The 111,332-nt window shown below is 70.6% G+C and carries 104 protein-coding genes, 1 tRNA gene and 2 pseudogenes (1 of these 107 running past the window's edge); 49 read left to right on the forward strand and 58 right to left on the reverse strand.

Going from position 1 to position 111,332, the window contains the following annotated elements:
- From ACWDY5_RS06270 to ACWDY5_RS06280, 3 genes are all read right to left on the reverse strand, one after another.
- A protein-coding gene (locus tag ACWDY5_RS06270) for a sensor histidine kinase (RefSeq protein ID WP_449721225.1) crosses the window boundary here: on the reverse strand, positions 1 to 1,027 show its 5' portion. 170 nt of this gene lie to the left of the window's left edge; the window shows 1,027 of its 1,197 coding nt (coding positions 1–1,027); its start codon is at positions 1,025 to 1,027; its stop codon lies off the left edge, out of view.
- Positions 1,024 to 1,692: a response regulator transcription factor gene (locus tag ACWDY5_RS06275; protein ID WP_449721226.1), complete on the reverse strand. Its 669-nt coding sequence runs from the start codon at positions 1,690 to 1,692 to the stop codon at positions 1,024 to 1,026. Before ACWDY5_RS06275 ends, ACWDY5_RS06270 begins: the two co-directional genes overlap by 4 nt.
- 66 nt (positions 1,693 to 1,758) lie before the next feature.
- The gene (locus tag ACWDY5_RS06280; protein ID WP_449721227.1) at positions 1,759 to 2,310 is read right to left on the reverse strand and encodes an AAA family ATPase; all 552 of its coding nucleotides are present in this window, start codon (positions 2,308 to 2,310) and stop codon (positions 1,759 to 1,761) included.
- 69 nt (positions 2,311 to 2,379) lie between these two features.
- On the opposite strand from ACWDY5_RS06280, the gene ACWDY5_RS06285 reads away from it, so the two are divergent.
- Entirely contained in the window at positions 2,380 to 3,348 is a 969-nt protein-coding gene (locus tag ACWDY5_RS06285; RefSeq protein ID WP_449721228.1) for an aldo/keto reductase, read from the forward strand.
- Here ACWDY5_RS06285 and ACWDY5_RS06290 read toward each other — a convergent pair.
- Positions 3,318 to 4,595, reverse strand: coding sequence for an FAD-binding oxidoreductase (locus ACWDY5_RS06290; RefSeq protein ID WP_449721229.1), 1,278 nt, complete (start codon positions 4,593 to 4,595; stop codon positions 3,318 to 3,320). The two genes, ACWDY5_RS06285 and ACWDY5_RS06290, sit on opposite strands and share 31 nt — an antisense overlap.
- Before the next feature lie 62 nt (positions 4,596 to 4,657).
- Here ACWDY5_RS06290 and ACWDY5_RS06295 point away from each other — a divergent pair, with 62 nt between their 5' ends.
- Positions 4,658 to 5,611 carry a helix-turn-helix transcriptional regulator gene (locus tag ACWDY5_RS06295; protein WP_449721230.1) on the forward strand — a complete coding sequence of 318 codons (954 nt, stop codon included), beginning with the start codon at positions 4,658 to 4,660 and terminating at the stop codon, positions 5,609 to 5,611.
- A gap of 36 nt (positions 5,612 to 5,647) precedes the next feature.
- Here ACWDY5_RS06295 and ACWDY5_RS06300 read toward each other — a convergent pair whose 3' ends face one another.
- The 6 genes from ACWDY5_RS06300 to ACWDY5_RS06325 all read right to left on the reverse strand — a co-directional run bounded on the left by ACWDY5_RS06300 (position 5,648) and on the right by ACWDY5_RS06325 (position 16,618).
- Positions 5,648 to 5,830 carry a DUF6104 family protein gene (locus ACWDY5_RS06300; protein WP_252484204.1) on the reverse strand — a complete coding sequence of 61 codons (183 nt, stop codon included), beginning with the start codon at positions 5,828 to 5,830 and terminating at the stop codon, positions 5,648 to 5,650.
- Positions 5,831 to 5,902: 72 nt separating this feature from the next.
- Positions 5,903 to 9,580 (reverse strand): multifunctional oxoglutarate decarboxylase/oxoglutarate dehydrogenase thiamine pyrophosphate-binding subunit/dihydrolipoyllysine-residue succinyltransferase subunit, encoded by a 3,678-nt coding sequence (locus tag ACWDY5_RS06305; RefSeq protein WP_283663211.1) that lies wholly within the window; start codon positions 9,578 to 9,580, stop codon positions 5,903 to 5,905.
- Positions 9,581 to 9,881: 301 nt separating this feature from the next.
- Entirely contained in the window at positions 9,882 to 13,622 is a 3,741-nt protein-coding gene (locus ACWDY5_RS06310) for an ABC transporter ATP-binding protein (RefSeq protein WP_449721231.1), read from the reverse strand.
- Between the two features lie 38 nt (positions 13,623 to 13,660).
- Entirely contained in the window at positions 13,661 to 14,491 is an 831-nt protein-coding gene (locus ACWDY5_RS06315; protein WP_449721232.1) for a hypothetical protein, read from the reverse strand.
- Positions 14,491 to 15,600, reverse strand: coding sequence for an ABC transporter ATP-binding protein (locus tag ACWDY5_RS06320; protein ID WP_449721233.1), 1,110 nt, complete (start codon positions 15,598 to 15,600; stop codon positions 14,491 to 14,493). Before ACWDY5_RS06320 ends, ACWDY5_RS06315 begins: the two co-directional genes overlap by 1 nt.
- A 97-nt stretch (positions 15,601 to 15,697) precedes the next feature.
- Positions 15,698 to 16,618 (reverse strand): hypothetical protein, encoded by a 921-nt coding sequence (locus tag ACWDY5_RS06325; protein ID WP_449721234.1) that lies wholly within the window; start codon positions 16,616 to 16,618, stop codon positions 15,698 to 15,700.
- A gap of 681 nt (positions 16,619 to 17,299) precedes the next feature.
- On the opposite strand from ACWDY5_RS06325, the gene ACWDY5_RS06330 reads away from it, so the two are divergent.
- The 4 genes and pseudogenes from ACWDY5_RS06330 to ACWDY5_RS06345 all read left to right on the forward strand — a co-directional run bounded on the left by ACWDY5_RS06330 (position 17,300) and on the right by ACWDY5_RS06345 (position 20,159).
- Positions 17,300 to 18,439, forward strand: a complete 1,140-nt coding sequence (locus ACWDY5_RS06330) for a nucleotide disphospho-sugar-binding domain-containing protein (RefSeq protein ID WP_449721235.1) — start codon at positions 17,300 to 17,302, stop codon at positions 18,437 to 18,439.
- A 122-nt stretch (positions 18,440 to 18,561) separates the two neighbouring features.
- Positions 18,562 to 18,807 (forward strand): annotated as a pseudogene (locus ACWDY5_RS06335) (hypothetical protein); the annotation flags it as partial.
- Positions 18,808 to 18,826: 19 nt separating this feature from the next.
- Positions 18,827 to 19,045, forward strand: coding sequence for a nucleotide disphospho-sugar-binding domain-containing protein (locus ACWDY5_RS06340; RefSeq protein ID WP_449721236.1), 219 nt, complete (start codon positions 18,827 to 18,829; stop codon positions 19,043 to 19,045).
- 13 nt (positions 19,046 to 19,058) lie between these two features.
- Positions 19,059 to 20,159, forward strand: coding sequence for a glycosyltransferase (locus ACWDY5_RS06345; RefSeq protein ID WP_449721237.1), 1,101 nt, complete (start codon positions 19,059 to 19,061; stop codon positions 20,157 to 20,159).
- On the opposite strand, the gene ACWDY5_RS06350 is transcribed toward ACWDY5_RS06345, so the two are convergent.
- The 3 genes from ACWDY5_RS06350 to ACWDY5_RS06360 all read right to left on the reverse strand — a co-directional run bounded on the left by ACWDY5_RS06350 (position 20,143) and on the right by ACWDY5_RS06360 (position 21,852).
- A complete protein-coding gene (locus tag ACWDY5_RS06350; protein WP_252484195.1) occupies positions 20,143 to 20,460 on the reverse strand; it encodes a DUF202 domain-containing protein in 318 nt (105 codons plus the stop codon). The genes ACWDY5_RS06345 and ACWDY5_RS06350 overlap by 17 nt on opposite strands.
- A complete protein-coding gene (locus ACWDY5_RS06355) occupies positions 20,457 to 20,816 on the reverse strand; it encodes a YidH family protein (protein WP_449721238.1) in 360 nt (119 codons plus the stop codon). The genes ACWDY5_RS06350 and ACWDY5_RS06355 overlap by 4 nt, the downstream gene beginning before the upstream one ends.
- 166 nt (positions 20,817 to 20,982) lie before the next feature.
- On the reverse strand, positions 20,983 to 21,852 hold the full coding sequence (locus ACWDY5_RS06360) for a trypsin-like serine peptidase (protein WP_449721239.1): 870 nt from the start codon (positions 21,850 to 21,852) through the stop codon (positions 20,983 to 20,985).
- Between the two features lie 233 nt (positions 21,853 to 22,085).
- On the opposite strand from ACWDY5_RS06360, the gene ACWDY5_RS06365 reads away from it, so the two are divergent.
- Positions 22,086 to 24,446 carry a glycosyl hydrolase family 95 catalytic domain-containing protein gene (locus ACWDY5_RS06365; RefSeq protein WP_449721240.1) on the forward strand — a complete coding sequence of 787 codons (2,361 nt, stop codon included), beginning with the start codon at positions 22,086 to 22,088 and terminating at the stop codon, positions 24,444 to 24,446.
- A gap of 252 nt (positions 24,447 to 24,698) precedes the next feature.
- Here the strand turns inward: ACWDY5_RS06365 and ACWDY5_RS06370 are convergent, their stop codons facing one another.
- From ACWDY5_RS06370 to ACWDY5_RS06385, 4 genes are all read right to left on the reverse strand, one after another.
- Positions 24,699 to 25,136 (reverse strand): SSI family serine proteinase inhibitor, encoded by a 438-nt coding sequence (locus ACWDY5_RS06370; RefSeq protein ID WP_449721241.1) that lies wholly within the window; start codon positions 25,134 to 25,136, stop codon positions 24,699 to 24,701.
- Between the two features lie 89 nt (positions 25,137 to 25,225).
- Positions 25,226 to 25,615, reverse strand: a complete 390-nt coding sequence (locus ACWDY5_RS06375; RefSeq protein WP_449721242.1) for an SSI family serine proteinase inhibitor — start codon at positions 25,613 to 25,615, stop codon at positions 25,226 to 25,228.
- Positions 25,616 to 25,688: 73 nt separating this feature from the next.
- Positions 25,689 to 26,444, reverse strand: a complete 756-nt coding sequence (locus ACWDY5_RS06380) for an isocitrate lyase/PEP mutase family protein (protein ID WP_449721243.1) — start codon at positions 26,442 to 26,444, stop codon at positions 25,689 to 25,691.
- Positions 26,437 to 26,901 (reverse strand): carboxymuconolactone decarboxylase family protein, encoded by a 465-nt coding sequence (locus ACWDY5_RS06385; protein ID WP_449721244.1) that lies wholly within the window; start codon positions 26,899 to 26,901, stop codon positions 26,437 to 26,439. The genes ACWDY5_RS06380 and ACWDY5_RS06385 overlap by 8 nt, the downstream gene beginning before the upstream one ends.
- Before the next feature lie 65 nt (positions 26,902 to 26,966).
- Here ACWDY5_RS06385 and pdxR point away from each other — a divergent pair, with 65 nt between their 5' ends.
- The gene (gene pdxR, locus ACWDY5_RS06390) at positions 26,967 to 28,328 is read left to right on the forward strand and encodes a MocR-like pyridoxine biosynthesis transcription factor PdxR (RefSeq protein WP_449721245.1); all 1,362 of its coding nucleotides are present in this window, start codon (positions 26,967 to 26,969) and stop codon (positions 28,326 to 28,328) included.
- A 152-nt stretch (positions 28,329 to 28,480) separates the two neighbouring features.
- On the opposite strand, the gene ACWDY5_RS06395 is transcribed toward pdxR, so the two are convergent.
- Positions 28,481 to 29,536: a Gfo/Idh/MocA family oxidoreductase gene (locus ACWDY5_RS06395; protein ID WP_449721246.1), complete on the reverse strand. Its 1,056-nt coding sequence runs from the start codon at positions 29,534 to 29,536 to the stop codon at positions 28,481 to 28,483.
- A gap of 153 nt (positions 29,537 to 29,689) precedes the next feature.
- On the opposite strand from ACWDY5_RS06395, the gene ACWDY5_RS06400 reads away from it, so the two are divergent.
- A complete protein-coding gene (locus ACWDY5_RS06400) occupies positions 29,690 to 30,640 on the forward strand; it encodes an acyl-CoA desaturase (protein ID WP_449721247.1) in 951 nt (316 codons plus the stop codon).
- Here ACWDY5_RS06400 and ACWDY5_RS06405 read toward each other — a convergent pair.
- Positions 30,618 to 32,066, reverse strand: coding sequence for an FAD-dependent oxidoreductase (locus ACWDY5_RS06405; RefSeq protein WP_449721248.1), 1,449 nt, complete (start codon positions 32,064 to 32,066; stop codon positions 30,618 to 30,620). The two genes, ACWDY5_RS06400 and ACWDY5_RS06405, sit on opposite strands and share 23 nt — an antisense overlap.
- A 173-nt stretch (positions 32,067 to 32,239) precedes the next feature.
- Between ACWDY5_RS06405 and ACWDY5_RS06410 the strand changes: the two genes are divergently transcribed.
- Both ACWDY5_RS06410 and ACWDY5_RS06415 read left to right on the forward strand, forming a co-directional pair.
- Positions 32,240 to 32,695 carry a MarR family winged helix-turn-helix transcriptional regulator gene (locus tag ACWDY5_RS06410; RefSeq protein WP_449721249.1) on the forward strand — a complete coding sequence of 152 codons (456 nt, stop codon included), beginning with the start codon at positions 32,240 to 32,242 and terminating at the stop codon, positions 32,693 to 32,695.
- The gene (locus ACWDY5_RS06415) at positions 32,695 to 33,114 is read left to right on the forward strand and encodes an organic hydroperoxide resistance protein (RefSeq protein WP_252484182.1); all 420 of its coding nucleotides are present in this window, start codon (positions 32,695 to 32,697) and stop codon (positions 33,112 to 33,114) included. The genes ACWDY5_RS06410 and ACWDY5_RS06415 overlap by 1 nt, the downstream gene beginning before the upstream one ends.
- A 57-nt stretch (positions 33,115 to 33,171) precedes the next feature.
- On the opposite strand, the gene ACWDY5_RS06420 is transcribed toward ACWDY5_RS06415, so the two are convergent.
- The 5 genes from ACWDY5_RS06420 to ACWDY5_RS06440 form a co-directional block, all read right to left on the reverse strand.
- Positions 33,172 to 34,383 carry a hypothetical protein gene (locus ACWDY5_RS06420; RefSeq protein ID WP_449721250.1) on the reverse strand — a complete coding sequence of 404 codons (1,212 nt, stop codon included), beginning with the start codon at positions 34,381 to 34,383 and terminating at the stop codon, positions 33,172 to 33,174.
- On the reverse strand, positions 34,383 to 34,985 hold the full coding sequence (locus tag ACWDY5_RS06425) for a DUF3558 domain-containing protein (RefSeq protein WP_449721251.1): 603 nt from the start codon (positions 34,983 to 34,985) through the stop codon (positions 34,383 to 34,385). The genes ACWDY5_RS06420 and ACWDY5_RS06425 overlap by 1 nt, the downstream gene beginning before the upstream one ends.
- A 2-nt stretch (positions 34,986 to 34,987) precedes the next feature.
- On the reverse strand, positions 34,988 to 35,356 hold the full coding sequence (locus tag ACWDY5_RS06430; RefSeq protein WP_449721252.1) for a hypothetical protein: 369 nt from the start codon (positions 35,354 to 35,356) through the stop codon (positions 34,988 to 34,990).
- A gap of 119 nt (positions 35,357 to 35,475) precedes the next feature.
- Positions 35,476 to 36,705, reverse strand: coding sequence for a cytochrome P450 family protein (locus ACWDY5_RS06435; protein ID WP_449721253.1), 1,230 nt, complete (start codon positions 36,703 to 36,705; stop codon positions 35,476 to 35,478).
- 140 nt (positions 36,706 to 36,845) lie between these two features.
- The gene (locus ACWDY5_RS06440; RefSeq protein ID WP_449721254.1) at positions 36,846 to 37,919 is read right to left on the reverse strand and encodes a WD40/YVTN/BNR-like repeat-containing protein; all 1,074 of its coding nucleotides are present in this window, start codon (positions 37,917 to 37,919) and stop codon (positions 36,846 to 36,848) included.
- 347 nt (positions 37,920 to 38,266) lie between these two features.
- Between ACWDY5_RS06440 and ACWDY5_RS06445 the strand changes: the two genes are divergently transcribed.
- Positions 38,267 to 39,496, forward strand: coding sequence for an aminotransferase class I/II-fold pyridoxal phosphate-dependent enzyme (locus tag ACWDY5_RS06445; protein ID WP_252484176.1), 1,230 nt, complete (start codon positions 38,267 to 38,269; stop codon positions 39,494 to 39,496).
- Positions 39,497 to 39,559: 63 nt separating this feature from the next.
- On the opposite strand, the gene ACWDY5_RS06450 is transcribed toward ACWDY5_RS06445, so the two are convergent.
- Both ACWDY5_RS06450 and ACWDY5_RS06455 read right to left on the reverse strand, forming a co-directional pair.
- Entirely contained in the window at positions 39,560 to 40,537 is a 978-nt protein-coding gene (locus ACWDY5_RS06450) for a GNAT family N-acetyltransferase (RefSeq protein ID WP_449721255.1), read from the reverse strand.
- Positions 40,538 to 40,655: 118 nt separating this feature from the next.
- On the reverse strand, positions 40,656 to 41,174 hold the full coding sequence (locus ACWDY5_RS06455) for a pyridoxamine 5'-phosphate oxidase family protein (RefSeq protein ID WP_449721256.1): 519 nt from the start codon (positions 41,172 to 41,174) through the stop codon (positions 40,656 to 40,658).
- 356 nt (positions 41,175 to 41,530) lie between these two features.
- Between ACWDY5_RS06455 and ACWDY5_RS06460 the strand changes: the two genes are divergently transcribed.
- Complete coding sequence (locus ACWDY5_RS06460) at positions 41,531 to 42,133, forward strand: class I SAM-dependent methyltransferase (protein WP_252484173.1); 603 nt, start codon at positions 41,531 to 41,533, stop codon at positions 42,131 to 42,133.
- A gap of 118 nt (positions 42,134 to 42,251) precedes the next feature.
- Here ACWDY5_RS06460 and ACWDY5_RS06465 read toward each other — a convergent pair whose 3' ends face one another.
- From ACWDY5_RS06465 to ACWDY5_RS06475, 3 genes and pseudogenes are all read right to left on the reverse strand, one after another.
- Complete coding sequence (locus ACWDY5_RS06465) at positions 42,252 to 43,610, reverse strand: NB-ARC domain-containing protein (protein WP_449721455.1); 1,359 nt, start codon at positions 43,608 to 43,610, stop codon at positions 42,252 to 42,254.
- A gap of 186 nt (positions 43,611 to 43,796) precedes the next feature.
- A pseudogene (locus ACWDY5_RS06470) lies at positions 43,797 to 44,027 on the reverse strand (helix-turn-helix domain-containing protein); the annotation flags it as partial.
- A gap of 362 nt (positions 44,028 to 44,389) precedes the next feature.
- On the reverse strand, positions 44,390 to 47,284 hold the full coding sequence (locus ACWDY5_RS06475) for a helix-turn-helix transcriptional regulator (protein WP_449721257.1): 2,895 nt from the start codon (positions 47,282 to 47,284) through the stop codon (positions 44,390 to 44,392).
- Positions 47,285 to 47,474: 190 nt separating this feature from the next.
- On the opposite strand from ACWDY5_RS06475, the gene ACWDY5_RS06480 reads away from it, so the two are divergent.
- Positions 47,475 to 48,626 (forward strand): S8 family serine peptidase, encoded by a 1,152-nt coding sequence (locus ACWDY5_RS06480; protein WP_449721258.1) that lies wholly within the window; start codon positions 47,475 to 47,477, stop codon positions 48,624 to 48,626.
- A gap of 51 nt (positions 48,627 to 48,677) precedes the next feature.
- On the opposite strand, the gene ACWDY5_RS06485 is transcribed toward ACWDY5_RS06480, so the two are convergent.
- Entirely contained in the window at positions 48,678 to 49,613 is a 936-nt protein-coding gene (locus tag ACWDY5_RS06485; RefSeq protein ID WP_449721259.1) for an XRE family transcriptional regulator, read from the reverse strand.
- Positions 49,614 to 49,800: 187 nt separating this feature from the next.
- Between ACWDY5_RS06485 and dhbC the strand changes: the two genes are divergently transcribed.
- Positions 49,801 to 50,970: an isochorismate synthase DhbC gene (gene dhbC / locus ACWDY5_RS06490; RefSeq protein ID WP_449721260.1), complete on the forward strand. Its 1,170-nt coding sequence runs from the start codon at positions 49,801 to 49,803 to the stop codon at positions 50,968 to 50,970.
- Positions 50,971 to 50,984: 14 nt separating this feature from the next.
- Positions 50,985 to 52,169, forward strand: coding sequence for a 3-deoxy-7-phosphoheptulonate synthase (locus tag ACWDY5_RS06495; protein WP_449721261.1), 1,185 nt, complete (start codon positions 50,985 to 50,987; stop codon positions 52,167 to 52,169).
- Here ACWDY5_RS06495 and ACWDY5_RS06500 read toward each other — a convergent pair.
- Both ACWDY5_RS06500 and ACWDY5_RS06505 read right to left on the reverse strand, forming a co-directional pair.
- On the reverse strand, positions 52,144 to 52,848 hold the full coding sequence (locus ACWDY5_RS06500) for a response regulator (RefSeq protein ID WP_449721262.1): 705 nt from the start codon (positions 52,846 to 52,848) through the stop codon (positions 52,144 to 52,146). The genes ACWDY5_RS06495 and ACWDY5_RS06500 overlap by 26 nt on opposite strands.
- Positions 52,845 to 54,110: a sensor histidine kinase gene (locus ACWDY5_RS06505; RefSeq protein WP_449721263.1), complete on the reverse strand. Its 1,266-nt coding sequence runs from the start codon at positions 54,108 to 54,110 to the stop codon at positions 52,845 to 52,847. The genes ACWDY5_RS06500 and ACWDY5_RS06505 overlap by 4 nt, the downstream gene beginning before the upstream one ends.
- A gap of 112 nt (positions 54,111 to 54,222) precedes the next feature.
- On the opposite strand from ACWDY5_RS06505, the gene ACWDY5_RS06510 reads away from it, so the two are divergent.
- Both ACWDY5_RS06510 and ACWDY5_RS06515 read left to right on the forward strand, forming a co-directional pair.
- Complete coding sequence (locus tag ACWDY5_RS06510) at positions 54,223 to 54,927, forward strand: DUF998 domain-containing protein (protein ID WP_449721264.1); 705 nt, start codon at positions 54,223 to 54,225, stop codon at positions 54,925 to 54,927.
- A gap of 29 nt (positions 54,928 to 54,956) precedes the next feature.
- Positions 54,957 to 55,406, forward strand: coding sequence for a hypothetical protein (locus ACWDY5_RS06515; RefSeq protein ID WP_449721265.1), 450 nt, complete (start codon positions 54,957 to 54,959; stop codon positions 55,404 to 55,406).
- 5 nt (positions 55,407 to 55,411) lie between these two features.
- On the opposite strand, the gene ACWDY5_RS06520 is transcribed toward ACWDY5_RS06515, so the two are convergent.
- Positions 55,412 to 56,053, reverse strand: a complete 642-nt coding sequence (locus ACWDY5_RS06520) for a TetR/AcrR family transcriptional regulator (protein ID WP_449721266.1) — start codon at positions 56,051 to 56,053, stop codon at positions 55,412 to 55,414.
- Between the two features lie 128 nt (positions 56,054 to 56,181).
- Here ACWDY5_RS06520 and ACWDY5_RS06525 point away from each other — a divergent pair, with 128 nt between their 5' ends.
- Positions 56,182 to 57,393 (forward strand): lipase family protein, encoded by a 1,212-nt coding sequence (locus tag ACWDY5_RS06525; protein ID WP_449721267.1) that lies wholly within the window; start codon positions 56,182 to 56,184, stop codon positions 57,391 to 57,393.
- A 52-nt stretch (positions 57,394 to 57,445) separates the two neighbouring features.
- On the opposite strand, the gene ACWDY5_RS06530 is transcribed toward ACWDY5_RS06525, so the two are convergent.
- From ACWDY5_RS06530 to ACWDY5_RS06540, 3 genes are read right to left on the reverse strand one after another with little or no spacing between them, the layout of a single operon-like run.
- On the reverse strand, positions 57,446 to 58,423 hold the full coding sequence (locus ACWDY5_RS06530; protein ID WP_449721268.1) for an ABC transporter substrate-binding protein: 978 nt from the start codon (positions 58,421 to 58,423) through the stop codon (positions 57,446 to 57,448).
- Between the two features lie 11 nt (positions 58,424 to 58,434).
- Positions 58,435 to 59,448: a FecCD family ABC transporter permease gene (locus tag ACWDY5_RS06535; protein WP_449721269.1), complete on the reverse strand. Its 1,014-nt coding sequence runs from the start codon at positions 59,446 to 59,448 to the stop codon at positions 58,435 to 58,437.
- Between the two features lie 4 nt (positions 59,449 to 59,452).
- Positions 59,453 to 60,499, reverse strand: coding sequence for a FecCD family ABC transporter permease (locus ACWDY5_RS06540; RefSeq protein ID WP_449721270.1), 1,047 nt, complete (start codon positions 60,497 to 60,499; stop codon positions 59,453 to 59,455).
- Positions 60,500 to 60,514: 15 nt separating this feature from the next.
- Between ACWDY5_RS06540 and ACWDY5_RS06545 the strand changes: the two genes are divergently transcribed.
- Positions 60,515 to 60,859 (forward strand): RNHCP domain-containing protein, encoded by a 345-nt coding sequence (locus tag ACWDY5_RS06545; RefSeq protein ID WP_252484157.1) that lies wholly within the window; start codon positions 60,515 to 60,517, stop codon positions 60,857 to 60,859.
- On the opposite strand, the gene ACWDY5_RS06550 is transcribed toward ACWDY5_RS06545, so the two are convergent.
- The 3 genes from ACWDY5_RS06550 to ACWDY5_RS06560 are packed head-to-tail and all read right to left on the reverse strand — an operon-like array spanning position 60,846 to position 67,231.
- Positions 60,846 to 62,693 (reverse strand): FUSC family protein, encoded by a 1,848-nt coding sequence (locus ACWDY5_RS06550; protein WP_449721271.1) that lies wholly within the window; start codon positions 62,691 to 62,693, stop codon positions 60,846 to 60,848. The two genes, ACWDY5_RS06545 and ACWDY5_RS06550, sit on opposite strands and share 14 nt — an antisense overlap.
- Positions 62,694 to 62,717: 24 nt before the next feature.
- Positions 62,718 to 64,979, reverse strand: a complete 2,262-nt coding sequence (locus tag ACWDY5_RS06555; protein WP_449721272.1) for an FtsK/SpoIIIE domain-containing protein — start codon at positions 64,977 to 64,979, stop codon at positions 62,718 to 62,720.
- A gap of 8 nt (positions 64,980 to 64,987) precedes the next feature.
- Positions 64,988 to 67,231 carry an FtsK/SpoIIIE domain-containing protein gene (locus ACWDY5_RS06560; RefSeq protein ID WP_449721273.1) on the reverse strand — a complete coding sequence of 748 codons (2,244 nt, stop codon included), beginning with the start codon at positions 67,229 to 67,231 and terminating at the stop codon, positions 64,988 to 64,990.
- Positions 67,232 to 67,399: 168 nt separating this feature from the next.
- Between ACWDY5_RS06560 and ACWDY5_RS06565 the strand changes: the two genes are divergently transcribed.
- Positions 67,400 to 68,437, forward strand: a complete 1,038-nt coding sequence (locus tag ACWDY5_RS06565) for a phosphotransferase (RefSeq protein ID WP_449721274.1) — start codon at positions 67,400 to 67,402, stop codon at positions 68,435 to 68,437.
- A 4-nt stretch (positions 68,438 to 68,441) separates the two neighbouring features.
- Here the strand turns inward: ACWDY5_RS06565 and ACWDY5_RS06570 are convergent, their stop codons facing one another.
- Both ACWDY5_RS06570 and ACWDY5_RS06575 read right to left on the reverse strand, forming a co-directional pair.
- Complete coding sequence (locus ACWDY5_RS06570) at positions 68,442 to 68,870, reverse strand: nitroreductase family deazaflavin-dependent oxidoreductase (protein ID WP_449721275.1); 429 nt, start codon at positions 68,868 to 68,870, stop codon at positions 68,442 to 68,444.
- A 10-nt stretch (positions 68,871 to 68,880) separates the two neighbouring features.
- Entirely contained in the window at positions 68,881 to 69,504 is a 624-nt protein-coding gene (locus tag ACWDY5_RS06575) for a TetR/AcrR family transcriptional regulator (RefSeq protein WP_449721276.1), read from the reverse strand.
- Between the two features lie 72 nt (positions 69,505 to 69,576).
- On the opposite strand from ACWDY5_RS06575, the gene ACWDY5_RS06580 reads away from it, so the two are divergent.
- The 7 genes from ACWDY5_RS06580 to ACWDY5_RS06610 all read left to right on the forward strand — a co-directional run bounded on the left by ACWDY5_RS06580 (position 69,577) and on the right by ACWDY5_RS06610 (position 76,858).
- Positions 69,577 to 70,005 carry a nuclear transport factor 2 family protein gene (locus tag ACWDY5_RS06580; RefSeq protein ID WP_449721277.1) on the forward strand — a complete coding sequence of 143 codons (429 nt, stop codon included), beginning with the start codon at positions 69,577 to 69,579 and terminating at the stop codon, positions 70,003 to 70,005.
- Entirely contained in the window at positions 69,998 to 70,843 is an 846-nt protein-coding gene (locus ACWDY5_RS06585) for an NAD(P)H-binding protein (RefSeq protein WP_449721278.1), read from the forward strand. The genes ACWDY5_RS06580 and ACWDY5_RS06585 overlap by 8 nt, the downstream gene beginning before the upstream one ends.
- Positions 70,844 to 71,021: 178 nt before the next feature.
- Positions 71,022 to 73,178, forward strand: a complete 2,157-nt coding sequence (locus ACWDY5_RS06590) for an EAL domain-containing protein (protein ID WP_449721279.1) — start codon at positions 71,022 to 71,024, stop codon at positions 73,176 to 73,178.
- A 157-nt stretch (positions 73,179 to 73,335) separates the two neighbouring features.
- Entirely contained in the window at positions 73,336 to 74,631 is a 1,296-nt protein-coding gene (locus ACWDY5_RS06595; protein ID WP_449721280.1) for a glycoside hydrolase family 28 protein, read from the forward strand.
- Positions 74,559 to 74,819 carry a hypothetical protein gene (locus ACWDY5_RS06600; RefSeq protein ID WP_449721281.1) on the forward strand — a complete coding sequence of 87 codons (261 nt, stop codon included), beginning with the start codon at positions 74,559 to 74,561 and terminating at the stop codon, positions 74,817 to 74,819. The genes ACWDY5_RS06595 and ACWDY5_RS06600 overlap by 73 nt, the downstream gene beginning before the upstream one ends.
- 69 nt (positions 74,820 to 74,888) lie before the next feature.
- The gene (locus ACWDY5_RS06605; RefSeq protein ID WP_449721456.1) at positions 74,889 to 76,358 is read left to right on the forward strand and encodes an AlkA N-terminal domain-containing protein; all 1,470 of its coding nucleotides are present in this window, start codon (positions 74,889 to 74,891) and stop codon (positions 76,356 to 76,358) included.
- An 8-nt stretch (positions 76,359 to 76,366) separates the two neighbouring features.
- On the forward strand, positions 76,367 to 76,858 hold the full coding sequence (locus ACWDY5_RS06610; protein WP_449721282.1) for a methylated-DNA--[protein]-cysteine S-methyltransferase: 492 nt from the start codon (positions 76,367 to 76,369) through the stop codon (positions 76,856 to 76,858).
- Here ACWDY5_RS06610 and ACWDY5_RS06615 read toward each other — a convergent pair.
- The 4 genes from ACWDY5_RS06615 to ACWDY5_RS06630 form a co-directional block, all read right to left on the reverse strand.
- The gene (locus ACWDY5_RS06615) at positions 76,776 to 77,588 is read right to left on the reverse strand and encodes an ESX secretion-associated protein EspG (RefSeq protein ID WP_449721283.1); all 813 of its coding nucleotides are present in this window, start codon (positions 77,586 to 77,588) and stop codon (positions 76,776 to 76,778) included. The genes ACWDY5_RS06610 and ACWDY5_RS06615 overlap by 83 nt on opposite strands.
- The gene (locus tag ACWDY5_RS06620) at positions 77,585 to 78,613 is read right to left on the reverse strand and encodes a PPE domain-containing protein (RefSeq protein WP_449721284.1); all 1,029 of its coding nucleotides are present in this window, start codon (positions 78,611 to 78,613) and stop codon (positions 77,585 to 77,587) included. Before ACWDY5_RS06620 ends, ACWDY5_RS06615 begins: the two co-directional genes overlap by 4 nt.
- Before the next feature lie 16 nt (positions 78,614 to 78,629).
- The gene (locus tag ACWDY5_RS06625; protein WP_449721285.1) at positions 78,630 to 78,974 is read right to left on the reverse strand and encodes a hypothetical protein; all 345 of its coding nucleotides are present in this window, start codon (positions 78,972 to 78,974) and stop codon (positions 78,630 to 78,632) included.
- Between the two features lie 196 nt (positions 78,975 to 79,170).
- A complete protein-coding gene (locus tag ACWDY5_RS06630; RefSeq protein ID WP_449721286.1) occupies positions 79,171 to 79,740 on the reverse strand; it encodes a TetR/AcrR family transcriptional regulator in 570 nt (189 codons plus the stop codon).
- Between the two features lie 65 nt (positions 79,741 to 79,805).
- On the opposite strand from ACWDY5_RS06630, the gene ACWDY5_RS06635 reads away from it, so the two are divergent.
- The gene (locus ACWDY5_RS06635) at positions 79,806 to 80,414 is read left to right on the forward strand and encodes a TetR/AcrR family transcriptional regulator (protein ID WP_449721287.1); all 609 of its coding nucleotides are present in this window, start codon (positions 79,806 to 79,808) and stop codon (positions 80,412 to 80,414) included.
- Here the strand turns inward: ACWDY5_RS06635 and ACWDY5_RS06640 are convergent.
- Entirely contained in the window at positions 80,368 to 80,952 is a 585-nt protein-coding gene (locus ACWDY5_RS06640; RefSeq protein ID WP_449721288.1) for a TetR/AcrR family transcriptional regulator, read from the reverse strand. The two genes, ACWDY5_RS06635 and ACWDY5_RS06640, sit on opposite strands and share 47 nt — an antisense overlap.
- Positions 80,953 to 81,072: 120 nt before the next feature.
- Between ACWDY5_RS06640 and ACWDY5_RS06645 the strand changes: the two genes are divergently transcribed.
- A complete protein-coding gene (locus ACWDY5_RS06645) occupies positions 81,073 to 82,827 on the forward strand; it encodes an ABC transporter ATP-binding protein (protein ID WP_449721289.1) in 1,755 nt (584 codons plus the stop codon).
- A gap of 7 nt (positions 82,828 to 82,834) precedes the next feature.
- On the opposite strand, the gene ACWDY5_RS06650 is transcribed toward ACWDY5_RS06645, so the two are convergent.
- Complete coding sequence (locus tag ACWDY5_RS06650) at positions 82,835 to 83,695, reverse strand: oxidoreductase (protein WP_449721290.1); 861 nt, start codon at positions 83,693 to 83,695, stop codon at positions 82,835 to 82,837.
- Between the two features lie 154 nt (positions 83,696 to 83,849).
- Between ACWDY5_RS06650 and ACWDY5_RS06655 the strand changes: the two genes are divergently transcribed.
- Positions 83,850 to 84,797: a helix-turn-helix domain-containing protein gene (locus tag ACWDY5_RS06655; protein WP_449721291.1), complete on the forward strand. Its 948-nt coding sequence runs from the start codon at positions 83,850 to 83,852 to the stop codon at positions 84,795 to 84,797.
- Here ACWDY5_RS06655 and ACWDY5_RS06660 read toward each other — a convergent pair.
- On the reverse strand, positions 84,742 to 85,281 hold the full coding sequence (locus ACWDY5_RS06660) for an RNA 2'-phosphotransferase (RefSeq protein WP_449721292.1): 540 nt from the start codon (positions 85,279 to 85,281) through the stop codon (positions 84,742 to 84,744). The two genes, ACWDY5_RS06655 and ACWDY5_RS06660, sit on opposite strands and share 56 nt — an antisense overlap.
- Before the next feature lie 219 nt (positions 85,282 to 85,500).
- On the opposite strand from ACWDY5_RS06660, the gene ACWDY5_RS06665 reads away from it, so the two are divergent.
- The gene (locus tag ACWDY5_RS06665; RefSeq protein WP_449721293.1) at positions 85,501 to 85,905 is read left to right on the forward strand and encodes a pyridoxamine 5'-phosphate oxidase; all 405 of its coding nucleotides are present in this window, start codon (positions 85,501 to 85,503) and stop codon (positions 85,903 to 85,905) included.
- Here ACWDY5_RS06665 and ACWDY5_RS06670 read toward each other — a convergent pair.
- A complete protein-coding gene (locus ACWDY5_RS06670) occupies positions 85,883 to 86,692 on the reverse strand; it encodes a ThuA domain-containing protein (protein ID WP_449721294.1) in 810 nt (269 codons plus the stop codon). The two genes, ACWDY5_RS06665 and ACWDY5_RS06670, sit on opposite strands and share 23 nt — an antisense overlap.
- A 525-nt stretch (positions 86,693 to 87,217) precedes the next feature.
- Between ACWDY5_RS06670 and ACWDY5_RS06675 the strand changes: the two genes are divergently transcribed.
- The 5 genes from ACWDY5_RS06675 (at position 87,218) to ACWDY5_RS06695 (ending at position 89,904) form a co-directional block, all read left to right on the forward strand.
- Entirely contained in the window at positions 87,218 to 87,526 is a 309-nt protein-coding gene (locus ACWDY5_RS06675) for a hypothetical protein (protein WP_449721295.1), read from the forward strand.
- 1 nt (position 87,527) lies between these two features.
- Positions 87,528 to 88,526: a WXG100 family type VII secretion target gene (locus ACWDY5_RS06680; protein WP_449721296.1), complete on the forward strand. Its 999-nt coding sequence runs from the start codon at positions 87,528 to 87,530 to the stop codon at positions 88,524 to 88,526.
- Between the two features lie 18 nt (positions 88,527 to 88,544).
- Positions 88,545 to 88,907, forward strand: coding sequence for a hypothetical protein (locus ACWDY5_RS06685; RefSeq protein WP_449721297.1), 363 nt, complete (start codon positions 88,545 to 88,547; stop codon positions 88,905 to 88,907).
- A 31-nt stretch (positions 88,908 to 88,938) separates the two neighbouring features.
- Positions 88,939 to 89,541, forward strand: coding sequence for a DUF3558 domain-containing protein (locus ACWDY5_RS06690; protein WP_449721298.1), 603 nt, complete (start codon positions 88,939 to 88,941; stop codon positions 89,539 to 89,541).
- Between the two features lie 195 nt (positions 89,542 to 89,736).
- Positions 89,737 to 89,904, forward strand: coding sequence for a hypothetical protein (locus tag ACWDY5_RS06695; RefSeq protein ID WP_449721458.1), 168 nt, complete (start codon positions 89,737 to 89,739; stop codon positions 89,902 to 89,904).
- Here the strand turns inward: ACWDY5_RS06695 and ACWDY5_RS06700 are convergent.
- From ACWDY5_RS06700 to ACWDY5_RS06710, 3 genes are all read right to left on the reverse strand, one after another.
- Positions 89,840 to 90,151: a WhiB family transcriptional regulator gene (locus ACWDY5_RS06700; RefSeq protein ID WP_449721299.1), complete on the reverse strand. Its 312-nt coding sequence runs from the start codon at positions 90,149 to 90,151 to the stop codon at positions 89,840 to 89,842. The two genes, ACWDY5_RS06695 and ACWDY5_RS06700, sit on opposite strands and share 65 nt — an antisense overlap.
- An 85-nt stretch (positions 90,152 to 90,236) precedes the next feature.
- Positions 90,237 to 90,689: a hypothetical protein gene (locus tag ACWDY5_RS06705; protein ID WP_449721300.1), complete on the reverse strand. Its 453-nt coding sequence runs from the start codon at positions 90,687 to 90,689 to the stop codon at positions 90,237 to 90,239.
- A 7-nt stretch (positions 90,690 to 90,696) separates the two neighbouring features.
- On the reverse strand, positions 90,697 to 90,879 hold the full coding sequence (locus tag ACWDY5_RS06710; protein ID WP_449721301.1) for a hypothetical protein: 183 nt from the start codon (positions 90,877 to 90,879) through the stop codon (positions 90,697 to 90,699).
- A 194-nt stretch (positions 90,880 to 91,073) separates the two neighbouring features.
- Here ACWDY5_RS06710 and ACWDY5_RS06715 point away from each other — a divergent pair, with 194 nt between their 5' ends.
- The 8 genes from ACWDY5_RS06715 to ACWDY5_RS06750 all read left to right on the forward strand — a co-directional run bounded on the left by ACWDY5_RS06715 (position 91,074) and on the right by ACWDY5_RS06750 (position 101,745).
- Complete coding sequence (locus ACWDY5_RS06715) at positions 91,074 to 91,505, forward strand: hypothetical protein (protein WP_449721302.1); 432 nt, start codon at positions 91,074 to 91,076, stop codon at positions 91,503 to 91,505.
- A 31-nt stretch (positions 91,506 to 91,536) separates the two neighbouring features.
- Positions 91,537 to 91,812, forward strand: a complete 276-nt coding sequence (locus tag ACWDY5_RS06720; RefSeq protein ID WP_449721303.1) for a TIGR02679 domain-containing protein — start codon at positions 91,537 to 91,539, stop codon at positions 91,810 to 91,812.
- Positions 91,813 to 92,170: 358 nt separating this feature from the next.
- Entirely contained in the window at positions 92,171 to 92,764 is a 594-nt protein-coding gene (locus ACWDY5_RS06725; RefSeq protein ID WP_449721304.1) for a hypothetical protein, read from the forward strand.
- A 271-nt stretch (positions 92,765 to 93,035) separates the two neighbouring features.
- On the forward strand, positions 93,036 to 94,304 hold the full coding sequence (locus ACWDY5_RS06730; protein WP_449721305.1) for an AAA family ATPase: 1,269 nt from the start codon (positions 93,036 to 93,038) through the stop codon (positions 94,302 to 94,304).
- The gene (locus tag ACWDY5_RS06735; protein WP_449721306.1) at positions 94,301 to 94,978 is read left to right on the forward strand and encodes an RloB family protein; all 678 of its coding nucleotides are present in this window, start codon (positions 94,301 to 94,303) and stop codon (positions 94,976 to 94,978) included. The genes ACWDY5_RS06730 and ACWDY5_RS06735 overlap by 4 nt, the downstream gene beginning before the upstream one ends.
- A 13-nt stretch (positions 94,979 to 94,991) precedes the next feature.
- A complete protein-coding gene (locus ACWDY5_RS06740) occupies positions 94,992 to 97,517 on the forward strand; it encodes an N-6 DNA methylase (protein ID WP_449721307.1) in 2,526 nt (841 codons plus the stop codon).
- Between the two features lie 38 nt (positions 97,518 to 97,555).
- Positions 97,556 to 101,008, forward strand: a complete 3,453-nt coding sequence (locus ACWDY5_RS06745; protein WP_449721308.1) for a type I restriction endonuclease subunit R — start codon at positions 97,556 to 97,558, stop codon at positions 101,006 to 101,008.
- The gene (locus tag ACWDY5_RS06750; RefSeq protein WP_449721309.1) at positions 101,005 to 101,745 is read left to right on the forward strand and encodes a M48 family metallopeptidase; all 741 of its coding nucleotides are present in this window, start codon (positions 101,005 to 101,007) and stop codon (positions 101,743 to 101,745) included. The genes ACWDY5_RS06745 and ACWDY5_RS06750 overlap by 4 nt, the downstream gene beginning before the upstream one ends.
- 13 nt (positions 101,746 to 101,758) lie before the next feature.
- Here the strand turns inward: ACWDY5_RS06750 and ACWDY5_RS06755 are convergent, their stop codons facing one another.
- On the reverse strand, positions 101,759 to 102,229 hold the full coding sequence (locus tag ACWDY5_RS06755; protein ID WP_449721310.1) for a DUF4357 domain-containing protein: 471 nt from the start codon (positions 102,227 to 102,229) through the stop codon (positions 101,759 to 101,761).
- Positions 102,230 to 102,234: 5 nt separating this feature from the next.
- Between ACWDY5_RS06755 and ACWDY5_RS06760 the strand changes: the two genes are divergently transcribed.
- Complete coding sequence (locus tag ACWDY5_RS06760) at positions 102,235 to 102,510, forward strand: hypothetical protein (RefSeq protein WP_449721311.1); 276 nt, start codon at positions 102,235 to 102,237, stop codon at positions 102,508 to 102,510.
- Between the two features lie 302 nt (positions 102,511 to 102,812).
- On the opposite strand, the gene ACWDY5_RS06765 is transcribed toward ACWDY5_RS06760, so the two are convergent.
- Positions 102,813 to 102,887 (reverse strand) — tRNA-Arg (locus tag ACWDY5_RS06765).
- 100 nt (positions 102,888 to 102,987) lie between these two features.
- On the opposite strand from ACWDY5_RS06765, the gene ACWDY5_RS06770 reads away from it, so the two are divergent.
- Positions 102,988 to 104,667, forward strand: a complete 1,680-nt coding sequence (locus ACWDY5_RS06770; protein ID WP_449721312.1) for an SDR family oxidoreductase — start codon at positions 102,988 to 102,990, stop codon at positions 104,665 to 104,667.
- A gap of 72 nt (positions 104,668 to 104,739) precedes the next feature.
- Complete coding sequence (locus ACWDY5_RS06775; RefSeq protein ID WP_449721313.1) at positions 104,740 to 105,669, forward strand: cation diffusion facilitator family transporter; 930 nt, start codon at positions 104,740 to 104,742, stop codon at positions 105,667 to 105,669.
- 6 nt (positions 105,670 to 105,675) lie between these two features.
- Here the strand turns inward: ACWDY5_RS06775 and ACWDY5_RS06780 are convergent, their stop codons facing one another.
- From ACWDY5_RS06780 to ACWDY5_RS06795, 4 genes are all read right to left on the reverse strand, one after another.
- A complete protein-coding gene (locus ACWDY5_RS06780) occupies positions 105,676 to 106,182 on the reverse strand; it encodes a hypothetical protein (protein ID WP_449721314.1) in 507 nt (168 codons plus the stop codon).
- Between the two features lie 37 nt (positions 106,183 to 106,219).
- Positions 106,220 to 106,852: a response regulator transcription factor gene (locus ACWDY5_RS06785; RefSeq protein ID WP_185001885.1), complete on the reverse strand. Its 633-nt coding sequence runs from the start codon at positions 106,850 to 106,852 to the stop codon at positions 106,220 to 106,222.
- Between the two features lie 157 nt (positions 106,853 to 107,009).
- Positions 107,010 to 107,657: a response regulator gene (locus ACWDY5_RS06790; RefSeq protein ID WP_449721315.1), complete on the reverse strand. Its 648-nt coding sequence runs from the start codon at positions 107,655 to 107,657 to the stop codon at positions 107,010 to 107,012.
- Position 107,658: 1 nt separating this feature from the next.
- Positions 107,659 to 109,917, reverse strand: coding sequence for a histidine kinase (locus ACWDY5_RS06795; RefSeq protein WP_449721316.1), 2,259 nt, complete (start codon positions 109,915 to 109,917; stop codon positions 107,659 to 107,661).
- A 141-nt stretch (positions 109,918 to 110,058) separates the two neighbouring features.
- Here ACWDY5_RS06795 and ACWDY5_RS06800 point away from each other — a divergent pair, with 141 nt between their 5' ends.
- Positions 110,059 to 111,267 carry an ROK family protein gene (locus ACWDY5_RS06800; RefSeq protein ID WP_449721317.1) on the forward strand — a complete coding sequence of 403 codons (1,209 nt, stop codon included), beginning with the start codon at positions 110,059 to 110,061 and terminating at the stop codon, positions 111,265 to 111,267.
- The last annotated feature ends 65 nt before the right edge of the window (positions 111,268 to 111,332 follow it).

A 111,332-nucleotide genomic window follows, 5' to 3' on the forward strand; every position in this document is an offset into this window, starting at 1 on the left:
CATGGTCCTCGGCTTGCCAGAACCGGTCGAACACCCTGGCCTGGGCCTCGGGACCCAGGCCGGGGCCCTGGTCGCGGACGGCGAGCCAGCACCAGCCGTCGCCGCGGCCGGTGGCCACCTCGACCGTGCTGCCCTCGGGGGCGAAGCGCAGCGCGTTGCTCAACAGGTTGGCGGTGGCGCGTTTGAGCGCGTCCCGGTCGCCGGTCACCCGCAGGCCTGGGGCCAGCCGGCGGGTGAGGGTGAGGCCGGCCTCGGTGGCGAGCTGATCGTGTTCGGCGGCGGACTCCTCGGCCAGCTCGCCCAGGTCGGCCTCGGTCTCGGCGAAGGCGGGGGCGTCCCGGCGGCCGGTGGCCAGCAGGTCCTCGACCAGGCCGCTCATCCGCAGCACCGCGCGGCGCACCACCTCACCCGCCTGCTGCCGTTCCGCCGCCGTGGCGTCCGGGCGGGTGAGCACCGCGTCCACGTTCGCCTGGATGATCGCCAGCGGGTTGCGCAGCTCGTGCGAGGCGTCGCCGAGCAGGCGGCGCTGGTCGGCGAAGGCGGTGTCCAGCCTGGCCAGCATGTCGTCGATGGTGTCGGCCAGGCCGCGCAGCTCGTCGGAGGGGCCGTCCAGGGCGATCCGGCGGGACAGGTCGGTGGCGCTGATCTCCCTGGCGCGCTGGGTGATCCGGCGGATCGGCCGCAGCGCGCGGCCGGCCTGCCACCAGCCGATGGCCAGGCTGAGCAGGAACAGCGCGGAGAGCGCGAGCGCGGAGTACCGGCCGAGCAGGGTGACCGCCTGGTACTGCACGTCGCGCTCGAAGTCCTTGAGCGCGTTCTGCTTCTCCGCCGTCCAGTACTGCACGCCGTCCGGGCCGATGAGCACCTTGACCAGCGGGCTCTGCGTCGACGGCTCGGCCGTCTCCAGGGTGTACAGCACGCCGAGGTAGATCGCGGTGATCACCAGCGCGCCCAGCACGAACACCCAGGCCGAGTAGGACACGGTGAGCCGGAACCGGATCGTGGTCATCCAGCGGTGCGCGCTCACCGCTCCACCAGCCGGTAGCCGCGGCCGATCACGGTCTCGATCGGCGCCCGGCCCTGCGCACTGGACACCTTGCGCCGCAACGTGCCCACCGTGACCCGCACGGTCTCGGTGAACGGGTTGGCGAACTCGTCCCACACGTGTTCGAGCAGCTCCTCGGCGGGAACCAGCTTGCCCGGCCTGGACATCAGGTACCGCAGCACGCCGAACTCCTTGCGGGTCAACGAGATCGGCACCCCGTCCCGGCTCACCTCACCGCTGGCCGGGTCCAGCTCCAGCCCGCCCGCGCGCAGCACCGGCTCCCCGCAGTCGCCGTCCCGCCGCAGCAGCGCCCTGATCCTGGCCAGCAGCTCGGCCAGCGCGAACGGCTTCACCAGGTAGTCGTCCGCGCCGTGATCCAGCCCGCGTACCCGGTCGGCCAGGCTGGCCCGCGCGGTGAGCATCAGGATCCGCACCCCGCTGGTCGCCCGGATCCGGCGGCACAGGCCGAGGCCGTCGCCGTCGGGCAGGTTCAGGTCCAGCACCACCAGGTCGTAGGCGTGCACGCCGAACTTGGTCAGCGCCTCGGCGCCGGTGGCCGCGGTGTCCACCGCGTACCCGGCGTGGCTGAGCCCGGTGCGCAGCGCGCTGGCCAGGTCGGCCTCGTCCTCCACGATGAGCAGTCGCACCCCGCCGACGGTATCCGCACTGGCGGAGAGGTCCGGACCACGCTTTCGGCGGATTTTCGCCCGCGCTCAGTCCCCGGCGAGCAGGTACGCACCGCGGGCGATCCCGGCCAGCACCGCGGTGGTGGTGGCGTCGGCGTCCATCGGCCCGGAGTCCACCACGTGCCGTTCCAGCTCGCCCAGCTCGCTGAACTGCCGGTACAGCTCCCGGATCGGGGCGACCGCGGTCAGCGCCTCCGGTCCCCGGTCCACCGCGCGCCCGATGGTGATCGCCTCGTTCGGCCGCAGCACCACGTAGTGCGTCTTGAACCCGGCGCCGGCCTTGCGGAAGACGTCCAGGAACCACGGCCCGATCACGCCGTCGACCACCACGTCGTAGCCGCCGACGGCGTAGCCGAAGGCCGCGCCGGCCAGCACGTCGATCACGATCTCGTTCTGCCGCTGGGCTTCTGGCAGGTACGGCGCGATCGCGCCGCGCCGGATGAACTTGTAGAAGTCGTCGGTGTGCAGGTGCACGCTGGGCGACAGCTCATCGGCCAGCAACCGCGACACCGTGCTCTTGCCTGCCCCCGGCGGGCCGGTGAGCACGATGACCTGTCCTGGTGACACGGGCTCGCTCATGCCGTCGATGATGGCCCAGCCACTGGAATTGCGCTGCTGTGAATGGCGGCACGGCGTAGGTTCGGCCGCATGGAGTATGTGAAGCTGGGCGCCACCGGACTGGACGTCTCCCGGATCTGCCTGGGCTGCATGAGCTACGGCGTGCCTGAGCGCGGCCCGCACCCGTGGTCGCTGACCGAGGAGCAGAGCAGGCCGTTCCTCAAGCGCGCGGTCGAGCTGGGCATCAACTTCTTCGACACCGCCAACTTCTACAGCGACGGCACCAGCGAGGAGATCACCGGCAAGCTGCTCGGCGAGTACGCCCGCCGGGACGAGATCGTGCTGGCCACCAAGGTGTTCCTGCCGATGGGGGAGGGGCCGAACCGGCGCGGCCTGTCCCGCAAGGCGATCTTCACCGAGTTGGACAACAGCCTGCGCAGGCTGGGCACCGACTACATCGACCTGTACCAGATCCACCGGTTCGACCCGCACACGCCGATCGAGGAGACCCTGGAAGCCCTGCACGACGTGGTCAAGTCGGGGAAGGTGCGCTACCTCGGCGCCTCCTCCATGCACACCTACCAGTTCGCCAAGATGCTCTACACCGCCGACCTCAACGGCTGGACCAGGTTCGTCTCCATGCAGAACCACTACAACCTGATCTACCGCGAGGAGGAGCGGGAGATGCTGCCGCTGTGCGCGGAGGAGGGCATCGGCGTGATCCCGTGGAGCCCGCTGGCCCGCGGCCGCCTCACCCGCGACTGGGACGAGGCCACCGCGCGCGCCGAGACCGACGATTTTGGCAAGACGCTCTACCAGGACAGCGACCGGATCGTGGTGGACGCGGTGGCGGCGGTGGCCGCCGAGCGCGGGGTGCCCAGGGCACAGGTCGGACTGGCCTGGCTGCTGCACAACCCGGCGGTGACCGCGCCCATCGTCGGCGCCACCAAGATGCACCACCTGGAGGACGCGGTCGCCGCGGTCGGCCTCGAACTCTCCGCGGAGGAGATCGCCCGGCTGGAAGCGCCCTACACGCCGCACGCCGTGGTCGGCTTCTGACCCTCCGGTAGCACCCCGAACCGGCCCGCCGGGTCCAGCCGCGCCTTCAGCTCGTGCACCCAGCGCGGGTAGCGGGCCTCGGCCGGGTCGGTGAGGAAGTTGCGGAACCGCCCGCCGCTGGTCCACGGGGCCAGCGCGGTGAACAGCGCCTCGTGCGCGGCGGGCGTGTCCGCGCCGGGGGCCAGCGTGGTGATGGTGGCCAGGTACGCCGCGTCCCGGCCACCCACCGCGTTGGGCGCCGGGCTGGCCAGCGCGCCGCCGAGGTGGCGCAGCTCCACGATGTGCGGGCCGGGCGGGGTGTGCGCGAGCAGTCGGCGCGTGATCAGCGCGTCGGCGGCGCGCAGCATCCGGTTGCTGGAGCGGAACGGGGCCGGGGTGGTCGGGTCGTTGTAGATCGAGCCGACCTCGGTCAGCGGGAGCGGGCCGAGGGTGTCCAGCAGCGGGCCGAGCGCGCGCAGCGGGGCGACCAGCTCGTCGGCGGCCGGTCCGGCCTGGGTGATCCGCAGGTGCGCCACCCGGCGCCCGCGCAGCGGCTCGGGCACGCCGGGGAAGTCCGGGAACGGGATCACCGCGATCGAGGAGGTCAGCGTGTCCGGCACGGTCGCGGTCCACTCGGTCCACACCCGCAGCGCCTCCGGGATCAGCCCGGTGTCGAAGAACAGCCCGCCTGCCCACAGCTCCGGCAGCGGGAGCAGCTCGAAGGTCATCGCGGTCACGATGCCCAGCGCCGCGCCGCTGCCGAGCAAGCCCTGGAACAGCTCCGAACCGGGCCCGACCTCCTGGAGCGTGCCGTCGGCGGTGACCACCTCCAGCGAGCGCACCCGGTCGGCGGCCCAGCCGAACGGACGGCCGAACAGGCTCAGCCCGCCACCCAGGGTGTAGCCGATGACGCCCACGTGCGGCGCGCTGCCCAGCAGCGGCATCAGCCCGTGCGGGGCGGCGGCTGCCAGAACCTCGGCCCAGCGCACGCCCGCGCCTGCCCGCGCGGTGCGCTCGACCGGGTCCACGGTCAGCTCCCGCATCCGGTGCGTGGTGATCAGCACGCCCGGCTGGCCGGTGGGCGGCAGGCCGTGGCCGGTGGACTGCACCGCGACGGGCAGGTCCCGCTCGGCGGCCAGGGCCACCGCGGCCCGCACGTCGGTGGCGGAGGCCGCGCCGACCACCAGTGCCGGGCGGTAGTCGGAGTGGGTCTGGAAGCCCGCGCGCTCGGTGTCGTAGTCGGCGGAACTGGGCTCGAAGGTCAACATGTGGCCCACGTTAGGAGCCGTTCCGGACAGGTCCTGTCCGCAAGCGTGGCAATCTTGGCGGTATGAGCCCGCTCGCCAGAGTCATGCGGTTGCTGTCGCTGTTGCAGGCCCGCCGGGAGTGGTCCGGCGCGGAGCTGGCCGAGCGGCTGGCGGTCACCGACCGGACCGTGCGCCGCGATGTGGAGAAGCTGCGCGAGCTGGGCTACCCGGTGCAGGCGAGCACCGGCACCGCGGGCGGCTATCGGCTGGTCTCCGGCCGCAACCTGCCGCCGCTGGCGCTGGATGAGGAGGAGGCGGTCGCGGTGGCCACCGGGCTGCTCACCGCGGCCGGCACCGGGATCAGCGGGGTGGCCGAGACCGCGGTGCGGGCGCTGGCCAAGCTGAGCCAGATCCTGCCCTCCCGGCTGCGGCACCGGGTGGCCGCGGTCGCCCAGGCCACCGATCCGGTGCACGCGGCCACCGGCGCGCAGGTCGACCCCTCGGTGCTCGCTGTGCTCGGCGCGGCCGTGCGCGACGGCGAGCTGCTCACCTTCGGCTACCGGCGGCGGGACGGCTCAGCGGGGGAGCGCAGAGTCGAGCCGCACCGCCTGATCACCGGCTACCGGCTCTGGTACCTGCTGGCCCACGACGTCGAACGCGCCGACTGGCGCACCTTCCGGGTCGACCGGATCACCGACCCCCGCCCCACCGGCCGCCGCTTCGCCCCGCGCGAACTGCCCGAGGCGGACACCGCCGCCTACCTGGACCGGGTGCTGGCCACCGCCCCCTACCGGCACCACGCCCTGGCGCGGATCGCCGCGCCGCCGCGCGAGGTGCTGGCCAGGACGTTCCACCTGCTGCCGGCCAGGGTGACCGAGATCGAGGGCGGCAGCGAGGTCCGGCTCAGCGCGGACACGCCCCGGGACGTGGTGCGCGACCTGCTCGGCCTGGCCGCGATCGGCGCTGACCTGGAGATCGCCGAGGCGGACGAGGAAGTGCGGGCCGAACTGCGGGCAGCCAGGGAACGGCTGGGCTGAGCGCCGGGCCGACCACGACCCGGCGCGGGTGCCGCCTCAGTCGTCCAGGTCGTCCGCGTCGTCGCGGGCCAGGAAGGTCGCCAGCCGCTCGATGGTGGTCTCGAAGTCGGGGTTGAGGTCGACGAAGGCGCGCAGCTTGTCGGCCACCCAGGCCAGGGTGACCTCCTCCTCGCCGCGCCGCTGCTCCAGCTCCTCGATACCGCGGTCGGTGAAGTACACGGATTCCTCCGGGATATGGCCGAGCCGCCAAGCCTGGGAGCAGGCTTGGCGGCTCGGGACGAACTCAAACGATCAGTCGAAAGCCTTGGCGATCAACGCCGCCTGCTCGACGTCGTGCACCTTGCCGGACCCAGCGGACGGGGCCGCCATCGCGCGCCGCGAGACCCGCTTGAGCCCGCCGAGGCGCTCGGGCAGCAGCTCCGGCAGGGACAGGCCCAGGAACGGCCAGGCGCCCTGGTTCGCCGGCTCCTCCTGGACCCAGCGGATGTCCTTGGCGTTGGGGTACTTGTCCAGCACCAGGCCCAGCTTCTTGTGCGGCACCGGGTAGAGCTGCTCGATGCGCACGATCGCCACGTTGTCCGCGCCGCGCTTCTGCCGCTCGGCGTTGAGCTCGTAGCTGATCTTGCCGCTGCACAGCAGCACGCGGTCGACCTTGTTCGGGTCGGCCACCACCGGGTCGGCCAGCACCGAGTGGAACTTGCTGTCGGTGAAGTCCTCGACCGGGCTGGTCGCGGCCTTCATCCGGAGCATGGACTTCGGGGTGAAGACCACCAGCGGCCGGTTGATCCCGTCCAGCGCGTGCCTGCGCAGCAGGTGGAAGTAGCTGGCCGGGGTGGACGGCACCGCCACCGTCATCGAGCCCTCCGCGCACAGCTGGAGGAAGCGCTCGATGCGGCCGGAGGTGTGGTCGGGGCCCTGGCCCTCGTGGCCGTGCGGCAGCAGCAGCACCACGTCGGAGCGCTGGCCCCACTTGGCCTCACCGGAGGAGATGAACTCGTCGATGATCGGCTGGGCGCCGTTGACGAAGTCGCCGAACTGCGCCTCCCACAGCACCAGCGCCTCGGGGTTGGCCACCGAGTAGCCGTACTCGAAGCCGAGCGCGGCGAACTCCGACAGCGCCGAGTCGTAGACCAGGAACTTGGCCTGGTCCTCCGACAGGTTCTGCAGCGGGGTGTACTCCTTGCCGGTCTTGCGGTCGATCAGCACCGAGTGCCGCTGCACGAAGGTGCCGCGCCGCGAGTCCTGACCGGCCAGGCGCACCCGCCGCTTCTCCATCACCAGCGAGCCGAAGGCCAGCAGCTCGGCGAAGGCCCAGTCGATGCCGCCCTCGCGGGCCATCTTCGCCCTGCGCTCCAGCACCGGCTTCACCCTCGGGTGCGGGCTGAAGCCCTCCGGCAGGTTGACGTGCGCGTCGGCGATGTGGGTCAGCGTCTCCAGCGAGATCGCGGTCTTGAGCTTGGTCGGGATGACCTGCTCGGCCTCCACCGACGGGCTCACCACGGCCGGGTGCTTCTCCAGCTCGCGGACCTCGTTGAAGACGTGCTCCAGCTGGCTGCCGAAGTCCTTCAGCGCGCTCTCGGCCTCCTCGACCGAGATGTCGCCCCGGCCGATCAGCGCCTCGGTGTAGGTCTTGCGGACCGAGCGCTTGGTGTCGATCAGGTCGTACATGGCCGGCTGGGTCATCGACGGGTCGTCGCCCTCGTTGTGACCGCGGCGCCGGTAGCAGAGCATGTCGATCACGACGTCCTTGCCGAAGGCCTGGCGATACTCCATCGCCAGCTTGGCCACCCACACACAGGCCTCGGGGTCGTCGCCGTTGACGTGGAAGACCGGCGCCTCGATCATCTTCGCCACGTCGGTGCAGTACTGGCTGGAGCGCGAGTACTCGGGGGCGGTGGTGAAGCCGACCTGGTTGTTGACCACCACGTGCACGGTGCCGCCGGTGCGGTAACCGCGCAGCAGCGCCAGGTTCAGCGTCTCGGCCACCACGCCCTGGCCGGCGAAGGCCGCGTCGCCGTGCAGCAGCACCGGGACGACGGTGAAGCCGCCCTCGCCCTTGTCCAGGATGTCCTGCTTGGCCCGGACGATGCCTTCCAGCACCGGGTCGACCGCTTCCAGGTGGGACGGGTTGCAGGTCAGCGAGACCGCGACCTCGCCGTCGCCGAACATCCGGAAGTACTTGCCCTCAGCGCCGAGGTGGTACTTCACGTCGCCGGAGCCGTGCGCCTGGCCGGGGTCGAGGTTGCCCTCGAACTCGCGGAAGATCTGCGAGATCGGCTTGCCCACGATGTTGGCCAGCACGTTGAGCCGCCCACGGTGCGGCATGCCGATGACGACCTCGTCCAGGTCGTACTCGGCCGCCTTGTCCAGCACCGCGTCCAGCAGCGGGATGACGGTCTCGCCGCCCTCCAGCGAGAACCGCTTCTGCCCGACGTACTTGGTCTGCAGGAAGGTCTCGAACGCCTCGGCCGCGTTGAGCTTGCTCAGGATGTAGATCTGCTCGGCCTGGTCCGGCTTGGAGTGCGGGACCTCGATCCGCTCCTGCAGCCACTTGCGCTCGTCCGGGCCGAGGATGTGGGTGTACTCGATGCCCACGGTGCGGCAGTAGGAGTCGCGCAGCACGCCGAGCACGTCGCGCAGCTTCATCCGCTCCCGCCCGGCGAACCCGCCGACCGCGAACTCGCGGTCCAGGTCCCACAGGGTCAGGCCGTGCGAGAGCACGTCCAGGTCGGGGTGGCGGCGCTGGCGGTAGTTCAGCGGGTCGGTGTCGGCCATCAGGTGGCCGCGGGAGCGGAAGGCGTCGATCAGCTCCAGCACGCGCGCGGTCTTGTCCACGGCGCCGTCCGGGATGTCAGCCACCCAGCGGATCGGCTCGTAGGGGATGCGCAGCGAGGCGAAGATGCTGTCGTAGAAGCCGTCCTCGCCCAGCAGCAGCTGGTGGATCCGGCGCAGGAACTCGCCGGACTCCGCGCCCTGGATGATCCGGTGGTCGTAGGTGGACGTCAGCGTGATGATCTTGCTGATGCCCATCTTGATCAGGGCCTTCTCGCTGGCGCCCTGGAACTCGGCCGGGTACTCCATCGCGCCGACGCCGATGATCGCGCCCTGGCCCGCGGTCAGCCTCGGCACCGAGTGGTTGGTGCCGATGGTGCCGGGGTTGGTCAGCGAGATCGTGGTGCCGGTGAAGTCGTCGTTGCCGAGCTTGCCGCCGCGGGCCTTGCGGATCAGGTCCTCGTAGGCCTGCCAGAACTGCAGGAAGGACATGGACTCGCAGCCCTTGATGGAGGCCACCACCAGGGTGCGCGAGCCGTCCTTGCCGGGCAGGTCGATGGCCAGGCCGAGGTTGACGTGCTCGGGGGTGCCGATGGTCGGCTTGCCCTCGGTCTCGGCGAAGAAGCGGTTCATGTTCGGGTAGCTCTCCAGCGCCCGGACAATCGCGTAGCCGATGAGGTGGGTGAAGGAGACCTTCCCGCCCCTGGTCCGCTTCAGGTGGTTGTTGATCACGATCCGGTTGTCCGCGAGCAGCTTGGCCGGGACCGCGCGCACCGAGGTGGCGGTCGGCACGGTCAGCGACTGCTCCATGTTCTTCGCGATCGCCGCGGCCGCGCCGCGCAACTGCTTGCGCTCGCCGGGACCCGAGGGCTGCTTCACCGGGGTCGCCGCGGCCGCAGCCGACGGGGTCGGCTTGGGCTTGGCCGGGGCAGCCGCCTTGGGGGCGGCGGCCGGGGCCTGGCCGTTGGTGTCAGGCGCCTTCGGCGGGGCTGCCTGGGTTGTGGTCACAGTGCTGGCGGCGGCCGACTGCGCCGCGGTCTCGCCGATGTCGGCGGACTTCTGCGTCGGCTTGTAGTCGGCGAAGAAGTCGTGCCACGCCGGGTCTACTGAGGTGGGATCAGCGAGGAACTGCTCATACATTTCCTCGACTAGCCACTCATTGGGGCCGAACTGTGACGCAGGGCTGCTGCTGGACACGGCCGACACTCGCCTCGATCCATCTGCTCGGGGTAAGACACACTCTGTTTCAGGCTAGTCCTACCGCGCGCCGCCGTGGTACAGGGCGGGGTCAGCGCGCGGAGGGCTAGGTCACAGAATCGTTTACTGGATCGGTCTAGTATCAAATCCGCACCTCAAGCGCAGCTCAAGCACGGTTCCGCCCCCGCCGCAACCCTGCCCAGAGCCCGCCGGGCCGACCGATCCGGTACCCGGGCGTGGCCGCCGTGGACCCCAGGCGAGATCACCCGGCGGCAGTTCTGGGTGTGACATCGGCCAACCCTCAGGCGGCGTCCAGGGTGCCCGCGCGCCAGAGGCGGGCGTAGGCGCCGTTCACGGCCAGCAGCTGGGCGTGGGTGCCCTCCTCCTCGATGCGGCCGTTGGCCAGCACCACGATGCGGTCCGCGCGGGCCGCGGTGGCCAGGCGGTGCGCGACCACGAAGGTGGTGCGCTCGCCGGTGAGGCGGTCGCTGGCGCTGAGCACGGCGGCCTCGGTGGCCGGGTCCAGCGCGGCGGTGGCCTCGTCCAGCAGCAGCAGGTCCGGATCGACCAAGCGGGCGCGGGCCAGCGCGATCAGCTGGCGCTGGCCGGCGGAGAGGCCCTGGCCGCGTTCGCCGACCGGCTGGCGGAAGCCCGCGCGCAGCCCGGCGATCATGGGCAGGGCGCCGACCGAGCGGGCCGCGGCCTCCACCTCGGCCGGGGTGGCTTCCGGACGGCCGTAGCCGATGTTGCTGGCCACGTCGCCGGTGAACAGGTGCGGCTCCTGCGGCACCACGCCGAGCCTGCCGCGGTAGCCGGGCAGGTGGTAGGCGCGGATGTCCACCCCGTCCACCAGCACCGTGCCCTCGGTGACGTCGTAGAACCGGGCCAGCAGCTTCACCAGCGTGGACTTGCCGGCGCCGGTGGCGCCGACCAGCGCGATGGTCTCGCCGGGGCGGGCGGTCAGCGAGATGTCGGTCAGCGCGGGCCGGTCGGTGCCGGGGTAGCTGAAGCCGACCCCGCGCAGCTCGACCGCGCCGCGCAGCCGCTCGGGCACCGCGCGCGGGTGGCCTGCCGGCGGCACCGAGGTCGGGGTGCGCAGCAGGTCGCCGATGCGGTGCAGGCCGACCTTGGCCTGCTGGTAGCCGTCGAAGACCCCGGACAGCTGCTGGATGGGCGCGAAGAACAGCCCCAGGTACAGCAGGAACGCCAGCAGCACGCCCGCGGTCAGCGAACCGGTGGCCACCCGGTACGCGCCCACGCCGAGCACCGCGGCCTGCGCCAGGTCGGAGAGCAGGGTGACGAACGGGAAGTAGGTCGCGATGTAGCGCTGGGCCCGCAGCCGGGAGCGCCGGTAGGCGTCGCTGCGCTCGGCGAAGGCGGCCGCGGAGTGCTCCTCCCTGGTGAACGCCTGGGCCACGCGCAGCCCGGAGACGTTCTCCTGCAGGTCGGCGTTGACCACCGAGACCCGTTCCCGCGCCTCGGCGTAGGCCTGCGAGGAGTAGCGGCGGAAGACCACCGTGGCGACCAGCAGGATGGGCAGCGCGGCCAGCGCGACCAGGGCCAGTCCGAGGTCGGTGAGCAGCAGGGCCACCGTGATGCCGCCGACGGTCAGCACGCTGACCACCGCGGTGGCCAGCCCGGTCTGCAGGAACGTGGACAGCGCGTCCACGTCGGTGGTCATCCTGGTCATGATCCGCCCGGCCAGCTCGCGCTCGTAGTAGTCCAGGCCGAGGCGTTGCAGCTGGCTGAAGCTGCGCACCCGCAGCAGGTACAGCACGCTCTCCCCGGCCCGCGCGGTGACCAGGGTCTGCGCGCTGACCGCGGCCCAGCCCAGGCCCACCACCAGCACGCCGAGCAGCACCAGCCCGGCCAGCGCCCAGCCGGAGCGGGCGTCCACCCCGTTGTCCACGCCGTGCCGGAACAGGGTGGGCAGCGCGATCGAGGTCGCCGCGTCCACCGCCACGCAGGCCACCGCGAGCAGCAGCAGCCTGCGCACCGGTGCCAGCAGCCGCCGCAGCCGGAACCCGGGGTCGGGCGCGCGGGCGTCGATGCCGGGCAGTTCAGGCTCGTCCCGCACCGGCGGCAGCGCGGCCACCTGGGCGAGCAGCTCGGGAGTCGCCTCCAGCGCGGTCATCGCGCCGACCCGGCCACCCCGGCCCGGCCGCGCGCCGCTGGCGGCCTGGCGCGCCGAGGCGCTGGGGCCTGAGGTGTCCTCCGGCGGGTCCGGCCAGAGCGCGGGGGTGACCCCGTCGGGGCCGGGCACCAGCGCCTCGGGCGCGGCGGCCTGGGTGTCCTCGATCGCCTCGCCCGGACCGGCCAGCAGCGCGCGGAACAGCGCGCAGCGCTCGGTCAGCTCGGCCTGGGTGCCCACGTCGACGACCTGGCCGCGGTCGAGCACCGCGATCCGGTCGGCCAGCGCCAGGGTGGAGCGGCGGTGCGCGATGAGCAGCGTGGTCCGGCTCGCGGTGACCGCGTGCAGGGTGGCGTGGATGGCCGCCTCGGTGGCCGGGTCCACCGCGGAGGTGGCGTCGTCCAGGATCAGCACCCTGGGGTCGGACAGCAGCGCGCGGGCCAGCGCGACCCGCTGCCGCTGACCACCGGAGAGGGTGAGCCCGCGCTCGCCGACCAGCGTGTCGTAACCCTGCGGCAGCGCCTCGATGAACTCGTGCGCCTCCGCCGCCTTGGCCGCCGCCTCCACCTCGGCCTCGGTGGCGTCGGGCCGCCCGTAGGCGATGTTGGCCCGGACGGTGTCGGAGAACAGGAACGCCTCCTCGAACACCACCCCGATCGCCCCGCGCAGCGCGGCCAGCCGCAGCCCCCTGATGTCCGCGCCGCCCAGCCGCACCGTGCCCTCGTGCACGTCGTAGAACCGCGGCAGCAGCAGCGACACGGTGGACTTGCCGGACCCGGCGGTGCCCACCAGCGCCAGCGTCTCGCCCGGCGCGACCCGCAGGGACACCCCGTCCAGCACCGGCTCGCTGCGCCGGTAGCCGAAGCGCACGTCCTCGAAGGCCACCTCCAGCGGCCCGTCCGGCACCTCGGCGGCGTCCGGGGCGTCGCGCACCTCCGGCTGGGAGTCGATCAGGTCGTACACCCGCTCCACGCTGGCCCTGGCCAGCTGGCTGGTGATCAGCAGGCTGGACAGCATCCGGGCCGGGCCGATCAGGTTGGCCACGTAGGTGGCGAAGGCGAGGAAGGTGCCGAGGGAGACCTGGCCGCTGATCGCGAGCGCCCCGCCCAGTCCGAGCACGCCGACCTGGCCCAGCGCGGGCAGCGCGGCCAGCGTCGCGTTCGGCTTCGCGGTCAGCCTGGCCGCGCGCAGCCGCTCGCCGAAGAGCTTGGTGGCCGCCCTCTCCAGCCTGCCGGTCTCCCTGGCCTCCTGCCCGAAGCCCTTGACCACCCTGACCCCGGTGACGGTCTCCTCCACGTGCTGGGCCACGTCCGCGGCCCGCTGCTGCGCCGACCAGGTGGCCGGGAACAGCACGCTCCGGCTGCGCAGCACGGTGACGAACACCGCGGGCACCACCAGCAGCGCGACCAGGGTGAGCAGCGGGGACAGCCACAGCATCGCGCCGAGCGCGATCACCGCGAACACCACCTGACCCGCGGCCAGCGGCACCATGGACAGCAGCGAGTGCACCAGCTGCAGGTCGGTGATCGCCCTGGACACCACCTGCCCGGTGCGCAGCGAGTCCTGGTTGCCGCCGTCCAGCCGCTGCACCGAGCCGAACACCGCGCGGCGCAGGTCGTGCTGCACGTCCAGGGCCAGCCGCCCGCCCAGGTAGCGGCGCACGAACGCGGTGCCGAAGGCCAGCAGCGCCAGCGCGCACAGCCCGGCCACGATCCAGCTGAGCCAGGCCGTGCTGCCCGCGACCGCGTCGTCCACCGCCTTGGCCAGCAGCAGCGGCGCGACGGCCTGCAGCCCGACGCCGACCACCGAGGCCAGCATGGCCGCGACCACGATGCGCGGGTGCGCCCAGCAGGCGCGGGTCAGCCTGCGGATCCAGCCGCGGCCAGTGGTGGGGTTCGTGGTGGTGGGCACCCCGTCACGCTAACCCGGGTGCCCGACACCGTTCGCGCTCAGGCGATGTCGCGCCGTTGCGCGACCAGCCTGCCCACGGCCACGAACAGGCCGACGTAGCCCAGGAACACCAGGCCGCTGCCCCACCAGGGCAGGCCGTCGGTGTCGGTGAAGCCGCGGTCGAGGGAGCGGGCCGCGCCGCTGATGGAGTCCAGCAGCAAGTCCTGGGCCACCCCGCCGACCATGTTGCTGCCGCTGGCGTTGGGCAGGAAGTAGGTGACCTCCGGCGCGCCCTGGCTGCCCAGCACACCGCGGATCAGCGCCTCCAGCAGCGCGCCCAGCGGCACCACGAGCACCACGGCCAGCTGGTTGCCCATCAGCGCGCCCAGTCCGACGCCCAGCACCACCCACAGCACGTTGGCCAGCACCGCGACCAGGCAGAGCAGCAGCCAGGACCCCACGTTCGGGAAGTTGTCGATGTCCAGCGCGAGCAGCGCGCCGACCGTGCCGAAGATCGCGATGACCACGCCGTAGAGCACGCCGAACCCGCTGTAGGTGATCAGCTTGGCCAGCATCGAGGCGGTCCGCGAGGGCGCGGTGAGGTAGGTGGTGGTGATGGTGCGGTGCTGGAACTCCCCGGCCACCGCCAGCCCGCCGAAGATCGCGGAGAAGATGGTGCCGATGTTCACCCCGCTGGCGAAGACCAGCAGCGCCAGCGGCACGTTCAGGTTGGTGTCCTGCACCTGCGAGGCGATCGAGGTCAGGAACAGGCCCGCCGCACTGCCGCCCAGGGTGACCAGCAGCGTGACCAGCGCGGCCGGGATGAGCAGCGCCCACCACACGTTGGTGGTGAGGATCTTGCGCAGCTCGCTCTTGATCAGGGCGCCCATCAGGCGTTACCTCCGTACTGGTTGCCCTGCTGGCCGGGCTGCGGCGGGTAGCCGGGCTGCTGCGGCTGCTGGTAGCCCTGCTGGTAGGCCTGTTGCTGCTGGTAGGCCTGCTCGTAGGTGGTCGGGGCAGGCAGGCCGCCGCTGGGCGGTCCCCAGCCGCCGCCCGGTGGCGTCGGCGGCGGGTACTGACCAGGGGCCTGGCCGGTGTACTGGGCGCTGGTCAGCTGGAAGAACAGCCGCTCCAGGTCGACCTGCTCCTCCTGCATGGCGTAGATCGCCACGCCTGCGGAGAGGGCCACGTCGGCGACCTGCTTGGTGTGCACGCCGGTGATGGCCAGCCTGCCGTCCGGGGTCGGCTCGATCATGGTGTGCCCGGCCGCCTGCAGCGCCTCGACCAGCTTGTGCGGGTCGGCGGGCTGCACGATGACCCGGCTCTGCTGGGACTGGCGCAGCGTCTCCAGGCCGCCGTTGTAGACGGTGCGGCCGCGGCTGATGATCACCACGTGGTCCACGGTCTGCTCCACCTCGGCGAGCAGGTGGCTGGAGACCAGCACGGTGCGGCCGCTGCGCGCGAAGGACTGCAGGAAGCTGCGCAGCCAGGCGATGCCCTCCGGGTCCAGGCCGTTGGCCGGCTCGTCCAGCACCAGCACCTGCGGATCGCCCAGCAGCGCGGTGGCCAGCGCGAGGCGCTGCCGCATGCCGAGGGAGAAGCTGCCCGCGCGCCGGTCGCCCGCCGCGCCGAGGCCGACCAGCTGGAGCACCTGGTCCACCCGCTCGTCCGGCACCTCCAGCGCGGCGGCGTAGATCTTGAGGTGGTTCCGGGCCGAGCGGCCGGGGTGGAAGCTCTGCGCCTCCAGCACCGCGCCGACCACCCGGCCTGGCTTGCCGAGCTGCTCGTAGGGCACCCCGTTGATGGTCGCCTGTCCGCTGGTGGGCCGGACCAGGCCGAGCACCATGCGGAGGGTGGTCGTCTTGCCGGACCCGTTGGGTCCGAGGAAGCCGGTCACCGTGCCGGGTTCGACGATGAAGCTCAGGTCCTGCACCGCGGTGATGTTCCCGAACTGCTTCGTCAGGTTCCCCACCACGATCCGGCCACTGCCGTCGTGCACGCGTTCCTCCAGGTGCCACGGGGTACGGCCGCAATACTGCCGCATTCGTCGCGTTCGCGTGGCCGGATGCCGACCACGTGGCTCCTGGAGTGACCGGTTACACGGGGCGCTGGCGGATCCGCGGCAGGGTGGGCTCGCGCTCGACCACGGCCGCCCGGTGGATGCCGGGGTCGGTGGTCTCCACCGGGGCTGGGCGGTCCGGGTCGAGCGTGGAGCTGAGCTGTTCGAGCAGCTCGGGGTCGAGCTCGCTGGGCAGGGTGAGCCGGATGCGCGGGATCTCGGTGGTCACCTCGGCCGCGGTCTCCGGCGGCACGGTCAGCCCTGGCGGCTGGGTGGCGGCGCAGGCGCCGGTGGGGACCACGGTGACCGCGCCGATCACCGGGGGCGCGATGGACTGGGCCTGCTCACCCGCGCCGACCGGTTCGAGCACCCCGGGGGGCGCGGTGCCGGTCAGCGTGGCGCCGTTGCGCACCGGCTCGACGGCGCCCGGGGCGGGCAGCGGGGCGAAGGCGCCGGGCGGCATGGTCCCGGTCAGCGGCGGCGTGGTCTCCGGCGTGATGGTGCCGCTGTGCCCCCGGTACGGCGGGATGACCCCTGGCGGCGAGGTGCCGCGCCGGGGCAGCGGCGGGGCCGCCTGCTCGGCCAGCGCGGCCAGCACGTCCGGCGGGATCTGCGCCTGCGGCGGCGGCGTGGCGCGGGGGGCCTTGCGGCTGAACGGGTTTCGGCGGGCCATCCGGCGTTCGCGGTGGCCGGTGCCGTCGTTGATCAGGTGCCGGTGCGCGGTCAGCCACAGCTGGCAGGGCCACCGCCTGCTCCGCCCGAGGAACCCGCCCGGGCAGGCCTTGCAGCGGCCGTCGGCGTCCGGCTGGTGCACGGTCAGCAGCAGCCGCCAGCCCTCGGCCAGGCGCTGGAGCTCCGTGCGCGCCAGTGGCAACAGCGAGTTGGCGTCGCCCTCCTCGGCCAGTTGGTCAAGCAGGGCGAGCCGGTCCAGCACTGCCTGGCGCAGCACGTCGTCCATCCTGGTCGTCTCCTCTGCTCGCGGGGGAGGACTCCGCCAGCGCGTTGTCCAGTGCCGCGTCCAGCGCCCTGGTCTGCGTCGCGGACAGGACGGCGGTCTCCCCCGGCGGTGTGATGAGTAACACTGAGTCCGGTTCGGCGAGCAGGGTCACCGACCGCGCCCGCCCGAAGGGGTCATCACATTCCACCCACCAGCGTGGTTCACCCATGGGCGGCGGCCTTGCCTCGGAAAGGCCTGGCTGACCTCGGCCGCAGTGCTGAGAACCGCGAGGTGACCGCGTTCGGCGCACTGGGCTTGGGCATGGAGGAGTAATCGGCCGAGTACGGGCTGTCATGGAGTCCCCACCAGCGAAATCACTCACTTGCCGGTGGGGTCACTCGATTGCCTGCACTCGTGCTGACGGTGAGCGCGAAAAGTTCCGAGGGGCGGTCGTGACCTACTTGCCGGTCCGCGTAGACTGATGTCGGCGGCTCGCTCCCGGTGACCCCCAGGCCGGTTGAGCGGGCCGCCCCTTTTTGTCTGATCAACTTTTCGGTTGGTCCACTTCGCGCAATCCCTCGTCAGAGTGACCCTGTCCGGTCACGCCCGGTTCGTTCCGTGTTCCTGATTTATCTCACTCGACAAGATTCTTGGTAGGCGAGTTAGATGGGCAGGGAGGGTGATCGACCACTGGGAGGAAACATGCGCGTCCTGTTCACCAGCTCGGCCGGGCTCGGCCACCTGTTCCCGATGATCCCCACCGCCTGGGCGCTGCGCGCGGCCGGGCATGAGGTGCGGGTCGCCACCACCGGCGGCGCGGCCACCGCCGCGGCCAACGCCGGCCTGACCGTGGTCGAGTCGGCTCCCGGCACCGACTGGGAGGCCGAGGTCCAGCGCGTGATGGGCGAGCGCTTCGGCGACGCTGGCATGCCGGCCGCCCAGCCCGGCCAGCCCCGGCCCGACATCATGGCCCACGCGGGCTTCATGTTCGCCCACATGGCCGACCTGGCCACCGACGAGACCATCCGCCAGGCCCAGCTGTGGCAGCCGGACCTGGTCATCTACGACCTGACCGACGCGGTCGGCCCGATGGTGGCCGCCAAGCTCGGCATCCCCTGCGTGCAGCACGGCTTCGGCCTGACCAACGCCAGCGAGCTGTTCGAGGGGATGCTGCCCAACCTCGGCGGCACCTTCGACCGGCTGGGCATCGACGGCCTCGCCGACCCGGTGACCGCGATCGACCTGGCCCCGCCGAGCCTTGAGGGCGAGCTCAACGGCATCAGCACCCGCTACGTCGCCTACAACGGCGGCGCGGTGCTGCCGGAATGGCTCTCCGGGCCCAAGGAGCGGCCGCGGATCGTGATCACCATGGGCACCGCGATGGCGGTCATGGTCGGCCTCGGCCCGTGGCGGGCCATCCTGGACGCGGCCGCCGAGGCCGACGCCGAGCTGGTGCTGGCCGCCGGGTCCACCGACCTGTCTGGCCTCGACCTGCCCGCGCACGCCAGGGTGATCGAGTACGTGCCGCTGAGCGCACTGCTGCCGGTCTGCGACGCGCTGGTGCACCACGGCGGCTCGGGCAGCACGCTCACCGCGGTCACCGCCGGCGTGACCCAGCTGATCGTGCCGCAGGGTGCGGACCAGTTCTACAACGCCGAGCGGATCGACAAGCGCGGCGCCGGCCTGAGTGCCGAGCACGAGGGCGTCACCGGCGAGCAGCTGCACCGCCTGCTGCACGACGAGAAGCTCAAGGCCACCGTGGCCGAGGTGCGGGCCGAGATGGCCGCGATGCCCAGCCCGGCCGCGCTGGTGCCGCAGCTGGCGGAGATCGCGGGACACTGACCCCCTGAATGGTTCCGGCGGGCGGGCGTCCTTGGGGGCCGCCCGCCGCCGGAACCGCGACCGGGGAGTGGTCATGCGGGTGCTGGCGATCAGCTCGAAGGGACTCGGGCACCTGTTCGGCGATGGTCCCGACCCTGTGGGCGCTGCGCGCGGCCGGGCACGAGGTGCCGGTGGACCTGCTGACCAGGGTGGCCAGGCGGTTCGCCAGGATCACCGAGCTGGTCAGCGACGAGGCCGCCCGGCAGGTGGAGTTCTGGCGGCCGGACCTGATCGTGCACGAGCTGCTCGACCCCACCGGACCGCTGCTCGCGGCCAGGTTCGGCATCCCCTGCGTGCACCACGGCTTCGGCATCACCTCGGTCGGCCCGGTGTTCGACCGGATGCGTGGTGCCGCAGGGCGCGGACCAGTTCTACGACGGCCAGCGGATCGCCGCCCGCGGCGTGGGACTGACCGCGGAGGGCACCGGCGTGACCGCGGACCAGCTGCACCGGCTGCGGCACGACGTGGAGATCCGGACCGCCATCGCGGAGGTGCGGGCGGAGCTGGCCGCGATGCCGAGCCCGGCGGAACTGGTGCCGGCGCTGGCGACCATTGCTCAAACTTGAGTATGTTGGTGGCATGCGCGTTCTGCTGACAAGCACCCCTGGTCTCGGCCACCTCTTCCCGCTGATCTCCACCGCATGGGCGCTCCGGGCCGCCGGCCACGAGGTGCGGGTGGCCACCACCGGCTCCGCGGCCACCGCGGCCGCGAACGCGGGCCTGACCGTGATCGAGGCCGCGCCAGGGGTGGACCTGGACGCCGAGATCGCCCGCCTGGTCGCCGCCGAACCCGAGCCGGCGCGGGACGAGCAGGCCCGGCCGGACACCATCGAGCTGGCCGGCCGGTACTTCGCGCTGTTCGCGGAGCTGATGCTGGCCGAGTCGCTGCGCCAGGCCCGGCTGTGGCAGCCGGACCTGGTGGTCTACGAGCTGTGCGACGCGACCGGTCCGATCATCGCCGCCAAGCTCGGCATCCCCTGTGTGGCACACGGTTTCGGCTTCAGCGGCGGGCACGGGCTGATCGAGCTGATCCACGGCAACCTCGGCGAGCCGCTGGCCGTGCCGGAGACCGCGCTGGACCTGGCCCCGCCGAGCATGCACGGCGGTCTCAAGGGCATCAGCACCAGGTACGTGCCCTACAACGGCGGGGCGGTGCTGCCGGCGTGGCTTGAGGAGCCGAGGGAGCGGCCGCGGATCGTGGTCACCATGGGCACCGTCGACCAGGGCAGCGCGGACCTGGGTCCGTGGCACAGAATTCTTGATGCGGCGCAGGGCCTGGACGCCGAGCTGGTGCTGGCCGCCGGACCGTGGGACCTCTCCGCGCTGGAGCTGCCCGAGCACGCGCGGGTGATCGACTACCTGCCGCTGACCGCGCTGCTCGCGCGCAGCGACGCGGCCGTGCACCACGGTGGCTCCGGCAGCACGCTGACCGCGCTGGTGGCCGGGATCCCGCAGCTGCTGGTGCCCTACGGCGCGGACCAGTTCATCAACGCCGACCTGGTGGCCAAGCGCGGTGTCGGCCTGGTCGCCGAGCACAGCGGGGTGACCTCGGCGCAGCTGGCCGGACTGCTGCACGACGTCGAGCTCAAGGCCGCGGTGGCCGAGGTCCAGGCGGAGATCGCGGCCCTGCCCAGCCCGGCGGAGCTGGTGCCGCACCTGGAGGTCATCGCGGGCCGCTGAGCACGTAGAGCACCGCGCCGAGGCCGAGCAGCGCGGCGAACAGGCTGGTCCACAGCGGCAGCCGCCCGTCCCACCGGCGGGCCGACCCCGGCAGGTCGGCCCGGACGAGGCGGTACCGCCGCCGCAGGTCCCAGCTGACCAGCCCGGCCACCGGCCCGGCGACCAGCACGATGCCCGCGGCCAGCGCCGGGCTCCGGTGCGCGGCCAGCCGGACCAGGACGAGGCTCGCGCCCAGGAAGGCCAGCAGGGTGCGCCGCCAGGCCAGCACGGTGCGCTCGGGTTGCAGGCCGGGGTCGATCACAGCAGCACCAGCAGCACCGCGGCCAGCCCGGCCAGCACCAGCACCGCGCCCAGCAGCGGCAGCAGCACCGGTCCGGGCAGCGGCAGGCCCAGTCGCATCGCGCGTTCGGCCGCGGCCCAGCGGAAGAAGGCCGCGCCCGCGCACAGCACACCCGCGAGCAGCAGCGCCACCGCCAGCACGGTGCGCAGCGGACCGTGGCCGGGCAGGCCGACCGCCTCCACCGCCACCCCGCCCGCCATCAGGCCGAGCGAGGTGCGGATCCAGGCGAGGAAGGTGCGCTCGTTGGCCAGGGTGAAGCGCGGATCGGGCTCCGAACCCGCGTCGTACACACCGCGGGGCCAGCGTCGCGAGGTCACCCGGACACCCTAGAACGAGGTGTTCGGCGTCGCCGGGATGCGAGAAGCTGAGGCCAAGTCGCGCCGCCCGGGGGGCGGGGTGGCCTGGCTGGGTGGGAGCAAGTTCGAGGGGAAGTTCGGGCGGTGTGCCAGGGCAACGGGCACACCGCCCGAGCTAATTTTCAGGTCAGGCCTGGACCTGGTTGTAGAAGGTCTGCGCGTTGCCGTCGAACAGCGTGCCCCAGGTGGTGGTGCGCCGGTCGGAACGGCTGTTCACCGCCCAGATCTGGTCGTTGGCGTTGAGCCACGCGCCGCCGCTCTGGCCACCGATGCCGTTGCAGGCCAGCGTCGCGTCGTAGGTCTGCACGCGGGCCTGGCCGCCGCAGTTGTAGCTCTGCTGACCGGTGTACGGGGACTCGGCCGGGTAGCCGTAGAGGGTGGACTGCTGGGCGCGCTTGTCGTTGAACACGATGCTCTTCGCGCCGACGGTGTCGGTCAGGCTCTTGCCGGCCTGCGGGGTCACGGTGAAGGCCGCGTAGTCGTAGGCGAAGTCCCGCTGGCTGCTGGAGGTCCACCGCGCCGGGATGTGCAGCTTGGCGGCCGGCCAGGTGCCGTAGGGGCGGGCGTTGTTCAGGTACGCGGGCAGGAAGGTCACGTTCGCCGAGGTGTTGCCGCCGTACTGCAGGCAGTGCGCCGCGGTCCAGACCAGGTTCTTGTTGGCCGCGACCACCGAGGTGGCCGAGCAGCTGGAGTTGCGGCCGCCGGTGGTGAACAGCAGACGGCCCTGGCTGCGCATCTTCTCGGTGGTGTACGGGCCGGGGACCGGCTGGATGGTCGCCTGCGGCCCGGCGGCGGACAGGCCGCCGGTGCTGCTCATGTCCGGGCCGGGCATGGGCATCGGGTTGTTCAGCGCGTCCTTGATCCGCTCCGGCGTCCAGTAGTCAGCGGTCTGCTGCGCGGACACCTCCTGGGTAGGACTGGCGGCGGCCTGGCTGACCGGGATCACGGCCAGCGCGGCGGCGCAGGCGCCAAGGGCGAACAAGCGGGTGAGCTTCATCGGAAGTTCCTTCCACCTCATGTGCAGGGGGCATGAGGACTCCGACGCTAGGAGGAGCACGCGGCGGGCTGGCAGGGTCCGTTCGGCGGTGGCCATTCAGTGAATGGATGCAAAAACCTAGCCAAAGATCGGTGTACTACCCGGTTTCCCTTGACTAGGTATCGGGATTCTCCCTACTTTCGACAGTAGAGATCCGATGAATGCGCTTACCCACTGCACAGAGGGGTGCTGGGATGGACGGTGCGGGCGAGGTGACCCGACGCGGGCTGCTCGGCGGTGCGCTGGCTGGCGTGGCGGGTGTGGTGGCCGCACCCGCCGCCCTGGGCGCACCAGGCTCAGCCGTCCCTGCCGAAGCCGTGGGCAGCGGCTCGGCAGGAGACGGCTGGGTCGGCGGCCCCGACGAGCGCGGCTGGACCGAGTTCCTGGCAGGCAGCGACCTGCGCTGGCGCAGACTGCCGACCACCTGGGCCGAAGGTCCGTTCCTCGGCAACGGTTTCCTCGGTTCCGGCATCTACGCCCCGCCCGGCGGCAACAGCATCCGGTTCAACGTGCAGCACTCCGAGGTGCAGGACCACCGCCCCGAGTTCGGCGCGCTGTTCGGCCTGGCCCGCATCCCGATCGGCCACCTCGCGCTCACCCCGGTCGGCGCGATCACCGGCGTGGACTGGCGGCTGGACCTGGACAAGGCCGAGCTGCGCGGCACCATCACCACCGCCGCGGGCAGCATCGCCCTGCGCGCGATCGTCCACAGTGGACGGTCAATCCTCGCGGTCGAGCTGACACCGACGGCCGGCGAGCGCGAGCTGACCTGGACCTTCCATCCGGCCAAGGCGATCAGCCCGCGCACCGACCCGCGCTTCAACAAGCCCGCGCCGCCCGGCTTCCGGCCCAACCCGGACCCGGTGCTGGAGCAGCACGGCGACACCCGGCTCGCGGTGCAGCCGCTGCTGGCCGGCGGCGGCCACGTCACCGCCTGGCGCGAGCTGACCAGGGGCAGCCGCCGCACCCTGTTCGCCACCGTGGCCTGGGCGCACCCCGGCACGCCGCCCAGGGCCAGGGCGCTGCACGCGGTCCGCTCGGTCAGCCCGTCCTTGGACAGCTTCGCCCGCGACCACCGGCGCTGGTGGCGGGAGTACTACCGCAAGAGCTTCCTGTCCGTGCCGGACGCCCGGCTGCAGAGCTTCTACTGGATCCAGCTCTACAAGATCGCCGCCGCGGCCCGCGCGGACGCCCCGGTGATGGCCACCACCGGCCCGTGGCTCGAACCGACGCCCTGGCCCGCCACCTGGTGGAACCTGAACGTGCAGTTGGAGTACTGGCTGATCCACGGCTCCAACCACCTGGAGCTGGACGCGGTCACCCGCAGCCTGGACCGGCACCGGGACGCGCTGCGCGAGCAGGTCGACGCGGCCTACCGGGACGGCTGCTACGGCGTGCCGCGCACCACGGACATGTTTTTGCGCAACGGCTCCGGCACCGGCACCGCGGGCTACGGCATCGGCGTGCCCGGCCGGGCCGAGCCGACGCCGGAGGTCGGCAACCTGGTGTGGGCGCTGCACAACGTGTGGCTGTCCTACCGGCACACCATGGACGAGCACCTGCTGCGCGAGGTGCTGTTCCCGCTGCTGCGCGGCGCGGTCCGGTACTACCTGCACTTCCTCACCCCCGGCCCGGACGGCAGGCTGCACCTGCCGTTCACCTTCTCCCCGGAGTACGGGGTGAACGCGCCGGACTGCACCTACGACCTGGCCCTGCTGCGCTGGGGCTGCAAGACGTTGCTGGCGGCGGCCAAGATCCTGCGGGTGGCCGATCCGATGACCGGGCGCTGGCGGGAGGTGCTGGCCAAGCTGGCCGACTACCCGGTGGACGCCAACGGCTACATGATCGGCGCGGGCACGCCGTTCGCGAAGTCGCACCGGCACTACTCGCACCTGTTGCAGATCTACCCGCTCTACGAGGTCACCTGGGAGCAGCCGGAGCACCGGAAGCTGATCGAGACCTCGCTCGAGCACTGGATCAGCTTCGAGGGCGCGTTGCAGGGCTACAGCTTCACCGGCGCGGCCTCGATCTCCGCGCAGATGGGCCGGGGTGAGAAGGCCGAGTTCTACCTCGGTGAGCTGCTGCGCCGCTTCGTCAAGCCGAACACCATGTACGCCGAGTCCGGCCCGGTGATCGAGACGCCGCTGTCGGCGGCCCAGTCCCTGCACGACATGCTCTGCCAGAGCTGGGGCGGGGTGATCCGGGTGTTCCCCGCGGTCCCGGCGAGCTGGCGGGAGGCGGTGCTGCACGAGTTCCGCACCGAGGGCGCGTTCCTGTTGTCCGCCAAGCGTTCCGGCGGCGCCACCCAGTGGGTGCGGCTGCGCAGCGAGGCGGGTGCGCCCTGCGTGCTGCGGCCGGGGATCGAGGGCGAACTGGTGGTCAGGGACCGCTGGGGCCTGCCGAAGCGCTGGAGGGACCTGGGCGGCGGCACCATCGAGATCCCGCTGCGCCGGGGTGAGGAGGTGCTGGTGCACCGCAAGGGCGTGCGTCCGGATCTGGCCATCAGAGCGGTGACCCCGAACACACCGGCCGATCCTTGGGGTTTGCCTGCATAACGAACCGATGCCGGGTTCACAGCTTTTTCTCAGACCGCTCACACCAACGCTTCAGCACGGGATGATTGATTGTGAAGTGCGGGGCGATCGGGGCGCCCCGTCCAACTTCCTCCGGCAGCAGGGGCCGGAGGATGTGTGTCCGGCAGCAGGGGCCGGACACAGGTGCGAGCGGCTCACCTGCTCGCAGTACAGGTGAGCCGCCCGCGCGCGCGTTAGCTCCTGAGCGCCCGTGCGAACGGGCGGGTGTGCGGGTTACGGCAGCGGCAGGCCATGGCCGTCGGCGAAGGTGAACAGGTCACCGGTCTCGGCGAGCATGGTGCAGCTGTTGGGGAACTTGCCCTGCCAGCTCAGCTCCTTGCCGCGGTAGGTGCCCTTGGCGGTCACCGTGCGCGGGTGGTAGTCGAGCGTGCAGGCGTAGCCGTCCTTCGGGGCGAGCTTGGCGATGTCGCCGTGCGCGCGGGCCAGGGAACGGCAGGCGCGGGTCGGGCTCGGGTGCGTGCCGAGCGCCGGGTTGCAGCCCAGGACCGCGGTCTCGTCCGGCAGCAGGGAATCCTGCTCGCCGTAGGCCACCGTCAGCGTCATCGCCGTGACGTCCAGACCGGAGTTGGTCGCCGCGGTGGCGGCGGGGGTCATCGCGAACAGCGCGGCTGCGGTCAGCGCCGTGCTGGCGAGTAGGTGTGAGGTACGCATAGTGCGATCCGGTCTACCGGAGTCGCGCGCGGCCGCCGAGGTCTGCACTGCCGGGTCCGCCGTATCGCGTGACACCCGGTCGTGGATGTTCACTCTCCGTTGATGCGGAACACGTGTCCCGCGCGGGTCGCGAACTCACAGGGATTGCCGAAGAAGACCTCTTCGTTCACCGGGCGGCCCTGCCAGTGCCCGCGCGCGGTGGCCTTCTTCGGGTTCTCGATGTGGTCGGTGCAGGCGGTCTCGGTGTCGCCGACCTTGCGCACGTCGCCACCGGCCTTGGCCAGTTCGGCGCAGGCTAGCTCGGGCGCGGGGTGCGTGCCCTCGTCGGGGTCGCAGGTCAGGATGGCCACGTCCAGCGCGTTCGCGGGCTCGGCGTGCTCCAGGGTCAGCGTGAGCGAGCTCTGCGGCGGCGGGGTGAGCAGGCCAGGGGAGAGCAGGCCGGCGGCGGCCAGGAGGGGCAGGAAGGTGGGGAGGGGCATGCCTTCGATGGTGCCGCGCCGGGGGTGGCGAAACGCCGCTTCCCCGGCGGGACCACCGGATCGTGCCTCGACTTCAGTCCACAGTGGACGCGTGGTCACCCAGGGTCGCCACCGCGTCCTTGATGGCCCGCTGGGCCACCGCGAACAGCCCAGCGCCAAGGGAAATCCGGGCCACGCCCAGCGCGGCCAGCTCCGGCACGGACGGGCCGTCGAAGTAGTAGTGCACGTTCACCGGGCCGGGCACCGCCGAGGTGAACTCCTTGATCTGCGCGGGATCCCGCAGGCCGATCGGGTACACGCAGTCCGCGCCCGCGGCCAGGTAGGCCCGGCCGCGTTCGATCCCCTCAGCCAGTTTGTCCTGCGGCGCAACGGAATCCCGGATGAAGCAGTCGATCCGCGCGTTCAGCACGAACGGCCGGTCGGCGGACTTGACCGCGGTCAGCCACTCGACCTGCTCGGCCAGCGGCCTGAGCCCGCCGCGGTGGTCGCCGTCCTCCAGGTTGCAGCCGACCGCGCCCGCCTCGAACAGCGCCGAGGTGAACTCCGCGGCGGAGAGGCCGTAGCCCGCCTCCAGGTCCGCGGTCACCGGCGCGGTGGTGGCCGCCGCGATCGCGGCCACCCCGGCGAAGGCGACCGCGGGCGGCATCGAGTTGTCATCCGGGTACCCGGCGGCCGCGGCCACCGCGTAGCTCGAGGTGGCGACCACCGGGAAACCCAGGCCCTCAACCAGCCGCGCGGTGGCCGCGTCCCAGGAGTTGGGCAGCACCAGCGGTTTTCCCGGCACGTGCAGCGACTTCAGCAGCGCGGCCTGCGCGGTGAGGTCACGCATGCGGGTGCTCCACCTTGAACGGCAGCTCCTGGGTCACGTTGAGCATGTTCCAGGCGTTGATCGCCACGATCGCGTACACCACCTTGGCCAGGGTCTCCTCACCGAAGACCGCCAGCGCCGCGGCGTAGACCTCCTGGGGCACCCCGGCGTGGTTGTTGATGCCGGTGACCGCCTCGGTCAGCGCCAGCGCGGCCCGCTCGGCCTCGGTGAACACGCCCGCGGCCTCCCGCCAGGCGGCCACCAGGCCCAGCCGCTGCTGGGTCTCGCCCATCGCGGCCGCGTCCCTGATGTGCATGTCCAGGCAGAAAGCGCAGCCGTTGAGCTGCGAGGCGCGGATCTTGATCAGTTCGCCGATGGTCTTGTCCAGGCCGGAGTCGGCCACGGTCTGGTTGAAGGCCAGCATGGCCTTGTAGCCGGCCGGCCAGGACTTCCCGAAGAGTGCTCTGTTGTTGCTCACGAGGATCAGCCTAAGCGGAACTGGTCCACAAAACTGGACCAGTGAACGGCAAGTAATCTGGACCAGTGGCCGAGCTCCATCTGGACCTGGAACCCGGGTTGACCCGGCACATCGCCATCGGCCGGGCACTGCGCGCGGCGATCAGGGACGGCAGGCTGCGCCCCGGCGACCCGCTGCCCTCCACCAGGGTGCTGGCCGCCCAGCTCGGCGTGGCCAGGGGCACCGTGGTGGAGGCGTACGCGCAGCTCACCGCCGAGGGCTGGCTGCGCAGCCGGCAGGGCGCGCCGACCGTGGTGGCCGCCGCCCCCGCCCTGGACCCGCCTGCCGCGCACCGGCCTGCCGAGCAGGGCCCGCGCTGGGACTTCCGGCCGGGCGAGCCGGACACCTCACTGTTCCCCGGCGCCGCCTGGCTGGCCGCGCTGCGCACGGTGCTGCGCAGCGCGCCCGCGGAGGTCTTCCGCTACGGCGACCAGCGCGGCCGGATCGAGCTGCGCACCGCGCTGGCCGGGTACCTGGCCCGCGCGCGCAAGGTGCTCTGCCCGCCGGAGCGGATCGTGGTCTTCAGCGGCTTCTCCCCGGCGCTGCGGGTGCTGTGCGAGACCTTCCAGCAGCTCGGCATCGGTGAGCTGCACATGGAGGAGCCCTGCCTGTACCGGCACCGGGACGTGGTGACCAAGACCGGAATGGGTATCCGGCCGGCCCCGGTGGACGGCGAGGGCCTGACGGTGAGCGCGCTGACCGGCCGCGCGGCGCTGGTCACCCCAGCGCACCAGTACCCGCTGGGCTACACGCTGAGTCCGTCGCGGCGCAAGCAGATCGTGGACTGGGCCCGGCGGGTGGACGGGTACGTGGTGGAGGACGACTACGACGGTGAGTACCGGTTCGACCGGCAGCCGGTGGGCGCGCTGCACGAGCTGGACCCGTCCAGGGTGATCTACGGCGGCACCACCTCGAAGCTGCTCGCCCCCGGCATGCGGCTGGGCTGGCTGGCGCTGCCGGCCCGGCTGGTCGACCCGGTGGTGGACGTGCTGACCAACCAGACCGTGCCCGCACTGGACCAGCTCGCCCTGGCCGAGCTGATCACCAGCGGCCGGTTCGACGCGCACATCCGGCGCACCCGCACCGCCTACCGCCGCCGCCGCGAACACCTGGTGACCACCCTGGCCGACCTGCCCGTCGGCGCGGGCCTGACCGGCATCTCCGCCGGTCTGCACGCGGTCCTGGAGCTGCCGGAAGGCCTGGCCCTGGAGCGGGAGCTGGTCGCCAGGGGCGCTCGGCGCGGGATCGCGCTGGAGGGCCTGGAGCCGTACTGGCACGGCGAACCACGGCGGACGGGCCTGGTGCTGGCCTACAGCCGGGTCCCGGCCGCCCAGGCCCGCCGCTCCGTGGAAGCCCTCAACAAGCTCCTGCGCGGCCTAGTGTCCTGAGTCGGAGGTTCGCCAGCGGTCTCGACGGCCCAGCTTCCCGCTGACCGCACCGCCGGAAAGCCCACGTACAACCCGGTACGAGGGCTTCCCTGCGGCACGCCCAGCGGAAAGCTGGACCGCCGATACCGCCACCGAACCTCCGACTCAGGACACTAGATCTCGATCACCTGACCGGAGCGGCTGGAGGCGTAGGCGGCCTCGATGATCTCCGCCGTGGTCACCCCGTCCAGCGCGCTCACCGGCGGCGGCGCGCCCTCGGTGAGCGCCTTCACGATGCCCGCGTAGTAGTGCTGGTACCCGCCGGGCTCGGTGCGCACCGGCTGGAAGTCGCCGACCGAGCCCACCCGGCCCCAGGCTTCCTCCGGCTCCTCGCCCCAACCGGGGCCGCCCGGGGTCGCACCCTGTTTGAGCAGCTCCTCCTGCGGGTCCATGCCGTGCTTGACGTACGCGCCGCCGTCGCCGAGCACCCGGAACCGCGGGCCCAGGTCGGCGGCCAGCGCGCTCATCCACAGCTGGGAGCGCACCCCGCCGTGGTGGGTGAGGGCGAGGAAGGCGTCGTCGTCGGCGACCGCGCCGGCGCGGCGCACGCCGATCTCGGCGTAGACCTGGACCGGCCGCCCGAACAGCGCCACCGCCTGGTCGATCAGGTGGCTGCCCAGGTCGTGCGTGATGCCGCCGGCGTCGGCTGGGTTCGCGCTTTCCTTCCAGGCTTTCCAGCTGGTGCTGGGATCAGGCCGCCAGCGCTCGAACCGGGATTCGAAGCGGGTCGGATTTCCGATTGCTCCCTCAGCGAGAATTCGCCGCACGGTAAGGAAATCTCCGTCGTAACGGCGGTTGTGGAACGGCGCGGCCAGCAGTCCCCGGCTCGCGGCCAGGTCGGCCAGCGCGGCGGCATCGGCGGCGGTGGCCGAGAACGGCTTGTCCACCACCACCGGCAGCCCGTGCCGGAGCGCGGCCGAGGCGTTGGCGTAGTGCTCCCGGTTCGGCGTGGAAATGACCGCCAGGTCGAACTCGTCGTGGCGTACCAGCAGGTCATCCAGGCTGCGGATGATCTCGGTGTCCGGATAGCGCTCGCGCACCGCCTGCTGCCGCTGCGGGTTGCCGGTGACCACCGCGGCCAGTCGCAGGCCAGGGGTGCTGTCCAGGAAGGGGGCGTGGAAGGCCGAGCCACCCAGCCCGTAACCCACCAAAGCCGCGCGCACAGTCATGGGATCAGCCTAGGAGCAGCTCACCCATGCGCGCGCCCGCGCGCCCGTAAAGAGGGGTGAAGGTGGTGGTGGCATATGTTTCATGGGGGAGCTACCTCCCCTCTTTTGGCCCAGCCCTGGCTTTGCCCAAAATCCCGACCTAGCGTCATGGTTGTGACAGCAACTCTTGAATCCCCGGTGCAGCCCAGTGCGCCCAAGCCGATGCTCGACGGTGAACGCTCAGCTGCCTCCTACCTGGGCGTCAAGATCTTCGTCATCCTTCCCTTCCTCGCTCTCATCGCCGCGGTCCCGCTGGCCTGGGGCTGGGGCCTGAGCTGGCTGGACATCGGTCTGGCCCTCGGGTTCTACGCGATCAGCGGCCTCGGCGTCACGGTCGGCTTCCACCGGCTGTTCACCCACGGCTCCTTCCGGGCCAACAAGCCGCTGCGGGTGGCGCTCGCGGTCGCGGGCACCATGGCCGTGCAGGGCTCGCCCACCGACTGGGTGGCCGACCACCGCAGGCACCACGCCTTCTCCGACAAGGAGGGCGACCCGCACTCGCCGTGGCTCTACGGTGACTCACCGCTGGCCCTGGCCAAGGGCTTCTGGCACGCGCACATGGGCTGGATGTTCGAGCGGGAGAAGACCAACCTGGACCGGTTCGCGCCGGACCTGATGGCGGACAAGAGCATTCGCGCGGTCGACCGGCTGCTGGTGCCGATCACCACGGCCAGCTTCATCCTGCCCGGCATCCTCGGTGGCCTGATCACCTGGTCCTGGTGGGGCGCGCTGACCGCGCTGTTCTGGGCCGGGTTCGTCCGGGTGTCGTTCCTGCACCACGTGACCTGGTCGGTGAACTCGATCTGCCACATGATCGGCGACCGCCCGTTCAAGTCCAAGGACAAGGCGGCCAACTTCTGGCCGCTGGCCATCCTCAGCTTCGGCGAGTCCTGGCACAACCTGCACCACGCCGACCCGACCTGCGCCCGCCACGGCGTGCTGCGCGGTCAGCTGGACATCTCGGCCCGCACGATCTGGATCTTCGAGAAGCTGGGCTGGGCCACCCAGGTTCGCTGGCCCACCCCGCGCCGCCTGGCCCGGATCACCAAGGGTCAGGACGACTGAACCACAGCTCCACCGCCTCACCTGGGCCGTCGGCTCCTTCGGGACCGGCGGCCCACGCTATGTGCCCGTCCGGCCGGATCAGCAGCGCCGCGGCCGGCGGGTTCGCGGTCTTGGCCGACACCACCGGCACGCCCTCGGCCTGGAACTCGCGCTCGCCGAGGTTGAGCAGCAGGCCCTTGCCGGGCCGGAGCAGCTCGGCCAGCCGGACCGGTTCGCCGTCGACCGCCAGCGGCAGGTCGGCGAGGAAGGTGCCGGTCAGCGGGTGCGCGCCGGGCAGGTCGTAGGACAGCGCGGTGCTGGTGGTGACCGCGGCCAGCCGGTCGTTGACCTCCGGGATGTCCAGCAGGCCGTCCAGCAGCTCGCGCAGCGCGGTGACCTGCTCACCCGGCCTGGCCAGCGCGAACTGGGCCCTGGTGTTGGTCAGCACCCGCTCGGCGGCCGGCCTGCGCTCCCGCTCGTAGGTCTCGAGCAGGTCCGTCCGGCCGTGCAGGGCGGCGAGGAGCTTCCAGCCCAGGTTCATCGCGTCGCCGAAGCCCAGGTTGAGGCCCTGCCCGCCGAAGGGCGCGTGCACGTGCGCGGCATCGCCCGCCAGCAGCACTCGGCCGGAGCGGTAGGTCTCGGCGATCCGGCTGTTGTCCCGGAACCGGGACAACCAGCGCGGGGAGTGCGCGCCGAGGTCAGTGCCGATCACCGCGCGCAGGGCCGCCCGCAGCTCGTCCAGGGTGGGCTCGCCGTGTTCGGGCCCCGGCTGGTCGAACAGCGTGGGCACCACCCGGTGCAGGCCGTCGCCGAGCGGGCCGATGAAGATCATGCCGGTGTCGGTGCGGGTCATGCCGGTCCGCGGCGGTTCCTCGGTGAGCACGACGTCGCCGAGCAGGCTGGCGGTCTCGCCGGTGCTGCCGGGGAAGCCGATCCCGGCCAGCTTGCGGACAGTGCTGCGGCCGCCGTCGCAGCCGACGAGGTAGTCCGCGGTCGTCGTGTATGTCCCTTGTGGACTGTCCACAGTGACCTGAACGCGGTCGGGGTCCTGGGCGAGCGCGGTCACCGTGTGGCCGCGGCGGAGGTCGGCGCCGAGCCGGGTGGCGTGCTCGGCCAGCAGGTGTTCGGTCTCGTGCTGCGCGATCCGTAGCACGTACGGGTGCGCGGTGGGCAGGCGGTCGTAGGTCAGCCAGGTCGGCAGGCCGCTGAAGTGGCCCGCACCCCAGCGGTGCGCGTCGGACGGCAGGTGGTCCAGCAGTCCGCGCTGGTCGAACAGGTCGAGGGTGCGGCCGCCGATGCCGAAGGCCTTGGAGAAGGTGCTGGGCTCGGTGAGCCGTTCGAGCAAGGTGACGGACGCGCCGCCCAAGCGCAGCTCGGCGGCCAGCAGCAGGCCGATCGGTCCGGCGCCGATGACGAGCACGTCGGAGTGGGATGTCGCGATGTTCATGTGGTTCCCCAGAGGTGATCCCTCGGCCGGGCGCTCAGATGGCCGGGCCGGGTGCTGCGGATCAAGCTAGCCCGCGGGGGGAGCGGGCGACACCGATTTACCAATTAGGTTGTGCACAACTCAATTGTGCGTTACTGTTGCCGTCAGAACGACACGGAGCGAGGTGGGACGAGATGGCCGGACAGGATCCGCTGGCGCTGGACTCCCAGCTGTGCTTCTCGCTGTACGCCGCCTCGCGGGCGGTCACCGCGAGGTACCGGCCGATGCTGGACGAACTGGGCCTGACCTACCCGCAGTACCTGGTGCTGCTGGTGCTCTGGGAACGCGGCCCGGTCTCGGTGAAGGAGCTGGGCGAACAGCTGCACCTGGACTCCGGCACGCTCTCCCCGCTGCTCAAGCGGATGGAGTCGGCGGGCCTGCTCCAGCGGCGGCGCAGTGCCGAGGACGAGCGCAGTGTCCTCGTCGAGCCGACCGGGCAGGGCAGCGACCTCCGGGCGAGGGCGCGCGACATCCCAGCACGACTCACCTGCGGCATGGGACTGCCCCTTGACGAGCTGACCGAGCTGCACACGCGGCTGCGGCGGCTGAACGACTCGATGACAGCAGTACGAGAGAAAGAAGGCCAGTGATGAGCGTGCTCTACACCGCGGAAGCCACCGCGACCGGCAGCGGCCGGGGCGGCGAGATCGTCTCCTCCGACGGCGTGCTGGACGAGAGCCTTGCCGTGCCGAAGGAGCTCGGCGGCGCGGGCGGCGAAGGCACCAACCCGGAGCAGCTGTTCGCCGCGGGCTACGCCGCCTGCTTCAACGGCGCCCTGCAGCTGGTGGCCCGCAACAACAAGACCCCGGTCGACGGCTCCTCGGTCAACGCCAAGGTCGGCATCGGCCCGAACGGCAACGGCGGCTTCCAGCTGACCGTGGCCCTCGCGGTCACCGTTCCGGGGGTCGAAAGGGCAGTCGCGGAGGACCTCGTGGCCCAGGCGCACCAGGTCTGCCCCTACTCCAACGCCACCCGTGGCAACATCGACGTGCAGGTCACGGTCGTCTGACCGACCCGCACGCAGACCCACTCACCGCGACCCCCAGGCGGTGAGTGGGTCTTTTTTTCACGGCTCGCCGATCACCGGCGGTGCGGCCGACCGGGTGTCCCCGAAGAGGTCCTCGGTCTCCAGCAGGTACGTGGGCCGCTCGTGCTCCTGGTCCTCCTCGCGAGGCGCACCGGCCGCCAGCGGCAGGCCGTGCAGCGCCGAAGCGCCGGGGCGAGCCGCGCTGGTCCCGGCCGGACCGGCCCCCGGGCCGCCGGCCCGCCCGACTCCGCCCGCCCCACCGGGCCTGCCCGCGCCAGGCGTACCCGGCCCGCTCCCGCCCGGCCCGAAACTCCGGCCAACCCCGGCCGACCCGAACCCAGCCCCGCTCCCGCCCAGCCCAGCCCCGCTCCCGCCCGGCCCGGAGCCGGTCCCGCCTGCCCCCAAGCCAGCCTCGCCGCCGCCGAGCCCGGCCCCGCCACCAGCCCCGGCGCCGGCCGGACCTCCTTGCGGCGCAACCCAACCGGCCGGATCAGTGCGGTCACCGCCCGGCGCCACGGGGCCAGGACCGGTCCCGCCACCAGAGCCAGGACCGGTCCCGCCACCGGGGCCGTCAACACCCCGGCCGTACCCGCCACCGGTCCGCCCGCCGCCGGGCCTGCCGCGGCCACCGTCGCGGCCGCCACCACCGGGCCGGACCACCGACACGTCCCCACCCGCCTCCTGCGGAGTGGTCCAGTTCGGCAACTTGGTGACGTTGTCGTTCTTGCGTTCGCCGTACCCGGCGAGCACCAGCTGGTTGTCCGCGGTGCCCGCGCGGAACTGCTCGATCTGCCGGTCCAGGTCGGTGGTGTAGGGCTGGATCTTGTTCAGCAGGTTGTCCTGCGGGGGCTCGGCAGGCACCGGCTCGAGCCGGTTCTTGCAGCCGTACCAGTCGATGGTCTGCTGGGCGACGGCCTTCGCGGTGCCCTCGGCCATGGTCCGCGCGGTGTCGGCGTAACCGGCCAGCGGACTGAGCTGCCGCCGCGCGGCCTCAGCCGCCTCACCCTGCCAGACGCCGCGCGAGGCCGTGATCACGTCCTCGATCCGGTCCCGGACGAGCCCGTACTCCCTCGCCGCGTCGAGCCAGATCCGTTCGATCGGGACCAGCCCTGCCGACGGCGTCTTGGCTTCGTCGTGGAACCACCGGTAGATCCGGTCACCGGAATGTCCCTCCGGGCGCGGAGTGTCGAAGGTGATCAGGCTGGCCGCGGCCAGCCCGCCGCCGAGGAGAAGGGCCACCGGTACTGGCATCAGCGTCCGCCCTTCAGCGTGGTGATGACCTGTTCGAGGATCTTGACCCCGCGTGGGCAGGGGTCGGTGTAGTCCGCTGGCTTGTCCGTACCGCTCTTGAGGTGCAGGCCAACGGCGATGAGCACGGTGTTGGACACCGCCACGTTCGTGCGGCACTGGCCGAACTGCTTGTCCGCGTCGTCGGCGACCACCGCTGGGTAGCCGGAGATCTCCAGCGGTTGCCACACCGGGAAGGAGCTCTTCCGCTCGTAGAGCTGGTCCAGGCCGCCGAGCTGGGTGTTGACGTCCAGCGCGAAATTGATCTTGGCTGGGGTATCGGTCGCGGTCCAGCGGCAGGCTTTGCCGAGCGGGCTGTCCTCTTGCTTGCCGGTGACGGTGATGCCGAGTTGGGCGAGCTGCGGTGGGCTGAGCAGGCGGCAGGGATCGGGCACGAACGGCGCGGTGTCGAGCTCGGGCTGGGCCAGTGGCGGCGCACCGTGCTGGCTCGCGCTGCTGGTGGGGGTGGCGGCGGTCGGGACACCTGGTTCGGCCGCGCATCCGGTGAGCACGAGTGCGGTGCAGCAGCCCGCCGCGGCGAGCCGGCGGAGACGTTTGCCGATCACGTTCATCCCTTGCCCTCGACGGTGGACCGGTTGACGCCCTCGGTACCGGCATACTGCCGTTTTGCCGCGAGCAATTTTTCGATCACCAGCTGCACCGCGTCCCGGTATGCCTTGTTCGCGGTAGTGTGCGTGCCCGGTCCCGATTCGATGGTGCGTTCAATGATCTTCTGGATACCCTCGGGACTATAGGGATCCTTGCTGGGCGGGATCGCCGCCTCCCGGCTCCGCTTGACGTCGGCGTCGATCTTCTCGATCGCGTCTCTGGCCTCGGTCAAGCCGCTGATCAGCCCGTCCAGCTCGCCGACGGCCACTACGAACCGGCCGCCCCCGCCAAAATCGATCGACACCTTCGTGCCGCGTGGAACCCCCACCGAATTTTCCCCCGTCCCCTGGCAAATCGCCTACAGGAAGAGTTATCGGCGGTTAGGACGAGAATGCGTCCAGATCAGTTCCGGTCCACCCGAAAGGCGTATCGGGACATCTAGAGAAATCAAATCTTCCGGGGCGTGAATTCCACTGGAAGCTCGTATACCCCGCGCATGATCGCGCTCGGCCACCAGCGCAGCTCCTCCACCGGCACCGCCAGGCGCAGGTCCGGCAGGTAGCGCAGCACCGTGCTGATCGCGACCTCGCCCAGCACCCTGGACATCGCCTGGCCGACGCACACGTGCGGGCCGTGGCCGAAGGCGATGTGGTGGCTGCCGCGGCGGTATGGGTCGAACTCGGCCGGGGAGTCGAAGACCTCGGGGTCGTGGTTGGCCGCCAGCAGCGAGACCAGCACCGGTTCGCCGGTCTGCACGAGCTGGCCGCCGATGGTGACCGGCTCGATGGCGAAGCGCCAGGTGGCGTTGCGCACCGGGCCCGCGTAGCGCAGCACCTCCTCGATGATCGGGCCGAGGGTGCTCGGGTCGGTGCGGGCGAGCTCGGCGTACTTGGGCTGGCGGAGCAGGGTGAGTAGGCCGTTGCCGATCAGGGCGACCGTGGTCTCGTGGCCGGCGATCATCAGCAGGAAGACCATCGAGCTGACCTCGTCGGCGCTGAGGATCTTCTTGTCCTGCAGGCCGACCAGCGCGGTCACCAGGTCGTCGGCCGGCTGCTCGCGCTTCAGCGCGACCAGGCCGTGCACATAGCGCTCCAGCGAGTCGGTGACACCCCAGACCTCGTCGATCGCGGCGACCTCGGAGGAGTCGATCACCGCGGCCCAGCGGTGGTAGTTGGCGCGGTCCTCCTGCGGCATGCCGAGCAGGTCGCAGATGATGGTCACCGGCAGCGGGTAGGCCAGCTCGGCGATCAGGTCCGCCTTGCCGTTGAGGGAGAACTCGCGCAGCGCCTGCTCGGTCAGCCTGCGGCAGCGCTCGCGCAGCCGTTCCATCCGCTGGGCGCTGAACAGCGCGCTGACCGCCTGGCGCTGGCGGGCGTGGTCCGGCGGGTCCGAGTTGAGCATGTTGCGGGCCAGGGTCGGGCGGTGGTCGAAGGGCAGGCCCATGCCGGAGCGCTGCCACACCACGTTCGCCTTGGCCGGGCTCTTGTGCAGCTTCGGATGGCCCAGCGCCTCCAGGGCGTCCTCGTACCGGGTCACCAGCCAGGCCCATGCCCCGCCGGGCAGGTCGATCCGGTGCACCGGCGAGTGCCGGCGCAGCCAGTCATAGGCCGGGTACGGGTTGGCGTCGAACTCCGCGCCGTGCAGGCGCGGGCACCCGCCGGGTTCCTCAGTGGCCACGTTCTCACCATGCCAGACCGGGGGTGGTGAATCTCCCGCCGCTCGGTGGGCACCGGGCTCACCAGCGGATGAACCGGGTGTGATGTTGCTGTCACCGGCTGCTGAGAGGACTCCACCACTCCCCGGACACTGACAGCCGCTCAGCCCAGCCGCAACCTCGCGACCCTGCCTTTCTCCCCGGCGGCCCAGCAGGACAGGTCCGGCGTGCAGTCCACGGTGTCGAAGCTGCCCGCGTCGAACTGCCGCCAGTGCCGCCCGCCGTCCAGGCTCAGGTCGCTGCCGGAGGGCCCGACCGCGAGCACGCCGACCAGCGAGTGCGGCAGCCAGGTCGCGCCGGACCGGTAGCCGGCCGGGGCCTGCGGTGGGACCTGCCAGCCGCGGCCACCATCGCCGGTGCGGGCCAGCGCGTCCTTGGCCGTGTTCGGGTTCTCGAAGTCGCCGCCGATGGCGATGCCGGTGCGCCGGTCGCGGAAGGCCAGCGCGAACACGCCCGCGGTGGGCTTGCTGGCCAGCGGGGTGTCGCTGACCGACCAGGTGCGGCCGCGGTCGCTGGTGTGGAAGACCCTGGCCTTGGCGCCGCCGCCGGTGGCGATCCAGGCGTCGCGGGGGCCCGAGGTGACCAGGCACTGGCCGCTGGCGGCGAACCCGGCCTCACCGGGCAGCGCGTCCGGCATGCCCGCGCTGGGCAGCACGCGCCAGCTGCGGCCGCCGTCCTCGGTGGAGAGCACCCGGACCTTGCCGTCCACCGGGTCGCTCATGGCCAGGCCGTGCCGCCGGTCGAAGAAGCCGACGCAGTCGTAGAAGGCCTTGGGGTCGGTGTTGCGGAAGGACTCGGTCCAGCTCCGGCCGCCGTCGCTGGTCCGGTAGATCCGGGACTGCTCGCCCTCGCCGATGGTCAGCGCCACCGCGGTGCGCGCGTCGAATGCCTCGATGTCGCGGAACTGGAGCTCGGCCGCGCCGGGCGGGCTCACGTCCTGCCAGCTGCGCCCACCGTCCACGGTGCGCAGCACGGTGCCCTTGCTGCCACCCAGCCAGGCCACCTCCCGGTTCACCGCGGCCAGGCCGCGGAAGCGGGCGTCGGTGCCACTGGGCTGGAGTTCCCAGTGCAGTTTCGTGGCCGAGGTCACCTCGGCGGTCGCCGCCGCGGCGGGAACGGCGGCGGAGCAGGTCAGCACGGCCGCGACACACGGCCCGATCAGGGCGAACCACCTCATGACGGCGGAAACTACCCGCTCTACCGCGCCTGTGGCAGGGGTCCAGGCGATGCAAAGTCTTTGTCGCCGGTTCGCACGATCGGCCTAGTCCAGCGCGCCGTTGGCGGCTAGATTCCGGACAGACCCGCCACACCGGCCACCCCGGCCGCGGTCGGCGGGTCCGGGCAAAAGCGCTGGTGGCAGCGTCAAGTGGAAAAAGTGTGGCGGCTACCGGAGGAACCAACCGGCAGTTTTAGCCACATAATCGGTCAGCTGTATTTCTTCGTGGTCTGCGGCTCGCCGGTCTGGGTTACTGATTGACACACAACCCAGCAGAGTCCCGGCTCTATGCGCAGGAGTAGAAAAACATGACGACAGCCCTCGCGCCGACCGCTAATTGGCCCTTCGCCGATCTTCTTGCCGTGGCCGAGTCCGTCAATGCGAAGGTCGATCCGCCCGTGGTGGACGGCGTGGTCGGCCCGACCATCGTCCAGAACGGCCGGGAGCTGGTGAACTTCGCGAGCATCAACTTCCTCAACCTGCACCAGCGGCCCGATATCCGCGATTACTTCATCAATGCGTCGAAGGAACACGGGCTGACCACCGGCGGGTCCCGCATGACCCAGGGGATCAGCCGCCCGCACCTGGAGATGGAGCAGGCGGTCTGCCGGGTCACCGGCAAGGAACGCACCATTTCTTTCGCCACCGGGCTGCTCGCGAACTTCGGATTCCTCAATGCGATGACGAAGTATTTCGACTTCGGTGACGGCCTCAAGTGCGACAACACCGACTCCGTCATCGTCATGGACCGGCACGCGCACTGGAGCCTGCTCAAGGCGGCCGAGCACCTGGAGCACGGCAAGCGGCTGCACACCTTCCGGCACAACTCGCCGGAGGACCTGGAGAAGGTGCTCAAGCGCATCGACTCGCCCAAGGTCGTCGTGGTCATCGAGAGCGTGTACTCCGCCGACGGCAGCATCGCGCCGATGGGCCAGCTGATCGACATCTGCGAGAAGTACGGCGCGCTCAGCTTCGTCGACGACGCCAACGGCTTCATGCTCTACGGCACCGAGAACCGCCCGTTCCACGAGGAGTTCGCCGCGATGCGGCGGGCCACCTTCATCATGATGTCCTTCTCCAAGGCCATCGGCATCGAGGGCGGGGCGATCGCCGGACCGGCGGATGCCATCAACGCCTTCGAGATCACCTCGGGCACCTCGATGTTCACCGCGGCCATGCAGCCGCCCACCGCGGCCACCGTGGGCCACCTGATCAACATGCTGGACGCCGATCCGTCCATTGTGGACAACTACCTGGCCAGGGTGGAGCGCTTCCGCGCCCGGCTGACCGAGATCGGCGCGCCGCCGTTCGAGACGCCCAGCTACATCACCTCGGTGCTGGTCGGCAAGGACGAGACCGCGGACCTGGTGAAGGAGGCCTTCGTGGAGAAGGGCTTCCTCATCCCGATGTTCATGTTCCCCGCGGTCAAGCGCAACCAGGCGGTCATGCGCCTGATCATCAACAACGACCACACCGACGAGCAGCTGGAGTACTTCCTCAGCACGCTCGCCGAGCTGAAGGAAAAGTACAACTTCTGAGTCAGGGCAACGAGAAGAGGCGGTCCCGGGTGGGGACCGCCTCTTCTGCCGTGCCGGTGCGGATCAGTCCTCGTCGGACTGCTGCTGCTTGGCCATCTCCTTCTGCAGCTCCGCGATCGGGTCCTGGTCCGGGAAGACCAGCTTGTCCAGGCGGATCAGCTTGGCGAAGGGGGACAGCGGTTTGCTGTAGGCCCAGGCCACCCGCAGGTGACAGCCCATCTTGATCTTCGCGGCCTCGTTGGACAGGCCGAAGTCGATCAGGGTGAAGCCGCCCTCGATGGCGTGCCGGATGATCTGGTGGCCCATGAACCGGTGCACCGGGGTGCTGCCGATCAGCTCGTAGTCGGCGCCGCTGTAGGTGGACTCCAGCAGGTGGCCGCGTTCGGAGAGCATGTCGAAGCAGGCCAGCTGCTCACCGTGCCAGGTGAGCAGCAGCACGCTCTCCTCCAGCGCCGGGACCTCGCGGAAGTACTCGCCGGGCAGCAGGATCTGATCGGGGTCCTGGTACTTGTGGTACAGGTTCAGCCACAGGCGTTCCATGTCCGCGGCCAGCTTCGGGCTGGGGCGGCCGCGGTGGGTCTCGAACCGGAAGCCGGCCGCCTCCACCCGGCGCGCGTCTCGCTTGGCGGTCTTGCGCGCCTTGGTCGGCAGGTCGGCCAGCCAGCCGTCCACATCGGTCCACGGCACGTCCAGCACCGCGTCCGGGAACTGGGCCACCCGGCGGAAACCGAGCCCGGCGAACCTGGGTGCGAACTCCGCCTCCGGGCCGGGCGACCAGAAGTCGCGCATCAGCAGGACCTTGGCGCCCAGTGCCTTGGCCTCCGCGGTCATCGCCTCGGCCAGCAGCGGCAGCGCCTCATCCACCACGGTTTCGTCGCGGAAGAGGAAACCGCAGCCGAGGTTGGCCGGGGAACCGGCGAGGAACAACGGGATTTTGATATTGCGCCACACTGGGTGACGCAGGAACGCGCCGAACGCGGCGGCCACCGGATGGCCATCGCGTTCGGCGGTGAAGAATCGGAGGTCCCCGTCGATCTCCATCCCGGTCAGCAAGTCAAGGTAAGCCGCGGACCGGGGTGGTTCCGGCAGAGTTAGTTTTGCCCATTCTGCCGGATCGACATCAATTTTCTTACTGGTTCGAACACGGAGTGTGCCCGTCTCAGCCGGCATAGCGGGCCTCGGTCTCGGCGAACAGCCGGGCCACGTTGACCTCCTCGCGCGCGTCCACCGCTTCCTCGATGTACCGCTTCTGGTCGAGCACGAAGGCCGCGTCCACGGTGATCCGGTACAGGGTGAGCCCCTCGGCCTGCTTGAAGAAGGCGAACTCCTCCTCCAGCGGGTCGATCAGCAGGTCGCCCGTGCGCTTGAGGAAGAGCAGAAGCTGCTGGTCATCGTCTTCCACGGCGGTCGCGGTGCCGCTGAACTGGACCCCGTCGGCCTCGTCGGAGGTGATCGTGGAGTTGTAGATCACGCCGGCCACCCTGGGGTCGCCGGCGATGGCCAGGCCGTGCCGGGAGTCGTTCTGGGAGGCGAAGTAGAGGTAGTTGGGCGCGGCGGGCGCGAAGGCCAGCGCGGCCGCCCACGGCCCGGCGGGGTCCACCGTGGCCAGCGTCACGTACCGGTTGTCCCGCAAAATCGAGATTGCCCGGTCCGTGGCTTCGGTGAATTCTTGACCCACAACCCCTCCTGGGAACTTCATGCGTGTTGATAAACCGCGCGGATTTCGCTTGAATGCTACTGGGTTCAACACCGGCGCGCCAGGATCCCGGTGTATGTGATCACAACGGGAAGGTTGTCATGACGGGTGTCTCCATTGATCGGGATGTGCTGGCCGGACTGGTGCCGCTGCTGCGGTGCCCGGCCTGCTCGAACGCGGCCCTGACGATGGCTTCTCGAGGCTTGGACTGCGATTCCTGTGGGCACAAAGCCCCATTTGTCGATGGTGTTCTCGATCTCGTCGCTAATTCTTCTGGTCCTATCTCTGCCGGTGACAAACCGTACGAGGGGCTCAACGCCAAGCTCTACGGCTGGCTGATGAGCAGCCCGACCAGGCAGCGGCTGGACTCCTGGCTGCTCGGCCTGGACGTCAAGCGCTACTACCGGGAGATGGCCGACCGCATCGCCGGTCTGCCGGACGGCCCGATCCTGGAGATCCCGGCAGGCAACGGCCCGCTGATCAAGCAGGCCGCCGGGTACCGCGACCGCGGCCCGTGGATCTTCGCCGACCTGTCCTGGCACCTGCTCAAGCAGCTGGCGGCCAAGCTGGAGGCGGTGGGCGCGAAGAAGCACCTGGTGATCCGCGCGGACGCGTGCGCGCTGCCGATCGCCGACGGTGCGATGGCCGGGGCGGTGTCGATGTTCGGCATCCACTGCTTCCACGACAAGCCCGCGGTCTTCGGCGAGCTGCGCCGGGTGGTCGCTGACGAGGGCCAGATCGCGGTCAGCACGCTGACCACCGACGGCCACAAGCTCTCGCAGTACTACCACCAGATGAGCCAGAAGGACGGCACCTTCGCGCCGGACAACTCCTGGGCCGAGATCTCCGGCGCCGCCCGCAGTCAGGGCCTTGAGCTGCACGGCACCACCGGGCTCGGTTCGGCCAGGGTGTTCACCGCCCGCCCGAAGGTGCACAGCTAGACCATCTCCACCGGTGGCCCCGCCCAGCCACCCAAGAGAAAAAAAGGGGCGTTCCCGTCATCGCCCGACGGGAACGCCCCTTCTCCTGCTCAGCTAACCGCTACAACCCGGCCAGCCGCTACGACGAGGCGTAGCGCTGGGCGGGAGCCGCCGCGTGCGCGATGTTGCCCAGCGCCGCCGCCTCTCCCATCCGGCTGCCGATCTCCCGGAACACCGCGGCCGACCGCAGGTAGTGGTCGACCCCTTCCTGGTGTCGCTGCAACCGCTCGTTGGCGGTGCCCAGGTAGAGCAGCACGTAGCCTTCCTTGCGCTTGTCACCGAGTCGCCTCGCCAGCACCAGCGCCTGGCGGAGCAGCCGGAGGGCGTGACCCTCCTGCGGCACCGAGGCGAGGTCCGGCCCGCTGACCTGCTCCTCGGGGGAGGGGCGCAGTTCCCTGGCGGCGAACCGCCCGGAGACCGTGGTCGGCTTGGGCTGTTCGTAGACGCTGCTGATGCTGATCGCGGTGTGGATCAGCCAGTCCAGCAGCCGGTTCTCCGCGGCGAACCGGGCGACGGGGTCACTTTCCTCCCGCAGCCGGTCCTCGGCGAAGGCCCGCACCACCTCGTGACAGGTGTAGTTCTCCGAGTCGCCGATCGGGGTGATCAGCCCACTCACCGCGAGCTCGTTGAGCAGCGCGGTGGCTTCGGTGGAGGTGCCCTCGGTGAGCACGCTGGTCATCTCCGCGCAGTACCGGCTCTCCGGGGAGAGGGCCAGCCTGCGCAACGCCAGCTGGGCGGCGGGTCGCAGCAACCGATATGCCACGGCGAGTGCCGCGTGCACCTGCACGCTGCCGCGCACGGTCGGTGCGATCCGCCTGCCCACCTCGAGCAGCCGCTTGCTCAGCTCGACGGCGGGCAGTTGGGGATGTGCGGCCAGCATGCCGCCGACCAACCGCAGTGCCAGGGGCAGTCGCCCGCACAGGCGGGCGAGGTGGCGAAGCTGCTCCTGCTGGGCCGTTGCCCGGTGCGGTCCCACGGCGCGGCCCAGCACGGCCATCGCCTCGTGTTCGGCCAGCGGTTCGACCTGCAGGCGCTGCACCGCGGTGAGTCCGGTCAGCGGCTGCCTGCTGGTGATCATCACCAGGCAGGTGGAGCTGACCGGGAGCAGTGGCTGGACCTGCGCTTCGCTGACCGCGTTGTCCAGCACGATCAGCGCCCGCCTGCCGTGCAACAGCGAGCGGTAGAGGCGCGCCCGCGCCTCCAGCTCGGTGGGAATCCCGTCCCTCGGCACACCGAGTGCGCCGAGCAGCATCCCCATGGCCGCCCCCGGGTGCAGCGGGCGATCGCTGTTGGCCCGGAGGTTGACGAAGAACTGACCACCAGGGAAGTCCCTGGTCAACTGCTTGGCCAAGGTGACGGCCAATGCGGTGGTGCCGACTCCGGTAGGTCCGGAGAGCACCACGGTCCTCGGCGCGGACGCGCGTGACGCCCTCGCCATGGCTCGCAGCCAGTCCAGATCGGCGCTGCGGCCGGTCAGCTCCTCGGTGATCTTTGGTAGTTCCAGGCTGCCGAACGCGGCACGTGCTACCCCAGAAGTGCCGTGCGCCGGCAGTACGGTCGGCCGGTCCCCATGACGGCTCAACCGGAAGCGTCCTGCCCTGGCGGCCCGCTCGAACTCCCTCAGTTCGTCGCCGGCCAACCGCAACGTCGCAGCCAGTGCCCCTACGGTGCGCTGTTGCGGTCCCCTCGCTCTCCCCCTCTCCAGATCACTGATCGTTCGTACGCTCAACCCCGAGCACATCGCCAGATCTTCCTGGGTCAGGCCGTTGGCTCGCCGGTGCCGCAGGAGCATTCCCCCGAAGTCTCCTGACGTTAAGCGAACCTCATCGGGTGTTGAATTTTGAACTGTTGACATCCTTCCTCCCGGTGCGCGCTGCGGCAATCGGGCTGACGGGCACCCCGAATTGGTCGACCACCGGGCCCCGGTGGTGATCGACCTGCCGCCCCATAGCCAGTCTGGACGCTGTGTCGCAACCCCCGCCAGTGCGTTGACAAAAGCTCAAATGAAGCTGCGCCGTCTCACCTGAATCACGTAATCATGAACCCTGTCCTGTGACACAGGGTGACTCGCGAGCGCTTGACCGGCCGCAGCGCCGGTCCGGCGCGATCTTGCCTGGTAGCGGTTGCGGCTGATCAAGGCGTGGGCAAACGCTGGCAGTCCGGAAGTGGTCAGCCCAGGTCGCCCGTTTGGACGGACCGTTTGGCTGCACGATCGAGCTAACTCGGAAGATCGACCAGATCGGTCCGCGAGGCCAGCCCGAGCTTGCGGAGCACCTTGGCCACGTGCTGCTCGACCGTGCGCGGGGACAGGAAGAGCACCTCGGCGATCTCCCGGTTGGTCCGTCCGTGGGTCAGCAGCCGGGCCACATCCCGCTCCCTCGGCGACAGCTCGGGCCCGTAGCCCCGCCTGCCCCGCCGGGCCTGCGCGGCAGGCGCCGGCGCGGTCAGGCCGTGTTCGCGCAGGTGACGGCGGCAGCTGGCGGCGTCCCGGGCCGCGCCGAGCCGGTCGAACACCGCGGCGGCCTCGGTCAGCTCGTCCACCGCGGGCTCCCCGGCGACCAGCCGCAGCCGGGCGGCCTCCTGCCTGGCCTGCGCGGCCAGGTAGGGATTGGGCAGCTCGGCGTAGGCGGCCGCGGCGGCGTTGAGCGCCTCGGCCCCTGCGGACAACCGGCCGCGGGCGCCCAGCAGCAGGCCCTGCCCGGCCAGCGCGGCCGCGGCGGCCAGCGGCGCGGCCTTGCCCTCGGTCTCGGCGGTGAAGGTGGCCAGCAGTTCCGCGGCCGCCGGCAGCTGGCCGGTGTGGATCCTGGCCTGCAGAGCGACCGGCAGAAGTTCGGCGGCCCAGAGCCAGACACCTTTGCGGCGCACGATGGACAGGCCGAGCTCGGCGTGCGCCAGCGCGGCCTCGTGCTCGGCCCTGGACAGCTGCATCTGGGTGTAGGCGGCGGCCGCGACCATGATCACCGGCGTGAACGCGTCCTCCGGGGTGTCCAGCCCGGTGGCGCCCAGGTGCGCCTCGGCCTCCGGCCACTCGCCGCGGGCCACCGCGAGCTGGCCGAGCACCAGGGACAGCTCGGTGGCCACCGGGCGCAGGTCGCGGTAGTCCTCCAGCAGCCGGGCGCAGCGCTCGGCCAGGCCGTCCCAGCGGCCGGTGGAGAAGTCCAGCCTGGCCGCGGTGGCCCGGCCGACGCTGACGATGAACGGCAGGTTGACCTCGGTGGCCATCCGCAGCCCTGGGTCCAGCCAGGCGCGGGCCTCCCGGTAGTGGCCGGTGGTCGCGAACGAGTCGCCGAGGTTGCAGTAAGCCCTGGTCAGGTGCTGCTTCCCGGCCTCGGTGGCGGCCTGCCGGGGCAGCCGCTCCAGGTCCGGCCGGACCCCGGCGTCGCCGAGCAGGACCCGGGAGCCGAGCTGGTTGGCCAGCAGGTTGAGGGTCAGGTCCGGGTCGGTGGCCGAAGACCCGCTCGCGGGGTCGAGAGTTGACCCAGTCTCGATGACTTCTTGAACTTTCGCCATCCAGCGCAGGTTCTCCCGCACCGCCACCGTGCCGCGGAAGGGCTGGGCCAGCACGGACATCGCCTTGGCGCCCAGCGCGGAGCGCACGCCCACCTCCTCGATGGCCATCGCGATGTCCCGGCGGCCCTCTTCAAGGCCACCGGCCTCGCGGACCAGCAGGAGGCCCAGGTTCATCCGGGTGGCGCCGCGGGCGGCGGGGGACAGGCGCGGGTCGTCGAGCACCCGGCGCAGCACGGCGGTCACGTCCAGCTGCTCCACCCCGCGCACCGCGGCGGCGCCGAGCTTGCCGGCCAGCCGGTCCATGTCCGCGGTGGACAGCTCGGGCAGCTCGACCAGCTGCTGGTACAGCTCGGTGGCCAGCCCGGCCTCGCCCACCGCGGCGGCGTGGTCCGCGGCCGCCTCGCAGTGCCGCCGCCAGCCCGCCCGGTCACCGGACTCCTTGCTGTGCCTGGCCAGCTGCACCCACGGGGTGGGCTCGGCCGCGGCCAGCTGGGTGGCCGCGCGGGCGTGCAGCTGCCGCCGGTCCGGGCCCGGAATGGTGTCGTAGACGGCCTCCTGGGCCAGCGCGTGCCGGAAGCCGTAGCGGCGGCCGGGCAGCTCGTGCAGCACCACCCCGGCCAACGCCTGCACCAGCGCGGTGCCCACCTCGGCCGGCGTCATCCCGGCCACCGTGGCCAGCAGGTCCTCCTCGGCGGGCACGCCGAGCACGGCGGCGGCGCGCACGATCCGGGCGGCCAGCGGGTCCAGCGCGGCCAGCCGCTCGGTGGTGGCCTCGCGCAGCAGCACCGGCACCCGCAGGTGGTCCAGCAGGCGGCGCGCGGTCGCGGTGCGCACCTCGCCTGCGGTGTCCCGCAGCGCGTGCAGGGCCTCCTCCACCACGAACGGGATGCCCGCGGTGCGCTCGTGCAGCCGGGCGGCGAACCCGGCCGCGGGCAGTGGGGTGCCAAGGATTGCGCTGGCCAGCTCGTGCACCCCGGCCACGTCCAGCGGGGCCAGCCGGAGAACCGCGGCGCTGACCCCGTGCGCCGGCCGGAACGCGCTGCCGAGCAGGGCGCCGCCCAGGTCCTCGCGGCGGTAGGTGACCACCAGGGACAGCTCCGGCGGCGGGCTGGCCACCAGGAACCGCAACAGGTCCCGGCTGCTGTCATCGCCCCAGTGCAGGTCCTCCAGCACCAGCAGGGTGGGCCCGGCCGCGATCAGCAGCTCGCGCACCGCGCGGAAGAGCCGGTGCCGCTCACCGGCGGGATCGCCCAGCGGTTCGGGCTGCGGCGGCAGCCGGTGCGCGATCTCCGGCAGCAGCGGTCGCAGCACCCCGGTGACCGGGTTGAGCCCGGCCCCGACCCGGTTGCCCAGCGCGCCGAGGGCCTCCAGCACCGGGCCGTACGGGAAGGGCTCGCGCAGCGGCTGGCAGTGTCCGAGCAGCACCGGGATCCGGCTGGTGGCCAGCAGTTCGCCGAGCAGCCGGGTCTTGCCGATGCCCGCCTCGCCCTCGACCAGCACCAGCGCGGGCGGCCTGGCCACCGCCTCGGCCAGGATGCCCAGCTCGCGGTGCCGGCCGACGAGCACCGGTGAGCTGGTGCGCAGGCCGTTGTCCCTCGCCATCGCATGCTCCCCAGGTGTGTGAACCAATGGCTATCTTCGCTGGTCCGGCGCGCTCGTGCGTCCCTCCGGTCGACGGGTTTTCAGTGAGTACCGGCCGAAGGAAACTGAAACGGCTGTGAAGCCATTGTTTCCGCTTACCCTGCGAATCGGTGGCCACCGACGATTTCCCTGCAATCGGAAGGCTGAGCACATGCGAAAGTCGACGGTCGTTGTCTGTCTCACCGCGGTGGCGTTGAGCGCCGCCGCGGGAATGGGAGCTCCGCCAGCATTCGCCGAGGCCGAGGTGGTGGGCGCGTCGGCGCCGGTGCCGGGCAGCTACATCGTGGTGCTGAAGGACGGGGCCACCGCCTCGGACGCGCTGGCCACCCGCTACGGCGGGGTGTTGCAGGAGGCCTACACCGCCACCCTGCGCGGCTTCCACCTGCGGAACCTGACCGAGCGCCAGGCCAGGCGGCTGGCCGCGGACCCGGCGGTGCGCAAGGTCTACCAGGACGGCACCGCGCGGATTGCCCAGGACAACGCCACCTGGGGCCTGGACCGCTCCGACCAGCGGAAGCTGCCGCTGGACACCAAGTACAACCCGGTCGGCACCGGCGCGGGCGTGACCGCGTACGTGATCGACAGCGGCATCCGCAGGTCGCACAGCGAGTTCGGCGGCCGGGCCAGCATCGGCGCGGACTTCCTCAACGACGGCCAGAACGGCAACGACTGCAACGGCCACGGCACGCACGTGGCGGGCACCATCGCGGGCAAGACCTACGGCATCGCCAAGGAGGCCAAGGTCGTCGCACTGCGCGCGCTGGGCTGCGACGGCACCGCGCCGGACTCGGCCGCGGTCAGCGCGATGGAGTGGGTGACCAAGAACGGCGTGCGCCCCGGCGTGGTGAACATGAGCCTGGGCATGGACAACGTGGGCATGGGCGACGAGGCGCTCAAGGCCTCGGTCAAGGCCGGGTTCACCTACGTGGTGGCCGCGGGCAACAGTTCCACCGATGCCTGCGGGACCAGCCCGGCCAGGGTGCCGGAGGCCATCACGGTCGGGGCCACCGGCCGCTCGGACAGCCGCGCGGGCTTCTCCAACTACGGCCGCTGCGTGGACATCTTCGCGCCGGGGGAGAGCATCACCTCGGCCTCGCACCGCTCGGACACCGGCACCGCGGGCATGAGCGGCACCTCGATGGCCAGCCCGCACGTGGCCGGCGGGGCGGCGCTGGTGCTGGGCGCGAACAAGAACGCCAGCCCGGCCGAGGTGACCAAGGCGCTGCTGGACAAGTCCACGCCGAACGTGGTGAAGAACCCGGGTTCCGGTTCGCCGAACAAGCTCATGTACGTCGGTAAGTGAAATTTCACTTCGGTCCGTCCGCCATTTATCTGGTGGGCGGACCGAAGTGCGTCAGTTCCATTCCCAGCGCAGCCCGACAATTCCGGCCGGCACGTCCAGTGCGACCACGTGCGCGGTGCGGAAGGCACCGATCCACACGTCCTGCCGCCCCACCTCGGCAGACCACAGCCCGTGCCGATAGGTCTGGAAGCACCGGCTGGGCACCGCGTCCCGGTGGAACTCCACCTGGGCCACGTACTCCCGCACCGGCCGCCGGAACCGGTGCAGCCTGCTCGCCGAGGCCTGCCCGGCGGGCCAGACCACCTCGTACTCCAGCACCGCGGTGTCCCCGGTGCGCAGCATCCGGTCCAGGATCAGCTCGGTGACCACCAGTTGGCCGTCCGGCCCGACCCGGTTGCGGCCGAGGCGGCAGGACCGCCGGGGCGCCACCACCGGGGCCGCGCCCTCGCCGAGGTAGGTCACCGCGCACCGGTCCACCCCGTCCACCTCGGCCCTGATCACCGCGCGCACCGTGCTGGTCCCGTCCATCCCGTGCTCGTCCACGGTGTGCGTCTCCTGCAGGCTCAGGTAGGTCAGCTGCTCCTCGGTGGGCGCGCCCAGCGTCTCCAGCAGCCCGGTCAGCGTGGCCGCGTCCTCCCACAGGGTGTCCAGCGGCCGCACCGGGAAGGTCCGGCTCAGCCAGCGCCCACGCGGCCGCCGCGGCCCGAGCAGGCCGAGCAGGGTCTGCCGGGGCAGCCCGAGCACCTCCTCCAGCACGCCGACCGCGGCCAGCGACTCCCGCCGCTCGGGCTGGCTGCGGCCGCGCCGCCAGTAGCTGAGGGTGGACAGGCTGACCCGGACCCCTCGCTGGGCCAGCCTGCGTTGCAACGAGTCCAGGCTGAGCCCGCTGCGCTCGATCGCGTCGTTCAGCGCGGCCGGGAAGTTCTCCAGCACGGTGGGGGCTTCACCGGCACGGGGGGCGGGCAGCGGGAACGAGCTCAGGCGCATGGCCGTCACTGTCCGGCGGTGCCGGAGCGGCGAACAATCCGGAACCCACTAGGTAGGGGGTACGCGACTATTGCGCGCTCGTGATCAGTGTCACCCGGACGGGTGGTAGTTGGGGCCGCTCGGCAGACTAGGTTCTACTAACGAAGGTTAGCCTTCCCTTATCAGGCTGTTGACGAAGTGAGGACGCATGACCACGCGGCACGCCAGCACCGTGAGCCCGGTCGAGCTGCTGTCGGACTACCGCGCCGGATCGTCGTTCTTCTTCTCCTCCCCCCGCGGCGTGCTGCTCGCCGAGGGAGTCGCGGCCACCGTGCCCAGCGTCGCCGCCCCAGGCGAGCTGGGCGCGCTGCCCGCGCGGGTGGCCGCGGTGCTCGCCGAGGCGGAACCCGGCGCGCTGGTGGTGGGCGCGGTGCCCTTCGACCACCACGCGGCGGCCAGCCTGGTGGTGCCCGAGGTAGTGCGCCGGGCCGAGGCATTCCCTGCCGAGCTCCGGCTGCCGGAGCTCAGCATGAACGTGCCGGAGTGGGAGATCACCCCGGTGCCCGAACCAGCGGCGTACGTGCGCTCGGTGCGCGCCGCGCTCACCCCGCTGCGTTCGGGCGAGCTGGACAAGGTGGTGCTGGCCCGCTCGCTGGAGCTGACCGCGCCCACCACGGTGGAGCTCGGCCCGCTGCTGAACAACCTGATCCGCCGGGACCCCGCCGGCTACACCTTCGCCGCCGACCTGCCCGGCCGCACCCTCATCGGCGCCAGCCCCGAGCTGCTGCTCTCCCGCCGGGGCGCCAGCGTGGTCTCCAACCCCCTCGCCGGGTCCGCCGCCCGCAGCGCCGACCCGGCGGAGGACCGGCGCCGGGCCGAGGCCCTGCTGGTCTCGGCCAAGGACCGGCACGAGCACGCAGTGGTGGTGGACGCGGTGGCCGCCGGGCTGCGCCCGTACTGCCGGACCCTGGACGTGCCTGCCGCCCCGGAGCTGGTGCGCACCGCGACCATGTGGCACCTGTCCACCAAGGTCACCGGCGAGCTGGCTGACGAGCGGACCTCCGCGCTGGAGCTGGCCGCGGCGCTGCACCCGACCCCCGCGGTGTGCGGCACGCCGGTCGGCGCGGCCAGGGACAAGATTCGTGCGCTGGAACCCTTCGACCGCGGCTTCTACACCGGCATGGTGGGCTGGTGCGACGGCAACGGCGACGGCGACTGGGTGGTCACCATCCGCTGTGCCGAGGCCGATGACCACTCGCTGCGGCTCTTCGCCGGGGCGGGCATCGTCGGGGACTCCAGCCCGGAGGCCGAACTGGCCGAGACCGCGGCTAAGTTCCGCACGCTGCTGCTGGCCATGGGCATCGAGCAGATCGCCTGAGCTGGAGGACCTGGGTGCACACCGAGGCGGTCCGCGACGCGCTCGCGGACGAGGAACTGGCGTACTGGCAGCTGTTGCCCGCGCGGCAGCAACCCAGCTGGACCGACCCGACGCTGGCCGCGGCGCACCGCGCCGAGCTGGCCGCCCGGCCGGGCCTGGTGCACTGGGCTGAGGTGGACGGGCTGCACCGCTGGCTGGCCGAGGTGGCCGGCGGCAGCGCCAAGGTGGTGCAGGCAGGCGACTGCGCGGAGGACCCGGCGGAGTGCACGCCGGAGCACATCGCGCGCAAGGTGGCCATGCTGGACGCGCTGGCCGGGGTGGTCGGCGGGGCCAGCGGGCTGCCGGTGGCGCGGGTGGGCCGGTTCGCCGGTCAGTTCGCCAAGCCCCGCTCCAAGCCCTCGGAACGCTGCGGCGACCTGGAGCTGCCGTCCTACCGCGGCCACCTGGTCAACGGCCCGGAAGCCGAGCTCGCCGCCCGCCGCCCGGACTCCGCCCGGCTGGTGTCCTGTTACGAGGCGGCCAGTGTCGCGGTGGGCGCGCTGCGCGGCGCGCGCAGGCCGTTCGGGCAGCCGGTGTGGACCTCGCACGAGGCGCTGGTGCTGGACTACGAGCTCCCGTTGCTGCGCAAGAACTCCGCGGGCCAGACCTTCCTGGCCTCCACGCACTGGCCGTGGATCGGCGACCGGACCCGCCAGCCCGACGGCGCGCACGTGCGCCTGCTCGCCTCGGTGGCCAACCCGGTGGCCTGCAAGGTCGGCCCGACCACCCCGCGCGCCGACCTGCTCAAGCTGTGCGAGGTGCTGGACCCGCACCGCACCCCCGGCCGGTTGACCCTGATCGCCCGCTTCGGCGTGCGCCGGGCCCCCGAGCTGGCGCCGCTGGTGGCCGCGGTGCGCGCGGCTGGCCACCCAGTGGTGTGGCTGAGCGATCCCATGCACGGCAACACGATCAGCGCCGCGGGCGGGGTCAAGACCCGGCTGCTGGCCGACCTGATCGCCGAGGTCAGCCAGTTCCTGCGGATCGTGCCCGAACAGGGCGGCGTCGCGGGCGGCCTGCATCTGGAAGCCACCCCCGACCCGGTCACCGAATGCTTGGGCGCGGGCGTGGAGGCCGACGACCTCGGCCGCTGCTACACCTCCCTGTGCGACCCTCGGCTGAACCAGCAGCAGGCCATCACCCTGGCTGCTGCCTGGCGCTGACCAGCCCGGTCTCGTAGGCGAGCACGATCGCCTGGGCGCGGTCGCGCAGGGCGAGCTTGGCCAGGATGCGGTTGAGGTGGGTCTTCACGGTCTGCTCGGAGAGCACCAGCTCCACCGCGATCTCGGTGTTGGACAGGCCCCTGGCGACCAGGGTGAGCACCTCGGTCTCCCGGTTGGTCAGCACCTCCAGCCGTTCCGGGCGGGCCGCCGGGGCGGGGCGGGTGCGGACGAACTCGCTGATCAACCGGCGGGTCACGGCGGGCGCGAGCAGCGCGTCCCCGGCCGCGACCACCCGGATCGCGTTGACCAGCTCGGCGGCCGGCGCGTCTTTGAGCAGAAAGCCGCTGGCGCCGGCCCGCAGCGCCTCGAACACGTAGTCGTCCAGGTCGAAGGTGGTCAGCACCAGCACCCGCAACGGGTTCTCCGCCGCACCGTCCGAAGTGGACTCTTCGTCGAGCAGCCGCCGGGTGGTCTCCAGGCCGTCCAGGCGGGGCATCCGGATGTCCATCAGCACCACGTCCGGCCGCTGCCCGCGCGCGTCCAGTTCGGCGATGCCGGTCAGCGCCTCGATCCCGTCGCCCGCGGTGCCCACCACCGTCATACCGTCCTGGGCGCCGAGCAGACCGGCGAAGCTCTCCCGCACCATCGCCTGGTCGTCGACCACGTAGACCCGGATCACGCCGCCCCCTCGGTGTTGTCCGCCAACGGAATCCTCGCCCGCACGGTATACCCGCCGTCCGGCCGCGGCCCGGCCTGGAACTCGCCGCCGACGATGCCGATCCGCTCCCGCATCCCGGTGATCCCGTTGTCCGGCCCGGACTCCCCGGCCACCCGCAGCCCGGGATCGTTGTCCACCACCAGTTCCAGCTCACCCGGCAGGTAGCGCAGCGCCACCCGCACCGCCGCGCCGGGCGCGTGCCGCCTGGCGTTGCTCAGCGCCTCCTGGGTCACCCGGTACACGGCCAGCCCGGCCGCCGAGGGCACGGGCCGCGCCGTGCCCTCGACGGCCAGCGCCACCGCCACTCCGGACCGCTCCGCCTCGGCCACCAGCTCCGGCAGTTCGGCCAGGGTCGGCTGTGGCGCGAGCTCCGGCTCGGCGTCCTCGGCCCGCAGCACCCCCAACAGGCCGCGGGTCTCGGACAGCGCCTGCCGGGCCGCATCGCCAAGCTGGACAAGCTCTTCGCGCACCCGATCGTCCGAAATGGACAGTCGGTAGGGCGCGCTGTCGGTGCGCACCGCGATCATCGACAGGTGGTGCGCGATGATGTCGTGCAGTTCCCTGGCGATCCGGGCGCGCTCGGCCAGCACCGCGGTCTTGGCCTGCTCGTCGGCCATGTCCCTGCGCACCCAGGCCAGTTCGGAGGTGGCCGCGTCCTCCCGGCTGCGCGACACCCCGACCACCACCGCGCCCAGCGCGAACACCACGGCGAACGGCGAGTCCGGCACCCCGGACAACGGCAGCGCGCCGGCCAGGTAGGTCAGCAGCACGGTGAGCACGCCGACGGTCGCCCGGTCCCGTTGCGGGGCGCGGGCCACCGCCGCGAAGACCGCGGGGACCAGGGCCAGCGCGCCGATGGACCACGGCCGCTCGATCGCGGGCACCCCCGGCAGGATTCTGGGGAACTCGACCAGTAGCGGCGCCACCGCCAGCGTGACCAGCAGGCCCATCGCCAGCCGCCAGGCGGTCACCGGCGACCGGTTGCTCAGCAGCCACGGCAGCAGGTGCGCCAGCGTGAGCAGTACCCCGGCCACCGGGTTGAACGCCTTGAACCAGGTGATCCCGTTGGCCATGGCCAGCAACGCGAACAGCAGCACCGCGGTCTTGCGGCGCACCCACCGCGGGCCCGGCAGCCAGGTCACCGGCGGTCCCCAGTCGGCGTCCCGCGCGGTGACCAGCATCCGCCAGGTCGCCCGCAACCCGGTTCCGAGGTGTTTCAGCATGCCGCCGACGCTAGTCAGAGCCATGCCGCCGATCGTCACACGCTGGTACCGCATCCGGAGTCAAACCGTGGGGTGACGACGAGACAAAAACGGCCCGGCCAGTCTCGGTCGCATGGATCCCACCCTCCGGCTGATCACCCGGTTGCTGGCCACCTCCGCGCTGTGCTGGCTGGCCTGCGCGGTCATGGTGGCCGTCTTCGTCGACTTCGTCTACTTCGGACAGTTGGACCCGTTCCGGTCCACCTTCAGCGAGTTCATCTTCACCGAGCAGGGCGCCCGGCTGGTCGGGGTCAGCATGCTGGCCACCGCGTTCGGCTCGCTGGTCCTCGGCGGCGCGCTGATCAGCGCGGGCGCGCCCGGCGGGCGGCGGGCGGCCTGGCTGATCGCGGTGTGGGCGCTGGGCCTCGGCGTGGCCGCGGTGTTCCCGATGGAACCGGTGCACGAGCCGCTCACCCCCTACGGCGCGGTGCACCGCTACGCCGCGCTGACCGGGTTCATCACCCTGCCGCTGGCCGGTCTGCTGCTGGCCACCCGGTTCCGCGGCCATCCGCAGTGGTCGCCGCTGTGCCGGCCGCTGCGGGTGGTCTCGGTGCTCGGCCTGGCCGGCGTGCTGGCCTTCCTGGCCACCTTCCTGCCGCTGGACCGGCCGATGTGGTTGCTCGGTGAACGTGGTTACAGCGGTGCGGCCGAACGGCTGTTGCTGGCCGCCCATGTGGTCCTGTTGCTCCTGCTGGCCTGGCGGGTGCGCCGGCACACAACGCAGCCGGAGATCACCCCGAAGCGGGAACCCGGACTCGTCCGTGTCGAACGCTGTTGATGTCCACAGTGGACACCTAGCGTGTGGGGATGCGCCGAACCGCCGCCCTGGCCGCCCTGCTCGCGGCCGTCGCCGCCGTCCCAGCCGCCGCCGCGGTCCCCGGCACCAAGCTGGAGTTCACCGCCACCCGCAAGCTGATCACCCTGCCCCCGGTGCCGGTGCCCGGCACCGCCTACGCGGTCCAGTCCGACCTGGCCAACGCCGACGGCTCGGCCGCGGGCAAGCTGACCATCAGCTGCACCGTGGTCGGCCTGACCCCCGAGCTGCACATCGAGGCGCAGTGCCTGCACATCTATCGCTTCCAGGACGCCGCGGAACTGCACACCACCGCGCGGGTGACCAGGAAGCTGGTCAGCGAGGACAAGCACCAGCAGGTCATCGTCGGCGGCACCGGCCGCTTCCGTGGCGCGAAGGGCGAGGGCAACATCGTCTTCGACACCGACAAGACGGTGAAGTACACGCTGGACTACGACCTCTAGGCCGATCAGGGCACCGTGATCGCGGCGACCATCAGGTGCCGCATGGTCGCGGTCACCTCGGCCGGGGGCAGCGGCCGCTCGGCCGCCTGCCACTCGCGCAGCAGCCCGGTCACCGCGCCCACCAGCGCGGTCGCGATCAGGTGGTAGTCCCGGACCGGGGCCTGCCCGCGCTGGGCCGCCCTGGTGGCCTCGCCCTCGATCAGCGTGCTCCACTCCGCCACCCAGCGCTGGTGCTGCCGCTCCATCGCCGGGCTCACCCCGACCGCCTCCACGTAGGCCAGCCGGGGGCGGCGCGGGTCGGCGGTGATGTCGGCCATGAACACGTCCAGCAGGGTGCCGATGCGCTCGGGCGCGTCCGCGCTGTCCGGCAGCGTGCGCAGCGCGCCGACCACGTGGTGCAGGGCGACCGCGTTGATGTCGTTGTGCAGGCTCAGCAGCAGGGCCTCCTTGTTCGCGAACTCCTCGTAGAAGTTCCGCGTGGAGACCCCGGCGTGCGTGCACAGCTGCTCGATGCGGGTGCCGTGGTAGCCGGCGGTGGTGAACAGCTCCAGCGCGGCCTCGACCAGCCGGGCCCGGCGGTCGGCTTTGCGCTGTTCGGGACGCATGCCGCGGTAGATGCGCGCGGTTGTCCCCGTCTCCTGGGCCATACCTCCAGCGTAGATCGTTCGGGGGGTGTGCACCGGTCAAGTGGTCATGACCATTGCCACATCTGGGCCGGACGGCCTAGCGTGTGAAAATCTCGATTACCACAGCGAGCGTCCCAAGGAGGTCGCCCGTGTCGCCGTCCCCCCGACTCCGACTGCTCGGCGCATGTCTGCTGACCGCGTTAGCGCTGACCACCCTGCCCGGCACCGCCACCGCGGCCCCCGCCGCGGTCCCCCTGCCCTCCGCGGACCCCTTCTACCAGCCGCCGAACCCGCTGCCCCCGGGCAAGCCCGGTGACCTGCTGCGTTCCCGCCAGGTCAAGGTCACCGTGCTCGGCCTGGAGGTCCCGGTCTCGGCCTGGCAGATCCTCTACCGCTCCACCGCGGCCACCGGCGCGCCGATGGCCGTCTCCGGCACGATCCTGGTCCCGCAGACCCCGAGCACCGGCAAGCCGAGGCAGCTGGTGACCTACGCGGTCGGCGCGCACGGCCTGCACGAGACCTGCGCGCCCTCCTACAAGATGCGCACCGGCACCGAGAACGAGGTCGCCCTGATCGGCCAGTTCCTGCTCGCCGGGTTCGCCGTGGTGATCACCGACTACCAGGGCCTTGGCACGCCCGGCCCGCACACCATGGCGGTCGGCCCGGCCGCCGGGCACGCCATGCTGGACGCGGTGCGGGCCGCGCAGAAGACGCCCGGACCGGAGCTCGGGGTCGGCCCGGTCGGCATCTACGGCTACTCCCAGGGCGGCCAGGCCGCCAGCCACGCGGGCGAGCTCCAGCCGACGTACGCGCCTGAGCTCCAGGTGGCCGGGGTGGTCGCCGGCGGCATCCCGCGCGACCTGCGCGAGCTGTTCCCGGTGATCGACGGCGGCCCGTTCTCCGCGCTGATGATCGGCGCGGTCTCCGGCCACATGGGCGCCTACCCGGACCTGCCGGAGGAGTTCATCAACGAGGCCGGGAAGAAGCTGATCGCCAAGCAGCGCACCGAGTGCATCGTCGGCACCATGCTGCTCACCGGCGCGTTCAAGCGGCTCAAGGACCTGACCACGGTGCCAGACCCGATCAAGGATCCGCGCTGGCAGGCCCGGCTGGCCGCGGACGTGCCGGGCAGCCGCAAGCCGACCGCGCCGGTGCTGCTCTTCCACGGTGACTTCGACGAGGTCATCCCGTTCAAGGTGGCCAAGCCGCTGCTGGCCGACTACTGCGCCCGCGGCGCGACCGTGGAGTGGCGGACCACGCACCTCACCGAGCACATCCTGGGCAACATCGCCGGGGTGCCGATGGCGGTGTCCTGGCTGAAGGCCCGGTTCGCCGGGGTGCCCGCCGCCACCTCCTGCTGAGCGAGGACAGCGGGGCCGCCCGATCCGGACGGCCCCGCTGTGCTGCCAGGACTCAGTTCACCACGTCCGTGCGGGACCGGCCGACCAGCTCGGCCAGGTCGTTCATCACCTTGGTGAAGGACTGGTAGCTCATCGGCGCGGCCGCGAACCACGGCCCGACCTGGTCGGCCTGCACCGCGGGGTGCAGCTTCCAGGTGGCCACCTCGGCCATCTGGGTCGGCGTCAGCGCCTGGGCCTCCCGGTTGTCCACCAGCACCAGGTCGGCCGGGTACTCCCGGACCTGCTCCCAGCTGATCTTCTGGAAGTAGGCCTCACCCTGGGCCGGCTCGTAGACGTCCAGGCCCAGCGAGCGGAAGTACTTCAGGTCGCCGGACTCCTGCGGCCGCACCAGGTACAGGTCGTTCTTGGTCGCGCTGACCACCAGCACCTTCAGACCCGGCTTGCTCTTGGCCGCCTCGCGCAGGTTGTTCTCCGCCTTGGCGAACTCGGCCTTGGCCGCGGCCACCGCGCCGCCCTTGACGTCCGCGCCCAGCGCGCTCGCCAGCGTCTCGAACCGGGCCAGCGCCTCGGGAATCGGCTTGCCGCCGATCTTGATGCCCGCGGTCGGCTTGACCTTGTCCTTGGCGGTGTCCGGAATGTACCAGAGCGTGTCGTCGTACATCGTGGTGATGGTCAGCTCCGGCCGCAGCGAGGCGAACTTCTCCAGGTTGAACTCGCCGTAGGTGGAGCCGACCGACTGGACCGCGTTGAGGTCCACGTTGCCGATCTGCGGGTCGGGGCGGCCGTCGGCGAGCTTCTGCGGGCCGAACACGCCGGTGACCTTGACGCCGAAGTCCCACAGCGTGCCGGCGGCCGCGGACTGGGCCACGATCCGGGTCGGCTTGGCCGGCAGGCTGATCTTCTCGCCGCGGTCGTCGGTGAACTCCCACGGGCCGCCGCCGGTGGGACCGGTGGCGGAGCAGGCGGCGAGCAGTCCGGCGGTGGCCAGCACGGCCCCCGCACGGAGCAGTCGGCGGGTGGATCCCAGCATGTTCTTTCCTTTCAGCCGGCGTTGGCTCGGTTGGCCCTGGCCAGCAACCACAACAGGAACGGCGCCCCGATCACGCCGGTGACCACGCCGACCGGGAGTTCGGCCGGTAGCAGGGTCCGCGCGATCAGGTCGCTGACGAGCAGGAGCAGGGACCCGGCCAGCCCGGAGGCCAGCACGGGCGGGGTGGCCGCCCGGCACAGTCGCAGCGCGAGCTGCGGGGAGACCAGTGCGACGAAGACGATCGGCCCGGCCGCCGCGGTGGCGACCGCAGCCAGCCCGACCGCGACCAGGCCGAGGGACAGCCTGGCCCGCTGCACCGGGATGCCGAGTCCGGTGGCGGTGTCGTCGTTGAACTGCAAGGCGTCCAGCCAGCCGCGCAGCAGCAGGGCGAGCGGCAGCAGCAGCACCACGGCCACACCGATCCAGGTGACGTGGCCGAAGTTGCGGGCGTTGAGCGTGCCGGTGAGCCAGACCATCGCGCCCTGCGCGTCGTAGACACCCAGGCTCAGCAACAGATAGCTGGTCGCGCCGGTGCACAGCGCCTGCACGCCGATGCCGATCAGCACGATCCGGTAGCCGGTGGTACCGCGCTTCCAGGCCAAGGTGTACACCGCGAACGCGGAGGCCAGCGAGCCGAGCAGGGCCAGCAGCGGCACGCCCAGCCCGCCGCCGATGCCGAGCGCGGTGCCCGCGACCACCACCACGTTCGCGCCGCCGGTGATCCCGATCAGGTCGGGACTGGCCAACGGGTTGCGGGTGAGCGACTGGAACAGCGCGCCCGCCACGCCGAAGGCCAGCCCCACCAACAGGCCGACCAGCGCGCGCGGCAGCCGGAGCTCCCGCACCACCAGCAGGGTGGAGTAGTCGCCGATGCCGCCGAGCGCGGCCACCACCTCGTCCAGGCCGAGCTGGAACTCGCCGGTGGCCAGGCTGACGCAGAACATCAGCAGGGTCAGCGCGGCCAGCAGCAGGGACACCGCGCTGACGCGGGCCCGGTTGCCCAGTTTCACCGGGGTCGTCGTCACGGGATCACAGCTCCGGGAGGCGCTGGCGGCGGACCAGCGCGATGAAGAAGGGCGCGCCGAGGAAGGCGACGATGATGCCGACCTGGAGCTCCTCCGGCCTGGCCAGCACCCGGCCGAAAATGTCCGCGCCCAGCAACAGGATCGGCGCGATCACCGCCGAGTAGGCCAGCACCCAGCGGTGGTCGGGGCCGGTGATGATCCGGGCCATGTGCGGCACCACCAGGCCGAGGAACACCATCGGCCCGCAGGCGGCCGCGGCCGACCCGGCGAGCAGGGTGATCGCGATGACCGAGATCAGCCGGATCCGCCCGACGTTGCGGCCCAGCGCCCTGGCCACGTCCTCGCCGAGGGCCAGGCTGTTCAGCGCCGGGCTCACCGCGAGCGCGAGCGCCGCGCCCACGAGCAGGAACGGCAGCAGCTGGTAGAGCACCGCCGGGTCCTGGCCGTTGATCGCGCCGACCGCCCAGAACCGGTAGCGGTCCAGGGTGGCCGCGTCCAGCAGCAGCACCGCGGAGACCATCGAGTTGAGCATCGCCGAGACCGCGGCCCCGGCCAGCGCGAGTTTGGCCGGGCGGGCGCCGTCCCGGCCGAGGCTGCCCAGGCCGAAGACCACCACGGTGGCGACCAGCGCGCCGGCGAAGGCGAACCACACGTAGCCGTAGAAGGAGGCGATCCCGCCGAAGAGCGCGGACAGCGTCACGCCGAAGGCCGCGCCCGAGGTGACGCCGAGGATTCCGGGGTCCGCCAACGGGTTCCGGGTCACCCCCTGCATCAGCGCGCCGGCCAGGCCCAGCGCCGCGCCGACCGCCAGGCCGAAGCCGGTGCGCGGCATCCGCAGCCCGCGCACGATCGCCTCAGCCTCCGGGCTCTCCGGCCGGAACACCGCGGTGAACACCTCGCCGAATCCCAGGTCGGTTGTGCCCACCATGATGGACAGCACGCACACCAGCAGCAGCACACCGAGGGCGAGGAGCAACCCGAGTGGGCGCGACAGACCGGCCCCTGACGACCGCCCGGTCGCCACGGGCTGCCGCTTATCGACCGTGGTCACCCGGTGAGGATAGCCATGCCTAACTACCGCGACGCGTCCGAATCCGGCGGCGACGGCGCCCGGTTCACCCGGCGGATCGAGGACTTCACCTGCGGTCACTGCGAACGCACGGTCCGTGGCAATGGCTACACCAACCACTGCCCGCATTGCCTGTGGTCCCGGCACGTCGACGTCAACCCCGGTGACCGGGCCGCGACCTGCGGCGGACTGATGCCGCCGGTGGCCGCGGGCATCCACAAGGACGCCTACTTCGTGGTCCAGCGCTGCGAGAAATGCGGCCACCAGCGGCGCAACAAGACCTCGCCGAGGGACAGCAGGGAGACGATCCTCACGTACTTCGGGCGACCTATCCCGGGCTGAGCGCGGCGGTCGCCGCCCGCAGGCTCACCACGTCCGCGGCCAGGCTGTCGATCAGCAGCCGCTGCTCCTCGGTGCGCGGCTCCGGCGGTTCCGCGACCTCGGTGCTGTCGCTGAGCGCGCGCACCAGCCAGTCCAGGGTGTCCCTGGTCAGCGCGACGTCCCCGCCGTGCATGAGCAGCCCCGCGGTGCCGCTGCGCAGCCCGCGCAGCGCGTCGTCGGCCTGGGCCAGCGCGGCCCGGTTGGCCTCGGTGTCGTCCCGGCCCTTGAGCTGGCCGCCGAGCAGCTCGTGCAGCTGCGCCGAGGACCGCCGCTGCTGCCGGACCAGCCCGCGCACGTCGACCTCCTCCCGGCTGCGGCCCAGCTGCCCGGCGATCGAGGTCAGCCCGGCCCGCGCGCCCTCGACGGCCCGCCGCACCCGTTCCAGCGGGGCCGGGGTGCGCATGCCGGGCACCACCGCGAAGCCGAACAGCAGCCCGATGCCGACCGCGAGCAAGATCAGCAGCATGTACTCCACCAGCACCGGCACCGGGTCCAGGTGCCGGGTGGTGGCGTTCATGCCGACCAGCATCAGCACCATGCAGCCGTTGAAGATGATCGGGTAGCGCTGCTGGAAGCCGAACCCGACCAGCATGGTGACCAGCCCCAGCGGCATCAGCACCGCCTGCGGCAGCAGCCACAGCACCGCGGCCAGCGCGAGCGCGCCGAGCAGCGTGCCTGCCGCGCGCTGCCAGGCCTTGAGCGCGCTGGCCCGCCAGTCCGGCTGCATGATCATGAACACCGCCATCAGGAAGGACGGCATCAGCGGGTCGCCCGGCCGCTGGGCGGCGATGACCAGCGCGAGCAGCACGCCGAGTGCACAGCGCAGCGCGTGCCGGAATTGCGCGGACTGCCAGGAGATCGCCTCGGCCAGCCGCGCGCCCGGGTACTCCGCGCCGAGCCGGGAGTTCGCCGGGGTCCGGTCCCGCCCGGCCAGCGCGGCCCGCACCCGGTCCAGCCCGTCCCACAGCGTGTCCACCATCGCCGAGGTCGCGCCCGGCAGCCCGGCCGGGGTCGCCGGCCGCTCCGGCGCGGGCGCGTCGCCGCCGTCGACCACCACCGCGGCCAGCGCGGTGGCCTCGGCCGTGGCCGCCGCCAGCACCGCGCGCAGCTGCCCGGCCACCGGCTCGGGCAGCTGCTCGGCCCGGTCGGTGAGCAGGAACAGCTTGGTGCGGTAGCGCAGCCCGCCGTCGAGCACCTGACCCAGCCAGGTGCGCTGCCGGTCGCCGCGCCAGGCCCGGATCGCCGCGTCCGGCCCGCGCGGCCCGGCCTCGGTGAGCACCCCGGCCACCGCGATCCTGGTCGGTTTGTCCGGATCACGCAGCCCGGCCAGCAGCCGCAGCAGGATCACCACCCCGCAGCCCAGCGCGGGCGCGGTCACCACCTGCCAGAGGCTCGCGGTGCCGGTGGTCTGGAAGGCGTAGCCGAACAGCGCGCCCATGCCCAGCCCGAGCCCGACGGTGATGAACCGGGGCCCGAACGTGGGCAGCAGCGCCACCGCGAACACGATCACGGTGAGCACCCCGATGGCCGCCACCACCGACACCTCGGCCAGCAGCCGCGGCCCGGCCACCACCAGCACCATCGCCGGGGCGAACACCGCGAGCAGCTTCACATCCGGCCACAGCGCGCCGCCGAAGGCCGCGATCAGGCAGAACATCGCCGACAGCGCGCCGAGCACCGCGGCAGGCCCGAGCCCGGCCAGGAAGCCGAGCCCGGCCACCCCGCCGATGACCACGACCATCATCACCGGCAGCACCAGGGGCGAGGGGCCGGACCGGGGTGCGCTGGTGCTCACCAGCCGATCATGCCGCACCGGCGGTTACTCGACCGGCACCCAGCCCACCTGCACCAGCTGCGTCGTCTGGTGGTCCCGCCACAGCTGCGCCCGCCCCGGCGGCGAGGCGTAGGGCAGCAGCCCGGTGATCACGTCCGGGGTGTCCGGGTTGCCGTTGAGCAGCAGGGTCAGCGTGTCGTTGAAGTCCAGCGCGGACAGCAGCGGGTCGGTGCGGCGCAGGTAGCTGCCGGCCAGCACCAGGTGGAACCCGATCCGCCGGGCGTCCGGCAGCAGGTCGGCCAGCACCTCCAGCACCCCGGCCTGCTGGCTGATCTCGTAGTCGTCGATCACCAGGTAGACTTCGGGTCCGTTGCCCCTGCCCTCGTCCCGCCGCTTGACCAGGGAGTCCCGGATCTCGCCGATCGGCACCGACATCTTGCTGGTCTGGGTCAGGTAGGTGAGCAGCCACTCGTTGGGCACCGAGCCGAGCCAGTTGCGGCGCGGGTCGATCCCGGCGACCACGGCCTGCTCCGGGGTGGTCGCGGCGGTGAGGTTGTGCAGCAGCGCGCGCAGCACCGCGGTCCGCCCGCTGCCGTAGTCGCCGAAGCACAGCAGGTGCTGCTTCAGACCGAGCCCGAAGCCGTTGAGCTCGCCCTCGATCACGCCCAGCGGCCAGCGCTCGTTCTTGGGCACCTCGGTCAGCGGCACCTCGGCGGGCAGCGGCAGCAGCTGCTTGGGCCGCGCGCCGGTCCAGGCCTTGTCGATGGCCGCCACCGGGTCCGGCTGGTCCTGGAACCGCGGCAGCGCGGCCAGGAAGTGCTCGGCCTGATAGGTCAGCCCGTGTCCGGTGCCCGGCAGCTCCTTGGCCTTGACCACATCCACCGCGGAGAAGTGCGGCGCGGACAGCCGCAGCTCCAGCCTGCTGCTGAAGGCATCCGCCAGCGGCAGCTCCAGCTCGCTCCAGCGGTTGATGCCCAGCAGCACGTGCACGTTCACCCCTGGCCCTCGGTTGACCAGGTCGTACACCGCGTCGTAGGCGTGCTGGTAGCGGCGCAGGCCGTACCAGCCGTGCACCAGCACCACCACCGCGCCGGGCTCGGCCGCGCCGGTGCCGTCCCGCCTCGCCCGTTCCCGCCGGTCGATCAGCGCGTTGAGCTCGTTGGCCGCGTGCCAGATGAGCGCGTAGTCCTGGTAGGCGGCGGCCACCCTGGTGTGCGGCAGACCGCGCAGCGGCAGCAGCGACTCGCCCGCGAAGTCCAGCACGTACAGCTGGAGGTGCGCGGGCGTGTTGGCCAGGGCCAGGCTGAGCGCGGCGTTGTGCAGCACCTCGGCCACCCCGGCCGCCGGATCGCCGACCACCAGCGCGTGACCGTCCCCTGTGGACAGTTCCAGCCGGTGCCGCTCCCGCCGTCGCTCCGCGGGCCGGTCCACCAGGCCGACGACGGGGGACAGCGGTGGCTCGCCGGGGGTGTGCAGGCCGTGCTGCTCATCCGTGGCCGTCGGCGGCAGCAGCACGTCCAGGGCCATCCGCTCGCGCAGCGGCGGCAGCAGTAGCGGTTCCGGGATGGCGGCCGTGCCGGTGAGCCCGGCCAGCGTCTCGGCCACCTGCTCGGCGGGCAGCGGCTGGCAGGTGACCGGGTCCTGGCCGGTGCCCCAGAGCACCTGGTCGCTGTCCCTGGTGTTGAGCTCGAAGCCGAAGTGCTTGTGCAGCCCCGAAGGCAGGTCGGTGACCTGGTCGAGCACCGCGATCAGGTGCACGCCCTGGTCCCGCCAGCCTGCCGCCTCGTCCCTGATCACCTCGGCCAGCCCTGGCGCCAGCCGGTCCATCCTGCTGAACCGGTTGACCACCACGACCAGCGAGGTCATCGGGTCCAGCTCCGGGTCGTAGTGCCGGGCCCGCTCGTAGTCGTGCTGGGTGCGCATCTTGCGCTGCCGCAACAACTCCGCCCGCCGCACGCTCTCCGCGCGCAACGCCGCCACCACGTGCCGGGCCGCGTCCGCGCCGGTGAGCAGGTGCGCCAGCTGCGGGGCCCGCTCGAACTCCTCGAACACCGCGCCGTGGCCCGCGTCCAGCAGGAACAGGTTCAGCGTGTCCGGCGAGTGCGCCGTCACCAGCCCCAGCAGCAGCCGGCGCACCGCGGCGTCGCGGTTGGCCTCGCCGAAGCCGGTGACCAGCCCGTGCGCCCCGATCCCGCCCAGCGACGGCGGTTTCAGGTCCACCTCGACCGGCTGACCGTCCACAGTGGACCCGATCGCGACCCGCAGCCGCTGCCCGACCGGCCGCACCGGCCAGCACGTCTCCGTCACATCTCCCCCTACACCGTCCATGTCAGCTGCACCGTCTCCTCCGCCGTCCACCGCCGCGTGATCGCCCGCCCCGGCGGCAGCACCCTGGGCCGCGCCCCGCTCACCGGGGTGACGTGCCGGTCGGCCCCGCTGAGCGAGAGCACGGTGGTGTCCTTGAGCTCCAGCCCGCGCAGCACCGGATCCGGCTTCGCCGGGTACCGGCCCGCGATGACCAGGTGGAACCCGGTCTTGGCCGCGTCGGCCACCAGCGGCGCCAGCTGGTCCCGTTGCGCGGCCGCGAGGTAGTCGTAGTCGTCGATCACCAGGTACAGGTCCGGTCCGCGCCACTGCCCCTCGTGGTTCCGGCGCGGGGCCAGCGCGGTGCCGATGTCCCGGACCGCCTCGTCGAACTGCGTGGCGGTGCGCACGTAGGAGATCAGCAGGCCCTCGCAGTCGGCGTTGAACCAGGTCCGCCCATAGTCCACGCCGACCACCCTGGCCTCCTCCGGCGTGCGGAGTGCGACCAGCCCGCGGATGAAGGACCTGATCAGCGTGCTCTTGCCGCTTTCCGGGTCGCCGAAGCACAGCAGGTGCCGGTGCTGGAAGGTGAACGGCAGGCCGGAGCCCTCGGTCACACCGAGCTTGAAGTCCCGGTCGCCGCCGCCGATGTCGGCGAAGTTCAGCTTGTACGGCAAGGCTTTCAGCCGCTGCACCGGGTGTGGCCAGGCCGCCGCGAGGTCCGGGGCCAGGTCCCGCGCCTGGTGCCGGGGACCGGCCAGCATGAACAGCGTCCCGTCACCGGTCCGGCCGTGCGTCGACCCCAGCTCCGGCGGCCTGCCCGGCAGCGGGGAGCTGTCCGGATCGGCCAGCGGCAGTTCCAGCCGGTGCCGGAAAGCGCCGTGCAGCGCGGGTTCCAGGTCCGCCCACCGGTCCAGGCCGAGCAGCACGTGCACGCCGACGGCCTGGCCGCGTAGCACCAGTTGCCGCAGCACCGCGGCCAGCCCGGGGTGCAGCTCGGCGTCGGGCCAGCCGTGCACCAGCACGAAGATCGCGGCAGGCTCCCCGGCCTCGGCGCGGTCGGTGAGGTCCGGCAGCCGGTGGTAGAGCTGCTCGCGGTGCTTGACCAGCCCGGCCAGCTCGTCCCTGGTCTTGTCCCGCAGGCTGTCGTCCGCGCCGCTGACCGCCACCCGCACGTGTGGCAGGCCGCCTGCCAGCTCGGGCAGCGAGCTGCCGTTGAGGTCGAGCAGGTAGAGCCGCGCCTGCGCCGGCGTCCGGTGCAGCGCGATGGACAGCGCGAAGCCGCTCAGCGCCCAGGCCAGCCCGGTGCCGACCAGCAGCACCTGGCCTTGTTCCACCATGACCCGGAACGGCTCGCCCCGGTCCGCGCCCAGCAGTTCGCCGACCGGCAGCGCGATCGTCTCGCGCACCGCCCGCAGCCCGTGCTCCTCGGTCTGCCGGAGCTCGACCAGGTTGGTGAAGTCGATCGTCTCGCGCGGCAGGAACGAACCCTCGGTCACCTTGGGCATGGTGGCCACCAGCGCCTGCACGTCCGGCGCGGCCGGCGGGGTGAACCCGACCGGCTCCCGGCCGGGCACGCGCAGCTCGGCGGCACGGTCGGAAACGGCCAGCTCGAAGCCGAAGTAGCCGTCCAGCGCCGCGGGCACATCGGCCAGCCGGTCCTCCACCAGCAGCAGGTGCACGCCGTGGTCCCGCCAGGCCGCGCAGTGCCCGCGCAGCAGCTCGGTCAGCTCCGGCGACTCCCGGTGCAGCAGGCTGAGCCGGTGCAGCACCAGCACCAGCGGCACGATCGGCGGCAGCTCCGGCTGGTAGTGCCGGGCCCGGTCGTAGTCGTGCAGGGTGCGCATGCCGTGCGTGCGCAACAGCCGCCTGCGCTGCGCCGAGGTCGCGGCCAGCGCCTCGATGAGCAGCGCGGGGCTCCGCGGCTCGCGCACCGCGTGCTGGGCCCGCTGGTAGTCCCGGAACAGCTCCGCCTGCTCGCCGTCGACCAGGCAGAGCTGCACGGTTTCCGGCGCGTGCGTGTCCAGCAGCCCGCACAGCAACGCGTGCAGCAGCTCGGTCCTGGCCCCGGCCGCGATGCCGGTCAGCAGGCCGTGCGCGCCGAGCCCGCCCAGCGGCGGCGGTTTCAGGTCCACCTCGACCGGCTGACCGTCCACAGTGGACCCCACCGTCACCCGCAACCGCTGTGCCGCCGGTCGCGCCTGCCACTCCCTCAACCCGCGCCCCCCGTGCTCGCCGATCTTCGCCGCCCCCATCTTCGCGCACCGCCCTGTCCGAAGGACTGCCCCCGCTTGGCGGAGCCCGCATCGGTCGGTCTGCCGATGGTGGAGAACCGGCCACAGCGTCAGACTGTCAGCAGCATCCCCCGTATCCGCCATTCGGGGCTGGTCGCAGGTTCGACCTTGTGAAATGGCGGAGGCCCCTTGTTGTCGCAGCTCAACACCCGCATCGACGTCGACTGGGTCCGCGCGACCCTGGACCGGGGCTGGGGCGCGGAGTGGTCCCGCCGCCCGCTCCACCCGCGTACCGACTGGCTGGGCCGCCCGACCGGCGACTCCTGGCTGGTGCACGCCAGCGGCCAGCCGCACGTGCTCACCATCCGGCTCGACCCGGCGCCCGCCGCCCTGTTCCCGGTGCGGCAGAAGGTGCTGGCGCACTGCAGGCGGCAGGGCGTGCCCGCGCCCAACCCGGTGCCGACCACTGACGGTGGCACCGTGACCTGGCGCGGAGACCTGGCCTGCGAGCTGACCCCGGCGGTCAAGGGCGCGGTGCCGCACCACGCAGGCCCGAACCAGATCGCCGCCGTGGTGCGGGCTGGCCTGCTGCTGCGCGCCAGCCTGGACCAGGTGCCCGAACCGGTGGTCAGCGCGCTGGCCGCGGTCGCCGTCCCGCCGCCGCCCTGCTGGCGCGCCGCGGTCGAGGCGGCCAGGACAGAGCTGCTGCCGCTGGCCGAACGCCGCACCGACGACTGGGGCCGGGCCTGCGCGGCGATGCTGCGCGGCGTGCTGGCCGCCGAGCCGCTGATGGACGCGCTGCGCCCGCGCCCGGCGCGGGCGGTGGTGCACGGCAGCCTGTGCGGCAAGCAGTTCGTGCTCTCCGGCGGCCGGGACCCGCAGGTGCTCGGCCTGCTGGACTTCGGCGCGCTGCACGTGGGCGACCCGCTGCTGGACCTGGCCGCGCTGGCCGACACCGCGGCCAGGGTCCGGGTCGGCGAGACCGCCCAGCGCCGCGCCCTGGCCTCGTTCCAGGACCTGGCGGCCCGCGGCTACCTGCTCGCCGACGGCCAGGAACAGCTGCTGATGCCGTTGCTGCTGACCAGAACCGTGCCACCGCTGGTCGACCTGGTCCGCGCGGTCCTGCTGGCGGGCCGCCGTGGACCAGACCTGATCGAGCGGTTCGACCGCTACGACCCGATGCACAAGGCGCACGTGCACCGGCTGCTCACCGGACCGGCCTGGTGAATCCTCAGACCTTGGTCAGCACGACGACCGGGATCTGCCGGGTGGTCCTGGTCTGGTACTGGTCGTAGTCCGGCCACGTCGCGGTCATCACCGGCCAGAGCCTGGCCCGCTCGGCCTCGTCAGCGGTGCGCGCCCGCGCGGTGAACCGGTCCCCGGCCACCTGCACCTGGACCTCCGGCCGCTCCCGCAGGTTCAGGTACCAGGCCGGGTGCGTGGGCGCGCCGCCCTGGGAGGCCACCACCACGTAGTCCTCGCCGACCCGCTGGTAGATCAGCGCGGTCCGCCTCGGTTCCCCGCTGCGGCGACCGGTGGTGGTCAGCAGCAGCGTGGTGGTGCCGTTCCACTCGTGGCCCTCGGCGCCGTCGGTGGCGACGTAGCGGTCGATGTGCTCCCTGACCCAGTCCCTCGGGCTGTCGATCGGCGTAGCGCTCACCCTCGGCTCCTCACTCCGGTTCCTCCAGCGTCAACGCCGGTGCGCGCGCGGAAAGTCCGCGCAGCAGGAACTCCACCACCGACTCCAGGTAGCGATCTTCCTGCGGCGCCCGCCTGGCCACCACGCGCCAGTACACCGGGGCCGCCAGCAGGTCCAGCGCCAGCTCCAGCTCGGTGTCCGGCGGCAGCTCACCGCGCTCGATCGCCCGGCGCAGCACGATCGCGCCCCTGGCCCGCCGGGGCTCGCCGATCAGCTCGGCCATCGCCGCGGCCAGCCCGGGGCTGCGGCCGGACTCCGCGATCAGGTCCGGCAGGATCCGGGCCACCCTCGGGTGGGTCAGCCAGTCCTGGACCGCGGTCAGCACGACCAGCAGGTCGCCGCGCAGCGAACCGGTGTCCGGGGCCGGGGCCATCGGCACGCTGAGCTCGGCCATCGCGGCCAGCACCATGTCCTGCTTGGCCGGCCAGCGCCGGTACAGCGCGCTCTTGCCCACTCCGGCCCGCTTGGCCACCGCCTCCATGGACAGCCTGCCGTAGCCGGACTCGGCCAGTTCGTCCAGCACCGCCTCGGTGATCGCGGCGGTGACCTGCGGCTGGAGCACCGCGGCTCCGGTGGGAGTGCGTCGGGCAGACATGGACGGAACGGTACCGTCCCATCCTGTGTTAACGTCGGGACGGTACCGTTCCGTCCAAACGAAGGAGCAGGCATGCGAACACCCCGACAGGTATTCGAGCACGCGCTGGAGCTGTTGCTGGCCAAGGACATGGACGGCTTCGCCGGCCTGTGGGCCGAGCAGGGCGTGCTGGAGTTCCCCTTTGCCGCGCCCGGTGCGCCGACCCGGCTGGCCGGGCGGGCCGCGGTGCACGAGTACGTCCGGGACTACCCGTTGATCCTGGACATCCGGTCGTTCCCGGAGGTCCGGGTGCACGAGACCGCCGACCCCGAGGTGCTGGTGGCCGAGTTCGAGGCGGAGGGCGTGGTGGTGCGCTCCGGCCTGCCCTACCGGCTGCGCTACATCGCCGTGCTCACCATCACCGACGGCGAGATCCACACCTACCGCGACTACTGGAGCCCGGCCGCGGTGGCCGAGCTGCTCGACGGCGCGGTGAGCCTGCCGGTGGTCCCGCGTGGCTGAGCCGATTCTGGTCACCGGAGCCACCGGGACCACCGGCAGCAGGCTCCTCCGGCGGCTGACCGCGGCCGGTCACCCGGTGCGCGCGGCCAGCCGGAAACCCAGCGCTGCCAACCAAGTCCGCTTCGACTGGGGCGACCCGGGCACGTACGCGGCCGCCGTCGCGGGGGTGCGCCGGATGTACCTGGTCGCGCCGGTCGGGGAGGCTGACCCGCTGCCCCAGGTCGAGGCGTTCCTGGCCACCGCGCTGGCCGCCGGGCTGCGCAGGGTGGTGCTGCTCAGCTCCTCCGCGGTGCCCGAGGGCGCGCCCGTGCTGGGGGAGCTGCACGCGCTGGTCCGCCGCGAGTGTCCAGAGTGGACAGTGCTGCGGCCGTCCTGGTTCATGCAGAACTTCCTCGGTGATCACCCACTTGCCGTGGCACTGCGTGAAACGGGTGAACTGGTCACGGCCACCGGCAGCGGCCGGGTCGGCTTCGTGGACGCCGGTGACATCGCCGCGGTGGCCGAGCGCGCGCTGCTCGCCGACCCCCCGTTGAACGAGGAACTGGTGATCACCGGGCCTGCCGCGCTGAGCTACGCCGACGCGGCCGCGATCCTGACCGGGCTGGGAGTGCCGGCCAGGCATCGCCCGGTCTCGGTGACCGAGCTCACCCAGCGTCACATCGCCGCTGGTTACCCGCCGGATTTCGCCGCCCTGCTGGCCGGGCTGGACGAGGGCATCCGGCAGGGCGGGGAAGACCGGGTCACCGACACCGTGCTACGGCTGACCGGGCGGCCGCCCTGCTCCCTTCGCGCGGTCCTGCTGGGCGCTATGGCGGGACCGATACCGACAATCGGGTGACGCGGTGTGGCAAGTTGCTTGCTTAGGGTAATAGTTGCCGGGTGACCAGCCAGCCGATCAGGCACAGACCGTAGCTAGCCGACTTCGTGCTGGCGTCGGTAGGCTTCCCTGTCGCCGTGCCTTGCACTTCCCGGCGTGCTCGTGGATCCCCGACCCTCCTCGTGCTCCCCAGGCAGACATGACAGTGCCACTTCCGGAAGACCTCCCGGCGCCGCGGCGCCCGGTCTCGGCCCACCAGGGCGGCTCCACGGCCGACAACCCTCGTGAGCGGGAGAAGCTCGCCCGGAAGTGGGCCTACCTGGTCAGCACCACCGCCTACATCCCGCTCTCGCACCCCGAGGTGGAGCAGCGGCTGCTGGCGCTGGTGGACATCCTGGTGAACGCGGTGCGCGCCGAACCGTTCGTCTCCTCGGTGGCCGGGCAGGTGGGCGCGGAGCTGGTGCGGCTCAACTGCGTCGGCCCGGAGAGCCTGGAGCGCAGCGTGGACGTGCTGGGCAGGGCGTTGCTCAGCCTGCCCAGCCTGCGCCTGGTGAACAAGCTGACCGACCGCGTGGTGATGGTGCTGGCCGCGCTCACCTCCGGCTACCTGGAAGCCTTCCGCGCGTTCATCTTCCAGCAGCAGGAAGCGCTGAACCGGGCGCTGTTCAAGGCGGCCAACGACGCCGAGCGGCAGCGCAAGGACAGCGACGCCCGGCTGGAGGAGGTCTTCCGCTGCTCGGCCAGCGGCATCGCCATCACCGACCTGGACGGTACCTTCCTCAAGACCAACGCCGCCGTGCACGAGCTGCTCGGCTACACCGCGGACGAGCTCACCGAGCTGACCCTGTTCGACCTGGTGGCCGAGGACGAGCGCAGGTCGCTGCGCAAGGCCTGCGAGGACCTGCGCGAGGGCCGGGTCGACCGGTTGCGGCAGCAGCGGAAACGCATGCTGCACAAGGAAGACGAGCCGCTGTGGGCGCTGCTGAGCGTCTCCCTGCAACCGGGCAGCGACGGCGACCCCGGCAGGCTGGTCACGGTGATCGCGGACGACACCCAGGTCACCGCGCTGCAGGCCACGCTGAACCGGCAGTCGCTGCACGACATGGTGACCAGGCTGCCCAACCGGCAGTACTTCAGCACCGCCACCGAGACCATGCTCCGCCGCGCCGACCCCGAACACGGCGTCACCCTGTACCACCTCGACCTGGACGCCTTCGCCGCGGTGAACAACGGTTACGGCTGCGAGGTCGGCGACCGGCTGCTGCGCGTCGTCGCGGACCGGCTGTTCGCCATCTTCGAGGGCGAGGAGACCATCATCGCCCGGCTCGGCTGCGACGAGTTCGCGGTGCTGGTGCGCAACTCGCCGACCACCCCGCCGGTGCTGACCATGGTGCAGCGCATCGACCACGACCTGTCCGAGGCGGTCTACCTCAACGAGAGCACCGGCATCGCGGTCTCGGCCACCATCGGCGTGGTGGACCGCCCGCGGCTGACCATCGGCGCCACCGAGCTGATGCGCGCCGCCGACCTGACCCTGCGCCGCATCAAGCGCACCGGCCGCCGCCAGTGGGGCCTGTTCGACCAGCGCCAGGACACCGAGGACAGCGACGCCTTCCGCATCGCCGCGGCCATGGCAGGCGCCTGGGAGAACGGCGAGGTCCAGCTCCGGCACCGCCCGGTGGTCCGCCTGGCCGACCACGAGCTGCTCGGCATGGAAGGCCTGTTGTTCTGGCCAAGCCAGGAGTTCGGCCCCCAGGACCACGACCGCTGCCGCGACCTGGCCGAGTCAACCGGCCTGATCATCCCGCTGGGCGCCTGGCTGATGCTGGCCGCCGCCGAACGCAACCGCCGCCGAGTCCAGCGCTCCGGCCAGGAACAACCGCTCCTGCTCAGCCTCACCCCAACTCAAGCGGTCGAGCCAGACCTCACCTGCGTGGTCCACCGGGTAGTCGCCGACACCGGCCTCCCGCCAGAACAGCTACGCCTGGGCTTCCCGGTGCACACCCTGACCCAGCGTATGGCCCTCGACAACCTCACCGACCTGGCCGACTCCGGCGTCCACATCACCCTGGACGACTTCGGCTCCACCACCGCCGAAATCGAACACCTGGAAGACCTCCCGGTCAGCGCGGTCCGCGTAGCCAAACCCCTGGTCGCCCGCCAAGCAGCCCAGCCCACGTCCCTGACCAGCAAAACCCTCCGCGAACTGGTCGCCACAGCGCAACTGGCCGGCGCCACGGTCCTGGTCGACGGCGTGCACACCCAGGAGCAAGCGGACTGGTGGCGCGCGGTCGGCGCCGAATCCGCCACCGGCGACCTGTTCACCGCGGACCCGGGCACCGACCCCACCGACTGACCAGCCCCGCCCCGCGCAGTGGCCCACCCACCTCGCCGCCCGCCGCCCCCACCCCCGCTCCTTCTCCGCCGTTCGGCCCTGCCCACCCCGCCCGAAAACGTTTACGGTCAACCGGGCCGCCACCGCCACCCCTTCGTTCAACGCGGAAGAAGGAGTCATGGAAGGCAGGATCACCCGCCGGACGCTCATCACCGGCCTCACCGCCGCCGCGGCCCTAGCACCCAGCACCGCCCTCGCACCCAGCACCGCCCAAGCCACCCCGGCCTCCCCGCCCCACCCCGCAACCCCCGCCCCGCCAGTCGGCCCCGCCGCCCCGCCCCCCGGCACCGGCGCCCCCGTGCCCGCCGCCCCCCATCTCGCCCGCCCCGCCGTCCCCACCCTCCCGTGGCCCGAGGCCAACAAGATCGTCGCCGACACCACCCTCCCCACCTTCCCCGACCGCCTCTTCAAAGCCGCCGACTACGGTGCCAAGCCCGACGGCAAGACCGACAACACCGCCGCCTTCGCCAAGGCCATCGACGCCTGCGCCAAGGCGGGTGGCGGGCACGTCACGGTCGCCAAGGGCACCTACCTCACCGGCGCGATCCGCTTGCGCAGCAACGTGCACCTGCACCTGGAGACCGGCGTGGTGCTCAAGTTCAGCGGCGACGGCACGAAGTTCCCCGCCGTGCTCACCCGGTACGAGGGCATCGAGTGCATGAACCGCTCGCCGATGATCTACGCCTACGGCGAGAAGAACATCGCGCTCACCGGCAAGGCCGTCCTGGACTCGGGCGGCACCTCGCCGTGGAACAAGGGCAACGACCGCGCCTACCTGGAATCGTTGGTGGCCAAGGGAATCCCGCCGGAGAAGCGGATCGTTCCCGGCTCGGGGCACACCATGCGCTCCACCTTCATCGAGCCGTACCAGTGCGAGAACGTGCTGATCCAGGGCATCACGCTGAAGAACCCCAAGTTCTGGCAGATCCACCCGACCCTGTGCCGCAACGTCACCATCGACGGCGTCAGCACCGACCCGAGCACGGCGGCCAGCAACACCGACGGCGTGGACCCGGAGTCCTGCGACCACGTGGTGATCGTCAACTGCGACCTGGGCGCGCACGACGACAACATCGCGATCAAGTCCGGCCGGGACGCCGACGGCCGCCGGATCAACGTGCCCTGCCAGAACATCGTGGTCGCGAACTGCCGGATGAACGGCAACTGGGGCGCGATCACCTGCGGCAGCGAGCAGACCGGCGGCATCCGCAACGTCTACGCCTACCGGCTGAACGTGGTGGGGGAGACCAAGTTCGCGCTCTACGTCAAGTCCAACACCCAGCGCGGCGGCTTCTCCACCAACATCAACCTGGACTCGTCACCGGCACCTACGTCCGCTCGGTGGTCTTCGTCAACTCCACCTACAACAACCAGACCGGCAGCACGCCACCGGTCTTCGGCCCGTTCCGCCTGACCAACTGCGGCAGCACCAAGGCCGCCTCGGTGCTCAACGTCAGCGGCCTGCCCGAGTCCCACGTCAGGGGCCTTGAGCTGACCGACTGCGAGTTCAACGGCGTGGCCAACACCGCGAACACCATCAAGTTCGTGGACAACCTCAAGATCACCGGCACCACGGTGAACGGCAAACCCATGCGACCCTGACCCGCCCCTGCGAGGTGGATGTCGGATTCTCGCTAGCGCGGGCGCGGGCGAGCGGTGATGCTGGTCGGTGTGCACGAGGACTTCGAGCGGTGCCTGCGGGCGGTCCAGGCCAAGGACGAGCGGTTCGACGGCTGGTTCTTCACCGCGGTGCGCACCACCGGCATCTACTGCCGGCCCAGTTGCCCGGTGCGGCCGCCCAAGCCGCGCAACATGACCTTCTACCCCAGCGCGGCCGCAGCCCAGCAGGCCGGCTACCGCGCCTGCAAGCGCTGCCGCCCGGACGCCAGCCCCGGCTCGCCGGAGTGGAACCACCGCGCCGACGCGGTCGCCAGGGCGATGCGCTTGATCGCCGAGGGCGTGGTGGACCGCGAGGGCGTGCCGGGACTGGCCGCCCACCTCGGCTACAGCACCCGCCAGGTGGAGCGCCAGCTCAACGCCGAGCTCGGCGCCGGACCGCTGGCGCTGGCCAGGGCGCAGCGCGCACAGACCGCCCGGCTGCTCATCGAGACCAGCGCGCTGAGCATGACCGACATCGCGCTGGCCGCCGGGTTCGGCAGCGTGCGCACCTTCAACGACACCGTCCGCGAGGTGTTCGCGCTGTCCCCCAGCGAGCTCCGCGCCCGCGCAGGCCGCGGCATCCCGGCGGCCACCACCGGCGCGGTGCTGCTGCGGCTGCCCTTCCGCAAACCGCTCTGCCCGGACAACCTGTTCGGCCACCTCGCCGCCACCGCGGTGCCCGGTGTGGAGGAGTGGCGGGACGGCGCCTACCGCCGCACCCTGCGCCTGCCGCACGGCCACGGCATCGTCGAGCTCTGGCCACAGCCCGACCACATCGGCTGCCGGCTGTCCCTCACCGACGTGCGCGACCTGCCGGTGGCCATCAGCCGCTGCCGGGTGCTGCTCGACCTGGACGCCGACCCGGCCGCCGTCGACGAGCAGCTGAGCACCGACCCGGTGCTGAAACCGTTGCTGGAGAAGAACCCTGGCCGCCGGGTGCCGCACACCGTGGACCCGGCCGAGTTCGCGGTGCGCGCGGTGCTCGGTCAGCAGGTCTCCACCGCGGCCGCCCGCACGCACGCCGGCCGCCTGGTCGCCGCGCACGGCCAGCCGATCGAGGACCCGGACGGCGGCCTCACCCACCTGTTCCCGGCCCCGCGAGCGCTGGCCGAGCTGGACCCCGCCGCACTGGCCATGCCCGAGTCCCGCCGCCGCACCCTGCTCGCCCTGATCGACGCGCTGGCCAACGAGGACCTGGACCTCGGCCCCGGCAGCGACTGGACCGCGGCCCGCGCCCAGCTCGCCGCCCTGCCCGGGTTCGGCCCGTGGACGGTGGAGACCATCGCCATGCGCGCCCTCGGCGACCCGGACGCGTTCATCCCCACCGACCTCGGCGTCCGCCTGGCCGCGCAAACCCTTGGCCTGCCGAGCACACCGGCCGCGCTGACCCGGCACGCCGCGCTGTGGCGCCCCTGGCGCGCCTACGCGGTCCAGCACCTCTGGGCCACCGGCGACCATCCGATCAACCTGCTGCCCGCGTGAGGAAACCCATGCGCACCAACACTATTCTCGACAGCCCGTACGGCCCGCTGACCCTGGTCGCCCAGGACGGCGCGCTGGCCGGGATCTACATGGAACAGCAGCGCCACCTCCCGCCGAGGGAGAGCTTCGGCGAGCCGGACCCCTCGGCGTTCGGCCAGGCGATCGAGCAGCTCAACGCCTACTTCGCCGGTGAGCTCCGCCGCTTCGAGCTGCCGATGACCTTGCTGGGCACCGAGTTCCAGCGTTCGGTGTGGCAGCTGCTGCTGGAGATCCCCTACGGCGAGACCGCCACCTACGGCGAGCTCGCGCAGCGGCTGGGCAACCCCGCCGCGGCCCGCGCGGTCGGCCTGGCCAACGGCAAGAACCCGATCAGCATCATCGTGCCCTGCCACCGGGTGATCGGGTCCACCGGCAACCTCACCGGATATGGGGGAGGACTGGCGAAGAAGCGGCAGCTGCTGGACTTCGAGCGAGGTCGAGATCAGCTGTCAGTGTGGTGAGCTGGCCGTGCAGCCGCCTGCTGTCGGCCGGGCTGACCGTGGTCCACGCGGTGCCGTCGCTGGCCCGGTGCTCCTCCACCAGGTAGCGCCCGTAGGCGGTGTCGTGGAAGGCCACCACCCGCTTGGCCCGGCGCCGCCGACCGGTGGCATCCAGCGCGGCCGCGCCGAACTGCCCGTAGTCCACCGGCTCCCGGAACATCAGCGCCAGCGCCGCGGCCTGCGCGCCAGGCACCCCGTGCTCGCCGAGCGCCGCCTCGAACGCCTCCAGGTTCCCGGTGGCCGCGGCCGCGCTGAGAGTCGCTGAGCGCACCGACACGCTCCCACCCGGCCCCGGCGGCCGCTCGGGCAGCGGGGAGAGGATCGCGTGGGTGAGCCCGGTCGGCTCCAGCACGGTGACCTGCCAGCGGTCCCGCGCCAGCACCACCAGCGCGGCCTGTTCACCCGCGGCGGCGGCCAGCGCGCGCACCGGCTGCTCCAGGAACAGCCGCGCGTCCAGCTCCCGCTCCGGCCGGGCCAGCATGCGCAGCAGCGCCACCAGCTCCGGGTGCACCCCGCCGCGCAGCACCAGCCCGGCCGCGGACAGCTCGGCCTCCACGGCGAGCGCCTGTTCGGCCCGTTCGGCCTCGGTGTGCGCATGCGCCGGGACCCGCACCACCAGTGGCTGCGGGCCTAGTTCCAGCCGCTGCCACAACAGGTCCACCGCGACGGCGGAGAGCGCGAACGCGGTCACGGCACCGGGGACTGGCCGATGACCGCGGGCGTCTCCTCCTCGGTCTCCAGCGGGGGCCGCGGCGCCGGGTGGTAGCCCAGCACCCCGTTGCGCAGCCCGAGCCCGCCCTGCTCCTGATCCGTCTCCGACCGCTTCCGGTCCACAGTGGACTTCTCGGTCCTCGGCTCCGGCACCGGTACCGGTACCGACCGCATCGTCATGCTCGGTCGAGGCGGATTGTGCTGCTGAATCCGGTGATCGTCGGCCGGGTTGCCGTCCCGGGCCACCGACCACACCTGAGTTCGATCCACAGTGGACGATCGAGGCACCGGATGTTCCTGGCGCACCAGCGGCACTGGCGCGGGATCCGGCAGCACCGGGTGCGCCACGGGCGCGTGCGGCACCTGCGCGGCCGGCTGGGCGGCCCGACTCACCGTGACTGAAGCGTTGAGCCCCAACGGGTTCTGCAGCGAAAGCCCGGACAGCAGCGAACCGGGCGCGACGATCTCGATGTCCAGCCGGGGTGGGTTCACCAGCGGCGGCAACGCGGCCAGCGCGGTGTCCACCCGCTCCTCGTAGACCTCCATCGCCCGCGCCGCCTCCGCGTGCGCCGCGTCGACCTGCACCTCCACCGGCTCGTAGTCGATCCGGTTGTCCACCAGCGCGGGCAGCCAGGCGACCGCGGTCACCGGCTTGGTCGGGAAGAACCGCGGCGGCGGCACCTGGTTGCGCGCGTCGGCGTAGGCGTCGGCGCACTCCTGGGTGGCGCAGGCCTCGGTGTCCATCGCGACCTTGGTCTCCGCGGCCCAGGTGGCCAGCGGGGCCAGCGCCTCGGCGGTGCCGGCGGCGGCCGCGCCCTGCCAGCCGGTGCGCAGCTTGGCCAGCCGGTTGTGCAGGTCCTCATCGACCCGGTGCAGCGCCTCGGCGAGCTGCCGGTAGGTGGTCACCGCGGGCTCGGTCACGCCGACGCCGGGTCCACAGTGGAGGTCGAGGTAGATCTTGAGGTGCGGGACGGCCAGCCAGCAGCGTCCATGGGCGCCTCGCATGCCGGTCCTTCCCTTCTCAGACACGAAGTCCAGTGCTCGCACTCTGCTCGGCGGCGCGGTACTCGGCCGCGGCCGCGTCCAGCTGCTCCACCGCGTGGAACAGCTCGGCCAGGTACACCGTCAGCACGGCCAGCGCGGAGTCCTCGGACTGCACCCCGCGCCGGGTCTGCTCCCCGGCCGCCTCCCTGCTCACCTCGTCCGAGGCCGCGGGCCAGCTGATCAGGTTGTGCTGGGCCTGCCGCAACAGCGGGGCCAGTTCGTTGATCGCCTCGACGAAGGCGGCCCTGGTGGCCTCGATCTCCTCGGCGTCCACGAGCAGCCTGCCAGGCGTGTGCTGAACCGGGGCGGCGGTAGTGAACACGCGCCGACGCTAGATCACTCGGCGGTCCGCCGAAACTGGCAAATCCGTTGTCCAACTGGGATTGTCGTGCGCGGATCATCGTGTCCGCAGGTGAACAAGGCTGTGTGCCGATCATCGGTCACTGTTCGGCCGGCGGAAATCACCTGTTCGGCCGCATGTGGCGCAAATCCACTGAATACCCGGCGAAAGTCGGTGGTCAACAACTTCCGGCCAGCACACCGCCCACCATTCTGTCCACAGTGGACTGTACATCGGCGGGCTGGTCCAGGTAACCGCCGGACATGATGCCGTCCCGCAGCAGCACCAGCGCGGTGGCCGCGTGGCCGGGGTCAGGGTGGCCCGCCTCGGTCAGCCTGTCGAGTAGCCCGTCGTGGAACCAGCCGCGGTGCTCCCGCACGACCGCCCGCACCGCGGACCGCGGGTCCGGGTACTCCGCGGCCGCGTTGAGGAAGGCGCAGCCCCGGAAGCCGGGGCCGCAGCTGGCCTTGGCGAACGCGCCGAGCATGGTGTGCACCGCCTCGACCGGCCCCTGACCGGCCATGGCCGCCTCGACGCCGCCGCGGATCTGCTCGTCCTGCGCGCGCAGGTAGGCCACCACCAGGTCTTCCTTGGTCGGGAAGTGCCGGTAGAAGGTGGCCCTGGTCACCGAGGCCTCCTTGACCAGCCGGTCCACCCCGATGGCCTGGATGCCCTCGGCGTAGAACAGCTCGGAGGCGGTGGCCAGCAGCCGCTCGCGTGGCGCGGAGACCTTGGCTTCGGTGCTCATACCACCATCATAGGAGAACGTTCGTTCTATCTAAAGGGGCTGATGAGCGGACTAGCATTCGGGGCATGCCACGGCCGCGGAGCTTCGACGAAGACGAGGTGCTGGCCGCCGTCTGCGCCCAGTTCGAGCGCTCCGGCTACGCGGCCACCTCGCTGGACGACCTGATGCACGCCACCGGCCTCGGCAAGGGCAGCCTGTACGGCGCCTTCGGCGACAAGCGGCGGCTCTTCCTGCGCGCGCTGGACATCAACCGCGAGCGTCAGGTCCGGGCGATCTGCGAGGGCCTGCGCGGCGACGGGCCCGCCCTGCGGAACCTGCGTGACCAGCTCGTCCGGCTGGTCGCCAAGCCGGGGGACAAGGACCGGTTCGGCTGCATGCTGGTCAACGGCGCGGCCGAGCTGGGCGAGGAGGACCCAGAGGTGCGGGAGCGCACCCGGGCCACCTTCCTAGCGCTCGAAGGCCTGGTCGCCGGTGCCCTGGCCGCTGCGGTGGCCGAGGGCGACCTGGCTCCCGACCTGGACACCACCACGGCGGCCCGGCTGCTGCTGGCCACCGTGCAGGGCGTGGAACTGTTGCGCCGCAGCGGCTTGAGCGATGAGACCATCGGCGAGGTGGTGGCCGCCGCGGTCATGAACCTGCCGAAACCGGCAACCCCCGCTCCAGTAGCCGGATGACCGACTCGGCCGCCTGGTGCTTGCCCATCAGGCCCTCGCCGGTGGCCTCGATCCCGGCGTAGACGTTCCACCACAGCACCTTGTAGATCCACGCCGGGTTCACCGCCGGGTCGAGGTAGCCCTCGGCCTGCGCGCGGGCGATCAGCCGCTCCACCGGCTTGTCGGCCTCCACGAAGGCCTCGACCAGCCAGTCGTCGGCATTGCGCTGCTGTCCCTCGCTGCACACCTGGATCATCGCCGGGGTCAGCTCGAAGTAGGCGTGCACCGCCCGGCGCAGCGCCTCCGCCGGGGTGCCCTCGGCCAGCTTCGCCTCGGCCAGCGCGGACCGCAGCCGCTCCACGGTCATCCGGAAGATCGCGGTCATCAGCTCGGAGCGTTCCGGGAAGTAGCGGTGCAGCGTGCTGCGCCCGACCTCGGCGGCATCGGCGATCTCCGCCATCGAGGCGGAGGACCGCTGGGCGAGCACCACCACGGCGGCGTCCAGGATGGCCCTGCGGGTCCGGCTGCGGCTGGCTGACTCCCGAGTGGCGCTGGTCATATCGACACTCTAGTACTCAGTAATCCCAGTTAGGAACTTTAGGTCACAAATTTTGGGACAACCGTGTCCCACGGTGGTACGTTCTTGCTCGACCCAACCGAACTCCTTGGGGGCAAGGACATGCCGGAAGCCGAATCGCCACGCTGGCAGAACACCAAGGTGCTGTGGTCCTTCGTGCGACCACACCGCCGGACGCTGCTGCTCGGCTTAGTGCTGGGCCTTGGCACCACCGGGGCCACCCTGGCCACACCGCTGGTCACCAAGTCGGTGCTGGACGGCCTGGCCACGGCCGCGCCGATCCTGCCCATGGTGGCGCTGCTGGTCGGCCTGCTGCTGCTCGGCGCCCTGCTCGGCCTGGCCCAGTGGATCCTGCTGGGCACACTGGCCGAGCGGATCGTGCTGGACGCCCGCAGCACCATGGTGCGCAGGCTGTTCCGGGTCCGGATCGGCGAGCTGACCAACCGGTCCAGCGGTGAGCTGGTCACCAGGGTCACCTCGGACACCGTGCTGCTGCGCGAGGCCGCCACTGACAGCGTGGTCAACTTCGTCAACGGCATGGTCGCACTGGCCGGCGCGCTGATCCTGATGGGCGTGCTGGACCTGGTGCTGTTCGGGGCCACCGTGCTGGTGCTCATCGTGGTCGGCATCGTGGTGGCGGTGCTGATGTCCCCGCTGGCCGCGGCCCAGCAGAACGCCCAGGCCGCGGTCGGCAGGCTCGGCGGCGTGCTGGAAGGCGCGCTGCGCGCCATCCGCACGGTCAAGGCCAGCCGCGCCGAGGCCAGGGAGAGCGGCCGGATCCTCACCGAGGCCCAGGAGTCCGCCAAGCAGAGCGTGCGCGCGGTCCGGATCGAGGCGGTGGCCTGGACCACGGCGAGCTGGGGCATCCAGCTGGCCATCCTGCTGATCCTGGCGCTGGGCGCCTGGCGGGTCAGCTCCGGCGCGCTGCCGGTGTCCAGCCTGGTCGCCTTCCTGCTCTACGCCTTCCAGGTCATGGAGCCGGTCTCGACCCTGACCCGCACCTTCACCCAGCTCCAGTCCGGCCTGGCCGCCGCGGCCCGGATCAGGGAGATCGAGAACCTGTCCGTGGAGCAGAGCGAGCGCCTGCCCAAGGAGCCGGTGCCGGCCGCGCAGGCCCCGGTGCTCTCCTTCCGCGAGGTCACCGCCAGGTACGCGCCGGGCGCCCCGGCCGCACTGGACGGCATCAGCCTGGACATCCCGCGCACCGGGCACACCGCGATCGTCGGCCCGTCCGGCTCCGGCAAGACCACCATGTTCTCCCTGATGCTGCGCTTCCTGCAGCCCGAACGCGGCGAGCTCGCCCTGGACGGCGCCTCCTACGACGAGTGGTCGCTGGCCGAGGTGCGCCGGCGGATCGTCTACGTGGAGCAGGACACCCCGCTGGTGCCCGGCACGCTGCGGGAGAACCTGCGCTACACCCACACCGACGCCACCGACGAGGAGCTCTGGGCCGCGCTGGAGGCCGTCCGGCTGGCCGAGCGGGCACGCGACCTGCCGGACGGACTGGACACGGTGCTCTCCGGCGCCGCGGTCTCCGGCGGCGAGCGCCAGCGGATCGCACTGGCCCGCGCCCTGGTCAGCGACCCGGAGATCCTGCTGCTGGACGAGGCCACCGCCCAGCTGGACGGCCTGACCGAGGCCGCGGTGCAGGACGTGATCAACCGGATCTCCGCCCGCGGCGCGGTGGTGACCATCGCGCACCGACTGTCCACTGTGCTCGACGCCGACCAGATCCTGTTGCTGGAGAAGGGAAAGCGCCGAGCCCTGGGTAACCACGCGGAGCTGCTCGCCACCGACGAGCTGTACCGGGACCTGGTGGCCGCGCTGCGCATCGCCCCGGCCACCAGCGCGGCCTGACCCCTGGTCATCGCGGGAGCTGGGACCCGGCGACGGCGTCGGCGAAGTCGGTGGACACCGCCAGCGCACGCACCTCGTCCAGCTCCCGCGCGACCTCGGCCAGGTGCGCCTCGATATCGGCCACGGCGGAGCTGCCCAGCGGCAGCCTGGCCGGCAGTACCTCCCGGTCGGTCACCGCGATCATCACCTCGGCCGCCTTCACCGGATCGCCCTGCTGGCTGTGGTTGGTCTCGTCCGCCCAGTTCCGCATCACCCCGCCGGTGGCCGCGTAGTCCTCGATCACGGTGGCCGCGCGGACCAGCGAGGAGGAGTCGAGGAAGTCGGTGCGGAACGGCCCCGGCTGCACCGAGGTGACCTGCACGCCCAGTGACGCCAGCTCCAGCCGCAGCGACTCGGAGAAGGCCTCCACCGCGAACTTGGTGCCGCAGTAGGCGCCCCAGCCGCCCCAGCTCACCACACCGCCGACCGAGCTGATGTTGAGGATCTTGCCCGCGCGCTGCGCCCGGAACACCGGCAGCACCGCGCGGGTGACCGACAGCAGCCCGAAGACGTTGGTGTCGAACACCGCCCGCACCTCGGCGTCGCTGAGCTCCTCCACGGTGCCGAGCAGCCCGCGCCCAGCGTTGTTGACCAGCACGTCGATCCGGCCGAACCGGGCCACCCCGTCCGCGACCGCCCGTGCCGCGGCCGCCTCGTCGGTGACGTCCAACGGCACGGTCAGCAGCCGCTCGCCGTGACCGGGCAACGCGGCCTGGACCGCCTTCGGATCGCGCGCGGTGGCGATCACCGAGTCACCGCGGTCAAGCGCCTGCCGGGCGATCTCCAGGCCGAAGCCCCGCGACGCGCCGGTGATGAACCACGTGGTCATGTGCTGACTCCCAAAGTCGTTGGTCGCAGTTGTGCTGCCACCGACTCTCCCCATCCCGCAGCCGCCCTACCAGGACCTCTCCGTCCCTGGGACGCCCCGTCCCTGGGACTGGCAGTACCAGGCAAGCCCGCCCCGCCTCAGCCAGAATGGCCCCATGGACCGCAACCCACCCGCAGGCGCCGCACTCGGCGAATACCTGCGCGCCTGCCGCTCGCGGGTGGACCCGGCCGACCGCGGCCTGCCCGAGGACGGCCGCAGACGCCGCGTCCCCGGCCTGCGCCGAGAGGAGCTGGCCCAGCTGGCCGGAGTGAGCGTCGACTACCTGGTGCGCCTGGAACAGGGCCGCACCCGCAACGTCTCCCGCGCCGTCCTGGACGCCCTGGCTCGCGCGCTCAACCTGCGCGCGGACGAACACGCCTACCTGCTGCGCGTCGCCGAACCCGTCCGAGGCCAGACCTCCCGCACCCCGGCCACCTCAGTACGCCGCCAAACCCAGCAGTTGCTCGACGGCCTGCCCGGCCTACCGGCAATGGTGCTCGGCCGACGCATGGAGGTGCTGGCCTGGAACGCCCTCGGCGCGGCCCTCTACCTCGACTTCGCCACCCTCCCGCCCGCGGACCGCAACATGCTGCGGCTGACCTTCCTGGACCCGAGGGTGCGCCCGATGTTCCAGAACTGGGACCAGGTCATCCGCGACTGCGTGGCCTACCTGCGCGAAGACGCCTCCCGCTACCCGGACGACCCCAAACTGGCCGCCTTGGTCGGCGAGCTCTCGGTGAAGGACCCGGACTTCCGCCACTGGTGGGCCGCCCACCGCGTCCGCGCCCAGGAGTTCGGCCAGAAAACCCTGCTACACCCCGTCGCGGGCCCGATAACTCTGGACTACCAGACCATGGACCTACGCGACGCAGCCGACCAGAAGCTCGTGGTCTACACCGCCGAACCCAACTCCCGCTCCGCCGAAGCCCTGCGCTTCCTGGCCAACTGGGCCAGCACATCCACCAGCCCTGGGTCCACGATCACTGATCAACCCACTACTCACTCGCCTAGCGCAGATACTCCGGCGGCACCCGATCCGTCAGCCACACCCCATTGGCGCTGACGTAGAACCGGTACCCGGCAACGGACATCCGCGCCGCGTCCACCCGCAGCACCACCGGCTTACCCCGCCGCGCCCCCACCCGGACCGCGGTCTCCTCCGTGGCGGACAGGTGCACGTGATGCCGCCGCATCGGCCGCAACCCCTCCCGCCAGATGGCGTCCAGAGCGGCCCCCACCGTCCCGTGGAACAACACCTCCGGCGGCGCGGCCTCCGCCAGCTCCAGATCTACCGCGACCGAGTGCCCCTGACTCGCCCGGATCAACGTCCCGGTCTCGTCAAAGGCGAACCGCCGCTTGTCATTGCGCTCCACCACCTCGTCCAGCTCGGCCCGGCTGACCCGTAAACCGTGCTGCCCCAAGGCTTTCAGCAACTCATCAACGGAGACCCAGCCCCCGTCGCCCAACTCGAGCCCGATCTCGCCGGGCGCATGCCGCAGGTGCCGCGAAAGCCGCTTGGACACCCGAACCATCTTCTTCTCATCCATATCGGTCCCCAGTGAACCCCGCCACCGGCCCCTCGACCCACTGGTTTATCGCCCAGCACTACCAAAAACCCCACTCACATCGGGATATATAAGACACCCTCCCCCATCCACCCCAGCCCTGCGACGATCAACAACCACGTTCTCGGCCACCTGACCAGGAACCAGCCGCCACCCGCCCGACCAGCAACCCCAACCCGGCTAGGAGATCCGCCAGTGCCCATGTCCGTGCAGGACCGCACCGACTTCCTCGCCGCCCCCCACGTCGCCATCCTGGCCGTCACCCGCGAGAACCGCGGCCCCCTCGCCGTCCCGGTCTGGTACGACTACCGGGACGGCGAGGTGCTGGTCTGGACCCGCGACAGCTCCCGCAAGGCGCAACTGGTCCGCGCCGCCGGCCGGTTCAGCCTGGCCGTCCAGCACGCCGAACCCCCGTACGGCTACGTCACCGTCGAGGGCCCGGTCACCTGGCAGCCCAGCCCGCCACACGCGACCCTGCTCCGCATCGTCAGCCGCTACTTACCCCCGGAAGCAGCCGCCGCCTTTGTCGAAGCGAACCAGACCCCGGACGCGGTCCTGCTCAGCATGCGCCCGGAGTCCTGGATCAGCGGCTCCCCAGCCAGTTGAGCCCGTCAATGAGGAACTTGTTCTGGGTCTCACTGGCAAAAGTCGACGACAGCGGCCGGTTGTTCGGATAGTCCATGGCGTTGTGCCCGAAGTTGGCGTACAAAACCCGATAGTTCTTGTTGGTCCACATGATCGGGTAGTACCCCGACCGCCAGGTCTGGTTCGGATCCGTCCCCAACGGGAAACTCGACGGATCCACCGAAGCCAGAATCTGAATGTTCGGATTCTGCCGCAGATCGTTCGTCCAGCTGTACCACTCACTCACCGACGAGGTAAACGTCGAAGGCAGTCCAGCCGTAGCCGGATGCGACCGGTTCTCCACCTTGAGCTTGGCCGTAGTCGGCCCCCAGGTGTTGTTCCGGAACCGCCCCGTCCCCAACAGCGTGTTGTGGTACCAGCCCCACCCGTTGGGATTGTCGTTGTAAGCGGCGACATGGAACCCCAGCCAGCCCCCACCCCGCTCCACATACCGCTGAAACCCACTCCGCTGCGCCGCCGACCCCGGCAAAGCGTCCAGGAACATGACTACCTGGTATTGGTTAAACGCGGAGTCATTGGTCAAAATGTTCCAGTCAGTACTCGCGGTATACGAGAAATTATGCTGCGTAGCCATCCGTGAAAACCAAGGATTAGCCTCCTTGACAAACGAGATGTGCGCCGCATCCCAAGTCCCCTGGTACAACCCCAACACTTTGTACCGAGGCGCCGCGGGCGCCGCACTACCCCCTTGCCCAGGCACCAACACAAGAACCACCAACGCCACAAGCAACGCAAGCACCTGCGTCACCCGAGCACGCCTGCCGTCAGACATGCCGATCCTCTTCCTGTTCCAGGGCGGTGAGAACAGAGCCATGGCGGCGGGATCGTGGCCGGCCAACGGCAGAGGGAAGGACGCCGTCCACGTCTCTCGCAACGGTAGCCGCGGGATCGTTTCAGCTGAACAGCCGTTAGTAGGATACTTTCCGAACAGTGCTGGCGTGGTTCGCGCCGGGTGCGGCAGGCTCGGGGAACGCCGCCCTGCTCCGGCACCGATGCCATCAATCGGGTGAGAGCAAACCCTCATCCGTGTGCCAGTGGAACCGAACGGACCTGACAAGCGGTCTGCGTTAGTGTCGCCGACGGGGTGGAGCAAGCAGGGGGTAGATGTGGCTGAGTTCGCGCCGCGAGTGGGGAAGTGCGTGGAACTTGCGCTGAGCCTGATGACATTCGGCTGAGTTCATTCTGACCTGGGGACAGGCGGATACGGCGAACAGCGCTGGAACGGGACGGTCGGGCGGGACGGCTCGACCGTGACAGGGAGGGAGCAGTTCGAATGGGCAACGCGAAGAAGGTCGGGGTGTCCTCCGGAGAGGTCGCTCAGGTGGGCGCGGTGTACTCCGCGCTGGCGCCGGAGATCGCCGGACAGGCGGTGTTGTTCTCCGGCAGTGGGGTGACCCGCGAATCAGTGGGGGAGACTTTCGCCGCCCAGGGCGGCCGTTACCGGGACCTGGCGGAGAACCTGGCGCGAGCCGTGCAAGGTTTCGCCGAGCACGCGGAGGGGATCGGCGCTGCCTTGGCGCAGACTGCGCGGCATTACGCCGGCACCGAGTCCGGCAACGCACAGAACATCCGGCGGCGCTGACATGGACGACCAGCTGTACAAGGTCCTGCACGGAATCGCCCAGGCGGTGTTTCCTCTGGCCGCGGACTCACTGAGCATGTCGCAGTCCGTGCTGAAGAACGCCGACAGGTATGCCGCGCAGGAGGCGGCGGAACTGCAGGCGGTCAACCGTGGCAAGGCCGCCCTGCAACACAACGTCGGTGGGGCGAATTCTTCGGATGAGCTGTTGCTCGCGGGGGAGCCGGGGCTGAAGTTCTTCCAGACCTTCATCCCGCTCTACAACGAGTGGACCTTCGCCAACCTCGACTTCGAGCAGGACTTCAACAAGCCCTACCGCAAGCTGTTCGGGATCGACTTCGCCGCTCTGCGTGCCGATGGCCGAAACTTTCAGGGGGCGGCGGAGAAGCTGACCGGCTTGCACGGGGAACTGCACAAGCCGTTCCGGGGACTGGTCGAGCACTGGCGGGGTGATGCCGCCAAGGCCGCGGGCATGCATGTGGAGAAGTTCTTGCAGAAGGCCAAGCCACTGCCGGTCGACATCGACCGGATCGGCAGGTGGACAGCGAACAACGCCGAAATCATGGAGGGCGTCATCCGCGCCGCCGCGACCATGACTGCCGGGTTGTACAGCGCGGACTGCGGCGGGCACATGCCGTACGCCGTCGACGACATGATCAAGATTCTGCGCGGCAAGTCGAGCTATCCGGCGCTGAACGCCCTGAGCAAGGTGCTGGACATCGGCGGCGGTGGGGCCAAGAGCTTCGCTGGGCTGGGCGGACCCGCTGGGCAGGCCGGGGCCGCAGGTCTCGATCTGTCCGCGGGCGTGCTGGCCTACCTGAAGAAGTGTCTGAACGAGGAGTTCGTCAAAGCCTTCGAGGACAAGAAGAAGGTGTTCGAGGAGAAGATCATCGGGAACACCAACAAGCGCCTGGAGACCTTGTGGAGCGAGTTCGACATGCTGGCCAAGGACGTGGTGAAGGACCCGTTCGGTGACCTGACCATCATCGTGCCACAGCTCTGAGACGGAGGAGATTCCACAATGGACAGAACTCTGGCGGAGTCGCTGGCCCGGGCTCAGGCGGTGCTGGCCGAGGCTCGGGAGGAAGCGGAACAGGTCGTCGCCGAATGCCAGGCGCGGGACGCCGAGCACCGGGAACGGGCGCAAGCTGGTGCACAGGAGATGCTCGCCCGGATCGAGGCCGCACGTGAGCAGCACGAACCTCGTGCGGTTCCCGCGGTTTCGTACGAGCCGGAGGACCTTCGGCTGTACGACATAACCGAGGAGGCGCCAGCCGTGCCGCCGGTGGCAGCTGGCAGGCCAGCGCCTCGAACGGCTGCGCCACGGCGCGGCAACGAGGACGAGGAAGAGGACTTCTCCGAGATCGACTGGACGAAGGGCTGACGATGACCCTGCTGGGATCGGGTGGTCAGGCATGACACGGCAATGGGGATCGGCACTGGCGGTGCTGAGCTGTGCCGCACTCCTCGGTGCGTGCGGTGTGCACGTCACGTACCCGGCACTGACTTCGGCACCTCCCAGCACCACCCGGCCCACCGCGCCATCGGCGGCCCCGACGGTGACAAAACCCAAGCAGCTGATGGCATTGCTCGACAACCCGTGTGGATTGCTGACCACCGAGCAAAGGACCGGGCTCGGTGTTAGCACCGATGGGAAGCCGGGTGGCAACGCGGAGGCTGGGACGGCGGCTTGCACGTGGAGCAACTTCGACCAGCGCCCGGGCATGGCGGCATCGATAACCGCCAGACTGGAGACCAGGCGGTCAGGGCTGGATCAGGTCTATCGCCGGAGCGTGGAGTTCAAGGCCTTCGAGCCGATCACCGTGGACTCGTATCCGGCCGTGCGCGTGCAGAATGACGAGTTCCGCTGTCACCTGTGGATCGGCGCGGCCGAGGACCAGAGCATTGAGCTGTCCTTCAGCTCTGTGCTGGGCACGGACCCCAAACACAGTCCGCCCTGCGGGTTCGCGGAGAAGGTCGCGGCCGCGATGCTGGCGAACATCCCCGGCGCGAGGTGACGAAATCTGAGGTATCGGCACCACATGAAAAAGACCACCCGTGAGGATGGTCTTTGTGGTGCCCCGGCGGGAGCACCAAAGGATGGGAACAGAGCTGACCAGCGGTTTCAGGTTGGATGCTTGGTCGTGCAGGCCAGTTTCATGTTGTAGTAGTCAGGTGGCGTTCGCGTGCGGTGGCGCGCTGCTGTTTCGGTGGTGCCACAGCACTACGTCGCGGATGACCGCCGCCTGTTGCATTCCAAGGCGCTCAGCTTCGGCGCCGTCAACGAGATTGACCTCGAAGACGACGTCCGCGGCTTCATGTTGCTGCTGGCGGCGGGTTCGCTGCCTGGAGTCGGGAGCTGTGTTCATGCTGCGACCTGAACCTCAGCATGTCTGAGCGCTTCGCGGTCGACTTTGTCAATGCCGCCCACACGCCGTAGCTCTCGTCCTTGGTGAGTGCCGTGATGGCACAGGTGAGGCGGACTGGGCATAGGCGGCAGATCGCTTTGCAGTCCGCCGCAGCCTTGCTTCCTGGCTTGGCGTCGGTCCAGTCAACTTGTCTGTCTGCGTTTTGGCACGCTGCGTGCACGTGCCACCGCGGTGCACGCAGCGCCACGAGTGTGGTCATACGGCCGGACGAAGTGGGTTACCGAGAAGGTAGTCGGCGAGGTGGCGGGAGGCGGTGTTGAGCTGCGCTGCCACCTGATGGCGGTTCACACCACGCCGCTTGGCCGCGGTTGACCGGTCTCCGTGGTCGAGGAGCACATCGGAGACGAGGTCGGCTTCGTGGGTGTGATGACACCGGACAGCATGGCTCCTGCGAGGACGAGGTCCGGGTGTCCGTCGGCTGTGCGGGCGTCGATTGCGGTGTCGGTGAGTTCGGACCGGGACATCGCTCGCCGCCTTTCGCTGTTGCAGGCTTCGTGGCCGCGTCGGAAGGCTGCCCAGTAGAGCTGCCCGAAGATCTTCGGCGACCGTACGTCGGCGACGTCGAGTGCCTGGAGGAAGCCCTCGAGGATCTCGGAGTCCAGGTCGTTGCGGTCACCGCAGAAGCGGGAGCCCAGCTTTCCGGCGATGTGTTTGAGTCCGGGCATCATCATGGCGGCAGCGATGGTGGTCCACGGTTCGGGTGTCGCGTGTGCCTTTCGGACGAGTTCCTTCCACACGGCGTCCTTAGCTCACCCAGCTCGTCTGTCGTTTGAGGAGCAGTACGCGCACGCGGTCCAGAGGCAGCTCCTCGTCGGGCAGGCCGCATCCGAGTGCCGCGCAGTCGAGCGTCAACGGCTGCGGGCCGGCGGTCATCGCGAGGAATCGCCGTTCGATCACGTCCAGGTGCGAAGGGGAGAGCGAGGTCATCGGGGAGGTGCCTTTCCGGGCGGGGGACCATCTCACCGCCAAATCCGCCTCCTATGGCGCCTGATGGAAAGGATTCACCAAAAAGGGTGGCGTGTCGCTGATGTGGCTCGTGGAGTGCGGCTGGCGTGGGAACCGCTCCTTGCCGACGAGGCGTTGATGGCGGCGGACGGCCTGTTCGCCGAGGCGGATGCTGAGTGACGACCACGATCCCGCTCGGCATCAAGGACTGGGCACGCCTCCCAGGTCCTGCGGCCGTGCTCGACGCCGTCCATACCCAGGCTGGGCAGTGCACGGAAACGGGAACGCTCACCGGCGTCGCACTGACCGCGGAGCAACGTCGGGAAGTCGCGTTGCTGCTCGGCACACGGTGGGAACTGTCCGGTAGATCCGTCCGCTTCCAAGACCTCGCGGTGAAGCTGGCCGAACACCACCTGACCGTGCGTGGACTCGTCGAGGCACTGCACGGCGAACAGATCGAACCCGACAAGGCTCACCGCAGCCGAGCTCACGCCGAGGCAGCCGCTGAGCGTGACCGCGGGGCCACACACCTGATCGGGTCGGTGTGGCCGCACCTGCGGTGGAACGGTGGCTGGCCGACGCCGGCTTGCCGCGGCGGGCTCGAGTGAGCTCCAGACCCTGGCTGAGCAGGTGGCGACCGTGGTCACCCGACTGCGCACCAAGAGCAGTGGGACAAGGCTCGCCCAACTTGCCGCAGACACCCTGCATGATGCCCACGCGCTCGATGCCGATCGGCAACTGGGGCGTGGAGTGGCCCGTCTCCTGGCGATCGAGCACGGCCTGCCCCGAGCACAACGAGCCGGTCGAGCCTGGCGCGCGACGTGGGCCGCTGCGGGAGTCATGTGCGATGTCGTGTCCTCCTGTGTACTGGCGTTGAACCTCCCGTTGACCGGGGTCTGCTGCACGAGTAGGTGACCCACGCCAGCCGTCCGCACCCGACGCAGCAAACCAGTGGTCGGTCGTGCACGCGGGAACCGGACACGGTCGCAGGTGGGACCGGTACCGTCTGCGACCCCGACAGGCGCGGAGGTCAAATGCTGGTGCGCTTCTATGTTGTCAACTGCGTGTCAACATTGTTGTCCTGAGGAGCCATCGTCCCTCTCGGTCGAGTTGGTCCGTGCCCGTCCTGCGGAGCGTGCGACACTGCGAGCAACTTGCTGCTCGGAAGCGTCTGTCTCGCCAAGGAGACCGTTGGGCGTCTCACCTGTATGTGGTGACGATTGGCGTTGGCTATAGGCTGCATGGATGCGTCGGACGGCAACGGGAGCCATTTGTGACTGATGTAGGCCTCGACACGATTGAGCTGAACCCGTCGGTGTGGACACCGTCGAGTCTGTCTGAGCACGTCGAGATGATCTCCGGCGTCCATATTGATTCAGACCTCGCAAATGACGGCGGTCGGGGGGTGCCGTATCTGACCGGGCCTGCCGACTTTAAAGGTGATGTCGCGGTAGCTTCCCGATACACCGAATGGCCTCAGGTGATGTGTCGGGCTGGGGATATACTCGTAACAGTCAAGGGTTCCGGTGCTGGTCGTGCGGCAGTCGCCCTGGAGGACGCATGTATCAGCCGCCAGCTCGCGGCTATTTGCGTTCCTGGGGATGAACGAAATTACTGGCTCTCTGTTATTAAGGCTCACTTTGATGAGCTGCAAGCCCGTGCTGGTGCCGGTCTGATCCCGGGCCTATCTCGTGGCGACTTGTTGTCACTTCGATTCCTCGTTCCTTCGGCCGAAGATCGCCGCGCAATTTCGAAGGTTCTGGACTCTGTGGACCAGTCCATCAGGTCTGCAGAGCAGACAATTAGCAAGCTGCAACAAGTTAGGCGTGGGTTTATGGAGAACATGCTTAAAGGGCAGCTTGTGTAACGGTCGACTGGTTTGTCATTTCTTGTCGGTGCCTGCCGCGGTGAGGCTACGGAAGATCGACGGGCGGCGTTTGGCTGTAGTGGTCGATGTGCCCCCAGCATGTCGATTCTCGGAGGGGTGATGCCGTGCACACGTTCGGGCCTGATGGCTACCCGGTGGTAGGCGGCCGGGCTAGGCTGACAACCAGGCAAGACGTCGGGTTTTAGGGCCTGTTGTGCAGGCTTTCGACGTGAGACACTCGAAAAGACGGCGCCGAGGCGGGAGGTGAACCGTGCTCTTGAAGTTCCGCGTGGCCAACTTCCGCTCCATCCGGGCGGAGCATGAGCTCTCGTTCGCAGCCTCCGACATCGACGACGAGATCATCAGGCGGACCGGCGTCGTGTCCGGCGGCAAGGAGATCGGTGTCATCCCGGCCGTGGGCATCTTCGGGGCCAACGCCTCCGGGAAGTCCAACGTGCTTCAGGCGATCCGCGCGATGAAGTCCGCCGTCATGAACTCGGTGGCGGACTGGGCCCGCGTCGAGGGTGTGCCACGCGAGCCGTTCGCGCTCGACGCCGACGCGCGCGACGAAACCACCCTCTTCGAAGTCGACCTTCTACTCGGACCTAGCCGGGTGCGCTACACCTATGGGTTCGAGCTGTCCGACGAACGCGTTGAGGCCGAGTGGCTGCACGCGTACCCCGAGGGACACAAGCAGGTGTGGTTCGACCGCGAGGCCGACCGCGACGGCGGCGAGGACTTCCGCTTCCCCAACGCGAACCTGCGCGACGGCAAGAGGCTGGTCGAACTCACCAGGCCCAACGCGTTGCTTCTCACCGTGGGCGCCAGCTTCAACCACCGGCAGCTCGGTGCGATCCACCGCTGGTTCATCGACAACTTCTGGCTGGTCACCTCGGGTGAGGACGTCGCACAACGCAGCGCATACACCAGAAATCGGTTGGTCAGCGGCAGGGGCGGGGCCAAGTACCGCGAGCGGGTCGAGTCGTTGCTCAAGGTCGCTGATCTTGGCATCGCCGGTCTGCACATCGACAAGACGCTGCCCGAGGTGAACCAGGTCCGGCTCCTGCATAGGGCCGACGGTGGCAAACCGATGCCGCTTGACTTCTTGGCACAGGAGTCACTGGGGACACACGCCTGGTTCGCGTTCCTTGGGCCAGTGCTCGAAGTCCTTGATCGAGGCTCGGTGCTACTGGCCGACGAACTGGACTCCAGCCTCCATCCGTTGCTGGCCTCCGAGGTGGTCAGGCTGTTCCAAGATCCTGAGGCGAACTCGCACGGCGCTCAACTGCTCTTCACCACCCACGACGCCACGCTGCTTGGCACCAGCATGGTCGGCCGGCCACTCAGCCGGGAGCAGGTGCGGATCACGACCAAGCGTAAGACCGGCGAAACCGAGCTGTATCCGCTCCTCGACGCGCATCCACGCAAGGATGAGAACCTCGAGCGGAGTTATCTCCGTGGTCGCTTCGGCGGCGTGCCACGGGTGATGGAGGGTGCGACGGCGCGGGAAGTCGCGGAGTTGCTGGCGGGGGTCGGGTGAGCCGGAAGCGCCGCAGCGATCCCAATGTGGAGAAGCCAGTACATCTCAAGCCTGGGCGTTCCAGGACTGTCCGGCTGTTCTACGTCGCCGTTGAGGGCGGAGTCACCGAACCCGACTACCTTGCCTACCTGCAGGAGACGTTCGGGGAGGAACACCAGTTCCATATCCATCGCGAGTCACGGAAGAACGGCCTGAAGCCTCGCGAGGTCGTGGACCGCGTGTTGGAGCACCGCGGCGAGGATGGTGAGCTCTGGGCGTTGTTCGACCGGGACGAGCACACCGGCATCCCGGAGGCGTTCGCAACAGCCAAGAAGGCTGGCGTGCAGGTCGCCTTCTCGCATCCGTCGTTCGATCTGTGGCTCCTCCTGCACTTCAACTCGTTCTCGGGGGCGCAGAACGGGTCGGACACGATCGTGCACAAGAAACTCCAGCAGCAGAAGCACTGGGAGACGTTCTCGGATGACGGCGACAAGAGCATCAAGGGCGAACGTGCCGCCACGTTGGCGGGCAAGCAGAACGCTGCGGCCAAGCGTGCCAGGAAGCTCACGAACGACTGCCCGACCCCGGCCTGCTCGGAGAACACCGGGCACGCGGACCACTGTGACCCGCTCAAGCGCGACCCGTCCACGGACGTGTGGGAGCTACTCGTGGCATTGGGCATCCTCGGCGACTGAGTAGGGTGCGCGGGTGGCCAAGTTGACTCTCTCGCAGTTGGAACGGCATCTGTTCGCCGCCGCCGACATCCTTCGCGGCAAGATGGACGCCTCGGAGTACAAGGACATCATCTTCGGGATGCTGTTCCTCAAGCGGTGCTCGGACGAGTTCCAGCCGCGATGGCAGGAAGAGTACGACCGCGCCTTCGCCGCCTCCAACGGTGACCTTGCGGACACACTTGAGTGGGCCAACGGCGAAGAGGCGTACCCCGACCACGTTAATGTGCCGCCGGAGTCCCGCTGGTGGCGGGGGCCGCACCTGTGCACGAACACAGAGCGGTGCGACAAGCCGGGCCCTCACCAGCACCAAGGGATCAACCAGCTGACGGCGCAGTCCAACATGATCGCCGCTGAGCTGGACAAGGCACTGCTCGGCCTGGAGTTCGGTAACGAGCGGATGCTCAAGGGCGTCCTGCGTCACATCAGGTTCAGCAGGGAGACCGGGCAGACCAAGCTGACCAACCGAGAGCTCGCGGATCTGATCCGGCACTTCGACAAGTACCGGTTGCGTGACGTCGACTTCGAGTTCCCGGACATGCTCGGCGCCGCCTACGAGTACCTCATCGCCGAGTTCGCCGACTCGGCGGGAAAGAAGGGCGGCGAGTTCTACACGCCGCGCTCGGTCGTGCGGATGATGGTACGCCTGGTCGACCCACAGCCGAACGACAGCGTCTATGACCCGTGTGCGGGGTCGGGCGGCATGTTGCTGCTGGCCAAGGAACACGTCGAGGAGCACGGCGGTAACGCCGAGCGACTCGAACTGTGCGGCCAGGAGAAGAACGGCACCTCCTGGGCGATGGCGCGGATGAACCTGCTGCTGCATGGCGCGCGTGCCGCGGATCTTCAGAACGGTGACACGCTCGCGAACCCCCTGCACAAGGATGGTGATCAGCTGCGCCGCTTCAGCAAGGTGTTGTCGAACCCGCCGTTCTCGCTGAGCTACGAGCGAGATGGAATGCAGTTCCCCGAACGCATGGAATTCGGGTGGGCGCCGGAAACCGGCAAGAAGGCCGACCTCATGTTCGCTCAGCACATGATCGCAGTGCTGCAGGAATACGGCGTCGCGGCCACGGTCATGCCGCACGGCGTGTTGTTCCGGGGCGGCGAGGAGCGGAACATCCGCACGAAGATGCTTGAGGCGGACGTGATCGAAGCCGTCATCGGCCTCGGACCGAACCTGTTCTACGGCACCGGTATTCCGGCGTGCGTGCTCGTGCTCTGTAGCCCTGGCGGCAAGCCCGCGAAACGGCACAGGCAGGTGCTGTTCATCAACGCGGATCGGGAGTACACCTCCGGACGCGCCCAGAACGACTTGGGGCCTGAGCACATCGAGAAGATCGTCAACACGTACCAGAAGGAGGAGTGGCCGGAGATCCCCGGCTACTCGCGCGTCGTGTCAGTTGACGAGCTCCTCGCTGAGGACGCCAACCTGAACATCCGGCGCTATGTCGACAACGCTCCGCCCCCCGAGCCGCAGGACGTCCGTGCGCACCTGCACGGGGGTGTGCCGAAGTCCGAGGTCGCGGCCAAGGAGCATCTGTTCGCTGCCTTCGGCGTTGATGTGCACACGTTGTTCGCCGAGCGCGATGCGGACTACTACGACTTCCTCCCGGAGGGTCCGAAGGACACGGCCAGCCGCATTCCGCACCTGGCTGCTGAGCGGGAAGAGGCGTTGCGGCAGGCTTACCGCAACTGGTGGGAGCGGGAAGCCAAGCTGGTCAAGGCTTTGCCTGTGCACCAGCGGTTGATGGTGTTGCGCGGGGAGCTGCTGACCGGGTTTACCGACGCTCTGGTGCCGTTCGGCGTGCTTGACGAGTTCACCACCGCGGGCATCGTCGCCGGCTGGTGGATGGACACCCGGCACGACCTCAAGGCGCTCGCGGTCGGTGGCTTCGAGCGAGTGCTCGACGGATGGGTGGACACGATCGAGGCCATGCTGGAGCCGATCGAACAGGCCGGTGGCAAGGTTAAGAAGCCGACCGCGGTGGAACGACGCAGGGCACTCGACCATCCGGTTGTGCCGTACTTGCTCCCGGACTTCCTGGCTGAGCTGGAGAAGGCTGAAGCCGAACTCGCCGAGGCCGAGGCGGCGTACAAGGCGGCCAAGGCTACGCTGGACGGCACCGACGACGAGGATGAGGAAGCCGAGGATACGGCTGACCTCGAGATGACGCCGGCGGAGGTCGAGCGGCTGAAGAAGGCTGCTGCCCTGGCCAAGACCAAGCGCAACAAGCTCGAGAAGCTGTTCAAGGAACAACTTCAGGCTGCGGCTCAGATGGCCAAAGCATCGGGCACTGTCGTGGAGATCGTGTTGCAGGTCTTCGACCGGGATCTGGCTGGTCGGCTCGACCGCTACCTCGCGGCCGGAAGGGCTCGCATCGTTGAGGCATTCACCAAATGGGTTGAAAAGTACGAGGTGTCCCTCTCCGAGTTGGAAGCTCAACGCGATGCGGCGGCGAAGAAGCTCGCCTCTTATCTGAAGGAGCTCGGATACGCCTGAGCCGGCGGGTAAGGTCGGTGAATCTTGAAGGGGGACCGATGCAGCGCGAGTGGGACGAAGTCCAGAAGCCGCTGATTGATCAGCTTGTGGCGATGGGCTGGACTCATCTACCGAGGTGCTCGCCTGGTTCCTTCGGCTCGGGTAGGGACAGCTTCACGGATGTGGTGCTGCCTGGTCGATTGCGTGACGCGGTTCGCCGGATCAACCCAGGGCCCGACGGTCGCCCTTGGCTGGACGGGCCCCGGCTGGACACCATCCTCAGCAAGGTCATGACTGGAATCGGTCAGGGCGTGCCGGGCAATCTTGCCTTCACGGAACTGTTGACCGGCGCCGAGCTCACCGTGGAGGGGATGCCGGACCCCGATCGGCCCCGGCCGGTCCGGCTGATCGACTGGGACGAGCCGAAGAACAACGATCTCCTTGCGGTGTCCAAGTTCCAGATCGACACGCCGTTCGGCCCCGAGGCCCATGTCGAGCTGGACCTCGTGCTGTTCGTCAACGGGCTGCCGCTGGTGGTCATTGAATGCAAGGCTCCTGGACCGGGAGCTGTGGACCAGGCGATCGAGCAGCTGCTCGACTACGCGGGGGCCGCGCGCGACGTGGCGGTCGCCGACCTCGTGCGCTTCGTGCAGCTGCTCGTGGCGACCGACCGGGAAGGCGCCGAATACGGCACGGTCACGGCCGAGCCCGCACACTTCGCCTCGTGGCAGGCGACTGACGACAACGTGCAGAAACAGGCGCGGGAGGACCTGCGCAAGTCGGCAGAACTGCCACTCCTGCCGCAGGAAGTGCTGGCTGCGGAGATGCTGCGGCCGAAGTGCCTGCTCGACATTGTGCGCAACTTCACCGTGAGCCAGCGGTCTCGCGGCAGGACGACGAAGATCGTCGCAAGGTGGCCTCAGTACCGGGCCGTTCAGCGGATGATCGCGCGCCTCGAAGGGCGGCATCAGGAGATCGCGGCCGGTAAGAGGCCGGACCACCGCGGCGGCGTCATCTGGCACACCCAGGGCTCAGGCAAGAGCCTCACGATGACATTTCTGGTCAGAGCGCTGCGTCGGCACCGGGACCTGAGCGGCTTCAAGGTCGTGGTCGTCACCGATCGCATCGATTTGGAAGACCAGATCACCGTAAGTCTCGGTGGCAGTGGGCAAACGCCGCACCGCGCCACGTCCGTCGACAGCGCTCGCGCCGATCTCGCCCGTGACACGCCGGACCTGATCCTTGTCACCATCCAGAAAGCGCAACGTGACGAGGACGCCGATGACGCTGTCGAGGAGCGTCTTGGCGAGGATCAGGACGACACGCATGTCCAGGCCTCCACGGCGAACGCCAATCCGGAGATCGTGGTGCTCGTGGACGAGGCGCACCGATCGCAGGACTCCTGGCTGCACGCCAGGCTGCGCGCGATGGTGCCTAATGCCGTGCTCATCGGCTTCACCGGAACGCCGATCCTGTCCGGCACCAGGAAACACACGTCGAAGATCTTCGGGCCGATCATCGATGCGTACACGCTCAAGCACGCCGAGAAAGATGGCGCGGTCGTGCCTGTTCGCTACGAGGCCTGGGAAGCCGGCGCGGAGATCATCGAACGGCTGGCGCTCGACATCGGCTTCGACGAGGCTGTGCCCGAAGCTGACCGGCGCCAGCGAGTCCTGGGGCACGCTGCTCGATCTCGAGAGGTCCTCGAGGCGGCGGACCTGATTCGGCTCAAGGCCGAGCACATGTTTCACCACTGGGTGCGCTACATCCTGCCTGACAGGTTTTCGGCCCAAGTCGTTGCCGTGTCTCGGAAAGCCGCCGTGCGCTATCGAGACGCCCTGCGGGACGCGCGAGATCGGTTGCTGGCGGAGCTGGATTCGTTGTCCCCGTCGGTTCTGCACGATCCCGCCCCGGATGTGGACGAGCGCGTAGAGCTGCTGCGCCTGGCACACGACAATCGCGAGCTGCTCGAGCAGCTTGATGTCGTGCCGGTAATTTCCCAGGGCAGGCGTTCAGGAGGAAGCAGCTCACAGGACGGACGCTCTGCTGACCCGGCTGAGTGGCGCAAGTGGACAATGAAGGAGCAGCAGCGGAAGCACATAGCCCGGTTCAAGGATGGGCTCGGCGATCAAGCCGCATTGGTGCACGAGCCGTGGCAGATCTACGTCCCTGAAGAGGACGTTGTGCTCAGCGTCGGAGATCCATGGCACACCCCTGCCGAGCCACGTCAAACGCCTTCGGAGGCCAAGACCGGGTCCCCAGCGGCTCCGATCGCGTTCCTGACGGTCAAGTCGATGCTTCTCACGGGCTTTGACGCGCCGGTAGAGCAGGTCCTGTACGTGGATCGCCCGATGAAGAACGTCGAGCTGTTGCAGGCCATCGCCCGTACCAACAGGCCAAGCCGGAACAAGGAGTTCGGCCTGGTCGTCGACTACGTCGCGATCGCTGACGCGCTTGTTCGCGCGATGGCCGACTACGACATCGACCACCTGCAGGACGTCATCGGCGACACCGACGCCCAGGCGTTCATGCAGCGGCTGGACGAGGCTGCTGTGCCGTGGCTTCGTGAGCAGCATCGAAGTGTTCTCAACTTTCTCACCGGTCTCGGGATCTCCTCTCTGGAGAGTGCGGAGGATCGTGAGCAGTTGCTCGCCTTCCTCGACGACGTCGAACTGCGGGCCGACTTCGACGAGAAGGTGAAGTCCTTCCTCACCGCGGTCAACGCCGTACTGCCAAGGCCACAGGCGTTGCAGTACGAGGCAGCGGTGCGTCAGCTTGGCGAGGTGCAGTACCTCGCGCGGTGCCGTTACAGAGACTCACAGGACTCCTTCAACCCGCGCAGGTACGGTGCGAAGGTCCGGGCACTTATCGACAGGCACATCCAAGCAACCGATGTGGTGCAACGGATTCCTCCGGTGGAGATCACCGCGCCGGACTTCGCCGAAAAGGTGGAGGCACTGCCGGACGACCGAGCCCGAGCGTTGGAGATGAAGCACGCCCTGAGGTCACACATCTCAGCTCGGCTCACGTCTGACCCGGTCACCTACCAGCGGCTCAGCGACCGGCTTGAGGAGATCCTCGAGAGGTTGGAGGAGGACCACGACTTCAGCCAGGCATTCCTGGCGATGATGGGCCTGCACGGCGACACGGTTGCGCAGGACCAGGTGGTCCATGAGCACGGCCTCGATCGCTGGACCGAGCAGCCTGTGTACAGCCTGCTGGAGCAAGCGCTGGCCGCTGCCTTGCCTGAGGGCACGATGAGGACGTTCCGGATCGATCTGGTGGACAGTGCACGTCTGTTGGCAAGGACGATCGCGGTGGAGGTGCAGCCGCATCACTTTCCGTACAACGGACAGGTGCGCGATGACGCCCGAAAGAGGCTGGTCGGCAAGCTGAAATGGGAAGTCAAGCTGCCGCTGGGTGCCGCGAGGTACACGGCTGATCGACTGATGGAACTCGCCACGCGCAACCGCGAGCGGTTTCTGCGGTTGGTGCCAGAATCAGTGACGTGATCAGCGCTGTTGACGCCGCTGTGGCCAAGGTCGGACTGCCGGTCCAGTGGTCTTGGCGGGTGGAGGTTCGGCCCCGCCGTCGGACGCTAGGTCTGACCGTGTCGACTGATGGCTCGATCGTGATCGCTGTACCGGCGGATGCCGAGCCTGCTGACGTCGCTGCGGCAGTTCGTTCGCGACGGCTGTGGCTGGCCCGCGCGATCAAACTTCGCACCGGGCTTGCAGCGGAGCATCCAGCGATCGAGATCCTCGATGGCGAAGGATTCTCCTATCTCGGAAGGCACTATCGACTTCGGCTGACCGACGATCCTGGCCACTGTGTCGCGCTCCACGGTGGCTGGCTCGACCTTCCGCAGCCGGTCAGCGGTGCTGACGGGGTTGCCGCCATCATCGACTGGTACACGGCACGGGGGCAGCGTTGGCTGAGCGATCGTGTTGGTTCGTGGGCAGGCAGGATCGGAGTTTCATCGCCGCGTGTCTTCGTGACCGATCTGGGTGATCGGTGGGGGCTGCGCAAGCGGGATGGTTCGGTCGTCTTTCACTGGGCAGCTATGCAGCTCCCCGTCGAGCTGCTGGACCTGATCGTCGTGCACGAGCTTGTGCACCTGGTTGTGTCACGGCACGACGAAGAGTTCCGGCGTCGGGTGCTGATCGCTCTTCCTGGCGCCGTCAACCTGGAGGCCAAGCTCGCCGAGGTTGGTCGGTACGTGTGGATGGGCGCGCTTCGCGGAGCGTGAAGTCGAGCGAGGATCACTCCGGCTTGATTGCCTCCAGTGTCTTGTTGGACTCAGTGATGGTCCAGAACGTCCATCCGTTGCGGTTGGGATGAACCTTCGGGTTGAGTGCTCGCACGATGGCCATCGCCGCACCGCTTGGACTCTTGAAGGATCTACCAGCGAGCACTCCGGTGCCGGAGTCAACTCGTTTGGTCCTCGTGTGGTAGACGGCATCGATTCGCTGACCCTCGTATACAGCATGGATGGGGACCTCGTCGTCGCCGGGTTCATGTGACGCTTGCTCTCCGGACTGCACGAACTCATCCAGCAAACGGCGGATCGCTTCACTCGGCGAGACATCCCAAACCCGAGCAAGTAGGGCCACGCGCTCATGAACGCCGTCACTCACTTCGATCGCCTTCACCAACGCCTCGCTCTCAGTGTTTTGAAAAATAATAGACTGAGGGCTAGACTGAGGCAACTCGATGTACTCGTCGACTGTCATTGCAGGTGATCATGGTGCTGACGATCATGCTTGGAGTTGGTGTCGTACTCGCGACGGCGCTGTCCGTGATCGCCTTGTGTGTGCTCGGGCTTGCGCAGGTCCGCAGCTTCAACGCGATCGCAATGCGATACATGGAGATCTGCTCTGGCGAAGGCAGACATCCTGACATCCAGAAACTTGGCGGGCTGGCGCGAGCTATGAAGCCCGTGCGACCTCTGGTCAGGCCAGGTGTGGACGTCAGACCGTGGAAGCGTCGGTTGGGTGGGAGGAGCGGCGACTGATGAGGTCTTAGCCTCAAAGGAGCTCAAGGCTGCGGTGGACCTTGGGTCGGATGTAGAACACGCCGACGTTGACTTGCAGATGCCGGCGCTCCATTCGAGGCCCTCCGGCTGGAGGCTCACTGCAACAAGGTGAACAACACTGCCCTCTGCAAGATCACGCTTAGCGGGAGACGGTCCCGGCGCTCCAGCAGGTCATACGAGAGGGTCCCGTTCAGGAAGCCGATGGGCCAGGAGCGCGGTGCCGGGACTGGCTCAAGCAAAAAGGACGAGCCGTTGAAAGACTCGCCCTTACTGTTCCCATCTGGTGCCCCCGGCAGGATTCGAACCTGCGCCCCTGCCTCCGGAGGGCAGTGCTCTATCCCCTGAGCTACGGGGGCTAACCCGGTCCCGCGCCTTGGGGTGAACCCCTCGTTGCGGTGACGGACAGAAGCTTAGCGCATAGCCGGAGGGGGCCTGCACGCCCTACCGTCTGAAGGCATGACCGAGGCTGGCTACTGCTCAGTAGATTCTGGTGACCTGCGGCTTGGCGTCTGGGTGGAGGGGGAGCCAGGGGCGCCGGTGATCGTGTTCGTGCATGGGTTCCCGGATACCGCCGCGTTGTGGGAGCGGGTGGTGGCGGAGCTGGTTGGGCGGTACCGGGTTGTGCGGTATGACGTGCGGGGTTGTGGGCGGTCGGGGCGGCCTCGGGGGCGGGACGGGTACCGGGTGGCGCGGTTGGCCGCGGATCTGGTGGCGGTGGCTCGGGCTGTTTCGCCGGGTCGTCCGGTGCATGTGGTGGGGCATGACTGGGGGTCGGTGCAGGCTTGGGAGGCTGTGACAGATCCCACAAATTCTGGGGTGTTCGCCTCGTTCACGTCGGTGTCGGGGCCTTGTCTCGATCACCTGGGGTGGTGGGTTCGGGGAGCGTTGCGGCGGCCTTCGTGGGGCGGGGTCCGGGGGTTGGCGACTATCGCGGTGCGGTCGGCCTACACCTGGGTTTTTCGGTCCTGGGCTGGGGAGTTGGTGGCTCCGTTCCTTGCACGGCGGTTCGGGGTGCGGAGTGGGGATGTTCGGCGGGGGCTTGAGCTTTACCGGGCGAACCTGCCTGGCTTGGTGCGGTCGGCGAAGGAGCGGTGGGCTTCGTTGCCGGTGCAGTTGGTGGTGCCTGGGCGGGATCCGTTCGTGACGCCGGCGCACGTGGCCGGGACGGCGCGGTGGGCGGAGCGGTTGTGGCGGCGGGAGTTGCCGGGGGCCGGGCACTGGGTGCCGCGGACGCATCCGGCGGCGCTGGCGCGGATGGTGGGGGAGTTCGTTGATCACGTGGAGGGGGCGCCGGCCAGCCGGGGGTTGCGGGCCGCGGTGAGTGAGGCGCGGTTCGGGGAGAAGGTTGTGCTGGTCACGGGTGGGGCCAGTGGGATTGGGCGGGCCTGTGCGCGGGGCTTCGCGGCCGCGGGGGCCGAGGTTGTGGTGGTTGATGTGGATGGAGCGGGGGCCTCGGCGGTGGCGGCGGAGGTCGGCGGGACCGCTTATGCCGTGGATGTGGCTGACGGGGCTGCGGTGGCGGCGCTGGCCGAGCGGGTCCGGGCGGAGGTGGGGGTGCCGGATGTGGTGGTGGCCAATGCCGGGATCGCGGTCAGCGGGGCGTTCCTGGACACCTCGGTGGCGGACTGGGAGCGGGTGGTGGATGTGAACCTGTGGGGGGTGATCCACACCTTGCGCGCCTTCGGCAAGCAGCTGGCGGAGCGGGAAGAGGGCGGGCAGCTGGTGGTCACCGCGTCGATGGCCTCGTACACGCCGACCCGGAACCTGCCCGCCTATGCCACCACCAAGGCCGCGGTGCTGATGCTGGCGCAGTGCCTGCGGGCGGAGCTGGCGGGGCGGGGAATCGGGGTCTCGGCGATCTGCCCGGGGATCGTGCACACCAACATCACCCGTTCGGCGCGGTTCGCCGGCACGGACCCGGCCACCCAGGAACGACTGCGGGAGTTCACCACCCGGCGCTACCTGCGGCGGGGGTTCGCGCCGGAGCGGGTGGCTTCGGCGGTGCTGGACGCGGTGGAGCGGAATGTGGCGGTGCTGCCGGTGACCGGGGAAGCGCGGCTGGGACTGCTGGCTTCCCGGCTCTCACCTGCGCTTTTGCGCGCTGCGGCGCGGGTGGACCTGCTGCCCAAGAAGTGAACCGCGTGACCGGGGTCACCGTTGTTCATATGCGCATGTCACTATATGTTGGGTGCCGGAAGGGAGCGTGAGATGGGGCAGGGACACGGGCACGGTCATGGGTTGCCGGTGGCGCAGGCCGCCAGTGCTTCGTCGAAGTACGTGAGCCGGTTGTGGTGGGCGGTGGGCCTGGGGCTGGTCACGCTGGTCATGCAGGTGACCGTCGGCCTGTTCACCTCCTCGCTCGCGCTGCTGTCGGACTCCGCGCACGTCTTCACCGACGTCCTCGGTGTGAGCATGGCGCTGGCCGCGATCATCGTGGCGCGCCGGGCCGCGCAGACCGCGGGCCGCACCTTCGGGCTCTACCGGGCCGAGGTGCTGGCGGCGCTGGCCAACACGCTGCTGCTGTTCGGGGTGGCCATCGGGGTGCTGATCGAGGCGGTGGACCGCTTCGGCTCGCCGCCGGAGGTGCCGGGGCTGCCGGTGACCCTGGTCGCGGTGGTCGGCCTGGTCAACAACCTGATCGCGCTGCTCCTGCTGCGCGGCGGGGCGGAGGAGAGCATCAACGTCCGGGGCGCCTACCTGGAGGTGGTGGCCGACGCCATCGGCTCGGTCGGCGTGCTGATCTCCGGACTGGTGACCATGATCTTCGGCTGGAAGTACGCGGACCCCATCATCGGCGTGGCCATCGGCCTGTTCGTGCTGCCGAGGGCCTACGTGCTGGGCCGCAAGGCGTTGCGCATCCTGTTCCAGCACGCCCCGGAACGGCTGGACGTGGCCAAGATGTCCCAGGAGCTCCAGCAGCTGCCCAACGTGATCGAGGTGCACGACCTGCACGTGTGGACGCTGACCTCGGGCATGGAGGTGGCCTCGGCGCACCTGACCGCCAAGCCGGAGGTCGACTTCGCCGATGTGCTGGCCGCGGCGCAGAAGCTGCTCGCCGAGCGCTACCACATCGAGCACGCCACGCTGCAGGTCGAACCGGCGGGCCACGAGGCCAAGTGCCGGGAGCTCGCCTGGTAGCAGCGCTCAGCCGGGTAACCGCCAGGCGCGGTTGCCCGGTTGCAGCGGAACCGGGGAGGTGGGGGTGGCGGGTGGCAGTGGGGCCGTCACCGAGATCACGAACGCGGCCCTGGCCGGCATCCCCAGCGCTGACCAGAGTCCGCCGACCCCGTGGTCGGCCAGCCGCACCGCCACCGGCTGCCCGGACTCCTGCGCGGTGAGCGCGTCCAGCGCGCCGTCGAGCAGCTCGTGCTCGCCGGCCACGCTGCCCGCCCGCGCGGCGACCAGATAACAGAGTTCGAGATCGCGGGCGGGCCGATGTGCCCGGCCCGCCCGCATCTCGTACAGGAACACGTGCACCGCGGGCGGCGGGTCGGCCTCGTTGATCCAGGTCGGGGTCGGCGGTTCCAGCCTGACCTCGACCCCGTCCGGCAGCCTGCTGCCCAGCAGCCGGCACAGCGCGGTGTCCACCTCGCGGATCACCCCGCCGGTCGGCTCATCATCCGACCGTTCGGGCCGTGACGAGTTCTCCATGACGCTCCCCGTCTTCGCACACGGCCCGAACGGGCGGTCAGATCAGCCCCTCCCGGAGCGCGAACGCCACCGCGTGCGAGCGGTTGCGCAGCTGGAAGCGGTTGGTGATGTCGTGCAAGATGCTCTTCACCGTGCGCTGCGAGTAGCACAGCTGCTCGGCGATCTCGCGGGTGTCCAGACCGTCCGCGACCAGCCTGAGCACGTCGGTCTCCCGTTCCGACATGCCTGCCAGGCTCATCCCGTTCGGCCGAAGGACGTTGCGCTGCAACCGGGAGACCCGGTTCAGCAGCCGTCCCAACAGGTCCGGCGGCAGTGCGCCCTCGCCGGCGGCCGCGGCCCGCACCAGGCGGACCAGGGTCTCCGGGGTGGCCTCTGAACGGCGGACCACCGCGCTGACCCCGGTTTCCACCGCGGTCAGCAGGTCCGTGTCGTCCATCTCCCCTGCGATGAGCACTACCTTCGTGTTGCCCCGAACCTGAAGTCCCCTGAGCAGTTGCTGGGTCCGGGTGTCCGTCCGGTCGGTCACCACGAGGACCACCGCGTCCGGGCGGGCCTCCAGTGAGTCGACCAGCAGGACCTCCGGCCGGGAGCGAAGCGCGGCCGCGACGCCCGCGCGTGAGATCGCATCCGTTGCGTGCAGAACAACCGGAACACGTTCCGTGTTCGTCATGATGTTTGGCCCCCTCAAGCCAAGTGCTGCGCTGACTTTGAGAGCGTGGCCCACCCGGTGTCCCAGGGACATGGGACTAGCTGTCCCGTTGTGCTTCGATTTCACTAATCGTTATACAAGCCCCGAAAATCTCCAACAAGCAAGGTACTTATGGTCGCTAGTTTTCGCCCAAACCGGCTTCCCTGGCCCGCATGATCGCCTCCGTGCGGTCGGCCACGTGCAGCTTGGAGAAGATGTTGGACACGTGGTTGCGCACGGTCTTTCCGCTGATCACGAGCTTGCGGGCGATCGCGGCGTTGCCCTCGCCCTGGGCGATGAGCACCAGCACCTCGTGCTCGCGGGCGGTCAGCTCGGGGAAGGCCTCCACCTGGGCGCGGGCGTTGTTGCCGAAGAAGCCGAGCAGCCGGGAGGCGATGGCCGGGCCGAAGATGGCCTGTCCCTGTCCGACCGCCCGGATGGCCCGGACGATCTCCTCCGGGGTCGCGCCCTTGAGCAGATAACCCCTGGCCCCGGCGCGCATCGCGGCGAAGACGGACTCGTTGTCGTCGAACATGGTCAGTACCAGGACACCGATGTGCGGACTGGTGCGCACGATCCGCCTGGTCGCTTCAACACCGTTGAAGTCCGGCATGTTCAGGTCCATCACCACGACGTCGGGCTGCAGCGAGTCGGCCATGGCCACCGCGGCCGTGCCGGTGGCCGCCTCGCCCGCCACCTCGACGTCGGGCACCTGCTGCAACGTCTGGCACAGGCCGAAGCGGAACAGCGGGTGGTCGTCCACCACCAGGATCCGGAGCTGGTCCAACTCAGGCTTCCTCCCTCGGCACCGGCAACCGCGCCGCGACGCGGGTTCCCCTCACCTTGTCACGGGACTCCACCTGGAAGTCACCGCCGAGCTCCCCGGCACGTTCCCGCATCGAGCGCAGGCCGACCCCGTTGCGCCTGGTCTCACCAAGCCCGAGGCCGTCGTCGAGCACCTCCACGTGCAGGTCCCGGTCCAGCCACACCCGGACCAGGCAGCTCTGCGCGCCGGAGTGCCTGGCCACGTTGGTCAGCGCCTCGCACACGATCCGGTAGGCGGCCACCTCGACCGCGGCGGGCAGCGGGGGCAGCTGGTCGGAGACGTCCACCGCGATGGTCAGCGGGGCGTCCCCGTTGCCGCCGATCCGCCCGGCCAGGGTGGCCGCGTGCTCGCGCACCGCGGTGGCCAGGCCCAGCTGGTCCAGCACCGGGGGCCGCAGCCCGTGCGCGACCCGGCGGATCTCGCCGATCGCGCCCTGCAGCTCGTCCTCCAGCCTGCTCAGCATCTCCTCGGCCGCGCCCTGGTTGGTGTTCATCACCTGCCGGACCACCTGCAGGCCCAGCGCGGCCGCGGCCAGCGTGGGCCCGACCCCGTCGTGCAGGTCGTGCAGCAGCCGCCGCCGTTCCTCCTCGCGGGCGCGCACGAGCCTGCTGCGACTGCGGGCCAGGTCGGTGGTCAGCCGGGCGGTGTAGGCCACCGCGCCGGCGTGCCGGGCCACGTCGGTGAGCACTCGCAGGTCGGAGTCGTTGAACTCCTCGCCTGCGCCTCGGGCGCAGACCACCAGGTCGCCGATGCGCTCACCTTGGTAGACCAAGGGCAGCCGGACCGGTTCGCCGACCGGTTCGCCGTAGTCGGCGACCACCTCAAGACCCTTGTCCCGCTCCAGCTCGATCGCGGTGTACGGCAGCCGGAGGGCGTGCCCGATGGTCTCCACCAGCGCGGGCAGCATCGCCTCCGGCGTCTGGGTCTGCTCCAGCCGGGTGGACAGTGCGGAAACCACCCGATAGGGGTCATCCCGGTGGCCGAAGAGCCGTTCGTTGACCAGCTTGGCCAGCCGGTCGCGCAGGGGCAGCACGATGATCGCGGCCGCCGCCGCGGCCACCGCCTGGTCGGTCAGGTGGCTGGTGTTGGGCAGCACCAGCCAGCGCAGCAGGCCGACCAGCGCCAGGTAGCCGCAGGCGATGAGCACGGACAGCAGCAGGTAGGTCAGCGAGCGGCTGAGCACGATCTCGATGTCCATCGCCTGGTAGCGCAGCACCGCCATGACCACGGCCAGCGGCACCGGCAGGAACACCAGCACGTGGTACTGGTAGGCGAAGATCTCCTGGCTGAACGCGGCGGGCAGCCCCCAGAGCAGCGCGTAGAGCACCGCGGCCAGGCCGAGCGAGGCGGCCAGCCAGCGCAGCCGCATCCGGGTCAGGTGGCTCTTGCTGGTGCGGTACTTGTAGACGAGCACGCCGAAGACCAGCAGCGGGTAGACGAAGAGCACGGTGCGGATCGGCGAGGCCCAGACGTTGAGCGCCGCCACCGGGTTGTCCGTCATGGGCAGCCCGATGGCGAGGGTGGCCCCGTAGAGCACCAGGCCGCCGCCGTAGCTGAGCGCGAGCAGCAGGCCGTACCTGGCCTTGGTGGTCACCTCGGGGTAGGCGAGGGCGAAGTGCAGCATGCCGCCCCACAGCAGCACCCAGAAGATCTGGCCGCCGTACCAGCGGTAGAACTGCTCGCCTGCGACCAGGTCCAGCGCCTCGATGCCGAAGTAGCCCGACCCGGCCAGCGTGATCATGGCGATCGAGGAGGCGACCGCCGCGGCCCGTGCGGCTGGGTCCCGTGGGCGGCGGGCGAACAGGTAGATCGCGGCGCCGAAGAGCAGGAACAGCACCAGCAGGTTGGGCCAGTTGTGGATCAGCTGGCCGAGCACCGGGTACTGGGTCAGGGTGACCCGGATGGTCAGCCGCTCGCGCCCGCGCAGCACCTCGTAGCCGAGGGTCTGGCCCTCCCGGAACGCCGGGCCGCCCGGCCGCCTGGCGCCCTCGCTGGTGTCCCGGCCGTCGATGGCGATGATCACGTCGCCCACCTGCAACGGGCCGTCGCGGGTCTCGCCCAGCACCTTCACCACGCCGTCCGGGGTGGCGAAGTCGTTGTGGTTGACCAGGGTGCCGTCGGAGGGGGCCAGTGCCCTGCTGAGCACGCACACCACCGCGAGCGCGACGGAGAGGACGGCGAAAGCCGCCACCAGGATGACCCGCCCCCTCGAACCCGACACGGGGGTAATCGTGCTGCATACCCCGATTGAGTGCGACAACGTTCTGGCACCGAATTCTTGGGGTCGCTGGTCAGTCCTTAAACCCGTCCCACACTCGCGGTCCTAGACTTTGACGCACCAGTTGAGGAAAGCGGGTAGCGCGTGACGGGCCAGTCGAGCCATCCGGTCGGAACGCCGGCCAGCATGCGGGTGCTCAACCAGCGTGCGGTGCTCGAACTGCTACGGCGATCGGGTCCGGCGACCCGGCCGCAGGTGGCCAAGGGCACCGGCCTGTCCAAGCCCACGGTCGGCCAGGCTCTGCTCGGGCTGGAGCAGGCCGGCCTGGTGCGGCCGGCCGGTCGCACCTCGGCGGGGCCGGGGCGCTCGGCGGTGGTCTACGAGGCCGACCCGGCCGCCGGGTACGTGCTCGCGGTGGACATCGGCCGGGAGCGGATCCGGCTGTCCCTGGTCGACCTGGGCGGGACCGAGGCGGCCCGCTGCGACGAGCGCAACCGGTGCCGCTCGGCCTCCGCGCTGGTGCGGCAGGTCAGGGAGCTGGCCGACCGCATCGTCGGCTCGGCCGGGATCCGGTTCGACCAGGTGGTGGCCAAGGTGGTCGGCAGCCCTGGGGTGGCCGACCGGAACAGCAGGGCGCTGCAGCTGGCGCCGAACCTGCCGGGCTGGGGCCGCAAGGGCCTGCTGGACGAGCTGGAGTCGGTGCTCGGGCCGGGCCTGGTGGTGGAGAACGACGCGAACCTGGCCGCGCTCGGCGAGCGGGAACGCGGCGTTGCCCGGGAGGCGCGGGCGTTTGTGCTGGTCACCGTGGGCACCGGGGTCGGCATGGGGATCGTGATGGACGGGCAGCTGGTCCGCGGCGCGCACGGCGCGGCAGGCGAGATCGGCTACCTGCCGTACGGGCGCTTCGACGAGCAGGCGGTGCTCTCCGGCGAGCTGGCGCCCTCGCCGCGCGGGCTGCTGGAGCAGGCCGCCGGGGCCGGCGCGGTGGTCGAGCTGGCCCATGAGCTGGGCCTTGAGCAGGCACGCAGCGCCAAGGACGTGTTCGACGCGGCTCGCGCCCAGGACCCGACCGCGGTGCGGGTGGTCGAGCTGATCGCGGCCAGGCTGGCCTACGGCATCGCCTCGGTGACCGCGGTGATCGACCCGGAGCTGGTGGTGCTCGGCGGCGGGGTCGGCCGCAACTACGAGCTGCTGATCGAGCCGATGGAGCGGGCGCTGCGCTACCTCAGCCCGCTGTTGCCCACCGTGGTCGGCGGGGAGCTGGGCGATGACGCGGTGCTGGCCGGGGCGGTCGCGGTCGGCCTGCGCGCGGCCGAGGAAACCGTGTTCGACCGCCATGTGCACACCGGCTGAACGCCGCGCGTCAGCGAAACGTCAGCGCGGCTGCCTACTCTGAAGTATGTCGAAGGCAGGCCCGC

It is taken from the genome of Crossiella sp. NPDC003009 (assembly GCF_053591555.1).

Excerpts from the sequence above, each read along its gene's own strand:
- ACWDY5_RS06545 (WP_252484157.1), top strand. The coding sequence starts at position 60,515 with ATGCCTAACTACCGCGACGCGTCCGAATCCGGCGGCGACGGCGCCCGG.
- ACWDY5_RS06620 (WP_449721284.1), bottom strand. The coding sequence starts at position 78,613 with ATGCGAGGCGCCCATGGACGCTGCTGGCTGGCCGTCCCGCACCTCAAG.
- ACWDY5_RS06515 (WP_449721265.1), top strand. The coding sequence starts at position 54,957 with ATGCGCCGAACCGCCGCCCTGGCCGCCCTGCTCGCGGCCGTCGCCGCC.
- ACWDY5_RS06645 (WP_449721289.1), top strand. The coding sequence starts at position 81,073 with ATGCCGGAAGCCGAATCGCCACGCTGGCAGAACACCAAGGTGCTGTGG.
- ACWDY5_RS06325 (WP_449721234.1), bottom strand. The coding sequence starts at position 16,618 with ATGGACGACGTGCTGCGCCAGGCAGTGCTGGACCGGCTCGCCCTGCTT.
- ACWDY5_RS06630 (WP_449721286.1), bottom strand. The coding sequence starts at position 79,740 with ATGAGCACCGAAGCCAAGGTCTCCGCGCCACGCGAGCGGCTGCTGGCC.
- ACWDY5_RS06580 (WP_449721277.1), top strand. The coding sequence starts at position 69,577 with ATGCGAACACCCCGACAGGTATTCGAGCACGCGCTGGAGCTGTTGCTG.
- ACWDY5_RS06280 (WP_449721227.1), bottom strand. The coding sequence starts at position 2,310 with ATGAGCGAGCCCGTGTCACCAGGACAGGTCATCGTGCTCACCGGCCCG.
- ACWDY5_RS06465 (WP_449721455.1), bottom strand. The coding sequence starts at position 43,610 with ATGGCGAGGGCGTCACGCGCGTCCGCGCCGAGGACCGTGGTGCTCTCC.
- ACWDY5_RS06330 (WP_449721235.1), top strand. The coding sequence starts at position 17,300 with ATGCGCGTCCTGTTCACCAGCTCGGCCGGGCTCGGCCACCTGTTCCCG.
- ACWDY5_RS06745 (WP_449721308.1), top strand. The coding sequence starts at position 97,556 with ATGCAGCGCGAGTGGGACGAAGTCCAGAAGCCGCTGATTGATCAGCTT.
- ACWDY5_RS06680 (WP_449721296.1), top strand. The coding sequence starts at position 87,528 with ATGGACGACCAGCTGTACAAGGTCCTGCACGGAATCGCCCAGGCGGTG.
- ACWDY5_RS06415 (WP_252484182.1), top strand. The coding sequence starts at position 32,695 with ATGAGCGTGCTCTACACCGCGGAAGCCACCGCGACCGGCAGCGGCCGG.
- ACWDY5_RS06480 (WP_449721258.1), top strand. The coding sequence starts at position 47,475 with ATGCGAAAGTCGACGGTCGTTGTCTGTCTCACCGCGGTGGCGTTGAGC.
- ACWDY5_RS06315 (WP_449721232.1), bottom strand. The coding sequence starts at position 14,491 with ATGGGCGCCCTGATCAAGAGCGAGCTGCGCAAGATCCTCACCACCAAC.
- ACWDY5_RS06380 (WP_449721243.1), bottom strand. The coding sequence starts at position 26,444 with ATGCGTGACCTCACCGCGCAGGCCGCGCTGCTGAAGTCGCTGCACGTG.
- ACWDY5_RS06755 (WP_449721310.1), bottom strand. The coding sequence starts at position 102,229 with ATGACAGTCGACGAGTACATCGAGTTGCCTCAGTCTAGCCCTCAGTCT.
- ACWDY5_RS06675 (WP_449721295.1), top strand. The coding sequence starts at position 87,218 with ATGGGCAACGCGAAGAAGGTCGGGGTGTCCTCCGGAGAGGTCGCTCAG.
- ACWDY5_RS06505 (WP_449721263.1), bottom strand. The coding sequence starts at position 54,110 with ATGCTGAAACACCTCGGAACCGGGTTGCGGGCGACCTGGCGGATGCTG.
- ACWDY5_RS06375 (WP_449721242.1), bottom strand. The coding sequence starts at position 25,615 with ATGCCCCTCCCCACCTTCCTGCCCCTCCTGGCCGCCGCCGGCCTGCTC.
- ACWDY5_RS06785 (WP_185001885.1), bottom strand. The coding sequence starts at position 106,852 with ATGACGAACACGGAACGTGTTCCGGTTGTTCTGCACGCAACGGATGCG.
- ACWDY5_RS06640 (WP_449721288.1), bottom strand. The coding sequence starts at position 80,952 with ATGACCAGCGCCACTCGGGAGTCAGCCAGCCGCAGCCGGACCCGCAGG.
- ACWDY5_RS06650 (WP_449721290.1), bottom strand. The coding sequence starts at position 83,695 with ATGACCACGTGGTTCATCACCGGCGCGTCGCGGGGCTTCGGCCTGGAG.
- ACWDY5_RS06520 (WP_449721266.1), bottom strand. The coding sequence starts at position 56,053 with ATGGCCCAGGAGACGGGGACAACCGCGCGCATCTACCGCGGCATGCGT.
- ACWDY5_RS06360 (WP_449721239.1), bottom strand. The coding sequence starts at position 21,852 with ATGAAGCTCACCCGCTTGTTCGCCCTTGGCGCCTGCGCCGCCGCGCTG.
- ACWDY5_RS06690 (WP_449721298.1), top strand. The coding sequence starts at position 88,939 with ATGACACGGCAATGGGGATCGGCACTGGCGGTGCTGAGCTGTGCCGCA.
- ACWDY5_RS06285 (WP_449721228.1), top strand. The coding sequence starts at position 2,380 with ATGGAGTATGTGAAGCTGGGCGCCACCGGACTGGACGTCTCCCGGATC.
- ACWDY5_RS06295 (WP_449721230.1), top strand. The coding sequence starts at position 4,658 with ATGAGCCCGCTCGCCAGAGTCATGCGGTTGCTGTCGCTGTTGCAGGCC.
- ACWDY5_RS06420 (WP_449721250.1), bottom strand. The coding sequence starts at position 34,383 with ATGCCAGTACCGGTGGCCCTTCTCCTCGGCGGCGGGCTGGCCGCGGCC.
- ACWDY5_RS06660 (WP_449721292.1), bottom strand. The coding sequence starts at position 85,281 with ATGGATGAGAAGAAGATGGTTCGGGTGTCCAAGCGGCTTTCGCGGCAC.
- ACWDY5_RS06775 (WP_449721313.1), top strand. The coding sequence starts at position 104,740 with ATGGGGCAGGGACACGGGCACGGTCATGGGTTGCCGGTGGCGCAGGCC.
- ACWDY5_RS06450 (WP_449721255.1), bottom strand. The coding sequence starts at position 40,537 with ATGGAGATCGACGGGGACCTCCGATTCTTCACCGCCGAACGCGATGGC.
- ACWDY5_RS06445 (WP_252484176.1), top strand. The coding sequence starts at position 38,267 with ATGACGACAGCCCTCGCGCCGACCGCTAATTGGCCCTTCGCCGATCTT.
- ACWDY5_RS06460 (WP_252484173.1), top strand. The coding sequence starts at position 41,531 with ATGAGCAGCCCGACCAGGCAGCGGCTGGACTCCTGGCTGCTCGGCCTG.
- ACWDY5_RS06405 (WP_449721248.1), bottom strand. The coding sequence starts at position 32,066 with ATGAACATCGCGACATCCCACTCCGACGTGCTCGTCATCGGCGCCGGA.
- ACWDY5_RS06595 (WP_449721280.1), top strand. The coding sequence starts at position 73,336 with ATGGAAGGCAGGATCACCCGCCGGACGCTCATCACCGGCCTCACCGCC.
- ACWDY5_RS06510 (WP_449721264.1), top strand. The coding sequence starts at position 54,223 with ATGGATCCCACCCTCCGGCTGATCACCCGGTTGCTGGCCACCTCCGCG.
- ACWDY5_RS06575 (WP_449721276.1), bottom strand. The coding sequence starts at position 69,504 with ATGTCTGCCCGACGCACTCCCACCGGAGCCGCGGTGCTCCAGCCGCAG.
- ACWDY5_RS06440 (WP_449721254.1), bottom strand. The coding sequence starts at position 37,919 with ATGAGGTGGTTCGCCCTGATCGGGCCGTGTGTCGCGGCCGTGCTGACC.
- ACWDY5_RS06370 (WP_449721241.1), bottom strand. The coding sequence starts at position 25,136 with ATGCGTACCTCACACCTACTCGCCAGCACGGCGCTGACCGCAGCCGCG.
- ACWDY5_RS06345 (WP_449721237.1), top strand. The coding sequence starts at position 19,059 with ATGCGCGTTCTGCTGACAAGCACCCCTGGTCTCGGCCACCTCTTCCCG.
- ACWDY5_RS06290 (WP_449721229.1), bottom strand. The coding sequence starts at position 4,595 with ATGTTGACCTTCGAGCCCAGTTCCGCCGACTACGACACCGAGCGCGCG.
- ACWDY5_RS06780 (WP_449721314.1), bottom strand. The coding sequence starts at position 106,182 with ATGGAGAACTCGTCACGGCCCGAACGGTCGGATGATGAGCCGACCGGC.
- dhbC (WP_449721260.1), top strand. The coding sequence starts at position 49,801 with ATGACCACGCGGCACGCCAGCACCGTGAGCCCGGTCGAGCTGCTGTCG.
- ACWDY5_RS06635 (WP_449721287.1), top strand. The coding sequence starts at position 79,806 with ATGCCACGGCCGCGGAGCTTCGACGAAGACGAGGTGCTGGCCGCCGTC.
- ACWDY5_RS06685 (WP_449721297.1), top strand. The coding sequence starts at position 88,545 with ATGGACAGAACTCTGGCGGAGTCGCTGGCCCGGGCTCAGGCGGTGCTG.
- ACWDY5_RS06395 (WP_449721246.1), bottom strand. The coding sequence starts at position 29,536 with ATGACTGTGCGCGCGGCTTTGGTGGGTTACGGGCTGGGTGGCTCGGCC.
- ACWDY5_RS06770 (WP_449721312.1), top strand. The coding sequence starts at position 102,988 with ATGACCGAGGCTGGCTACTGCTCAGTAGATTCTGGTGACCTGCGGCTT.
- ACWDY5_RS06590 (WP_449721279.1), top strand. The coding sequence starts at position 71,022 with ATGACAGTGCCACTTCCGGAAGACCTCCCGGCGCCGCGGCGCCCGGTC.
- ACWDY5_RS06410 (WP_449721249.1), top strand. The coding sequence starts at position 32,240 with ATGGCCGGACAGGATCCGCTGGCGCTGGACTCCCAGCTGTGCTTCTCG.
- ACWDY5_RS06700 (WP_449721299.1), bottom strand. The coding sequence starts at position 90,151 with ATGACCACACTCGTGGCGCTGCGTGCACCGCGGTGGCACGTGCACGCA.
- ACWDY5_RS06475 (WP_449721257.1), bottom strand. The coding sequence starts at position 47,284 with ATGGCGAGGGACAACGGCCTGCGCACCAGCTCACCGGTGCTCGTCGGC.
- ACWDY5_RS06665 (WP_449721293.1), top strand. The coding sequence starts at position 85,501 with ATGTCCGTGCAGGACCGCACCGACTTCCTCGCCGCCCCCCACGTCGCC.
- ACWDY5_RS06530 (WP_449721268.1), bottom strand. The coding sequence starts at position 58,423 with ATGCTGGGATCCACCCGCCGACTGCTCCGTGCGGGGGCCGTGCTGGCC.
- ACWDY5_RS06655 (WP_449721291.1), top strand. The coding sequence starts at position 83,850 with ATGGACCGCAACCCACCCGCAGGCGCCGCACTCGGCGAATACCTGCGC.
- ACWDY5_RS06485 (WP_449721259.1), bottom strand. The coding sequence starts at position 49,613 with ATGCGCCTGAGCTCGTTCCCGCTGCCCGCCCCCCGTGCCGGTGAAGCC.
- ACWDY5_RS06710 (WP_449721301.1), bottom strand. The coding sequence starts at position 90,879 with ATGACCTCGCTCTCCCCTTCGCACCTGGACGTGATCGAACGGCGATTC.
- ACWDY5_RS06560 (WP_449721273.1), bottom strand. The coding sequence starts at position 67,231 with ATGGGGGCGGCGAAGATCGGCGAGCACGGGGGGCGCGGGTTGAGGGAG.
- ACWDY5_RS06610 (WP_449721282.1), top strand. The coding sequence starts at position 76,367 with ATGCGCACCAACACTATTCTCGACAGCCCGTACGGCCCGCTGACCCTG.
- ACWDY5_RS06365 (WP_449721240.1), top strand. The coding sequence starts at position 22,086 with ATGGACGGTGCGGGCGAGGTGACCCGACGCGGGCTGCTCGGCGGTGCG.